We start from the raw sequence: 99,637 nt of genomic DNA, 5'->3' as shown, positions 1-99,637 counted from the left end.
CGCCTCCACGAGCCCCCCAGCGACGATGAGGAGCAGCCGTGAGGATCATGCACCCCCGCGAGTTCGACGGCACGGCGGGCAAGCCCGGCTCGCAGTTCACAGGGTCCGCCTACCCGTACCTCACGATGGCGCAGACCGACGGCGTCACGATCAACACCGTCGACTTCACCCCGGGTGCGCGCACGCACTGGCATCAGCACGAGCACGGGCAGATCATCCAGGTGCTCGCAGGCAGGGGGCTCGTGTGCGCCGGCGGGGAGGTCCACGTGCTGCGCGTCGGAGACACCGTCTGGTGCCCGCCCGACGAGCGCCACTGGCACGGCGCCGCGCCCGACTCCTTCCTCGTGCACACCGCGATCTCGCTCGGTCGGACCGAGTGGGCCGAGCCCGTCGACGACGACGCCTACGCGCGGTCACCGATCGACCACGCCCCGCCTCGAGCGCCCGCCCACGCACGACCCCACGACGGAGAGGTGGCGACGGATGTTCGCTGACGGAACGCACGAGGAGACCTACCAGGAGGGTCTCGCCATCCGACGCGAGGTCCTGGGGGCCGACCACGTCGAGCGATCGATGGCAGCGGCGAGCGCCTTCTCCCAGCCGATCCAGGACTACGTGACCGAGGTGTGCTGGGGCGGCATCTGGTCTCGCGACGGGCTCGACCGGGCGCAGCGGAGCCTCGTGAACCTCGGCATCCTCACGACCCTGAACCGATCGCACGAGCTCGCGGTGCACGTGCGCGGTGCCGTGCGAAACGGCGTGACGGTGCAGCAGATCCAGGAGGTCCTGCTGCAGACGGCGATGTACGTGGGCGCGCCGGCTGCGCTCGAGTCGTTCCGCATCGCGGAGCGCGTGCTGCGCGAGGAGCTCGGCGACCAGGCCGTCGACGGACCCGCAGCCGAGGTGGGTGCACCGTGAGCGCGACGGTCGCCCTCATCGGGCTCGGCAACATGGGCACCCCCATGGCGCGCAGGCTCGTGGACGCCGGCAGCAGCGTGCGTGGGCATGACCTGTCGGAGGTGGCCCGGGAGCGGTTGCGCGACGGCGGCGGCATCCCGACCGCGACGGCAGCCGATGCAGCAGCGGGCGCCAACGCGGTCATCCTCATGCTGCCGAGCTCCGTCGTCGTCGACGCCGTCGTCGACGACCTGCTCGCCGCGGGTGCGATCGGGACCGACGCGCTGCTCGTCGACATGAGCTCGTCCGAGCCGGCTCGCACGCAGGCGCTCGCCGTGCGCGTCGAGGCAGCCGGCGTCGCGTTCGCCGACGCTCCCGTCTCGGGTGGCGTGCGCGGTGCGGAGCGCGGTGCGCTCACGATCATGCTCGGCGCGCGCGACCGGGACCGCGAGCGCGCGCATGCCCTGCTCGCGCCGCTCGGTCGCGTCGTCGACTGCGGCGACGTCGGCGCGGGCCACGCGGTGAAGGCGCTCAACAACCTGCTGTCGGCCACGCACCTGTGGGCGACGGGCGAGGCGATCGAGGCGGGCAGGCGCTTCGGCCTCGACCCGGCGGTCGTGATCGACGTCGTCAACGGCTCGAGCGGTCGCAGCGGCTCCACGGAGGTGAAGTGGCCGACGTACGTGCTGCCCGGCACCTTCGACTCGGGATTCGCCCTGCGGCTCATGCTCAAGGACATGCGCATCGCGGCGAGCCTCGCCGACGGCGTCGGCATGCCCTCGCCGCTCGCCGACCTCGCTATCTCGCTCTGGTCGGAGGCTGCGGATGCCCTGCCCGCCGATGCGGATCACACGCGGGTCGCGGAGTGGATCGCCGCTCGTGGCGACGCAGCGGGGCCGGGCGACGAGGCACGCGATGGGTAGCATGCCGGATATGGCGGAGTCTGCGGTGCAGCGATGGGGCGGCGCCCGCATCGGCCGCGTCGCCGCGCCCGTGAAGGAGCAGGTCGTCACCGCGATCCGAGACGCGATCCTCGACTTCCAGCTGCGACCCGGCGACCGGCTCGTCGAACGGGAGATCATCGAGTCGATGAGCGTCTCCCGCGCGACGGTCCGCGAGGCGATCAGCGTGCTCGCGAGCGAGGGCCTCGTCACGATCGTGCCGCAGAAGGGCGCGCACGTGACGTCGCCGTCTCCGGGCGACGCGGAGGACCTCTACGAGGTGCGCGCGTCGCTCGAGTCGCTCGTCGTGCGCAGGTTCATCGACCGCGCGACCGACGAGGAGGTCGCGCAGCTGTCGGCCACCGTCGACCGGATGGCCGACCTGCTGGACGAGGCGCCGACGATCGTCGACTTCCTGCGGGCCAAGGACGAGTTCTACGACGTGCTGCTCGCCGGCGCCCGCTCCTCGTCGCTCACCCAGCTGCTCGGCAGCATCCAGGCCCGCGTGCGACTGCTGCGCGTCTCCTCGCTCTCGACCTCCGATCGTCTTCCGCACGTCGTGCAGGAGATGCGCGAGATCGTCGACGCGATCTCGGGCCGGAATCCCGATCGTGCCGCCCGCCTCATGGCGGAGCACGTCCACATGGCGTCGCGACTCGCGCTGCGCACCCTGCGCGCGCAGTCCTGAGCACCCGCTCGACGTCGACCCGCCGACCGCGCCGCCGGCGCGGCCTCCATGCACCCCGCGAAGGAACGACCATGCCCCTCACCCCCCGGCAGCAGCAGTCGAAGGACGCCTTCCTCGAGCAGCGCGGCACCTGGAGCCCGCTGTGGGAGTCGATCGCCCGGATCGATCCCGACTTCCTCGACGCCTACCGCGAGCTCTCGATGGTGCCGTGGCGCAAGAACCATCTCGACGCCAGGACCAAGGAGCTCATCTACATCGCCGTCGACGCGAACGCCACGCACATGTACCTGCCGGGCGTGCGCCAGCACATCCAGGCGGCCTTCCGGCACGGGGCCACCGTGCAGGAGATCATGGAGGTGATCGAGTGCGCCTCCACGCTCGGCATCCACGCCATGAACATCGGCGTCCCGATCCTCGTGCAGGTGCTCGAGGAGCAGGGGCTGCGCACCGGACCCGCCGAGCTCGATGCCGAGCAGCAGCGCATGAAGGACGAATTCACGGCCGCCCGGGGCTACTGGCACGGCTTCTGGGACGAGATCCTCGAGCTCGATCCCGAGCTGTTCGAGGCCTACACCGCCTTCTCGAGCGTGCCGTGGCGCACGGGGACGCTCGAGCCCAAGGTGAAGGAGCTCGTCTACATCGCCTTCGACACTGCCGCGACCCACCTCTACCAGCCGGGCCTCAAGCTGCACATCGAGAACGCGATCGGCTACGGCGCGACCGCGCAGGAGATCCTCGAGGTGATGGAGATCGCGAGCGTCATCGGCATCCATGCGGCGACGAGCGCCGTGCCGATCCTCGTCGAGGAGGCGGAGGCCGCAGGCAAGGAGCTCGGCTGACGCGCGAGACCGGGCCCCGTTCGACCACCGACACGTCCCGGGACGCAGGAAGGCGCCGCCCGGGTGGGCAGCGCCTCCATGCACGATCCGCTCAGGCGTCCGGCTGCTCGGGCGTGCCGCCCGAGGTGGGGTCCTGGTGCGCCGGCTCGTCGCCGCCGCCCGCGCCCGTGGGGAGGTCGTCGACGCGCTGCTGCTCGGCGCCGTCGGGGCTCGTCGAGCTCGAGTGCTCGGTGTGCTCCTCGTGGTGCGTCTCGGTGTGCTCCTCGTGGTGGCTCATGCGTGCTCCTCTGTCGTCCTTCGCCCGCCCTGTCCGAGCGGTCCCTCCAGGGTCCGCCGTCGACGGCGCCGCCGCCACGGGTTGCGGATGACGCCGACGACCGGGTCGAGGATGCGGTGCGCGCAAGCCGGTCGCCCGCATTCGCGGACGGCGCGCATCGGCGGGAGACTGACGGCGTGGACGATGCGCGAGGGTGGGCCGAGTCGGCGATGTGGTGGCACGTGTACCCGCTGGGGTTCACGGGCGCGCCGATCCGAGAGACCGAGGCGGAGCATCCCGAGCCGCATCGCCTGACGCGCATCGAGGCGTGGCTCGACCACGTCGTCGAGCTCGGCCTCAATGGCATCGCGCTCGGGCCGATCTTCGCGAGCACGACGCACGGCTACGACACGACCGACCACCTCTCGATCGACCCGCGCCTCGGCGACGAGGACGACCTGCGCAGCCTCGTCGCGGCGGCCCACGATCGCGGCGTGCGCGTGCTGCTCGACGGCGTCTTCAACCACGTCGGCCGCGAGCACCCGGCGTTCCTGTCCGCCCTCGAGAGCGGCGAGGGCGCTGCGCTCTTCCGCCTGGGTGCCGATGGCAAGCCGGAGGTCTTCGAGGGGCACGACGCGCTCGTCGAGCTCGACCACTCGTCCGACGCCGTCGTCGACCTCGTCGTCGAGGTCATGGACCATTGGCTGCGGCTCGGGGTCGACGGCTGGCGGCTCGATGCCGCGTACAGCGTGCCGACCGCGTTCTGGGCGCGCGTGCTGCCCGCGGTGCGCGAGCGGCATCCGCAGGCGTGGTTCCTCGGCGAGGTCATCCACGGCGACTACGCGCAGATCGTCGCCGAGTCGACGATGGACTCGGTGACGCAGTACGAGCTGTGGCAGGGCATCTGGCACGCGCTCGCCGACGCGAACCTGTTCGAGCTGCAGCACGCGATCGTGCGCGACGACGAGCTGCTCGCCGCCTTCGTGCCGTACACGTTCGTCGGCAACCACGACGTCACGCGCATCGCCTCCGCCGTCGGGCCGGACCTCGCACCCCACGCGCTCGCGGTGCTCATGACCGTCGCGGGGACGCCGGCGATCTACGCGGGCGACGAGCTGGGGATGCAGGCGGTCAAGGAGGAGCGCATCGGCGGCGACGATGCCGTGCGGCCCGAGATGCCGCCCGTGCCGCCGACCGCCGACGAGCTCGACGGGCCCGCGGCGCACATGCTGCACGTCACGCGCACGCTCGTCGCGATCCGCCGCCGGCACCCGTGGCTCACGCGTGCGCACACCGACGTCGTCGACGTCGCGAACGGCACGATCGTGCTGCGCACCGCCACGGCCGACGCGGCGATCGTCACGCTCCTCAACATCACCGGCGAGGCCGTGACGCTGCCGGCCGCGGATGCGACCGAGGTGCTCGCGGGCGACGACGTGCACCTCGCGGACGCGCACGCGACGCTGCCGCCGCGTGGGTGGGCGGTGCTCGGCGGCTGATCGCGGGCGCCTGGCGCCCGTCGCCCAGTGCTGGCTGGCGATCGAGGGCGGTCGGCGCCACCGTCTGGCGCTGCCGGCCCATCGCCGGGCATCCAGTGGCCCTCCCCTGCGCGACGGAGGCGGCTCGCAGCCGCGCCGCCTACCGTTGCCTGCATGACCGGAGCCCGCACCGCGTACCTGCCGATCGCCATCGTCTTCGGCATCGCTGCGATAGGCTTCCTCGCCGCCGGGAACTCGATCTGGGTCGCGTTCCTGCCGATCGCCATCACGTTCCTCGTCCTCAGCCGCAGCAAGGACGACGAGGACGACGACGGTGACGACCTCCACGGGACGCCCGGACCGCCGCCGCGGGAGATGGGCCCCGACCAGCGCTGAGATGCGCGCGTGAGCGGGCCGCCGCGTACGATGCGTCCATGGCGCCGCGCTCGGGCGCGCATCTCAGGCTGACCGGGCTGACCGCGGGGTCGGGCGCCGTCGGCTCCCGGTGAGATGTGCGCGTGAGCGGGTGCGCACGGCGCAGGCGTCCATGGTGGGCCGCTCAGACGTACATCCGACGCAGGGTGCCGGCTGAGCCAGGTCACCCACGGCGCCAGGTCACCCCAGCCCACGCAACCCGGCCCGCCCGCGCCGCGGCCCCGCCCGCGCCGCCACCCCACCCGCCCCGATACCCCGGTGCTACGCTCGCGCGATGCAGCCGACGACGGGAGCGCCGGGCTCGTCGGCGACGCGCCGCCCCACCGTCAAGGACGTCGCGCGCGAGGCCGGCGTCGGCGTCGGCACCGTCTCCCGCGTGCTCAACGCGCAGGGCGCCGTGAGCGCCGACAGCCGCTCGCGCGTGCTCGCCGCCGTCGCCTCGCTCGAGTACGTGCGCGACACGGCGGCGCGCGAGCTGCGCAGGGGAGCGTCCGCCTCCGTCGGCCTCCTCGTCGAGGACGTCGCCGACCCGTTCTACTCGCAGCTGCACCGGTCGGTCGAGTCGACCCTCGAGCGCCACGACCTCACGCTGCTGGCCGCGTCGTCGGGCGGATCGTCGTCGCAGGTGCGACGCATCGTCGACGGCCTCGCCGCCCGCCGCGTCGAGGGGCTCGTCGTGACGATGCCCATGGATGCCGACGAGTCGCGGCTCGCGTCGATGCAGCGCGACGGCGTGCACGTCGTGTTCGTCGACCGGCCCGCGGTGACGTTCGAGGCCGACAGCGTGCGCACCGACAGCCGCCTGGGCGCGCGCCTGGGCATCGAGCACCTGCTGTCGCGCGGGCATCGCCGCATCGCCGTGCTGCTCGACGACGCCCGCAACCACACGTCGGGCGAGCGCATGGCCGGCGTGCACGACGCCATCCAGGGCGCGGGGCTCGGGCCGGATGCGGTGGTGCTCTCGCAGGAGGCTCCCGACGCCGACGCGATCGGCGCCCGGCTCGCGCACCTCTTCGCGAGCGACGCGCCGCCCACCGCCGTCTTCACGGGCAACAACCGCACGACGGTCGCGATGCTGCGCGCCTCGCGCGCGCTCGGGGTGCGGCTCGACGCGGTCGGGTTCGACGACCTCGAGCTCGCCGACCTGCTCGACCCGCCGCTCACGGTCGTCGCGCAGGATCCCGCGGCGATCGGCGCGATCGCGGCGCAGATGCTCGTGGATCGCCTGGCCGGCCACGAGGGGGCGGCGCGGCTGCACCTCGTCGCCCCGTCGCTCGTCGTCCGCGCGCCGTGACTTGACGTACCCCGAGCGGGGCCTCTAGCGTTGCGGGAGAGTGGAATCGATTCCAACTCGTGCTCGCGTCAAGGAGGACCGATGCCCGTTCCCACGCCCGCCCGCAGGGGCGCCGCCCGTCGATGGATCCCGGGGGCGCTCGCCCTCGTCCTCGGCATCGGCGTGCTCCCCGTCGTAGGCATCGCGCCGACCGCCGAGGCCGCCGACCTCGATCGCGCGTCGCTCGTGAACCCGTTCGTCGGCACCGAGAGCGAGGGCAACGCCTACCCGGGCGCGACCGTGCCGTTCGGCATGGTGCAGCCGAGCCCGGACAACACGAACAGCTACGCGTCCACCTCCTACGCGTACGACGACCGTCGCGTGTGGGGCTTCAGCCAGCGCCACGTGAACAGCGCGGGCTGCCCCGCGGCCGGCGAGCTGCTCGTCACCCCGACGACGACCGAGGTGCCGCGCACCGACCGCGAGTTCCTCGCGATCACGGGCGATGAGACGGCGGAGGCCGGCTACTACGCCGTCGAGCTCGAGGGCGACGTCACCGCCGAGCTCACCGCGACCGAGCGCACCGCCGTGCACCGCTACACGTTCCCTGCGACCGAGACGGCGAACCTGTCGTTCAACCTCGGGCAGACGCTGCGCGACGCGGGCGCGAGCTCGCTCACGTGGGTCGACGACCGCACGCTCGAGGGCTGGATCGACAACGGCGGCTTCTGCGGCGGCACCGACGCGCAGCGCATCTTCTTCAGCGCATCCTTCGACCGCGCACCCGCCGAGCACGGCGCATGGGGCGCGGATGCGGCGTACGTGCCGGGCCTCGAGACGAGCGAGAGCGCGGGCGGCAGCCACGGCGCCGTCGCGGTGTTCGACACGACGGAGGACCAGTCGGTCGAGGTCTCGATCGGCATGTCGTTCGTCGACGTGGCCGGCGCGCAGGCCAACCGCGTCGACGAGCTCGACGGCGGCCTCGACTTCGAGGCCGTGCGCACCGAGGCGAACGCGTCGTGGAACGCGATGCTCGGACGCATCGACATCACGGCCTCCGAGGACCTGCAGCGCATCTTCGCGACGCAGCTCTACAAGGCGCTCCTGTCGCCGACGATCGGCAGCGACGTCGACGGCCGGTACCGCGGCATGGACGGCGCGGTGCACGTCGCCGATGGCTGGACCTACCACCAGACGTTCTCGCTGTGGGACACCTACCGCACGCAGGCGACCCTGCACGGCATCATCGTGCCCGAGATCGCCGAGGACATCGTCCGCTCGATGTACCAGCACCGCGTCGAGGGCGGCTGGCTGCCGCGCTGGTCGCTCGGCGGCGTCGAGACGAACATCATGGCCGGAGACCCCGTGTCCGCCTGGCTCGCCGAGAACTTCACGCTCGGCACCGTGCCCGACGACATCCACGACGAGCTGTGGGGCTTCCTGATCGAGAACGCCACGACCGCGCCGCCCGAGGGCGTCGCGTCCGTCGGCAGGCAGAGCGCCGAGTTCTACATCGCCAACGGCCACATCCCCTACTACCCGGAGGACGAGCCGGGTCTCGGCCAGGACTTCGAGGAGTACCGCCACGGCGGCTCGTCGACGATGGAGTTCGCGATCTCCGACGCGGCGATCGGCGCCGCGGCGCAGCGGATGGGCGACGACGAGACCGCGGCGATCTTCCTCGAGCGCGGCCAGAGCTGGCAGCGGCTGTGGAACCCCGACGTCGAGCTGAGCGGCGGCTTCCAGGGCATGGTGAACGCCGTGACGCCCGACGGCGAGTTCGTGCAGACGCCCGAGATCGCACCCGTGCAGCAGACCGGCTTCCACGAGGGCGTGCCGTGGCAGTACCAGTGGATGGCGAACCAGGACTTCGCCGGCATGCAGGACGCCATGGGCGGCAGCGACGCCTTCCTCGACCGACTCGACTTCTACTTCGGGATGGATGCGCTGCAGGCGGCGCCCGGCGAGCGGCCGGCGTCGTGGGATCCGGGCGGCAGCAGCTACTACACGAGCATCGGCTACAACCCGGGCAACGAGCCGACCATCATGAACCCCTGGCTCTACAGCTCGGCAGGTGAGCCCGCGCACGTCGACGACGTGCTCGCGGCGAACCTCAACCTCTTCCCGAACACGCCCGGCGGCGGCGTCGGCAACGACGACCTCGGCACCCTCGGGTCCTGGTACGTCATGGCATCCATCGGCATCCAGCCGGTCGTGCCGGGCTCGGGCATGCTGGCGCTCAACGCGCCGCGCGTGCAGGAGGCGGTCGTCACCCTCGGCGACTCGGGCGAGACGGTCACGCTGTCGGCGCCGGGCGCCACGGAGTCGACGCCGAGCCACATCGCCGGTGTCACGGTGGTGGGCGAGCCACGCAGCGAGACGTGGATCGACCTCGAGCAGCTGCGCGCGGGCGGCGAGATCGACTTCGCCCTCACGCAGGATGCCGCGGCGACGACGTGGGGCACCGCCCCGGCCGACTGGCTGCCGAGCGTCGCCGACCCGCTGCGGGCGCAGGTCGACGTGGCCGTGCAGGACGCGGAGGTGACCGAGGACGTCGCCTCGACGATCGAGGTCGCGACCGTGACCGTCGCCGAGGTCGCGGATGCCGCCGAGGGAGAGGCGGCTGCGGCCGCCGTGACGAGCGTCGACGACGTCGAGCTCGCCGCGACCCTCGAGCTCGACGGCGCGCAGGTGCCGGTGACGGCGCAGCGCGACGGCGACCGCTGGGTGCTCACCTCCACGGTGACGCTGCCCGAGCCCGGCGTCGTCGACGGCACGCTCACCGTGGCGTCGGCGAGCGAGACGCCGCGCTTCGCACCGGAGGCGCTCGCGCCCGTGTCCGTGCCCGTGACCGTGACGGTCGTGGCGGCAGCGGTCGAGCCGTCGCCCTCGACGCCGTCCGTGCCGCCGACCGACGGCACCCCGGCGCCCTCGACGCCACCGGTCGCCGGTGGCAGCGGCGGCAGCGGTGGCGGGCTCCCGGCGACGGGCGCCGACGTCGCACCGTGGGCGATCGTCGCCGGGCTGCTCGCGCTGCTCGTCGGCGCCGGGCTCGGGATGCGGGCGCGCACGTCGCGCCGCGCGGTCGACGCGGGCTGATCCACGCCGAAGGGGCGCGGAGGGCGACCTCCGCGCCCCTTCGGCATGCCGGGGCATCGGCCTCGTGCGGCGCAGGGGCAGCCGCGGCCCGGCCCCGCGGCGACGGCCCCGCGTCCGGCATGTGGCACGGTTGGCGGAGGCGATCGGGGAGGGATGCATGGCGCGCTGGCGACTGCAGAGCACCACCGCGTGGGTGCAGCGCATCCGCGCGACCGGGCGCGTGCCGTTCCTGCAGGTCGTGAAGACGAGCGTCGCGGCCGTCGCCGCGTGGTTCGCCGCCGACCTCCTCATCGCCCAGGTGCCGCCGATCTTCGCGGTCATCGCCGCGCTCATCGTCGTGCAGCCGAGCGTGAACCAGTCGCTGGGGCGGGCGCTCGAGCGCTCGATCGGCGTCATCGTCGGCGTCGTGCTCGCGACGGGCATCTCGCTGCTGTTCGGGTCGGCGGCGTGGATCATCCTCGTCGCCGTCGTGCTGTCGATCCTTCTGGCGTGGGCGCTGCGCCTGTCCCAGCAGACGTCGAACCAGATCCCCATCAGCGCGATGCTCGTGCTCGCCCTCGGCGCGGCCTCGCCGATCTACGCGATCGACCGCATCGCCGAGACGGTGCTCGGCGCGGCGATCGCGTTCGTCGTGAATCTGCTCATCGTGCCGCCGGTGCTGCTCGAGCCCGCGCGGCGAGAGGTGCGCGAGCTCGCGGAGGAGATCGCCCGCAGCCTCGAGCGTCTCGCGGTCGCCGCCTCCGAGCCCGTCGGCCGCAGCGCCCTCGAGGGCCACCTCGTGGAGGTGCGGCTGCTGCGCCCCATGCTCGCGCGGGCGCAGGTGGCGGTCGCGACCGCCGAGGACTCGCTCGCGCTCAACTGGCGCGGGCATCGGCACCGCGGCGAGCTCGCCGGCTACGACGACGCCCTCGTGTCGCTCGGCGTGCTCGTGACGCGCGTCGCCGGCATGACGCGGACGATGCGCGACCACTACGACGACTCGCTGCACCACGAGGCCGTGATGCGGCAGATCGCCGCCGAGCTGCGACGAGCGGCGCACGACCTGCGCATCCGCTTCGTGCTGGATGCGCCGGACGACGCCTCCGACACGGGCCCGCTGCTCACGGCACCGCTCGTGGTCGTGTCGCCGCATCCCGATCACTGGATCGTCATCGGGTCGATGCTCGAGGATCTCCGGCGGGTCCACGAGGAGCTCACTGCGGACTGACGCGGATCAGGGCGTCCGGCCGCCATCCGAGTCGTCGCCCTCCGCGTCGCGCTGCTCGATCGCGTCGATGCGCTGCGCCAGCCCCTCGAGCGCATCCCAGATGCGCTCGATCTGCCCGGTGTCCGTGACGTCTCCCTTGCCTTCGGTCGTGTCGGTGCTCATGCCCTCGTGCTCTCCGTCTCGCAGCGAGCGTCCCTCCCGTGATCGCATCGGTGTCACGGGTGAGACGTCGTCAGGCGGCCGATCGTCACGGTCGATCTTCGCCCGGGCGTGTCGCGGCCCCTGGCGCGCGCTTCAGGAGCGTGCGGCAGCGCCCGCACGCCGGGCCTCAGCGACGAAGCGCTCGACGAGGTGCGTGCCCTTCACGCCCGGCTCGACCTCGACGCCGCTCGACACGTCGACGCCCCATGGCTGCGCGAGGTCGATCGCCTGCGCGACGGTGTCGGGGGAGAGGCCGCCGGCGAGCAGCCATCGCCCGCGGATCGACCGAGCGGCATCCGTGGCGTCCCACGCGGTGCCGGATCCCGGCGTGGGCGAGTCGACGACGAGCACGTCCTCGCCGTCGTCGCCCGCGTGCAGGGATGCGCCCGAGCTCCACGCCGTCGCCCGCCACGCCTGCGGCACGCCGAGCTCGCGCAGCCGCAGGAGGTTGGCGCGGCCGTAGCGCGCGCCGTGCAGCTGCACGGCGGTCGCGCCGATCTCGAGCGCGACGGCGGCGACGTCGTCGGTCGCGCGGTCGTCGGTGACGAGCACCACGTCGACGCCCTGCGGGGCTGCTGCCGCCAGGGTGCCGGCGACCGCGGGCGAGAGGTTGCGCCGGCTGCGCTCGCTGAGGACGAGGCCGATCGCGTCGGCGCCGGCGTCGCTCGCCGCGACGACCGCGTCGCGCGTGGTGAGGCCGCAGATCTTCACGTACATCCCGGAGCCTCCGCAGCCGTCGACGAGCCTGCGTCCGCAGGCGCTCGTCACCAGCGTAGGCGCGTCAGGACGCCGAGACGTCGACGCAGAGGACGCCGCGATTGCCCTCCTGGTCGGCGATGACCGTGAGGCCCGAGGCGGCGCCGTCGTCGACCACGACGCCACCGGCGGCGACCGCGGCGGCGATGCGACGCGGCGCCTCCTCGGCGGCGACGTACACCTCGAGATGCCAGCGCTGCGCGCCCGCGTCGTCGCTCGCACCCCCGAACCACAGGTTGGGCACGCGCCCGGTCGCGTCGCGGATCTCGTCGCTCGGCGTGCCATGCCCCTGCGCATCGGCGCTGCCGGCGAGCAGCGCTGCCCACACGGGGGCGATCGTCGCCGAGGAGGCGGCGTCGAGCCCGAGCTCGACCACCGAGACGGCGGCGGGCTCGGCCTCGAGCCCCTGATCGGCGGCGATCTGCGAGATCGCGCGCGCGACGTCGACGTCGCGCTGCGTCACCCACTCCACGACGAGCTCGGCACCCGCGGCGTCGCGGTGCACGGCGTCGTCGCTCACGAGCCGCAGGTCGACGTGCGTGTCGCCGATCGTCGCGCGCGGGTGGTGCCCTGCGGCATCCCCCGCGTCAGCCACCGCAGCCAGCAGTCGCGCACCCGCTGCGAAGGAGCCGGTGCGGTACCGGGCGTGCAGCCCCTGCGCCAGCTTGCGCCAGTCGTCGAGGCCGGCGGCGGCGATCTGCTCGCCCGTGAGCATGTCCATGACCGAGGAACCTACTCCTGCCCGATGGGCGCGACCGCACGGCGCATGACGGTGTTGCGCAGGCCCTTGGGGCGGACGAAGGCGAAGCCCGCCTCCTCGTACATCGCGCGGGTGCCGTCGTACACGAACGAGCTGCTCATGCGCCGCTCGCCCACCTCGTGCGGATAGCCCTCGACGATGCCGCCGCCCTGGGTGCCGATCATGCCGAGGGCGCCGGCGAGCGCGACCTTGGCGTAGCCCTGCCTCCGGAACCGGCGGTCGACGAAGATGCACGTCACGCGGTAGTCGGGCACGAGATCCGCCTCGGCCAGGTACTGCTTCGCGTGATGGATGCCGGGCAGCTCGTCGGGAGATCCGAGCTCGGCCCACGCGACCGCCTCGTCGCCGACCATGACGAGCGCCGCGTGCGCCCTGCCCTCCTCGACGAGGCGGCGCTTGTAGTCGCGACTGCCGTCGTAGCCGGGGCCGCGATCGGCGCACGCGGGATGGAAGTAGGTGCACCAGCAGCCACCGAAGATGCCGCCGTGGCGCTCGACGAGCCCCGCGAACGCATCCCACGTGCCCACCGTCAGCGGCTCGATCGCGTGCGTCGTCGCCTCCATGGGCCGAGCGTAGACCTCGCCCCCGACCAGCGGGGCGGATGCACGCGTCGGCCGGCGGGTCAGCGCACCGCGCCCAGCACGCGACGGCGCGTCGCCCCGTAGGAGACCGCGCGGCGGCTCGCGCGGCGGCGCTCGACGCGCGTGCCGCGTCGCTCGATCACGGCCACGCCGAGGCTGAGCAGCGCGAGCATGCCCAGCAGCATGAGGGCGATCGCCGCGTACACGGCGACGCCCAGGTTCAGCAGGTCCTGCGCTCGATCCACGATGTCCATGTGCCACTCCCTCGACTCGCTTCGAGCCTCGCGGCAGGAGGGGGTGGAGCGCGTCGTCCGAAGGGGCCGACCCGGTCATCCTCGGGGATGAGGTGCGGGCGGACCGTGGGCCGACGAGCGGAGGGCGCCGACGCCCGCGCGTGCGGGGACGGCGCTCGCGATCAGCCCTGCGTGCGGCGCTCGACGGCCGCGATGGCCGCCTCGGAGACGGGCACGACGACGTCGTCCCACTGGTGGTCGCGCTCCACGAGGCGCGCGACGTACGGGCACATGGCCATGACCTGCAGGCCGTCCTCGCGCGTGGCGTCGAGCGCAGCCGTCACGAGCGTGCGGCCGAGGCCCTGGCCCGCGTAGGCGTCGTCGACCTTCGTGTGGAAGAAGATCCGGGAGCCCTCGGAGTCGACGTAGTACGCGCGACCCGCGATCGCCCCCGCGTCGTCGAGGATCTCGAACCGGTCTCCGGACTCCGCCTTGCGCACGTCGCTCATGCCTCGACACTGCCACCATCCGCCGCGTGGCGCATCCGACGTGCGGCAGGATCGAGGCATGCCCATCGAGCCCGACGTGAAGGACTGGACCTGGGTGCTCGAGCGCCCGTGCGCCGAGTGCGGCTTCGCGCCCGACGTCCCCGACGCCGACCTGCCCGCTCGCATCCGCGCCGCCGTCGGCACGATGCATCGCGCGCTGCACGACCCGGACGTGCGCGAACGGCCCGACGCCGCCACGTGGTCGAAGCTCGAGTACGCCGCGCACGTGCGCGACGTCTGCCGCGTCATGCACGAGCGGCTCACCTCCATGCTCGAGCGCGACGACCCGCTCTTCGCGAACTGGGATCAGGATGCGACGGCCGTCGAGGACGCCTACGCCGAGCAGCGCCCGCCGCGCATCGCGATCGAGCTCGACGTCGCGGCCGCCGACCTCGCCGACGCCTACGCGGCCATCCCCGCCGACGCCTGGGAGCGGCCCGGCCGCCGCTCGAACGGCTCGCGCTTCACGGTGCGCTCGCTCGGCGTCTACGCGCTGCACGACCTCGAGCACCACGCCTGGGACGTGACGAAGGGCTGAGCCCCTTCGAGGGTCGCTGCGCTCCCACCTCAGGGAGCGGGTGGGGGTCGCTGCGCTCCCCGCTCCCTGAGGTGCCGAGCGCATCCACGCGCTCCGCTCCCTGAGGTGCCGAGCGCAGCGAGCCTCGAAGGGTGCATCTGCGCGCCCCGCTCCCTGAGGTGCCGAGCGCAGCGAGCCTCGAAGGGTGCATTTGCGCGCCCCGCTCCCTGAGGTGCCGAGCGGAGCGAGCCCCCGCTCCCTGAGGTGCCGAGCGAAGCGAGCCCCCGCTCCCTGAGGTGCCGAGCGCAGCGAGCCTCGAAGGGTGCATCCACGAGCCCCGCTCCCTGAGGTGCCGAGCACGTCGGCTGGCGCATCTGGCCTCCGATCCTCGCCGCTGGCGGCGGCCGGGGGCGTTCGCCGCACGACGGCGTCAGTCGCCGGTGAACGTCCTCGGGTCCGCGCCGATGCGTGCTCCCTCGTCGAGGTCGTCGATCGCAGCGACCTGCTGCGCGTCGAGTGCGAAGTCGAGGACGTCGAGGTTCTCGCGCATGCGCTCGCGGCGGGTCGTCTTCGGCAGCACGACGCGGTCGTGCTGCAGGTGCCAGCGCAGGATCACCTGGGAGATCGTCCGCTCGTGGGCGGCGGCGATCCGCCCGAGCCCCGGATGGTCGAGCGCGGCGCCGCGCGCCAGCGGGCTGTATGCCTCGACCAGGATGTCGCGGTCGGCGCACGCTTCGACGAGGCTGCGGTCCTGATTCGTCGGGTGCACCTCGATCTGGTTCACGGCCGGGCGCGCGCCACCGTCGCGGGCGATGGCGTCGAGATGCTCGACGAGGAAGTTCGAGACCCCCACGGAGCGTGCGCCACCGTCGGCGGCGATCGCCAGGAGCTCCTGCCAGGTCTCCCGGTACAGGTCCCGGGTCGGAACGGGCCAGTGGATGAGGTAGAGGTCGATCGTCTCGATGCCGAGCCGCTCGCAGCTGCGTTCGAACGCCGCCCGCGTCGCGGTCCTGCCGTGCGCGTCGTTCCAGACCTTCGTCGTCACGAACAGCTCGTCGCGTGCGATGCCGCTCGCGGCGATCGCCGCACCGACGGCGGCCTCGTTGCCGTACGCGGTCGCGGTGTCGAGGTGGCGGTAGCCGACCTCGAGCGCGTCCTCGGTGATGCGCTGCGCCTCGGCAGGGTCGACCTTGAACAGGCCGAAGCCGATCTGCGGGATGGGCCGGCCGTCGGCCATGGTGAGGGTGGGGATACGGGCGCTCATGCGCTCCTCCGCTGGTCGCCGCGCGTGGCGGCTCGTCGTACGAGGTCGGTGAAGAGGGACCGCGACTGGGCGTGGGTCGCTGCGAGCTCCTCGGGGTGCCACTGGACTGCGAGGATCCTGCCATCGAGCGACTCGATGCCCTCGACCACGTGGCCGTCGTCGGTGTGCACGGTGGCGCGGAAGCCGGGCGCGAGCCGGCGCACCGCCTGGTCGTGGATGCTGTTCACGACGAAGCGCTCCGTGCCGAGCAGCGAGGCGAGCACGCCTGAGTCGGCGCGCACGCCGTGCACGAGCTGGTCGCGGGGCACGTCGGGGGCGTGCGCGTCAGGGTGGCCGTGCAGGGGCAGATGCTGCCAGAGCGTGCCGCCGGAGGCGACGTTCACCATCTGCAGCCCTCTGCAGATGCCGAGCACCGGCAGCGTCGTCGTCGCCCTGTGCCGCAGCAGCGCGAGCTCCAGCGCGTCGCGGGCCGGCTCGGGGTCGAACGCGACGCCCGCCTCGTAGTCCGCGCCGTAGTGGCTGGGGTCGATGGATGCGCCTCCGGCGAGCACGACGGCGTCGGGTGCGACTGCCAGGTAGGCGTCGAGCCCGTCCGCCGGTCGGCGCACGACGGCGACGCCGCCCGCTGCCTGCACGGATCGCTCGTACGGGAGGGTGTGCTGCATCTGGCCGGCGCTGATGAGCGTGATGGGCGCGGTGCGCATGAGGCTCCATGGGTCGAGTGGGGCGGGCGCGTGCCCGCCCCACCGTCGGTCGGGGTGCTGAGGAGCGGGCGGTCAGGGCCGATCGAACTCGACGTCGTCGGTGCCGGGGGTGAACTCCTCGGGGATCTCGGCGCCGGGGTAGAACTCCTCCACGAGCTCGTACCAGGTGCCGTCCTCGACGATGGCGTCGAGCTGCTCGTCCATGGCTGCGACGAGCGCGTCGTTGCCCTTCGCGACGGCGAAGCCGAGCAGGTTGCGGCTGTTCAGCTGCGAGTAGACGAGCTCCATGTTCGAGTCGGGGTACTCGTCGAGGTACCGGGTGGCGGTGCCGAACGGTGCAAGCCATGCGTCGCCCTGCCCGGCGAGCAGCGCCTGGAACGCGCTCGTCTGGTCGGGGAATCGGATCGGATCGAGCCCGAGCTCGTTGACGGCGTACTCCTCCTGCACGCTGCCCGTGGCGACGACGACCTCGAGGCTCTCGAGGTCGTCGAAGCTCTCGATCCCGCTGTCGGCGTCTGCCACGATGCCGAGGAACGCGAAGTAGTGCGGCGAGGTGAAGTCGCTGGTCTCGAGCCTGGCATCGGTGATGGTGACGCCAGCGCTGCCGACGTCGTACTGGCCGTTGTTGACGCTCGCCAGCAGCGACGCGAAGTCGATGGCGGTGAACTGCACGTCCAGGTCCATGCGGGTGCCGATCTCGCGGACCAGCTCGTTGTCGAACCCGGTGAACTCGCCCGACTCGTCGATGTAGGCGTTGGGTGAGCCGTCGGAGATGGTGGCGACCGAGAGGGTGCCGTCGGAGATGAGGCCGAAGTCGACGGTCGACTCGCTGGGCGTCGCCGCGGTCGAGCCGTCGGAGCCGGCGGATCCGGCGCAGCCTGCGAGGAGGGCGATGGTCGCGATGGCGCTCGCGGCGAGTGTGAGGGGGCGGGTGGCAGCCATGGGAGGGCTCCGATCTTCGTGGTGGGTGCTGGGGTGCGTGCGGTGGTGCCGTGCGGCGCCGGGTGGTGCCGGTGGTGCAGGCGTCGATGCGGTCGAGGATGGGCTGGGTCAGCCTGCGCCCGCGAGCGCGAAGCGCTCCGGCCGCAGGAAGTCGAGGTCGAGGTCGATGGCTCGGTCGGTCGCGAGGGCGGCAGCGATGTCGCCGACGCCTGCGGCGTGCTTTCCGCCGTGGCCGCTCTCGCCGGCGGCGACGATGACGTCGGGCATCGACGGCAGCGGGCCGAGCACGAACTGCTCGTCGGGGGTGCGGGTGCTGTGGCACACGTAACCCTCGGCGACGCGTGGGTCGAGGCTGGGCAGGAACCGTTCGACGGCGTCGAGCGAGGGATCGCCGTCGAGGTCGCGGAAGATGCGGTCGAGACCGTCGACCGACGGCTCGTCGCCGCGCGCGACGGCGCCGCGGGGTCCGACCTTCGCGAGGTCGCCGTCGGAGGCGCCGTGGCCCCAGTACCCGCCCCCGACGCCCATCTCGCGGATGAAGACCCCTGCGGCATCGAGTGCGGCGGGGGCACCTGCCGCCCCGGGTCGAGGCGCGAACCACGTCATCGGCATGCGCGTGAGTCGCAGCGGGACCTCGGGAAGCACCGTGGAGGTCCAGGAGCCGAGGGCCGCGACGACCTTCGGCGCGCGGAACGAGCCGCGGTCGGTCTCGACGCGTACGCCACCGGGGATCGCGGTGATGGCCTGCACGGTGACGCCGGAGCGGATGCTGACGCCCAGCGCGGTCGCCGCGGCGAGCGCCTCGCCGACGGCCGTCTCGATGCGCAGCACGCCCGAGAGCGGGTCGAGGACGCCGACGTCATCGGCGGCGAGCGCACCGTGGAAGGGGAATCGCTCGGCGATGGCGTCGCGCTCGAGCGTCTCGACGTCGAGCCGGGCCGCGTCCGCGGCGGCGAGCACGCCGGGGACGGCGATGCCGTCTGCGGGGCCGACGGTGAGACCGCCGCACAGGTCCACGATCGCGGCTCCCGAACGGGCCTCGAGCTCGCGGTAGAGCTGCAGCGAGCGCTGCGCGATCGCCGTGAGGCCGGGATGCTCCAGGCAGGCCGTGCGGAAGAGTCGCGTGCGTCCGTGCGAGGAGCCCTCGGCGTGGGGGCTCGCGAAGCGCTCGAGCATCACGACGCGGTGGCCTGCGGCCGCGAGCCGCCATGCCGCCATGGACCCCCATGCGCCGGCGCCCAGCACGAGCACCTCCGCATCCCAGGCGCCGGCGCGGCCGTGGACCGACATCACAGCACCTGGTCGAGGAAGCGGCGCAGTCGAGCGCTCTGGGGGTCGTCGAAGATGCGCTCGGGTGCACCCGTCTCGACGACGACGCCCGCATCCATGAACGTCACCTGGTCTGCGACGTTGCGGGCGAAGCCCATCTCGTGGGTGACGACGACCATCGTCATGCCCTCGCTCGAGAGCTCGGCCATCAGTCGCAGGATGCCCTTCACGAGCTCCGGGTCGAGCGCGCTCGTCACCTCGTCGAACAGCATCACCTGAGGCCGCATCGCGAGGGCGCGTGCGAGGGCGACGCGCTGCTGCTGGCCGCCGGAGAGCGCAGAGGGTCGGAACGGCGCCTTCGCGGCCAGGCCGACGTGGGCCAGCTGCTGCATCGCCTCCGCCTCGGCCTCCTCCCTGCCCATGCGTCGCAGCCGACGCAGCCCGAAGGTCACGTTCTGCAGCACGGTCATGTGGGGGAAGAGGTTGAAGTGCTGGAAGACCATGCCGACCCGCTGCCGGAACACGTTGGGATCGTCGCCCATGACGCTTCGGCCGTCGAGCAGGATCTCGCCGGCGTCGGGCTCCGCGAGCCGATTCATGGTGCGCAGCAGCGTCGACTTGCCCGAGCCGCTGGGACCGATGATGCAGGCGGTCGTGCCCTGCTCGACGTCGAGCTCGACGCCGCGCAGCACGTGATTGCTGCCGTAGGAGAGGTGGATGCCGCGCGCTTCGATGCCGACGGCGGCCGTGGCGGTCTGGATGGTGGTCACGAGACGGTCTCCTTGGCTGCCGGCTTCACGCCGGTGGTGGGGGTGGTGGTCGACGTCGGCTGGTCGAGGGCGCCCGTCTCGGCGAGCGGGTCGTCCTGCACGACGACGCGCTTGCCGTCGCGGAGGCGCTGGTCGATGAAGTTCACGAGGTGCGTGAGCGGCACGGTGATGATGAGGTAGCAGACTGCGGCGACGGTGAGTGCCGACTGGTTGCCGCTCATCGACGCGAAGTCCTGGGCGATGCGGAAGATCTCGCGCTGGTCGGCCTGGAGGCCCAGGTAGAACACGAGCGACGAGAGCTTGATGAGCTGGATCAGCTGGTTCATGGTGGCCGGCAGCACGCGCCGGATGCCCTGCGGGATGATGACGAACAGCATCGTGCTGCCCGAGGAGAAGCCGAGTGCGCGTGCCGCGTCGCTCTGGCCGACGTCGACGCTCTGGATGCCGGAGCGGAAGATCTCGCCCAGGTACGCGGCGGTGATGAGCGTGAGGGCCGTGATCCCGAGCGGGTACGGCGATGTCGTGCCGAACACGTCGCGGGCGAGCCAGAAGAGGCCCTGGCCCATGATGACGATGAGCAGGATCGCGGGGATGCCGCGCAGCACGTCGGTGTAGATGCGTGCCGGCCACCGGAGCCACCGCGAGTGCGACATGCCCATGACGGCGAGCAGCACTCCGAGCACGACGGCGAGCACTCCGGAGACGGCGGTGAGGAACAAGGTGTTCCAGATGCCGGCCGTCAGCATGACGGGCAGCACCTGCGCGATGTACTCCCAGTTGAAGAAGTTCTGGAAGAGCCTCGACAGAATTTCCACGTTCACGTCCCTGACGGTTCGGGTGCAGTGGGATCGAACCGATCCACACAACTGCTTGTTGAGATTTCTCTTCCAGAGTGCGGGGTCCTTGTTTCGGTCGTGTATCTCCGTCGTTTCAACTTCAAACCGATGTTGAGACCTGCAACTCCTGTTGTAGTCTCGAGTCGGTCGAGGATGCGCCTCGATCGGAGAGGCACCTCGATGGACGCACGATCGACGCAGATGGCGACCGATGGCGGCGGAGACGCCTTCATCCTGCGGATGCTGGAGCAGGTCGTCGCCACCCTCGGATCGGCTCTGCCGACGACCGTGGAGATCGTGCTGCACGACCTCGCGCGGATCCCGAACTCGATCGTCGCGGTCTCCGGCGACGTCACGAACCGCCGGATCGGCGACCCTGCCACCGACGTGCTGCTGCAGGCGGTCGTCTCGGGCTCCGACGACTCGATGGTGGGCTACCAGACCCGGCTGCCCGACGGCCGCGAGCTGCGATCCTCCACGCACATCGTGCGCAACGCGGCCGGGCAGCGCATCGCCGCGGTGTGCGTGAACGCCGACGTCTCGGCGTGGCTGCAGATGCGCGACCTCGTGACCCGGGTGCTGCAGCCGCTCTCCGCGACGCACACCCTCCCTGAGGCGCCTGCGTCTCCGGTGCCGACGTTGCGGCCCGTCGAGCAGGTCGCGGAGCCCGTAGGCGAGCGCTTCCCGCACGACGTCGACGAGCTCGCCGCGCATCTCCTCGCGTCGGCGATCGACGAGATCGGCATCCCCGTCGACCTCATGAAGAAGGAGCACAAGCTCGCGGTCGTCGCGCAGTTGCGCGAGCGCGGCATGTTCCTGCTCCGCGACGCCGTCGAGATGGTGGCCGGCCACCTCCAGGTGACGCGATTCACGATCTACAACTACCTGAACGAGATCGAGCGCACGAGCGGGGCCGAGAGTGCCTGAGCTCCAGGCCACCGTCGACGCGCTCACCGTCCAGGCGCTCCGCGCACGCGGTGGCGAGGCCTGGGCTGCCGTCCCCGAGCATGCCATCGCCGCGTGGGTCGCCGAGATGTCGTTCCCCGTCGCGCCGGTGGTGCGCGACGCCCTCGCCGACCTCGTCGACCGCGGCGAGCTCGGATACGTGTCGGCGCAGCGACGCCGCACCTACGAGGAGGCGGTCGCAGGCTGGTACGGCAGGGAGCACGGCCATCGCATCGACCCCGACCACGTGCACGCCGTGGGCGACGTCATCGAGGCGTACCGCAAGGCGCTCGCGTCGCTGCCCGGAGGTGCGCACGTCGTCGTGCCCGTGCCGTCGTACCCGCCGTTCCTGTTCGTCGCTGCCGAGGAGGGGCGCCGCGTCGTCACCATCCCGTCGAGCGCCGAGGACGGCATCGATCTCGATGCCCTGGACGCCGCCCTCGCACCCGACGCCCTCCTGGTGCTGTGCAATCCCAGCAACCCGTTCGGCCGCGTCTCGACGCGCGACGAGCTCGCGACGATCGCCGAGGTCGTCGAACGCCGCGGCGCACGCGTGCTCGCCGACGAGATCCATGCACCGCTCGTGCTCGACCCGCAGGTGGCGCACGTGCCGTACGCGTCCGTGAACGCCGCCGCCGCGGCGCACTCGATGACCGCGTTCTCTGCGTCGAAGGCATACAACCTGCCGGGTCTCAAGAGCGCGGCTCTCATCACGGCGAACGAGCGCGACCAGCGGTGGTGGACGACGCTCGGCGCGATCCCCTCGCACGGCGCGAGCATCGCGGGGATCGTCGCCAGCACGGCGGCGCTCGACGACGACGGCGGCTGGCTGGCCGACGTGCGCGCCTACCTCCTGGGCAACCGCGACCTCGTGCATGCGACGCTTCGCGAGATGCCGGCGCTGCGCGCCACGCCGCCTGCTGCGACCTACCTGCAGTGGGTCGAGCACGTGGAGGGCAGCACCGGCTCGCCGACGGCTGCCCTCGCCGCTCGCGGACTCGTCGTCACCGACGGCGCGGCGTTCGGTGGCTTCGACCACGCGTTCCGTCTGAACTTCGCATTGCCGAGGCCCGTGCTCGTGCGTGCGCTCGCGATCGTCGCCGAGACCTTCTCCGCCGCGTCCGCGGTCGCGCGCTGACGGCGTGCCGCGGGCACAGCCGACTCACCTACCCCGATCGAGGAGCCTCATCATGTCCCACTACGCCGACCCTTCCGACGCCGACTACACGCGCGTGTACAAGTCCGAGACGCCTGAGATGCTGAAGGCGTTCCTCGCGTTCGACCGGGCCGTGTTCGCCCCGGAGGGCACTGCGCTCTCGCTGAAGCACCGCGAGCTGATCGCCGTGGCCGTCGCGTTGACGACGCAGTGCAGCTACTGCATCGAGGCGCACACGCAGAACGCCGTGGCCGCGGGTGCGACCCAGCAGGAGATCGCCGAGACGTCGTGGGTCGCAGCTGCGATCCGGGCAGGTGGCGGGTTCGCGCACGGTCGCATGGCCTTCAAGTTCGCGGAGCACGCGCACGCCGTGTGAGTGCACGGGAGCCTCGCGCGGCGCGGCCAGCATCCGCCCTCGATGCAGCGGGGGCCGTCGTCCAGCAGCCGCTCGTGATGCGCCGGCCAGCGGGCGATCGCCGCGCGAGACCCTCGGGCTTCGATGGGATGACGGACCGCATCCGCCGTGGGCGAACGCGCCCTCGGAATGAGACGGACCCCTCCAGCGTCTACTTGAGCGTACGACGCTCAGATCCCTAGACTTGAGCGCAGCAGACTCACGTTTCATTGGAGGCAGGATGCCCTCGTTCCCCGGTCCCAGCGGATCCTTCGACGACTTCCTCGCTCGGCTCCTGCAGGCGCAGGGCGCCGGCAGGCAGGTCGACGTGTCGCGGCTGCTCACGCGCCGCGCGGCGTCGATCCTCGCTCGCGCCGTCGAGGGCGCGCGCGAGCACGGCCACCAGGACGTCGACGCCCTGCACCTGCTGCAGGCCACCGTCGCCCACCCGCAGGTCGCCGAGGCCATCCGCGCCGTCGGCGCCGACACCGACGCCATCGCGTCGGCCGCCGAGGAGCGCCTGCCCGCCGAGGCGGAGGCGACCGAGGGCCCGCAGGTGCTCACGGCGGGCGCCCAGCGCGTGCTGCGCGACGCCTACCAGGTGGCCCGCGCGAACGGTGCGAGCTACATCGACCCCGAGCATCTGCTGTTCGCCTTCGTCCTGGCGCAGGACACCGTCGGCGGACGCATCCTCGACGCCGCCGGCGTCTCGCAGGAGTCGCTCGGTCGCGCCATGGCCGAGGCGCAGCGCACGGGCGCCGAGCGCGGCCAGCAGGCGACGCAGCGCGACGGACGCGCGATCGACCCCGAGTCGACGACGCCCACGCTCGACGAGTTCGGCATCGACCTCACGGCTCGCGCCGCGGACGGCGGCATCGACCCCGTCGTCGGCCGCGCCGACGAGATCGCGCAGACCATCGAGATCCTCGCGCGCCGCACGAAGAACAACCCCGTGCTCATCGGCGAGGCCGGCGTCGGCAAGACCGCGATCGTCGAGGGCCTCGCCCAGGCGATCGTCGACGGCGACGTGCCGCCGCAGCTCGAGGGCAAGCGCGTCGTCGCGCTCGACATGACGGCCATGGTCGCCGGCACCCGCTACCGCGGCGACTTCGAGGAGCGCATCGGCAAGGCGATGGACGAGATCGCGGCGAACGCCGACGGCCTCGTCGTCTTCATCGACGAGCTGCACACGATCCTCGGCGCCGGTGGCGGCGAGGGCGGCATGGACGCGGCGAACATCCTCAAGCCCCGCCTCGCCCGCGGCGACCTGCACATGATCGGCGCCACGACGCTCGCCGAGTATCGGCGCATCGAGAAGGATGCGGCGCTCACCCGCCGCTTCCAGCCCGTGCACGTCGCCGAGCCCTCCGTCGAGGACGCCGTCGCGATCCTCCATGGACTCCGCCCCGCGTACGAGCAGCACCACGCCGTCCGCTACACGGACGAGGCCATCCGCGCCGCCGTCGAGCTGTCGCACCGCTACGTCACCGACCGCTTCCTGCCCGACAAGGCCATCGACCTCGTCGACCAGGCGGGCGCACGCCTGCGACTGCGACTCGGCCGCGCGGTCGACGTCGCCGCGCTGCAGGCGCAGCTCGCGACGCTCGAGGCCGACAAGTCGGCCGCGATCGAGCGCGAGGACTACGAGGAGGCGTCGCGCGTGCGCGACCGCATCGCCGAGGTCGTCGCCGAGCTCGACGGCACCCGCGCGCCGGCGTCCTCCGACGGCGCCGTCGTCGACGAGGCCGCCATCGCCGAGGTCGTCTCACGCGCCACGGGCATCCCGGCCGCGGCGCTCGGCGACGACGACCGCACGCGCCTGTCGCGGCTCGGCGACGAGCTGCACGAGCGCGTCGTCGGCCAGGACGACGCCGTCGAGGCCGTCGCTCGCGCCATCCGGCGCTCGCGCTCGGGCCTCGGCGACGAGACGCGCCCCATCGGCTCGTTCCTCTTCCTCGGCCCCACCGGCGTCGGCAAGACCGAGCTCGCCAAGACCCTCGCGGCCTCGCTCTTCGGCGACGAGCAGGCGATGGTGCGCTTCGACATGTCGGAGTTCGGCGAGCGCCACACCGTCTCGCGGCTCATCGGCGCCCCTCCCGGATACGTCGGGTACGACGAGGCGGGCCAGCTCACCGAGCGCATCCGCCGCCGCCCGTACTCCGTCGTCCTGCTCGACGAGATCGAGAAGGCCCACCCGGACGTCTTCAACCTGCTGCTGCAGGTGCTCGAGGACGGCCGGCTCACCGACGGCCAGGGACGCACGGTCGACTTCCGCAACACGGTGGTCATCATGACGTCGAACGTCGGATCCGAGACGCTCGCGAGCCGATCGGGTGCGATGGGCTTCGTGGCGCACGGCGGCTCGGGCTACTCCGAGCACGAGCTGCGCGCCCGCGTCATGGGCAGGCTGCGCGAGGCGATGCGACCCGAGCTGCTGAACCGCATCGACGAGATCGTGCTGTTCCGCGCCCTCGAGCGCGAGCAGCTGCAGTCGATCGTCGGCCTGCTGCTCGCCCAGACGTCGGGTCGTCTGCAGCGGCAGGGCATCCGCATCGACGTCGACGAGGCCGCCATCGCGTGGCTCGCCGAGCACGGCTACGAGCCCGAGTACGGCGCGCGGCCGCTGCGCAGGCTCATCCAGCGTGAGATCGACGACCGCGTCGCCGACCTGCTCGTCGGTGGAGCGGTCGGCGAGGGCGGTGCCGTGGCCGTGACGGTCGGCGAGGGTGCGCTCGTGGCGAGCGTCGCAGAGCGCGGCGCCGTCGAGGATGCGAGGATCGCGGCATGACCTCCACCGAGACGCATGAGCCCGCGGCGACCGAGCAGGGCCTGACGGTCTTCGGCGCCGAGTGGTGCCGCGACTGCCGACGCACGAAGGCGCAGCTCGACGGGCTCGGCGTGCCCTACCGGTACGTCGACCTCGAGGCCGAGCCCGACGCCGTCGAGGTGGCGCGCGAGATCTCGGGGAGGACGCAGATCCCCGTGGTGCTCTACCCCGACTCCACCCACCACGTCGAGCCGTCGAACGCCGACGTCGACGCCAAGCTGCGCGAGCTCGGCCTGCTCTGAGCCGGCCGGCACCGAGGGCATCCAGGCGCGCATGGCATCGTGATGCCATGCGCAGGACACGACGAGCGGCAGCCATCCGGCTGCCGCTCATCGCGTTCGCGGCCCTGTCGGGTGCGCTGCTCGTCGGCTGCGCGAGCGACGCCGACGCCGGCGGAGGCATCGACCTGCTGGGCGACGGGGGCGGCGAGGGCACGGGCTCCTGGCCGACGTCGGTGCCGAGGCCCGACCTGACGCTCGTCGAGGAGACCGACCTGCTCATCGCCTTCACCGCGACGTACGACCTCGGCGGCGGCTCGGTGGATGCGTACGTCGCCGAGCTCGAGTCGGAGGGCTTCACGACGCAGGGCCAGTCGACGTACGGCGACGGCAGCCACGTCGTGCTGCTCGAGGTCGAGGGCGATCGCCTCTACGTGACGATCACCGACGCCTGACCGCGTCGCATCGTCGCTCGGTCTCCGCTGCGCAGGCGATCCGCGCGCGTCAGCGACCGCGGAAGGTGGGGGTGCGCTTCTGCTGGAACGCCGCGAAGCCCTCGCGGTAGTCGTCCGAGCGGGCGAGGCGAGCCTGCGCCCGCGTCTCGTGGGCCATCGAGCGCCACAGACCGAGGCGCTCGTCGCGCAGCTCGCGCACGAGCTCCTTCGACGCGCGGAAGGCGAGCGTCGCGCCGGATGCCGCGTGGGCGGCCGCCGCTCGTGTGGCGTCGAGCACCTCGTCGTCGGGCAGCGACTGCGAGAAGAGCCCGGCGGCGACCGCCTCGGCGCCGGTCATGAGCCGCCCCGAGTAGATGAGGTCGAGCGTGCGATGCGTGCCGAGGCGCTCGACGAACAGCGCGTGGCCGCCGGAGTCGAGCGTCGCGCCGAGGTTCGCGAACGGGCTGCCGATCTTGGCCGACTCGGCGACGTACACGACGTCCGTCGCCACGAGCAGACCGAGGCCGACGCCCAGGCACGCGCCGTGGGCGGCCGCGAACGTCGGCGCGGGGAAGGCGGCGAGGTGCTCGAGCAGCGGCTGCACGCGGTGGCCGAGGAAGCCCTGCACGTCGTCGGTGGCGGGATCGACGCCCGAGATGTCGCGGCCGGCGCAGAACGACGGCCCCTCGCCGCGCAGCACGAGGGCGCGCACGCCCGCCGACTCCGCGTCGGCGACGGCCATGGCGAGGTCCTTGATCGCTGCCTCGTCGAGGGCGTTCCGCCGCTCGGGGGCGTCGAGCGTGATCTCGGCGACGTCCTGCTCGATGGTGAGGTCGATCATGCTGCTCCTTCGCGCTCGCGCCTCCATCCTCTCGCGTGCGGCGGAGGTGCGCGACCGGCTGGCTACTGCTGCTGCGGGGGATCGGCGGACGGATTCGCCTGTCCGTACGGCGCGGGCTGACCGTACCCGGCCTGCTGCTCGTCTCCGATGGGCTGGCCGTATCCGATGGGCTGGCCGTATCCGGCCTGCTGGCCGTATCCCGGCCCGGCCTGCTGGCCATATCCCGGCCCGGCCTGCTGGCCGTATCCGTACGGCGCCGGCTGGCCGTACGGATGCGGCTGCGCGTGCACGGGGTACCCCTGGGGAGCCTGCCCGTAGCCAGCCGGCCCGTACCCCGGATGTCCGTACGGGAGCTCCTGCCGCGTCGGCAGCGCGCAGAGGACGTTCCAGACGATGCCGAGCCCGGCGAGGCCGAGCAGCAGCAGCCACGGCGAGAAGCCCGCGTCGCGCAGGCGTCGCGCCGCGATGGCGTAGCCGGGCAGCAGGAACGGCAGCGAGATGCCGAGGATCGCGATCCAGGGCACGACGGTGACGGCGAGGATCGCGCCCGGGTCGGGTCGATCGGACGAGGCGACGCCGATGAGCGAGACCATCCAGATCCCGACGATCACGAAGGCCAGGATCGTCGTGATGATGGAGATGCCGAGCTGCGCCCACCAGAACTCGCCCCGGCTCGCGCGGCCCTGGAAGACCACGTAGCCCTTCCAGTAGCGGACGAAGGCGTCGCGGAAGCCGATGCCGTAGACGGGCACGCCGACGGGGACGTCGGTCGAGGGGGAGGACATGCCACCATCCTCTCGATCGCACCTGGGCGGCCCATCCATCGCCCGCAGCCGGACGTGACGACGGCCCGGATGCATGCGCATCCGGGCCGTCGATCGAGCGTTCGACGCTACTGCTGCTGTCCGTACGGGGGCTGCTGCGGCGGCTGCTGCTGTCCGTACGGCGGCTGCTGCTGCGCCGACGACGGCGGCACGGGCGGGTACGACTGCTGCGGCTGCTGCTGGCCGTAGCCCTGCTGCGGCTGCTGACCGTAGCCCTGCTGCGGCTGCTGGCCGTAGCCGCCCTGCTGGCCGTACGCGGTCGCGGGCTGGCCGTAGCCGCCCTGCGACGTGCCGGCGCCGTCCTTCGTGGGCAGCGCGCACATGATGAGCCACACGATGCCGAGGCCGACGAGGCTCAGCAGCAGCAGCCACGGCGAGAAGCCGGCGTCGCGCAGGCGGCGGGCGCCTGCGGCGAGCACGGGGATCGTGATGACGAGGCCCACGAGGCCGACGATGATGCTGGCGATGATCGTCGCGATGGGGGCGGGCACGGTCGTCGCGTAGGGATCGGAGTACACGGCCGTCGAGATCGCGGCGATCTCGATGCCCGAGATGATGCTCACGATGATGCCGAGGACGATGCCGATGATGGCGACGGCGAGGTAGCCGAACCAGAACTCGCGGCGCGAGGCACGGCCCTGGAAGGCGAAGTAGGACTTGAAGAGGCGCTTGACGGCGGGCATGAACCCGATGTCGTAGACCGGGGTCCCGACGGGCGCGTCGGCGTTCGAGATGCTCATGGGCCGATCATCCCGTGCGGCTCCTGGACGTGCGCTGCGCCTTCCGGCAACGGACGCTGAGTGCGAGGATGCGCGATCAGCCGTCGTAGTCGACGACGACGCGCTCGCCCTTCGGGTGCGACTGGCACGTGAGCACGTAGCCGCGCTCGATCTCGTCGGGCTCGAGCGCGTAGTTCTCGGTCATCGTGACGATGCCCTCGACGACCCGCGCCCTGCAGGTGCCGCACACGCCGCCGGCGCAGGCGAACGGCACGTCCTGCCGCACGCGCAGCGCGGCGTTGAGGATCGACTCGTTCGCCGCGACGGGGCTGTCGACGCTCGCCGACTGGCCGTCGAGCGTGAAGTCGAGCCGCCACGTCGGCTCGCCCGTGCGGACCTCGACGGGCCTGCCGGCATCCCCCTCGACGCGCTCGGGGCGGCCAGTCGTGAAGAGCTCGAATCGCACGTGGGCGGGGTCGACGTCGCGTGCGGCGAGCACGTCGCGGCACAGCTGCACGAGCTCGAACGGCCCGCACAGGAACCACTCGTCGACCGTCGCGGTCGGGATGAGGGCGTCGAGGATGCGCGTGAGGCGCTCCTCGTCGATGCGGCCCGAGAGCAGGGGCGCCGTGCGCTGCTCGCGCGTGAGCACGTGGTGCAGCGCGACCCGGCCGCGGTAGCGGTCCTTGAGGTCGGCGAGCTCCTCGACGAACATCACGTCGAGCTGCGAGCGGTTCGTGTAGAGCAGCGTGAAGCGCGAGTCGTGCGCCTGGGACAGGACGCGATGCGCGACGGCCATGAGCGGCGTGATGCCCGAGCCGGCGGCGATGCCGACGACGTGCGTGCCGGCGAGGTCGTCGAGGCCCGACGTGAACGTGCCCTGCGGGCTCATGACGTCGACGACCGTGCCCGGCTCGAGCGTCTCGTTCGCCCACGACGAGAAGACGCCGCCGAGGTCGCGCTTGATGGCGACCGAGATGCTCCCCGGGGTCGGAGGCCGGCAGATGGAGTACGAGCGACGCACCTCGCGACCGTCGATCGTCGCGCGCAGCGCGACGTGCTGGCCCGGCTGGTAGTCGAAGCGGCCGTGCAGCCGCTCGGGCACCGCGAACGTCACCTCGACGCTCTCGGCCGTGAGCGGACGCACCTCGGCGACCTCGAGCGCGTGGAACGAGCCTCGGCGCGACGTGTCGGCGGTGGGCGTGAGGTTCTGCGCGGCCATCTAGAGCACCTTGAAGAAGTCGAACGGCTCGAGGCACGCACGGCACTCGTAGAGCGCCTTGCACGAGGTCGAGCCGAATCGCGCGAGCTCCCGGGTGTCGAGCGAGTCGCAGCGGGGGCACTTCACGGCCATGGCGATGCGCACGGGGCCGTCGAGGTGCGGCGCCGTGCCGTTCGGCGGCGCGATGCCGTAGCGGCGCAGCTTCGCGCGGCCGTCGGCGGACATCCAGTCGGTCGTCCACGCGGGGGAGAGGGTGAAGTCGACGCGCACGTCGCCGTAGCCGGCGGCCGTGAGCTGCAGGACGACGTCGTCGCGCATCTGGTCGATGGCCGGGCAGCCGGAGTAGGTGGGGGTGAGCACGACGCGCACGCGGTCGCCGTCGCTCGCGACCGAGCGCAGCACGCCGAGGTCGGCGATGGTGAGCACGGGCACCTCGGGGTCGGTCACCTGCGCGGCGACCTCCCACGCGGCCCGCGAGGCGGCGTCGCCGTCGGCCTCGGGCGTCGCGGGGGTCGCGAGCGGCGCGCGGGTCACCACGACGCCCCCGGGTGCGCTCGTGCGAGCACCTGCATCTCGGCGAGCAGGTAGCCGAGGCGCGACGAGTGCATGCCCCGGCGTCCGCCGGCCATCGACGGCGCGACCTGCGGCATCGCGAGGTCGGCGGCGTCGAGGATGGCCTGGATGCGACCCAGCACGGGCTCGCGAAGGGTCGAGGGACGCACGGCGATGCCCTCGAGCCGGTCGATGACCGGCTCGTCGCGGAAGAGCTCGTCGACGAGCGGCCACACGTCGGTCAGCGAGCGCTCGATGCGCTCGCGCGAGAGCTCGGTGCCGCCTGCGAGGCGCAGGATCCACTGCGTCGCGTGGTCGAGGTGGTACGCGACCTCCTTCACCGACTTCGTCGCGATCGCGGCGAGCGCGGGGTCGGCGCTGCCTGCGAGGCGGCGGTAGAGCTCGAGCTGGAAGGCGGAGGCGACGAGCTGGCGCGCGATCGTGTCGCCGAAGTGGCCGTTGGGCGCCTGGAACAGCCACGCGCAGCGGAACGCGGGCTCGTCGCGCCAGTAGGCGAGATCGTCCTCCGAGCGGCCGTCGGCGGTGCCGGCGTAGCGCAGGAACGAGCGTGCGTGGCCGAGCACGTCGAGGCCGATGTTGCCGAGGGCGACGTCCTCCTCGAGCTCGGGCGCCCGCGAGATCCACCAGCCGAGCTGCTGCGCGAGCACGAGCGCGTCGTCGCCGAGCCACAGCGCGTACGCCGCGACGTCGGGGGTCGCGATCGAGCCGTCGGCGCCCGAGAGCTCGGCCGCGAGGTCGAGCTGGTCGACGCTCACGTCGCCGTGCGACTCCTCGCCCTCGACGCCCGTGGAGATGTCGTGGCCGCTCACAGGTGCTTCACGCCCTCGGTCTTCGTGTAGTAGATGGCGTGGCGGTAGTTCTTGCCCGCGGGGCTCTCGAACCACTCGCCCTTCTCGTCGGGATCGCTCGTCGTGATCCCGTCGGCCGGGGCGACCCAGATCGACACGCCCTCGCCGCGACGCGTGTAGAGGTCGCGTGCGTTGCGGATGGCCATGCTCGCGTCGGGCGCGTGGAGCGAGCCGACGTGCACGTGGCTCAGGCCGCGGTTGGCGCGCACGAAGACCTCCCAGAGGGGCCAGGCCTCGGTGCCGAGCTCGCCGGGGGTCGCCATCAGGCCGCCACCTGCTCGGTCGTCGCCTGCGTCGCGGCGTACGCGTGCGCCGCCTCGCGCACCCACGCGCCGTCCTCGTGCGCCTGGCGGCGGTGCTGCAGGCGCTGGGCGTTGCACGGTCCGCGACCGGCGAGGACCTCGTGGAACTCGGTCCAGTCGATCTCGGACATGTCGTAGGCGCCCGTCTCGTCGTTCCAGGCGAGGTTCGGGTCGGGCAGCGTGAGGCCGAGCACCTCGGCCTGCGGCACGAGCATCCCCACGAAGCGCTGGCGCAGCTCGTCGTTCGAGAAGCGCTTGATGTTCCACGCCATCGACTGCGCCGAGTTGGGCGACTCGTCGTCGGGCGGGCCGAACATCATGAGCGACGGCCAGTACCAGCGGTCGACGGCGTCCTGCGCCATGCGGTGCTGCGCCTCGGTGCCCTGCGACAGCTCGAGCAGGATCTCGAAGCCCTGGCGCTGGTGGAAGGACTCCTCCTTGCAGATGCGCACCATCGCGCGACCGTACGGGCCGTACGAGGCGCGGCACAGCGGCACCTGGTTGGCGATCGCGGCGCCGTCGACGAGCCAGCCGATCGCGCCCATGTCGGCCCAGGTGGGCGTGGGGTAGTTGAAGATCGACGAGTAGCGGGCGCGGCCGGCGATGAGCTGGTCGGTCATCTCCTCGCGGCCGATGCCGAGCGTCTGCGCCGCGGAGTAGAGGTAGAGGCCGTGGCCGGCCTCGTCCTGCACCTTGGCCATGAGGATCGACTTGCGCTTGAGGCTCGGTGCGCGCGTGATCCAGTTCGCCTCGGGCTGCATGCCGATGATCTCGGAGTGCGCGTGCTGCGAGATCTGGCGCACGAGCGTCTTGCGATAGGCGGCGGGCATCCAGTCGCGCGGCTCGATGCGGCCGTCGGCGTCGATGATGCGATCGAACTGCGCCTGCGCCGCCTGCTCGTCCGGGGACGGCTGGGTGGTGGACGCGCTCGCGGGGGCGAGTGGTGCGGTCATCGTCGGCTCCTCCTGCCTCGTCCGGGCCATCCGAGTGGATTACCGAACGATCGTTCAGTTACTATAGCGAAACGACGCGATCACGGCACCCCCCGAGATCGAGACGCCCGAGCACGAGGGAGTGCGGATGCCCGACGCAGCCACCAGCGAGACGACCGACGATCGTCGCGACGTCGCGACCGCATCCGGTCTCGACGGCGACGCGATCGCCGCCGCCCGCCCGCACACGCGGGCGATGCTGCTGCGCGACGCGGCCTCGGCCCTGCTGGGCATGCGCGTCGAGCGCGACGAGGACGGCATCGCCGTCGCCTCGCTCGTCGTGCGCCCCGAGCTCACGAACGGCTTCGCCATCACCCACGGCGGCCTCGTGTTCGCGCTCGCCGACACGGCGTTCGCGATCGCATGCAACGACGGGGAGTCCGTGACGGTGGCGCAGGGCGCCGACATCACGTTCCTCAAGTCCACGCACGTCGGCCAGACGCTCGTCGCCACCGCGACGCGTCGCACGAGCAGGGGTCGCACCGGCCTCTACGACGTGCAGGTCACCGACGAGACGGGCGACGTCGTCGCGGAGTTCCGCGGCCGCTCGTTCACCACGGCACGGCCGTTCCCCACCCCCTGATCACCCCTGGCGGCCGACCGGCCGGCGATGCCGCCCGAGCGCGCGGCGCGCACGACCGATCGACGCAGACGAAGGAGTCGAAGATGACGACGACGAACCCGAACGGCGCCATCGTCGCCGCGCGCATGCGCGTGGCCGCGACGCCCGTCGAGGAGCGCGACCCCGAGGAGCGCCTCGACCGCGCCGACCTCGAGGCCCTGCAGCTCGAGCGGCTCCAGCAGACGGTGCACCATGCCTACGCGAACGTGCCGCTCTACACCGCACGGCTCGACGCCGCGGGCGTCGCGCCCGCGGACATCCGCACGCTCGCCGACGTCGCCCGGCTGCCCTTCACGACGAAGGCCGACCTGCGCGACACCTACCCGTTCGGCATGTTCGCCGTGCCGATGGACCAGGTCGCCCGCATCCACGCATCCAGCGGCACCACCGGCAAGCCGACCGTCGTCGGCTACACGGCAGGCGACCTCGAGCGCTGGGGCGACCTCGTCGCCCGCAGCCTGCGCGCCGCCGGCATCCGCCGCGGCATGAAGGTGCACAACGCCTACGGGTACGGCCTCTTCACGGGCGGCCTCGGCGCCCACGCCGGCATCGAGCGCCTCGGCGCGACCGTCATCCCCATGTCGGGCGGCCAGACGGCCAGGCAGGCGCAGCTCATCTGCGACTTCGAGCCCGACGCCATCCTCTGCACGCCCTCGTACCTCCTCACGATCGCCGACGCGCTCGAGGCCGCCGGCGTCGACCCGCGCTCGACGAGCCTCAAGGTCGCGGTGCTGGGCGCCGAGCCGTGGACGAACGAGATGCGTCGCGAGCTCGAGGAGCGCCTCGACATCGACGCCGTCGACATCTACGGCCTGTCGGAGGTCATGGGCCCGGGCGTCGGCAGCGAGTGCGTCGAGACGAAGGACGGCCCGCACATCTGGGAGGACCACTTCCTGCCCGAGATCATCGACTCGGAGACCGGAGCGCCGCTGCCCGACGGCGAGATGGGCGAGCTCGTCTTCACCTCGCTGACGAAGGAGGCGTTCCCCGTGCTGCGCTACCGCACGCGCGACCTCACCCGCCTGCTGCCCGGCTCGGGCCGCACGGGCATGCGGCGCATCGAGAAGATCACCGGTCGCAACGACGACATGATCATCCTGCGCGGCGTGAACCTCTTCCCCACGCAGATCGAGGAGATCGCGCTCGGCATCGCCGACCTGTCGCCGCACTTCGTGCTCGAGCTCACCCGGTCGGGGCGCATGGACGCGCTCACCGTCGGCATCGAGCCGCACCCCGACGCGTCGGCGGCCGCGGCGGCGGACGCGGCCGACCTCCTGCGTGCGCAGGTGAAGGAGCGCATCGGCACGAGCGTCGACGTGCGCCTCATCGAGCCCGGTCACCTGCCGCGCAGCGAGGGCAAGCTCAAGCGCGTGTACGACCTGCGCGACTGACGGCGGGGGCGCGGCGCTCGAGCCCGGGGATCCGACCGGATCTCCGGGCTTCGTCGTGCGCGGATGCGGTGCCTCGTCGGAGGCTGCGGGGTCGTCGTCGTTGACATCTCGCGCGAGATGCGCATATCCTGCAATCCTGCGCAGGAATGCAGTTCCGACGCAGGGACGCACTTCACGACGATGTGAGAGGGCCCGACATGGGGATCGCCGACTCGGCACGCATGATGAGCGGCAGCCTGTCCGAGACCGGCAGGCGAGCGCTCGACCACCTGCTCGCAGACCCTCAGGCGATGTCGCGCCTGTCGGCTGCGCAGGTCGCAGCGCAGCTCGGGGTCCACGAGACGACGCTCATCCGCCTCGCCTCTCAGCTCGGCTTCCCGGGCTACCGGCAGTTCCGCGCGAGCCTCGCCGACGAGGGCTCCGAGCCCGTCACGAGCGCCGGCCGCATGCTGAGCCGCCCGGACTCCGAGTACACGCTCGCGGCACTCGTCGACGACGAGGTCGCGGCCATGCAGCGACTCGCCCGATCGGTCGCGCAGGACGAGGTCGATGGCCTCGCCACCCAGATCCTCGACGCTCGCGCCGTCTACCTCTTCGGCCCGCCGTACGCGGCGACCGCCCTCGACCTCCTCGCCCGTCGTCTCCGCCGCGTGGGCATCATGCCGGTCACGCTGCCGACGAGCGGTCGCCTCATCGCCGAGCACCTGACGTCGCTCACCGAGCACGACCTCGTGCTGTCCTTCGTCTTCCGCCGGCCCGACCCCCGGCTGTCGCGCATCAACGCCTACGCGGCGAGCATCGGAGCCGCCACGGCCGTGATCGCCGACGAGGAGGGCCTCGGGCTCGACCCTCGTCCCGATCGCCTGCTCGTCGCTCCCCGCGGCCCGCGCTCGAACCAGCGCTCCCTCGTCGTGCCGATCGTGCTCATCTACGCGCTGCAGTTCTCCCTCTTCCACCTGGCCAGGGAGCGGACGAGCGACGCGCTCCTGCGCCTGGACGACCTCGCACGGACGGTGGGCGACGATGAGCCTTCGCACTGGGGATGACGACGTGGTGGCGCTCGAGGACGTCACCGCCGAGTCCGAGTCGACCTGGAGCCCCACCGGCTTCCGGATCGCGAACATCGTCGGCGCCGCCCTCGCGGTCGCCCTCGCCGCTGCGCTGCTGATCGCGTCGCAGGAGTACGCCTTCCGCGTCCGCTCGCTCCCCGGCCCCGCCTTCTTCCCCGTCATCATCGGGGTCGCCATGCTCGGTCTCTCGATCGCCTGGCTCGTGCTCGCGCTGCTCGGCCGCTACCGGGTCGACGCCGACACGGAGCCGCCGCCGGATCGCTCCGCGATGGTGCGGGCGGTCGCATCCCTCGGCGTCGTGACAGCGAGCGCATTCGCGATGCAGCCGCTCGGCTATCCGCTGACGGTCGCCATCGCGGTCGCGATCCTCACCCTTTTGGCTCGAGGGAGGCTGCGAGCGGCCATCCCGACCGGACTGGGCTTCGCCGTCGTGAGCTTCCTGCTCGTCACCACGGTGCTGGGCGTCCAGCTGCCCACGGGCGTGCTGCGGCCGCTCCTCGTCGGGCTCCTCTAAGGCCCGTCCCACCCGAACCGAACCGGTCCCCGGACCCTCGGGCGCTCGCGCTCGCGATGAAAGGCGATGTCGACGTGGACATTCTCGCTCAGCTGCTCGCCGGCTTCCAGACGGTGCTCACCCCCGTCAACCTGCTGTTCGCGCTCGCGGGCTGCGTCATGGGCATGGTCGTCGGCATCCTGCCCGGGTTCGGCCCGCCGGCTGCCATGGCGCTGCTGCTGCCGGTGACCTTCGTCGTCGGGCCCGTGCCCGGCATCATCATGATCGCCGCGATCCTCTACGGCTCGATGTACGGCGGCACCATCACCGCCGTCCTGCTCAACGTGCCCGGCGAGCCGTCGTCGGTCGCGACGACCCTCGAGGGCTACGCGCTGGCGAAGCAGGGCCGCGGCGGCCCCGCCCTCGTCATCGCAGCCGCCGGCTCCTTCGTCGGTGCGACCGTCGGCATCATCGGCATGGTGCTGTTCGCACCGCTCGCGACGGCGGTGCTCGGCCTCGGTGCCCGCGACTACTTCGCGATCGGCGTGCTCGGCCTCTCGCTCGTCGTCGGCCTCTCCGGCCGCAACGTGCTGAAGGGCCTCGTCTGCGCGCTCATCGGTCTCGCGATCGGCCTCGTCGGTCTCGACCCCGTGCTGGGCACGCCGCGATTCACCGGCGGGATGCCGGAGCTCTTCGACGGCATCGACCTCGTCGCCGTCGTCATGGGCCTCTTCGGCCTCAGCGAGATGCTCATCGGCCTCGAGCAGCGCGTCTCCAAGGGCAGGCTGACGAAGATCGGGCGCATCGCGCCGACGCGGGAGGACTGGCGCCGGTCGGTCGGACCCATGGCACGAGGCAGCATCATCGGCTTCTTCGTCGGTCTGCTGCCGGGTTCGCCGGGCACGGCTGCCACGTTCTTCTCCTACGCGCTCGAGCGCCGCTGGTCGAAGGGTCGGCAGCAGTTCGGACGCGGCGCCATCGAGGGCGTCGCCGGACCGGAGACCGCGAACAACTCCCTGGGGATCGCGACCATGGTGCCGATGTTCACGCTCGGCATCCCGTCGTCGGTGACGATGGCGATCATGATGGGCGCGTTCATCGTCCACGGCCTCACGCCCGGTCCGCTGCTGTTCCGCGATCACCCGGACGTCGCGTGGGCGATCATCGCGAGCCTCTTCGTCGGCAACGTCATCCTGCTGATCCTCAACGTGCCGCTGATCCGCGTCTGGCTCTACATCCTGAAGATCCCGTACGCGGTGCTGTTCGGCATCGTCGTCGGGCTCATGATCCTCGGCGCGTTCCTCGTGACGGGCACTGCCCTCAACATCCTCGTGCTCCTCGTCTTCGGCGTCTTCGGCTACGTCCTGCGCAAGCTCGACGTGCCGTTGGCACCCATCGCGCTCACGATGGTGCTCGGCTCGATCCTCGAGGAGAACCTCGTGCGCGCCCTTCTGCTGTCGGACGGCGACGTCACGACCCTCGTCGGCAGCCCGTTCTCGGCGATCCTGCTCACCGTCGCCGCGCTCGCGCTCGTCGGGGCGCCGCTGCTGTCGATGGGGGCGAAGCGCCTCGAACGGCGCCGCCAGCGAATCGTCGACATGGGCGGACTGCCCACGGGCGCCGTCGCGACCCTCGACGCGGCCGACCTCGCCGACGCAGACCCCTCCGACCGCTCCTCCACCGACCGACCGACCCCCACCGCATCCAAGGGAGAATGACCATGGACCGACGCATCGCATCCGCCGCCTTGGCGGCGATCATCCTGCCCCTCGCGCTCGCAGGCTGCTCGTCGCTCACCTCGAGCGGGGACGGTGGTGGAGGCGGCGACGCCGCCGACTTCCCCGGCTCCGAGCCCATCACGATGATCGTGCCGTTCAGCGCGGGCGGCTCGTCGGACCTCATGGTCCGCGGCCTCGTGCCGTTCATGGAGGACGAGCTCGGCACGTCGATCATCGTCGAGAACACCGTCGGCGCCGGCGGGCAGATCGGCCTCACGTCCCTCGCGAACGCGACTCCCGACGGTCACACGATCGGGCTGACGAACCTGCCCTCCGCGCTCGCCTACGTCAACGAGGACCGCGGCGCGACGTACGACCAGGACAGCTTCGAGGCGCTCGCGACCGTCAACCGCTTCCGTGGCATCGTCGCGGCGTCGAGCACCGGTCCCTGGACCTCGATCGAGCAGGTCGTCGAGGCCGCCCAGGCAGCGCCGGGCACCATCACCGTCGGCGTCGACGGCCTCGGCGGCGACGACCACATCGTCGTCACGGCGTTCGAGGAGGCGGCGGGAGTCGACTTCACGATCGTGCCCTTCGACGACGGCTCGGAGAAGATGACCGCTCTCATCGGCAACCAGATCGACCTGTCGTTCGGCTCGGTGCCGACCTTCCGCGCGCAGATCGAGACGGGATCCGTCTCGGCGCTCGCCGCGCTCGACGCCGAGCCCATCGTCGGGCTCGAGGACGTGCCCACGACCGAGAGCCTCGGCTACGACGCCGTCTGGGAGTCCTACAACGTGCTCTCGGCTCCGGCAGGTCTCGACGCAGGCGTCCGCGACACGCTCGAGGCGGCGATCGAGGCGGCCAGCGAGGCCGCGATGCAGGACGCCGACTTCGAGGCGCAGATGACCAACGGCGGCTACGAGTTCGGCTTCCAGGACTCGGCGTGGACCAACGAGAAGTGGACCGACCTCGACGCCCTGTGGCGCGAGCTCGTGCCGCTGGCCCTCGCGCAGCAGTAGACGACCCCACGACGATCGAGGAGACACCCATGACGACAGCGGACATCACGGCGACGGCGGACCCGCGGCTCGCTCGCCTGCTCGAGCTCGGCACGAGCACGGTCTACGAGGGCACGGGGGAGGAATGGTGGGTCGAGCCGAGCATCCGGCCCGCCTGGCGCGGCGCCCGGCTCGTCGGCCCCGCCTTCCCCGTGCTCGCGGGCCCGGGCGACAACCTCGCCCTGCAGCGCGCGGTGCGGGAGGCGCCGAGCGGATCCGTGCTCGTGGTCGAGGCCGGCGGCGGACGATTCGGGCACTGGGGCGGCATCCTCACGGAGATCGCGCTGCTGCGCGAGATCGCCGGACTCGTCATCCACGGCACCGTGCGCGACATCGATGAGATCGAGGGTCTCGGCTTCCCCATCTTCGCGACCGGCATCGCGATGCGGCACGCGCAGAAGACCGATCCCGGCGTCATCGGGGAGCCGATCGAGCTCGCCGGACGCGCCGTGCGGCCCGGCGACGTCGTGGTCGCGGATGCCGATGGCGTCGCGATCGTCCCCGCCGACCGGCTCGACGAGGCGGTCGAGAACGCCGAACGACGGTTCGCGCAGGAGCGCGAGCGCATCGCGACCATCCGCTCCGGCGAGGTGCCCGCGATGAAGGTCGAGACGCCGGCGCATGGTTGACGCGTCCGCGCCGACGGGGTGGCTCGTCGGCGCGTACGCGGCTTCGCCGAGCCGCATCGGCTGGGACGCGGGGGCCGAGCGGACGTACCTCGACGCCGTGCGCGCCATGCCCGGCGTCGTCGGACTCGAGATCCCGTGGACGGGCGCGGGCCTCCACCTGCACGACGAGCCGTGGCTGCTCGCCTGGCTGCCGGCGGATGCGCAGATCGTCGTGACGACGGCACCGGAGACGTCCGCACGGCTGCGGGCGTCCGCGGCGTTCGGCCTCGCCTCCACGGATGCCGATGGGCGCCACGCCGCCGTCGACGCCGCCAACGCCCTGCGCGACGGGGTCCATCGCCTCCGCGACGCGCTGCCCGACGGCCGGGTCGTCGCAGTGGAGCTGCACACCGCGCCGCTCGCGACTCCCGGGGCGTCGTCGGCCGATGCGCTGCACGCCTCCCTGTCCGAGCTCGCCGCGCGGGACTGGGCGGGTGCGACGCTCGTCGTCGAGCACTGCGACGCATGGTCGCCGGATCGCGCGCCCGCCAAGGGGCACATGCGCCTCGAGGACGAGATCGCCGTCGCGGCCGATCTGCGACGGGCGGGGCTGCCGGTGGGGGTCTCGATCAACTGGGGCAGGTCCGTCATCGAGGCACGCGATCCGGACGGGGCGACGCGGCACGTGGCGCTCGCAGCCGATGCGGGCGTGCTCGAGGGCCTCGTCCTGTCGGGTGCCGCGCCCGAGGCGACCCCGCTCGGCTCCGCGTGGGCCGACGTCCACGTGCCGTTCGCGGACGGAGGCACCTACGCCTCGTCGCTGCTCACGTCCGAGCGCGCTGCCGCGGCGATCGCGCTGGCTCCGACGACGGCGTTCCGAGGCGTCAAGGTCGCGGCTCCGCCGACGGCGAGCCTCGACGACACGATCGCCGTCGTCGCCCATGCGCTCGCCGCGGCGGGCGCAGGTGCGCCTGCGTCGGCGTGAGCCGTCCTCGGTGAGCGCGACGCCGCGCTGGCGGCCGGCGCTCGCGACGCAGGCGCTGCTGCTGCAGGTCGCGTGGGTCGGCGTGCGCGTCATGCTCGGCTACCGCGCGCTCGAGCTGGGTGCGGACGCGCCGTTCATCGCCGTGCTCGCAAGCGCCTTCGCCGCTCCAGCGCTCGTCGGCTCCGTCCTCGTCGGCAGGCTCGCGGGCCGTGTGGGTGGCGCGGTCGTCGTCGCTCTCGGCTCGGTGCTCGTCGCGGTCGGCTGCGCGTTGCCGCTCTCGGCACCGACGCAGTCGTGGGTGCTGCTCGTCGCCGCGGGCATCGTCGGGCTCGGCAGCGTCGGCGTGTTCGTCGGACAGCAGACGTACGTCGCGAGCCGCACGCGTGGCAGGGCGAGCGACGGCGACTTCGGCACGCTCGCCACGGCCGGGTCGCTCGGGCAGCTCGTCGGCCCGCCCGTCGTGACGGGCGCCGCGGTGCTCGCGGCGACGCCTAGGGCGCCCGACACGACGATCGGGCTCCTCGTGTGCTCCATCGCGGCCGCGTGCTCGGTCCTCCCCGCGCTGCTGCTGCGAGCCGCGGACAGGTCGACCGCCTCGCAGGCTCCCGAGCCGGTCGCGCCACAGGGCTCGCTCGCGGTGCTGCGGACCCCCGGGCTCTGGCGGGCGATCCTCGTCAGCAGCGCGATGCTCGTGACGATGGACCTGCTCTACACGTTCCTGCCGGCGTGGGCGGCCGAGCGCGGCATCGACGCCGCGGTGGTCGGAGCGCTCCTCTCCTTGCGCGCGCTGGTCTCGGTGGCCAGCAGGCTCGGCCTCGCACGGCTCGTCGCGAGGTTCGGACGCAAGATGCTCATCGTCGTCTCGATGGCCCTCGGCGTCGGTGCGCTGGCGCTGCTGCCGATGTCTGACGCGACGGCCGCGATCGCCGTGATGGTCGCGCTCGGCATCTGCCTCGGGCTGCCGCAGCCCCTCACGCTCGCATGGGTCGTGCAGATCACCGCCGAGCGCGACCACGGCGCCGCGCTGGGGTTGCGGATGGCGGGCAATCGGCTGGGTCAGACCGCCATCCCGCTCGCGATGACCGCCGTCGCGGGCGCGTCGGGAGCGAGCGGCGTCATCTGGGGGAACGCGGCCGTCCTGGCCGTGGCGACGGTGCTGGCGGCGCTGTCGTCGCCCGGCGGCCCGCAGCCCGCGCGCCTCCGACGGTGAGCCGAGGCTTCCCCTCCCACCCTCCGGGCGCTACGATGTGAGAGCACACTCTCAGTTAATGGAACGAGGATGCGCGTGCGAGCGGCATCGCCGCCGGGTCGGACGTGCAGCACCTCCTTGCAGAAGGAAGCCCCCATGAGCGATCGGACGTACGCCCAGGCGGTCGCGGCCGGCATCTGGTCGAGCGGAGCCGACCATGTCGGCTACATCCCCTCGGTCACCGTCGCCCCCGTGATCCAGGCCCTCGTCGAGACCGACGGCGGTCGCGACGGCGTCTCGCCGCACGTGACGCCGCTGTCGCGCGAGGAGGAGGCGGTGGGCGTCCTCGGCGCGCTGCCGCTCGCCGGGCGCTTCGGCGCCGTCGTCATGCAGGACAACGGCTTCGGCAACAACCTCACCGCGCTGACGACCTTCTCGGTCTCGTACCACCTGCCGCTGCTCATCGTCGCGAACACGCGCGGCAGCCTCGGCGAGTACAACTCGATGATCCACTCGATCAGCCAGCACGTGCCGTCGATCCTGCGCACGCTCGGCGTCCCGATCGTGGAGCTGGACCGACGCTCCTCGACGGACGACTGGCACGACGTGGTCGCGGAAGCGGGCACCCACGCACGCATGACGTACCGACCGGTCGTCGTGCTCGCATCGTTCTGGAACACCGACGGGAAGGTGGCATGACCATGCGCCGCATCGAAGCACTCGAGCATCTGGTGGCGCTCACCGAGCACGACCCACTCGTCGTCACCTGCGCCGCCACGAGCCGCGAGCTCGCGTCGATCGCTGACCGGGACAACCACCTCTACCTGCTCGACTCCATGGGCCTCGTCGGCTCGGTCGCCACGGGCCTCGCGATCGCCGCCGAGGGCAGCGACGTGCGCAAGGTCATCGGCATCGAGGGCGACGGATCGCTCCTCATGAACCCGAACGTGCTGCCGACGGGCGGCTTCCTCGCGCCGTCGCGACTCTTCATCGTGCTGCTCGACAACCGCGTCTACGGTTCGACCGCAGGGCTGCCGACCTACGCCGATCGCATCGACCTCGGCGCCCTCGCCGCCGCCTCCGGCTGGACGACGGGCACGGCCGACGACCCGGCGTCGCTGCGGTCGGAGTTCGCTCGCCTCGTCGAGGCCCCGGGGCCGACGCTGCTCCACGTCCGCATCGAGGCGGGCAACGCGGCCGACATCGCGAAGCTCCTCATCGATCCCGTGTCGATCACGCTGCGCTTCACCGCGTGGATGACGGCTCGCCTGCCGCAGCGGGTCGTGTCGTGACCGTCCTCGAGGCCACGGGCTTCTCGACGGTCGACCCATCGACGGGCGAGCCGATCGAGCGCTTCGACTACCACTCGGACACGCAGCTCGACGTCGTGCTCGCTCGCGCCGAGTCGGCGCACGCGCGATGGCGCACGACCAGCATCGAGCACCGCATCGAGGGGATCCGTCGTCTCGCGTCGATCCTCGCCGGGCGTCGCGAGGCGCTCGCGACGCAGATCGTGCGGGAGATGGGCAAGCCGTTCGCGCAGGCCCTCGGCGAGATCGACAAGTGCATCGCGACCTGCCAGCACTATGCGGACAACGTGGCTGCGTTCCTCGAGCCCAGACGCGTCGACGTCGGCGAGGACGCCGCGAGCGTCCACCTCCGTCCGCTCGGCGTGGTCCTGGCGGTCCTCCCCTGGAACTACCCGTGGTGGCAGGTCGTCCGTGCCATGCTCCCCGCGATCGCACTCGGCGACACCGTGGTGCTGAAGCACGCGGAGTCCGTCACGGGATGCGCCGTCACGGTGGAGCGGGTGCTCGCCGAGGCGTTCGGCGAGGACGTGCTCGTGCTCGCGATCGCGTCCGGCGCGCAGGCCGGCGCCATGATCGAGGACCCTCGCATCGCAGCCGTGACCTTCACCGGGAGCGAGCGCGTCGGCGCGATCGTCGCGCAGACCGCCGGCAGGGTGCTGAAGAAGTGCGTGCTCGAGCTCGGCGGCTCGGATCCGTTCATCGTGCTCGAGGACGCCGACGTCGCCGCGGCTGCCCAGGCCGCGGTGCGCTCGCGGTTCCTGAACAACGGACAGAGCTGCATCGCAGCCAAGCGCATCGTCGTGCAGCGGTCGATCCGCGACGACCTCGTCGACGCCATGCGCGCGCATGTCGCGGCACTGCGGGTCGGCGATCCCTTCGATCCCGAGACGGAGGTCGGCCCCATCGCGCGCCAGGACCTGGCCGAGACGCTCCGCGAGCAGCGGGCGAGGGCGGCGGCGGGCGGCGACGCGGTGCTCGTCGGAGGTCCCGACCCTGACCGGCCGGGATCGTGGTTCGCGCCGACGCTCATGAGCGCGAGCGACCGGACGTCACCACTGCTCGCCGAGGAGACCTTCGGCCCGCTCGCGGCGGTCACGGCCGTCGACGGCGTCGACGACGCCATCCGAGTCGCGAACGACACGCAGTACGGGCTCAGCAGCGCGCTCTGGACCGCGGACGTGGAGCGAGCCCACGAGCTCGCCGCGCGCATCCAGGCGGGCTCGGTGTTCGTCAACGCCATCTCGATGTCGGACCCACGCCTGCCCGTCGGCGGCGTCAAGGCGAGCGGCTACGGGCGCGAGCTCTCGGACTACGGCATCGCGGAGTTCGCCAACGTGCAGGCGGTGCGCGTCGGCGCGTGACGGCGACCGCCCCGCGCGGGATGATGGCTGGATGAGCCAGACCGCGCGACCGGGTTCGTCGGCGGGCGCCGGGGCCGGCGACCCGTCCGACGTCCCGGGCGCGATCGTGTCGCCCTCACGACGCCGTGCTCCGCGCCAGGACGCCATCCGCAACGAGCGGGCGTTGGTGGCCGCGGTCGGCGAGCTGCTGCGCGAGGACCCGGAGGAGGCGACGATGCCCGCGGTCGCCGAGCGCGCAGGGCTCTCGCTCGCGACCGCGTACCGGTACTTCCCCACGCTCGAGCAGCTGCATCGTCGCTTCATGCTCAGCGTCGTGGAGCACGCCGATGCGACCACGACCGACTTCGAGCAGCGCGGTCGCGAGCTGTTCGAGCGCATCCTCGCGCACTGGATCGACGTCGTCTCGGTGTACGGGCCCGCCATGGTGCTCGTCCGCTCGCGCGAGGGGTTCCTCGTGCGGCTCGAGGCCGGCGAGGGCCAGGCCTCCGCCCTCGATCGCATGTGGGGGCGAGCGATCCGCGACCTCATGCGCGAGGCGGGCGTGGCCGAATCGCGGTACCCGCTCGCGCTCGGGCTCTACAACGCGCTGCTCAACTCGCGCGAGATCCTCGACGTCCGCGACGCGACCGGCATGGCCGACGGTGCGCTCGTGCAGCACCTCTCGCGGGTGTATCGCGCGGCGCTGCGAGGCCTCGCAGACGAGGCGTGACGATCCTCAGCGCCGGGCTCCGCCGACGAGGCCGGCCTTGAGGTCGACCTCGTAGGCTGCCTGGCGCTCGACCCTGGCGAGGATGTCCGCGAGATCCGCAGCCGGGAGCACGATGAGGCCGTCGCCATCGCCGACGATGACGTCGCCGCCGGTGCAGACCACGTTGCCGCACGCGATCGGGAGCCCGACCGAGCCGGGGCCGTGCTTGTACGGGCCGGCGGGGCTCACACCGCGCGAGTACACGGGCAGGCCGAGCTCCTCGAACTCCTCGACATCCCGCAGCGCGCCGTCGATGACGACGCCGGCGATGCCGCGCGCGACGCATCCAGCGCCGAGCAGACCGCCGAACACCGCACGGTTCACGTCCCCCTGCGCGTTGACGACGAGCACGTCGCCCGCGCGTGCCTCGTCGAGCGAGCGGTGGATGGCGAGGTTGTCGCCCTCGCGCACGAGCACGGGGAGGACGCTGCCGGCCAGCGGGCGGATCGCGGTGCGGGGCCGGATGGCTGCGGCCATCATGCCCATGCGCTGCAGCACGTCGCCGATGAGGGCGACGGGGTGCTGGGAGATGGCCTCCACGAGGGCAGGATCTGCCGTGCGCTCGAACGGGACGACGGTGATCGACGACGCATCGACCTCGAGGAACATGGCGATCTCCGGTCCGTGGACCGCCGGCGGCCCACTTAAGTGACACCACACTATCACTTTGGCGAGCGCGATCTCGGAAAAGGCGCAGGCGCGATGCTCGACGGGCGAGGCAGCACGTCCCGAGCGTGCGCGCAAGCGCATGCGCCGGATGCGCGGCGGCGGGAGGATCGGGACATGGCACGCATGCTCGTCATCGCCGCTTCGAGCGGCATCGGAGGCGCGACCTCGCAGATCCTGCGCGAGGCCGGGCACGAGGTCGTCGGCACCTCGCGGGGCGGAGACGGGGACGTGACGCTCGACGCGACCGACTTCGACGCCGTCGAGCAGGCGGTGGGGGAGCACGGGCCGTTCGACGGCATCGCGTGCTTCGCCGGCTCGCTGCTGCTGAAGCCGGCGCACCTCACGACGCGCGACGAGTACGACGCGACCGTCGCCGCATCGCTCACGACGTCGTTCGCGACGATCCGCGCCGCGGGCAAGCACATGCGCACGGGCGGCTCGGTCGTGCTCGTGTCGTCGGCGGCCGTCATGGCCGGCCTCGCCAACCACGATGCGATCGCCGCGGCGAAGGCCGGCGTCATCGGGCTCGTGCGCTCGGCCGCTGCCACCTACGCGCCGCGCGGGCTGCGGGTCAACGCCGTCGCGCCCGGTCTCGTCGAGACCTCGCTCACCGAGCAGCTCACCGCCTCCGAGACCGCGCGCGCCGCGTCCGAGGCGATGCACGCGCTCGGCCGGCTCGGACGGCCCGAGGACGTGGCGGCCGCGGTCGCCTTCCTCCTCGACCCGGCGCACGACTGGATCACCGGCCAGGTGCTCGGCGTCGACGGCGGCCTGTCGTCCGTGCGCCCTCGCCAGCGCGCCTGAGACCCGTGCCGACGCAGCGCGCCTAGGGCTTGGGCGGCAGGTCGATCGCGACGTCGGCGGCTCGCTCGACCCACTCGGCGAGGGTCGCGTCGTCGTCGAGCACGGCGGCCTGTACCCGCACCCACGTGCGCGACGGACGCCCGGGCGTCATCTCCATGGGGCCGGCGCCGTCGAGCACGAGCAGGCCGTCGCGATCCTCCTCGAGCACGCGCACCATCATGCCGCCGGAGCCGAGCACGCAGACGGCCATGTGCTCGTGCACCATGAACGCGAGGCCGCCGAACATGCGGCGCTCGTCGACGGGCTCGAACGGCGCGAGCAGCGGGCGGATGCGCTCGACGAGCTGCTGGTCGTAGGCCATGGGCCCAGCGTGGCAGCGACCGCCGACGTGCGCGAGCGCGGATGGGCGACCTCCGTGCGCGAGGATGGAGGCGTGAGCGACGTCGAGCAGCGCAGGGGCCGCCCCGGCTACGACCGCGCGGGCATCCTCGCCGTCGCGGTGGCGACGTTCATCGAGCACGGCTACGACGCGACGTCGATCGCCCTGCTCGCCGAGCGGCTCGGCCTGTCGAAGTCGGCGATCTACCACCACTTCGCGTCGAAGGAGGCGCTGCTCGCAGCCGCGCTCGACGCGGCGCTCGGCGGCCTCGAGGCCGTCGTCAGCGAGTCGGAGGCCGTCGGCGGCCCCGCCGAGGACCGGCTCGCGCACGTGCTGCGCGGGGCGGTGCACGTGCTCGTCGCCCGGCTGCCCGAGGTCACGCTGCTGCTGCGCGTGCGCGGCAACACCGCCGTCGAGCGCGACGCCGTGCGGCGTCGACGCGACTTCGACCGCGCGATGCAGGCGCTCGTCGTCGAGGCGCAGGACGCGGGCGCGGTGCGCGCCGACGTGGATGCCCGCATCGTCGAGCGCCTGCTGTTCGGCATGGTGAACTCGCTCGTCGAGTGGTACCGACCCGACGGCCCGGAGGGCGCGGCGAGGCTCGCCGACGACGTGCTCGCCGTCGCGCTCGACGGCATCCGCGCACGCTGATCGCCTGACCGCGGCACGGCCGCGCCCGTGTCGCTCGACGGCATCGGTCGTCGGAGTCGCGTGTCCCGCATCCATCCTCGGTGCAGCCTCGCACCCTGAGTGTTGCCTGGGAGTCCTTCGGATCCCATGGTGAATGAGATGAAAAGGGTTCGGATTTCGTCGTCGATCCGCCGGGGTACGACGAAGTGCGCATTCCTCCAACGAGGGACTCCTGGGACGGCTCAGGCGTTGTCGAAGTCGTGCATTCCTCAACTTCAGGGTGCGGTTCCTTCGAATTCGTAGGAGCGTTGCAGACGGCCGCATGGCCCACGCGACGATCGCGACCTCCATGCCCGCTGCGCTCCGGAACGAGCGCATCCCCGAGAAGAGCTCCCATGCCTCGTCCCACCATGCGCGCCCGCACGCGCCGCATCGCGCTCGCCGCGGTGGCGGTCGTCGGCGCGCTGCTGCTGCCGATCACCGCGCTCGTCGTCGCAGCCCCGGCCATGGCGGCCGGCTCCGACGGTCCGACGCCCTACACGGTGACGGCCTCCGGCGTCACGCTGCCCGACGGCGCGACGTTCCAGGACAACGGGCACGTCAACGTGCGATACGTCGTCGACGGTCGTCAGCGACCCGCCAACGCTCACTTCGAGGCGAAGTGCGTGACCCGCAGCGACGCCGAGTGCGCAGGCGAGCGCCACGATCTCGCGCAGTTCATCGGCCAGCGCACGCTGCCGTGGGACGCGATGGGCCTCCCTGCGAACGCCTGCATCGTCTGGGTTCAGATGTCGGCCTACAACGAGCACTTCGGCGAGGGCGGCCAGGCACCCGTCTGCCGCACCACCGCGAGCGTGCCGGCGCCTCCGGCGCCCACCACGCCGTCGGAGCCGACGCCCACCACGCCCTCCGAGCCCGCGCCCACGACGCCGTCGGAGCCGACGCCCACCACACCGTCCGAGCCCGCGGTCGTGCACCCCCAGATCCAGGACTACGTCGGCGCGTGCGACGCGGCCTTCGTGCTCGACAACTCGAGCTCGACCGTCGACGTGACCTACACGGTCAACGGCGTCTCCTACCTCGTCGCGGCCGGCACCGGCATCCACACGGACGCCGATGGCACGCGCATCGCTCCGGTCGACGGCCAGTACGTGATCACGACCGACTCCGGTCGCACCTGGACCTTCCCGGCCCGCTCGTGCGTCGTCGAGCCGCAGATCCAGGACTACGTCGCAGCCTGCGATGCGGCCTTCGTGCTCGACAACTCGAGCTCGACCGTCGACGTGACCTACACGGTCAACGGCGTCTCCTACCGCGTCCCCGCAGGCACCGGCATCCACACCGACGCCGACGGCACGCGCATCGCTCCGGTCGACGGCCAGTACGTCATCACGACGGACACGGGTCGCACGTGGACGTTCCCCGCCCGCGCCTGCGGCGTGACGCCCGTCCCGAGCGAGCCGGCGCCGTCCGAGCCCGCGCCGAGCGAGCCCACGCCGAGCGAGCCCGCGCCGAGCGACCCGGCCCCGTCGGACCCGGCCCCGTCGGACCCGGCCCCGTCGGACCCGGCCCCGTCGGAGCCCGCGCCGAGCGAGCCCGCGCCGTCGGGCCCGACGCCGAGCGACCCCGGCACCGACGTCCCCGCGGTGGAGGAGCCCACGCCCTCCGAGCCGACCCCGTCTGAGCCCGCGCCGAGCGACCCCGCCCCGTCGGACCCGGCGCCGAGCGAGCCGACGCCGTCCGAGCCCGCGCCGAGCGACCAGCCTGCGGTCGACGTCGATCCCGCCGTCGACGTGCCGGCGAGCGCCGCGCAGCCCGCGGCCGCACAGCCCACGGCTGCGCAGCCGACCGCGCCCCAGCCCACCGCCGTCGCATCCAGCGACGCCACGTCGCTGCCTCGCACGGGCGGCGAGCCGCTCCTGCTCGTCCTGCTCCTCGGCGGAGTCCTCATGGCCGTCGGCGCCACCGTGCGACTCGCGCGCCGCTGACCCGATCCCGCCTGGCGCACGACGCCCCCTCGACGCCCCGGACCCCGTGTCCGGGGCGTCGTAGCGTGCAGGTCGAGCCGTACGACAGCATGTGGGGCACGACTGCGACCTGTCGTCGCGTGGCTGGAGGACATGGCCGGTGAGGATCATTCGATTCCCTCTAGCGCGATTGCCCGAGAATCCATAGGCTCACCACAGGTCGAGCCGTCCGCTCGATGCCGAGTCAGACATCGAACGATGGAGCTCCCATGGATCTGTGCGTCCTTCCCCAGACGGGCATGGGTGAGCAGTGGCTGCTCCTCGTGGTCGTCGCCGCCGTCGTGCTCGCCGCAGGCGTGGCGCTCGCCGTGAGCGGCCGCGCGCGCCGCAGCGTCCTCACCGGTCTCGGCGCCCTCGCGATCGTCGGTGCGCTCGTCGTTGGAGGCATCGGTGGCGCGCCGTCGGCGCAGGCCGACGCCGGCTCCGCCGACTGCGTGACCGCGCCGATGCGCCCGGCACCGGCTGCTGCCGCGATCGTCGTGACCCCGGGCATCCCGACCACGACCGTGCAGTGCGCTGCCGAGCCGACCCTGCAGGTCCCCACGACCACGGGCGTCGTCTACTCGCAGACCCGCACCGGCTCGTCCGTCACGGTCACCGCTGCAGCCGCTCCCGGCTACGCGCTGCTCGCCGGCGCCGTGACGTCGTGGACCTACGACCTCACCCCGACGACTCGCGCCCCGTGGCCCGTGACGCTCCCCGCCACGACGCAGGCGACGCTCCTCGTCGACTTCTCGAACCAGTCGGACACCTACCCGATGGATCCCGCCGACCCCGTGCTCGTCCCGAGCCTGCAGGCCGCGCAGGACGCCGGTGCGCTCACGTACGCGCTCGATGGCTCCGGCTACACCGAGAGCCAGCAGTTCGGCGTCTTCGACGGCGAGACGGACGAGCAGCTCGCGACGGGCACCGTGCGCATCACGTACCCGGTCGACCTCGCCTACGACTTCGCCGAGAACCAGTACCTGCTGACCTTCATCGGCGAGCCCGAGGACCTCGACGCGCAGTACGACGCCCAGCTCGATGCGCTGACCGCGCCGTTCCCGGGCTCCTACGCCCGGCCGGTCGCCGACTTCCCGCCCGCCATCGAGATCACCGGGCTCGAGATCGACGCCTCGTACGAGCCCGGTCCGGGCTGCGCCACGGAGACCGCCGTCGTGGCGCTCGAGGCGGACGTCGAGTTCGTCCTGCCGCCCGTCCTCGACCGCGAGGGTGTCGATGCGCTCGGTCGGGCGCTGCCGGACAGCGCGACCGCGTTCGGCGAGCCGGCCCAGACGCTGACCGAGGACGAGGGCACGCAGGAGTCCGCGCTGACCGACCAGTCCGCGCCCGTCGAGGGCCCGGCCGTGACGGATGGCTCCGACGCGTCGGACGCCTCCGACGCGACGGATGCTCCCGACGCCGAGGAGCCGACGGTCGACGAGTCGATCGTGGTCGTCGAGCCGTAGCCCTCGACGACGTCAGACGCCGACGCCCCGGATGCCCCGAGCCTCCGGGGCGTCGTGCTGTCCGCGGCACTGTCGCGAGCGGCCGCGCGAGCGTACGCCCGCGACATGGTCGAGCTGCAGCCGGATGACGTGGATGCGACGATGCCGCCGAGCGGCACCGGATGCGCGGAGTGCGAGCAGTCCGGCGGCTGGTGGGTGCATCTGCGTCGCTGCGCCGCCTGCGGGCACGTGGGCTGCTGCGACTCGTCGCCCAGCCAGCACGCGACCGCCCACTGGAGCGCGACCGGGCACCCCGTGATGCAGTCGTTCGAGCCCGGCGAGGACTGGGGCTGGCACTTCCGCGCCGAGGAGCCGGTCGACGACCTCGTGCTCGCGCCGCCGTCGAGCCACCCCGACTCCCAGCCCGCACCGGGTCCCGCCGGCCGGGTGCCCGACGACTGGCGCGACCTGCTGCACGACTGACGTCCGAGCGACCGAACGCGACACGCGGTGCCATGGAGGTGAGCGTTCCTCGATAGGCTCTGCACAGGAGTTCGAGCGTCGCTCGATGCTCATGGAGCACCGAAGCGACCTTGGAGGTCTCGATGGATCTGTGCGTGCTGCCCCAGACGGGTGCTGATGGGATGACCTGGCTGTTCGTCGCCGCGATCGCGGTGTCGGCGGTGGTCCTCGGCGCGGTGCTGCTGCGCAGCGGCCGCGCCACGCGACGCGGTCTCGCAACCGGCATCGGGGCCCTCGTGCTCGTCGGCGCCCTCGCGCTCGGAGGGCTCGCCGCGGCACCGCGGGCCTCGGCCGACGCCGGATCCGACTGCGTCGCCCAGGCGCCCGCTCCGGCGGCGTCGCAGCAGCCCGCGGAGGGCTCGGTGCCCGCGCCGACCACGACGCCCGCGCCGACCACGACGCCCGCGCCGACCACGCCCGCGCCGACGACGCCCGCCCCGACCACGCCGCCCGTCGAGGAGCCCGAGCCGATCGCCGTCGTGCCCGTCGCGCCGACCGCCCTCGCGCAGTGCGGTGGCGAGCCGACGATCGCCGTGCCGACCGTGGAGGGCGTCGCATACGCCGAGTCGCGCGCGGGCACGACCGCGACCGTCACCGCGACGGCGCTGCCCGGCTACGTCATCGCCGACGATGCGCAGACCGTCTTCACGTTCGACGTGGCCGCGACGGAGGCCGCACCGTGGCCCGTCGTGCTGCCGGACGTGATCCGCGTCGGCCTCGACCCCTTCACCGGGCGCTACCTGCCTGCCGATCCCGCACTCGTGCCGGCCCTCCAGGCCGCGCAGGATGCCGGCGACCTCGCGTACGCCATCGACTCGAGCGGCGCCACCGTCATCGTCGATGTCGACGTCATCGACCCGAGCGGCGAGGCATCGTTCGTGGACACGTTCTCGGCGCCCTACCCGCTGCAGTTCGCCTACGACTTCGCCGCTGGTCGCTACACGATCTCGACCGACGACCCTGCAGGCGTCGAAGCGGTGAACGCAGCGTTCCAGGCGCGCATCCGCGAGCTCCAGGAGCAGAACCCCGACTTCACCGTGCAGCCGGACATCTTCTCGCAGCGCGTCGAGGGCGTCGTCATCGCCGCCTCCTACGAGCCCGGCCCCGGGTGCTCGACCGCGCAGGCGATCGTCCCCATCGCGGTCGCCGTCGTGCAGCAGGAGAACTGACCGCCGCATCCCCGGCTGAGCGAGCCGTCGCGCGGGATGCGTGCGCGACGGCCCGCTCGGGCGTGATCTCGGCGGATGCCGACCCGAGGTAGGCGTAGCATCCGAGCCATGGAACGCTCGATCGTCGTCGCCGCACCCGTCGAGGTCGCATACGACCGCGTCCTCGGCGACGAGCTCACCGGCCTCTTCGACCGTGGGCACCTGCTGCTGCCGGCGATCGACGCCACCGTCACCCTCTCCGGCCCCACGCGCTGGGGCACGGAGGTCGGGCAGTCGCGCCGGATCGTGCTCGCCGACGGCGGGTCGATGGTCGAGACCGTGCGCACCATCGACGCGCCCGAGGCCACGACGTACGAGATGAGCGACCTCACGGGGCCGTTCGCGACGCTGTTCTCGGGCGTGCTCGGCGAGTGGACGTTCGAGCCGCTCGGCGGCGGCACCCGCGTGACGTGGCGCTGGCGGCTGCGCCCGCGCTCGGTCGTCGGACGGATCGCGGCGCCCGTGATCGCACGGATGTGGCAGGGCTACGCGGCGAAGGCGCTCGAGCGCATCCAGACCTCGTTGGGCTCGCCGCGCGGCTGACGCGCGCGTCGCGCCTGCGACGTGATGTGCACTCTATGGTGAAGATCGCTCGACTCCTGGCGTAGTCTATGGATCGCGTGATCGAGCGGTCGCTCGATGCCGAGACATCGAACGACCCGGAGGAACCATGGATCTGTGCGTGCTGCCCACGACGGGCGCCGATGGCGGGGCATGGGTGGCCGTGGCCGCCGTCGCAGCCGTCGCGCTCGTGCTCGGAGGACTCCTGCTGCGACGCGGCGTCTCGCGTCGCGCGGTCGGCACGGGGATCGCAGCGCTCGCGCTCGTCGGCGTCCTCGCGCTCGGCTCCGGCGGCGCCGCGTCGTCCGCGTTCGCCGACGCCGGCACGAGCGCCGACTGCGTCAGCGCAGGCCAGGCAGTCGCGCCGAGCGCCGCACCCACGGCCGCGCCGACCACCGCGTCGACCGTCGCCCCGACGACGCCTCCGAGCGTCGAGCCCACGACGCCTCCCACGGACGAGCCGGCGACGGTCGTGACGCCCCTCGCGCCGACCGCAGCCACCCAGTGCGGTGCCGAGCCCCTCGTCGCCATCCCGACGCAGGAGGGCGTCTCCTACGCCCAGACGCGCGACGGCGACGTGCTCACGCTCACCGCGTCCGCGCTGCCCGGGTTCGTCGTGGCGAGCGGTGCGCAGACCGTCTTCACGGTCGACGTCGCCGCCACCGAGCGCGCCGAGCCGCCCGTGGCCGTGCCCGCCCAGGTGGCGACGGTCCCGCAGAGCGAGCAGGAAGGCGTCCTCACGCTCGGTGCCGTCGATCCCACGCTGATCCCCGCCGTCGCCGAGGCCGCCGCAGCAGGCTCCCTCGAGTACGAGCTGTCGACGACGGATCGCCTGACCTACGGGTACTCGGTGCTCGACGGGACCGGCGCGACGATCGCGACCGGCACGGTGTCCGCGCCCTTCCCCACGACCGTGACGTACGCGGACGGCGCCTACGCGCTCTCGTACGCGAACGCCGACGTCTCCGCCGTCTTCGCCGAGGTGGAGAGGCAGCTCGACGCGGTCGAGGCGCAGTATCCCGGCGCCATGGTGCAGTCCACGAGGACTCCCACGGATCTCGGCATCCGGCTCACGACCTCGTACGAGCCCGGCCCGGGCTGCGAGACGAGCATCACCGAGTCGACCATCGTCGTCATCGACCAGATCGCCCCGCGGCGCGATGCGGTCGCCCCCACGCAGGGCGGTCTCCTGCTCGCCCCCAGCGACTCGCTGCGCTGACCTGATCGACGACGGGAGCCGCGCACGCCGTGCGGCCCCCGTCGTCGTCGGCGCGTAGCCTGGCGAATCGGACACCGAGGCCCCGAGGCAGGACGACATGCGCGCGATCATCCAGCACCGGTTCGGACCGCCGAGCGACCTCCGCGTCGGCGAGGCGCCCGAGCCCGAGCTCGTCGACGGCCGCGTGCTCGTGCGCGTCGCCGCCGTGGGCCTCAACCCGCTCGACTGGCACGAGGTGCGCGGCGACCCGTGGATGCTGCGCCTGCAGCGGGGCGTGCGGTTCGGCGACGGACGCGTCGTCGGCGGCGACCTCGCCGGCACCGTCGTGGCCGTCGCGGACGACGTGACGGACCTGGCCGTCGGCGACCGCGTCGTCGGCGCGGCGCAGGGCGCGCTCGGCGAGGTCGCCCGCGCGCATCCCGCGAGCCTCGCCGTGCTGCCCGACGCCGTCTCCTTCGAGGACGCCGCCGCGCTGCCCGTCGCGGGCGTCACCGCCGTGCAGGCGCTGCGCGACGTCGGCAGCCTCGCGAGCGGCGAGCGCGTGCTCGTGTGGGGTGCGTCGGGCGGGGTCGGACACCTCGCCGTGCAGATCGCCCGCATCCTCGGCGCGAGCACGGTGGATGCCGTGGCCTCGCAGGCGCGCGCGCCCATGCTGCGCGAGCTGGGCGTCGACGCCGTGCACGACCGCGACGGCGCACCGCCCGCTGGCCCCTACGACGTGGTGGTCGACGGCGTCGCGACCGCGTCGGTCGCGACCCTGCGCGGCATGCTGGCGCCGGGCGCGCGGGTCGTCACGGTCGGCGGCCTCGGCGGCGGGCCCGTCCTCGGGCCGTTCGCGTCGATCATCCGCCGCCGCATCTCGGGCGTCGCGCAGCGCGTGCACGCGCGCGGCATGCTCGCGAGCCTCACGACGAGCGACCTCGCGCTGCTCGCCGGCTGGACGGCAGAGGGGCGGCTGCGCCCCGTGCTGCAGGACGTCGTGCCGTTCGAGGAGGCACCCGCCGCCCTCGCGCTCCTCGAGCGGGGGCACGTCGCGGGCAAGCTCGTCGTGCGGGTCGCCGCAGACGCCTGATCCCGGCCCGACCTGGGTCGAGCCGGGATCACGGCCGGAGCGCGGCGCGTCAGGCGGCGACGGGCTCCGGAGCGGCGTCCTTCGCGACGTAGGTGAGCACGTCGTACTGCGCCACCACCTCGTCCGCCTGGTTCAGCAGGCGCGCATCCCAGCGCACCTCGCCGTACTCGTCGGTCTCGCGCGGCGTGATCTGCTTCGCCGTCAGCTCGACGCGGATCGAGTCGCCGGGCGACACGGGCGTCATGAACCGGAGGTTCTCGAGCCCCGTGTTCGCGAGCACGGGGCCCGGCGCCGGCTCGACGAAGAGCCCGGCGGCGAACGACACGAGCAGGTAGCCGTGCGCGACGCGGCCCGGGAAGAACGGGTTCGCGGCCGCGGAGGTCTCGTCCATGTGCGCGTAGAACGTGTCGCCCGTGAAGGCGGCGAACGTCTCGATGTCCTCGAGCGTCACCTCGCGCGACGGCGACACGACCTGGTCGCCGATGCGCAGCTCGGCGAGCGACTTGCGGAACGGATGCGTGCCGCCCGAGGTCGCCGGCGCCCCCGCGTGCCACACGCCCGTGAGCGCCGTGAGCATCGCGGGGCTGCCCTGGATCGCGGTGCGCTGCATGTGGTGCAGCACGGCGCGGATGCCGCCGAGCTCCTCGCCGCCGCCCGCGCGGCCGGGGCCGCCGTGCAGCAGCATCGGCAGCGGCGAGCCGTGGCCGGTCGACGCGCGGGCGTCGTCGCGGTCGAGCAGCAGCACGCGGCCGTTCGAGGATGCGATGCGGCGCGTGAGCGTCGAGACGAACGCGGGATCGTGGCTCGCGACCGACGTGACGAGCGAGCCACCGCCGCGCACGACGAGGCGTGCGGCGTCGTCGGCGTCCGCGTAGCCGACGATCGACGAGACCGGGCCGAACGCCTCGACCTCGTGCAGGGCGTCGGCGTCCGCATCGGCGAAGCGCAGCAGGATCGGCGACGCGAAGGCGCCGTCGGGCGCGAGGCCCGTCGAGCCGTCGGCGTGCACGACCTCGGGCGCGTCGAGCGAGCCGACGACGAGCTCGCCGCCCGCGTCGGTGAGCCGCTGCACCTGGCGCAGCACCTCGTCGCGCTGCTCGGTCGACGCGAGCGCACCCATCGTGACGCCCTCGGCACGCGGGTCGCCCAGCACGACCTTCTCGGCGATGCGCGCGCGCACGGCCTCGACGACGGCATCCACCTGCTCGGCGGGCACGATCGCGCGGCGGATCGCCGTGCACTTCTGGCCGGCCTTCGCCGTCATCTCGGCGACGAGCCCGCGCACGAACGCGGCGAACTCCGGCGTCTCGGGCACGGCGTCCGGCCCCAGCACGGAGGCGTTGATCGAGTCGGTCTCGCTCGTGAAGCGCACGCCGCCCGTCTGCACGTGCGCGTGCGAGCGCAGCCGCTCGGCGGTCGACGCCGAGCCGGTGAACCCGACGATGTCGCCGAGGCGCAGGTGGTCGAGCAGGTCGCGCACCGAGCCGGAGACGAGCTGCACCGTGCCGGCGGGCAGCAGGCCCGACTCCACGAGGATGCGCACCATGTGCTCGGCGACGTAGCCCGTCGGTGTCGCGGGCTTGATGACGGTCGGCATGCCCGCGAGGAACGCCGGGGCGAGCTTCTCGAGCGATCCCCAGACGGGGAAGTTGAACGCGTTGACCTGCACGGCGACGCCCGGCAGGGTCGTCGCGATGTGGCGGCCGAGGAACGAGCCGTCCTTCGACAGCGGCTCGACCGGACCGTCGAGGTAGACGGTCGACTGCGGCATGTCGCGTCGCCCCTTCGACGAGTACGTGAAGAGCACGCCGATGCCGCCGTCGACGTCGACCCACGTGTCGGCCTTCGTCGCACCCGTGCGGGCCGAGAGCTCGTAGAGCTCGTGCTTGCGCTCGGTGAGCGCGAGCGCCATCTGCTTCAGCAGCATCGCGCGCTGGTGGAACGTCAGCGGCGCGAGGCTCGCCTGCCCCACGGTGCGCGCGTGCTCGAGCGCACCGGCGAGGTCGAGCCCCGCCGTCGACACGCGCGTCACGACCTCGCCGGTGGATGCGTCGCGCACCACCGCCGCGTCGTCGGCGTCGCCCTCCGCGGGCGTCCACCAGGCATCCTGCACGTAGCTGGGCAGCACCTCGGTCATCGTCGTCCTCCTGTGCGTGGTCGAGCGCTCGGCTCGGTCAGTCGTAGTCGTAGAAGCCCGCGCCGCTCTTGCGGCCCAGTCGCCCCTCGGCGACGAGACGGCGCAGGAGCGCGGGCGGGGCGAAGCGGGGGCCGAGCTCGCGCTCGAGCTGCTCGGCGATGCCGAGGCGCACGTCGAGCCCGACCACGTCGGTCGTGCGCAGCGGTCCCATGGGGTGGCGGTAGCCGAGCTCCATGGCGGCGTCGATGTCGGCGGCCGACGCCACGCCCTCCTCGAGCATGCGGATGGCCTCGAGGCCCAGCATGACGCCGAGGCGCGAGGAGGCGAACCCGGGGGAGTCGCGCACGGTGACGGCAGCCTTGCCGAGCGCCTCGACCCAGCCCTGCGCCGCCGCGACGACCTCGGGGTCGGTCGCGTCGCCGACGACGACCTCGACGAGGCGCGACGCGGGCACGGGGTTGAAGAAGTGCAGGCCGACGAAGCGCGCAGGGCGCGCGAGCGCGGCGGCGAGGGAGCCGACGCCGATCGACGACGTGTTCGTCGCGAGCACGGCGGATGCGTCGAGCACGGCCTCGGCGCGTGCGAGCGCCTCGGCCTTCAGCGCGGGATCCTCCGGCACGGCCTCGATCACGAGGTCGCAGCCGGCGAAGGCGGCGGCGTCGGTCGCCGTGGCGAGGGCTGCGACGAGCGTGGCCCGGTCGGCTTCGAGGCCACGCTGAAGCGAGCCGTCGATCGCGCTCGCGACACGCTCGGCTGCAGCGGCTGCAGCCTCGTCGTCGCGCTCGACCACCGTGACGTGCGCGCCGGCGACGACGAAGGCGTGCGCGATGCCCGCCCCCATGCGGCCGCCTCCGAGCACGCCGACGCGCGCGGGCACGCCGCTCATCGGTTCGCCTCGGCGCTCGCGCGCGCAGCCTTCGACGGGCGCTCGAGGAACTCGGTCATGCGGCGCTCCTTCCCGGGGCTCTCGAACAGCACGGCCTGCTCCTCGCAGTCGACGCGCGGATGCTGGTCGCGCGGCGCCGCGAGCGCACGCTTCGTCGCGCGGACGGCCTGCGCGTCGAGCGTCGCGATGCGCTCGGCGGTCGCGACGGCCTCCGCGAGCGGGTCGTCGACCACGCGCGACACGATGCCCAGGCGGAGCGCCTCGTCGGCGTCGACGATGCGCGCCGTGAGCAGCAGGTCGGCAGCGACGGCGTGCCCGGCGATCTCGGGCAGGCGCCACGTCGCTCCCGCCGCGGCGAGGATGCCGAGGCCCGGCTCGGGGTTGCCGAGGCGCAGGGTGGGGGAGGCGATGCGGATGTCGGCGGCGAAGGCGAGCTCGGCGCCGCCGCCGAGCGCGAAGCCCTCGATCGCGGCGATCACCGGCATCGGCAGCGCGTGGACGCGGGCGAAGGCCGTCGCGTTGATGCCGCGCAGGGCGTCGGCGGCGCGGCGCTCGCGCAGCTGCGCGATGTCGGCGCCTCCGGCGAAGACGCCACCGGCGCCCGTGAGCACGAGCGTGGCGGGCGCCGCCTCGAGCTCGTCGCACAGCGCGTGCAGGTCGTCGATCGTCGCCTGGTCGATGGCGTTGCGCCGCTCGGGGCGGTCGAGCGTCGCGAGCACGTACGCAGCGTGGCGCTCGACGCGCAGCGCGCCGCTCACGAGCCCGCTCCCCGAGGTGCGAGCGAAGCGAGCCTCGAAGGGTGCGCGACGTCTGGGCGCCCTTCGAGACGGCTGCTCGCTGCGCTCGCGGCCTCCTCAGGGACCGGGATGGCGCTGCTCGCTGCGCTCGCGGCCTCCTCAGGGAGCGGGATGGCGCTGCTCGCCGCCTCCCTCGGGGCCGGGGTGGCGCTGCTCGCCGCCTCCTCCGGGGCCGGGGTGGCGCTGCTCGCTGCCTCCTCCGCTCCCTGAGGTGCGAGCGAAGCGAGCCTCGAAGGGTGCGCGACGGTGGGGCGCCCTTCGAGACGGCTGCTCGCTGCGCTCGCGGCCTCCTCAGGGACCGGGATGGGGCTGCTCGCTGCGCTCGCGGCCTCCTCAGGGATCGGGATGCGGCTGCTCGCTGCGCTCGCGGCCTCCTCAGGGGCCGGGATGGCGCTGCTCGCTGCGCTCGCGGCCTCCTCAGGGACCGGGATGGCGCTGCTCGCTGCGCTCGCGGCCTCCTCAGGGACCGGCATGGCGCCGCTCACCGCACACGCTCCAGGATCATGGCGGTGCCCTGGCCGACGCCGACGCACATCGTCGCGAGGCCGCGGTCGGCGCCCTCGCGCTCCATGCGGCCCAGCAGCGTCACGACGATGCGGCAGCCCGACGAGCCGAGCGGATGCCCGAGCGCGATCGCGCCGCCATCCGCGTTCACGATCTCCGGGTCGAGCCCGAGCCGACGGATGCTCGCGAGCCCCTGCGACGCGAAAGCCTCGTTGAGCTCGACGGCGCCGATGTCCTCGATCGAGAGCCCGGCGCGCTCGAGCGCCTTGCGGGTGGCGGGGACGGGTCCGAGGCCCATGATCTCGGGCTCGAGCGCCGCAGCGACGCCCGTGACGATGCGCGCGCGGGGCGTGAGGCCGAGCCGCTCGACGGCCGCCTCGCTCGCGACGACGATCGCCGAGGCGCCGTCGTTGAGCGACGACGCGTTGCCGGCCGTGACGACCGAGCCGCCGGGCACGACCGCGCGCAGGCCCGCGAGGGTCTCGAGCGAGGAGTCGCGACGCGGGCCCTCGTCGACCGAGACCTCGCCGGTGCGCGTGGGCACCGCGACGATCTCGTCGACGAACCTGCCTGCGTCGATCGCCGCGATCGCGCGCTCGTGCGAGCGCAGGGCGAAGGCATCCGCATCCGCACGCGTGATGCCGTCGATGCGGGCGACCTCCTCGGCCGTCTCGGGCATCGAGAAGACCGCCTTGTCGCGCGCGGCGAGGCGGGGGTTCGTGAAGCGCCAGCCGATCGACGTGTCGAACGCCTCGCCGGGCTTCGCCCACGCGCGCTCGGGCTTCGCCTGCACCCACGGTGCACGCGTCATCGACTCGACGCCGCCCGCGACGATCACGTCGGCGTCGCCGGCGCGGATCGCCTGCGACGCGAGCTGGATGGCGGACATGCCGGAGGCGCAGAGCCGGTTGACCGTGATGCCGGGCACGTCGTCCGGCAGGCCCGCGAGCAGCACGGCCATGCGCGCGACGTTGCGGTTGTCCTCGCCGGCCTGGTTCGCGGCGCCGAGGATGACCTCGTCGATCGAGGAGCCGTCGAGACCCGCCCGACGGACGGCCTCGCCGACGACGAGGGCTGCGAGGTCATCGGGCCGGACGGACGCGAGCGCCCCGCCGTAGCGACCGATCGGCGTGCGCACGCCGCCCACGAGGTATGCCTCGGGCATCCGTCCTCCTCGACACGCTGCGGTCGGAGGCGCGGGATCGCGAATTCCTGACCGTTCGTTCAGGAATGGTATCGCACCCCGTCGGTGCGGTGCCAGCCGCACGGTGCCGCGTGCCGCCGGGGGCTGTCAAGGGCGCGCGCCCGGCCCCGTCCGGTTCCTAGCCTCGTGGCACCGCAACCAACGATCACGGGAGGCATCACCATGGCCCAGCTCGACGGCAAGAAGGTCGCATTCCTGCTCACCGACGGCTTCGAGGACTCGGAGCTCACGAGCCCCTGGGAGGCCGTGACCGGCGAGGGGGCGACCGCGACCCTCGTCAGCCCGAAGGACGGCAGCGTCGAGGGCAAGAACGGCCACAGCCAGGCCGTCGACCTCGCGGTCGCATCCGCGAGCGCCGAGGACTTCGACGCGCTCGTGCTGCCCGGCGGCGTCGTGAACGCCGACCACCTGCGCATGGACGAGGCATCCGTCGCCTTCGCCGGCGCCTTCTTCGACCAGCACAAGCCCGTGTCGGTCATCTGCCACGGCGCGTGGATCCTCACCGAGGCCGACGCCGTGCGCGGACGGACGCTCACGAGCTACCCGAGCCTCAAGACGGACCTCGTGAACGCCGGCGCCACCTGGGTCGACGAGGAGGTCGTCGTCGACCAGGGGCTCACGTCGAGCCGCACCCCCGACGACCTCGATGCCTTCAACGCGAAGACGATCGAGGAGATCTCCGAGGGGCAGCACACGGGCCAGTCGCGCTGACGCGCCCAGCGACGAGCGGCGGGGTGGGCCGCATGGGGGCGGCCCGCCCCGCCGCTCCTGCATGACGCGGTCCGCGTGAGCCGTGAGCGTCGCACCCGCCGCGCACGACGAAGGGGCCGCCTGGATCGCCGGGCGGCCCCTTCGTCATGCGTCGAGCGTCAGCGCCAGACGATGGGCTGGCCGTCGTAGTCCGCGTACGGGGTGTCGTACGCCGCGTAGATCGCGCCCCCGAACTCCTGGCCCTCGCGCGTCGCGACGATGATGCACGTCGTGTGCACGGCGCCGGAGTCGACCTCGGGCTCGATGGAGGCGGTGTCGCACGGGGCGAAGTCGCCGAACACCGAGATGCTCTGCAGGCCCGTGCCGTTCGCGTCGACAGCCTCGAAGTCGGTGTAGATCGAGTTGAAGGCGAGCTCGGCCGTGGCCGGCTCGAGCTTCGTCAGCTCGATGTCGACGTACATCGGCTCGTACCCGACGAGCTGGTCGATGAAGTCCTGCTCGAGGCCCGCCGCCTCGAAGTCGGCGATCGAGCCCTCGCGCACGCCCGTCACCGTGACCGAGACGAGCTGCGCGCCCTCGCCGAGCGGATCCCACGAGATCGTGGCGGGCTCGCCGAACGCGAGCTCGGTGCCGGGGGCCGTCTCCTCGCCGGCGACGGCCGGTGCGGACTCCTCGGCCTCCTCCGACTCCGTGGGCTCTGCGCTCGTCGCAGGCGCCGACGTCGCGGGCGGCGCCGACTCGACGGGGGCTGCCGGCGGCTGGGGGATGCAGCCGGTGAGGCCGATCGCCGTCGCGGCGGCGAGGGTGACGAGCAGGGGTGCGCGGCGTGCGGGCATGGGGAAGGCTCCTCGATCTTGGGGGATGCCTCCACCGTAGGGAGGGCGCGCTGGACGTCGCCTGCAGCCTCCCTGACCGTCAGGTGAGGGATCCGCACGGCACGTCCCGCCCGCGTTGTCCAGCGCAGGCGCGGCCTCCGTGGCGCCGATAGCGTCGACGCATGCCCGATCGACAGGACGTCCACCAGGCCACCGGCGCCGCACGGCAGGCCGCCGGCGACGCCGAGCGCCATGCCTCGCGCCTCGAGCGCAGCCCCGTCATGCGCACCCTCGCCCGAGCGGGCCACGTCGCGAACGGCCTCGTGCACCTCGCGCTGTCCGGCGTCGCCGTCGCGGTCGCCGTCGGCGCCGGCGGAGGATCGGCCGACCAGGGCGGTGCGATGCAGTCGATCGCGTCGACGCCCCTCGGAGCCGTCGTCGTCTGGGCGATCGCCGTCGCGATGATCGCCCTCGCCGTCTTCGCGCTCCTCGAGGGCGTCGCGCAGCGTGCGAGCGAGGGTGCGAAGGCGCTCGCGAAGGGCGTCGGCAAGGCCATCGCGTACGGCGCGATCGCCGCGACCGCCATCTCGACCGCGACCGGCAGCGGCGGCGGGGGAGGCGGCGACCAGCAGGCGCAGTCCGTGACCGGCACGCTCATGGCACAGCCGTTCGGCCAGGTGCTCGTGGGCATCGTCGGCGTCGGCATCGCCGCGATCGGCATCGGCTTCGTCGTGCAGGGCGTGCGGCGCTCGTTCGAGAAGCACATCTCCCCGCCCGCATCCGCACGGAAGGCCGCGCGCATGCTCGGCACCGTCGGCTACGTCGCGAAGGGCGTCGCGATCGTCCTCGTCGGCCTGCTGTTCGTCGTCGCGGCCGTCACGCACGACGCCGGCCAGGCCGGCGGCCTCGACGACGGCCTGAAGTCGCTGCAGGAGCTGCCCTTCGGGCCGATCGTGCTGCTCGTCGTCGCGCTGGGCATCGGGGCGTACGGCATCTTCTCCATCGCGCGCGGCGTCTGGACGTCGAAGCGCTGACGTGCTCGACGCGGCGTCGGGGCGGGATGCCGCGCTGAGGGATGTGGCGGGTGGCGTCGGGGCCGCCGACCGCGGCGCGCCGGCGACATGCGCGGCTGAGCGGGTCGGCGTGGATCCCTCGTACGTGGCGGGTCGCTCAGCGGGGCATCTCGCCGCGTGAACGGTGCGTCAGCGGCGGCGGCCGCGCATCGCCGACCGCAGACCGGTCGGGGGATGCGGTCGGCCGCGCGGATCCGTCGGCCCTGCGGCGGGTGCATCCGCGGCGTCGGGCACCGTGGCGTTCGGGACGTCGCCGTCCGGCATCGCGTGCTCGCCGGGCGCTGCGTCGCCGGCCTCATCGTCGCTCGGCGCGAGGCGTGCGCCAGCGAGCGCCTGCAGCCGGGCGTCGAGCGCGCCCAGGTCGACGGGTGCGTCACCGAGCTCGCGACCGAGGATGCGCAGCACGCGTGCGGCCGTCTCGGCGTCCTCGGGCGTGATGGCGGCCGCGATGCGCTCGCGCACGGCCGCGTCGCCCTGGCGTTCGCGCGCGCGGGCGACGGCCCGGGCGACCTGCTCGACGAGCAGCTCGAGCGCGGGACTCCTGGGTGGGGGCATGGCCATGGCGCTCCCTTCCGCCTCCACCCTCCGCCGTCGGCCGCTCGGCGTCAATCCCGCCCGCGTCGATGCCCCTCCGCGTCGATGCAGCTCCGCGTCGATGCAGATCCGCGTCGACCGCGCCCCGGCGTCGATCGCACCCGAGTCGATCCAGCACGGCGCAGCCGCCACGCCGGCCGCGGGACCGCGCACGTGGCTAGGCTCGTCGCGTGCTGCTCAGCGACCGCGACATCCGTGCCCGTCTGGACTCCGGCGACCTCGGCCTCGACCCGTTCGACGCGTCGATGATCCAGCCCTCGAGCGTCGACGTGCGCCTCGACCGCCAGTTCCGGCTCTTCGACAATCACCGCTACCCGTTCATCGATCCGTCGATCGACCAGCCGGAGCTCACGCGGCTCGTCGACACCCCCGACGGGGAGGCGTTCATCCTGCACCCCGGCGAGTTCGTGCTCGGCGCCACCTTCGAGCGCGTCTCGCTGCCCGCCGACGTCGCCGCGCGCCTCGAGGGCAAGTCGTCGCTCGGGCGGCTCGGGCTGCTGACGCACTCGACCGCAGGCTTCATCGACCCCGGATTCTCGGGGCACGTGACGCTCGAGCTCGCGAACGTGTCGACCCTCCCGGTGAAGCTGTGGCCAGGGATGAAGATCGGCCAGATCTGCTACTTCCAGCTCACGAGCCCATCGGAGCACCCGTACGGCACGGGCGAGAACAAGAACCGCTACCAGGGCCAGCGCGGGCCGACGGCGAGCCGCTCGTCGGCCTCGTTCCACCTCACGCCCGTTCCGCCGGCGCCGCTGCCCGAGTCGTAGGAGCGAACAGCTCGGCCGGTCCCGCTCGCGGTCGACCGGTCACGTCCTGCGCCGAGTGGTCCAGATCTGGACCGTTCGACACGCGAGTGGTCCAGATCTGGACCGTTCGACGCGTCTCGAGCGCAGATGTCGACCGTTCGACGCAGAGAGTGACCGCTCGAGGTCTGAGTGGTCCAGATGTGGACCAATCGACGCGTCTCGAGCGCAGATGTCGACCGGTCGACGCAGAAGGTGACCGCTCGAGGTCTGAATGGTCCAGATGTGGACCACTCGATCGGCCGCGGCGCCCTCACGGCGCGATCGGCGTCACCGTCCTCGTCGCAGCATCCCAGCGGCGGATGGCCACGCCCGTGGCGACGATCTCGCCGCCGATCAGCGGCAGCGCGCGCTCGAGGTCGGCGAGCCGCAGCCGTCGTGCGAGGGTGACGTGGGGCGTCCAGGTGCCCGGAGCGACGTGATCGACGTCGTCGCCGGCGCCCGCCGCCTCGAGCACCGCGGAGTGCAGCGCCAGCAGCGCCGCGGAGGGCACCACCGACCGCACGAGCACGCGCCGATCTCCGTCGCCGAACAGCATCGGGGCGCCGAGGACGAGCGGCAGCGGCACCGCTTCCGGCGGCAGCTCCGGCGGCTGCGCGAGCCCGCCGCGGCGCGCGAGCAGCGTCACGTGCGGCCTGTTCGACGGCGACGTGTGCGGCGCCATGCTCGAGACACCCGCCTGCGCGAGCGCATCCCACTCGGCGCGCACGAGCGCCTCGGCATCGGCGTCGAGCAGCAGCTCGAGGCTCGTGATCGGGCTCGGGTCGCGCGGCTGGTCGTCCACGGCTCCAGTCTGCCTCCGGCCCGAGGCGCGCACGACGAGGGGCCGCACCGTGCGGTGCGGCCCCTCGGATGGGTGACGGTCGTGCCGTGCGGCTCAGGCGCGAGTGCGGCCCTCGCGCAGGTGCTCCGCGCGGACGGCACGCGCGATGGTGCGCAGGGTGCGCATCGTCGCCTCGTGGTCCGCGTGGCTCACGTGCTCGGCCATCGTCCGCTCGACGGCGTCGCGGCCGGCGCGATGCTCCGCGGCGGCCACGAGGCGCGCCGTGCGCAGGATGCGTCGGTCGAGCCGACGCGGCCGGCCGTGCATGCGCTGCGAGCCGTGCTCCGCGGACCCGTGACGGTGCCCGCAGTGGCCGGATGCGACGCGCTCGTCGCGCGAACCGTGCTCGCCGAGCAGGCCGTGCTCGCCGAGCAGGCCGTGCTCGCCGCGGTGCTCGCGGCGCGCGTCGTCTCCCGAGCGCCGGCTGCGCCCGTCGGACGGGCGCTGCCAGCGGTGCTCGCGGCGGGCGCCGGGCTCACGGGCAGGGCCGTGCTCGCGGTCCTCGACGTGCGCATCCGGTCGGCAGGACGGGCGCTGCCCGCGGTGCTCGCCGTGCGCATCGCGTCCCGCGAGGGAGCGGCGTCCGCCGCGGTGGTCGCCACGGCGGTGCGCGTGGTGGGTGTCCCGCTCGCCGTCGTGGCGCGGGTGGCCGCAGCGGCGCTCGTCGGTCGCTGCGGGGTCGATCTGGTCATGGGTGTCGTGGCTGGTCATGGGTTCCTTCGCTCTGAGCGTGTCGAGATGCCGGGCGCCGTGGTGGCGTCGGGTCCGCGTCGCCATGGGTGGCGTCCGAGCGGACCTGTCCTGTCGCATCGAGTGCATGTCGTCGTACATGCATATGTAGGATGACATGCATGTGCCCTCCACGTCAAGCATCGGAGCCGGACGACGCCGCCTCCGCGGTCGCCGACGCGCTCGACGCCCTCGCGATCCTGCGGCGCGGGCGAGGGCTGCCGGGCGGTCCGGACGGTCCCGGGCGCCGTCCCGCGCCGTGGCCGTCGCGCGAGCTGCACCGGGGATCGCACGGCTCGCGCCAAGCAGGCGGCCGCGACGGCGGCCGCGACGGCGACGGTGCACCTCGCGACGGCGCACCTGCCGAGGGCCGCCCGGGACACGGGCGACCGAGCCACGGAGACCACGACCACGCCGATCCCCGAGCAGAAGGCGCAGGCCGAGGCCCAGGGCCGCGCGGGCGAATGCTCGCGGTGCACCGCGCGCTCACCGTGCTCTCGAGCGCGGACCAGCCGATGTCGATCACCGATCTCGGCACCGCGATCGGCATCGACCAGCCGCGCGCATCCCGCGTCGTGCAGATGCTGCAGGCCGAGGGGCACGTGCGCCGCGAGAGCGATCCGTCGGATGCGCGCCGCACGCGCATCGCCGTCACGGCGAAGGGGCGCGCGCACGCCGACGCGCATCGCGAGCGCCGCGCCGCTCCCGTCGCGGAGGCGCTCGAGGCGCTCGACGCCGACGAGCGCGCGCAGCTCGCGCACCTGCTCGCCCGCCTCGTCGAGGCCTGGCCGCGCGCCTGACCGGCCCGCCGGGCATGGAATGCGCCCCCGGCGAGGTCGTTGCACCCGGTGAGGGCGCCGCTACCACGCAGCCCCGCACGAACGACAGCCGCGGCCCCCGAGCCGCCCGAGATCACGAGGAGGGTGCAGCATGGGGAGCATGCGCTACGGATACAAGGCCAGCGCCGAGCAGTTCACGCCCGCGGAGCTCCTCGACCTCGTCGTCGAGGCCGAGCGCGTCGGATTCGACTCGGCCTTCATCTCGGATCACCTGCAGCCCTGGCGGCACGAGGGCGGCCACGCCCCGAACGCCCTCACGTGGCTCGGCATGGCGGTGGAGCGCACGAGCACGATCGTGCTCGGCACCTCGGTGCTCACGCCCACGCTGCGGTACCACCCCGCCGTGATCGCGCAGGCGTTCGCGACGCTCGGGCAGGTGCACCCCGGCCGGTTCATCCTCGGCGTCGGCACGGGCGAGGCGCTCAACGAGCACGCGATCGGCGTGCCCTTCCCCGAGGGTCCCGAGCGCTTCGCGCGCCTGCGCGAGTCGGTGCGCCTCATCCGCCAGCTGTGGAAGGACGACCTCGTCACCTTCGAGGGCGAGTACTACTCCACCGACGGCGCGACGATCTACGACAAGCCTCCGGGGCCGATCCCCATCTACGTCGCCGGCGGCGGCCCCGCGACGACGCGCTACGCCGGGCGCGTGGCGGACGGGCACATCTGCACGTCCGGCAAGGGCGACGCCTACTACCAGGAGACGATCATCCCCAACCTCGAGGAGGGGATCGAGAAGGGCGGCCGCGACGGCGCCGACGTCGATCGGATGATCGAGATCAAGGTGTCGTACGACCGCGATCCCGAGCGCGCGCTCGAGAACACCCGCTTCTGGGCGGCGCTGTCGCTCACGCCCGACCAGAAGCAGTCGGTGCACTCGCCGACCGAGATGCAGCGGCTCGCCGACGAGCTGCCCATCGAGCAGGTCGCGAAGCGCTGGATCGTGTCGTCCGACGCGCAGGAGACGGCGGACGCCATCCAGCACTACGTCGACCTCGGATTCACCCACCTCGTCTTCCACGGCCCCGGTCAGGACCAGCAGCGGTTCCTCGACCAGTTCGCCGAGGATGTCCTGCCACTGCTGAAGAAGGGAGCATGATGCAGATCACGATCATCGGAGGCCACGGCAAGGTGGCGCTGCTCACGGCGCCCCTGCTCGTCGCCGCCGGACACGACGTCCGCTCGATCATCCGCAACCCGGAGCACGAGACCGACGTCGCCGCCACGGGCGCGACGCCCGTCGTCGCCGACGTCGAGTCGCTCGACGTCGCCTCGCTCACGGGCCTGCTCGAGGGCTCGGATGCCGTCGTCTGGACGGCGGGCGCCGGCGGAGGCTCGCCCGAGCGCACGTTCGCGGTCGACCGCGACGCCGCCGTGCGCACCATGGAGGCCGCGCAGACGGCTGGCGCGCACCGGTACGTGATGGTGTCGTACTTCGGCGCCGGACCGGACCACGGCGTGCCCGCCGACTCGTCGTTCCGCGCATACGCGGATGCGAAGACCGAGGCGGACGCCGCGCTCGAGGCGTCGAGCCTCGACTACGTCGTCCTGCGCCCGTCGGCGCTCACGCTCGACGCGGCGACGGGCGCCGTCGACGTGCGGCAGCTCGACCCCTCGGTCGAGTCGGGCGAGATCGCCCGCGCCGACGTCGCCGCGCTCATCGCCGGCGTGCTCGCACGCCCGTCGCTCACGCGCGCCATCGTCGAGGTGAACGGCGGCTCCACGTCGATCGACGAGGCGCTCGACGCCCTCGCGGGCTGACGCAGCCGCATCCACGGAGCACGACGCCCCGCCGCACCCCCTGGGAGCGGCGGGGCGTCGCCCGTAGTCTGGGCGCGTGCCGACCGCCCCGGAGACCCCTGCCGAGCACGCCTCGACCGAGCCCCGCGCATCCGCGCCTCGCGCCTCCGAGCCCGGTGCCGCCGGCCGCGAGACGGACGGCCGCGAGACGGACGGCCGCGAAGGGCCGACGCCCGCCACCACGCATCCGCTCGCGATCGTGCCGGCGGCGCTCGTGTCGCTCTCGGCCGTCGTGCTGTTCGGCTTCCTCGAGACCATCCCCGGCTACATCATCCTCGTCGCCGGCGTGCTCGGCGGCGTGCTCACCGACCGCGCGGGGCTGTCTCGGCGCCTCGGCGCCGATCTCGCCGTCATCGCCGCGAGCCTCACGGTCATCAGCCTCGTCGAGCTGCGGGCCGACGTGTCGTGGGCGGGCTTCGCGCGGTTCACGCTCGTGCTGGGTCTCGCCCTCGTCATCCCGTTCGTCGTCACGCGCTACGTCTACCGGGAGCGGTCGGTCGCCTTCCCCTGGCGCGGCGGCCGGTGGACCCGAGCGCAGTGGACGTACGTGGGCGTCGTCATCGTGCTCGCGTACCTGATCCTCCCGTTCTACTTCCTCGGCTCCGGCGTGTACCGCAACTGGCCCGAGCTCGCCGACGGCGGCGAGGTCGCGCGCTTCCTCGTGGGCGTCAACGCCGTGGGTCTGTGGGACGAGCTGTTCTTCATCTGCATCGTCTTCACGCTGCTGCTGCGCCACTTCCCCTTCTGGGTCGCGAACGTGCTGCAGGCGACGATCTTCGTGTCGTTCCTGTGGGAGCTCGGCTACCAGTCGTGGGGTCCGCTGCTCACGATCCCCTTCGCGCTCGTGCAGGGCCTCATCTTCCGGCTCTCGAAGCGCAACCTGCTCTACGTCGTCACGGTGCACCTGCTGTTCGACGTCGTCGTCTTCCTCGCGATCGTCGCCGGCCGCATGCCCGAGCTGCTCTGGATGTTCCCGCTCGCCGCGCCGCTCGTGCGCTGACGCAAGCCCCTCGATCCCTCGGCGCGTCCCGGCGTACCGTGCCGTCATGGCCATCGCACGCAAGCCCGAGATCGTCGTCGACTGCCCCGACCCGGGCACGCTCGCCCGCTTCTACGCCGCGCTGCTCGACTGGGAGCACACCGCCGACGCCGACGGCTCCTGGGCCGAGGCGTACGGCGAGGGCTCGGCGCCCCTCTGCTTCCAGCGCGTCGACGGCTACCGCGCGCCCGAGTGGCCAGGGCAGGAGCATCCGCAGCAGATGCACCTCGACGTGCGGGTCGACGACATCGCGGCGGCCGAGCCGCAGGTGCTCGCCCTCGGCGCCACGCTGCACGAGATGCAGCCGAGCACCGACGGCGGCTTCCGCGTCTTCGTCGATCCCGCGGGGCACCCGTTCTGCCTGTGCCGCGCGAGCGCGGACGACGCGACCGCCTAGGACTCCGACCAGACGCCGAGCTCGTTGCCCGCAGGGTCGGCGAAGTGGAAGCGGCGCCCGCCCGGGAACGCGAACGGCGGCACCGTGATCGTGCCGCCCGCTGCGCGCACGGCCTCGACCGTGGCGTCGAGGTCGTCGGAGTAGAGCTGCACGAGCGGGCGCGCGTCGCCACGCGCGATGCCGCCCTGCTCTCGCCCCTCGCCGGCGATGCCGACGTAGTCGGGGCCGTAGTCGGCGAACGACCAGTCGAACGCGCGCTCGTAGAAGGCTCGCGCGGCCGGCAGGTCGGGTGCGGAGAGCTCGACGTAGTCGATGGCGTGGTGCGTGTGGGCGGCGGCGTCGCTCATGGGTCCTCCTCGGTGGTGGCGCCATGGTGGTGCCCACCACCGACACGCGCGCCTAGGCTCGAGCGGTGACGAGCATCATCCTCGACGTGGACACCGGCATCGACGACGCCCTCGCGATCGCGACGGCGGCGCGCAGCGACTCGATCGACCTCGTCGCGTGCACAGTCGTCTGGGGCAACGTCGACGTCGAGCAGGGTGCGCGCAACACGAGCCAGATCCTCGCGCTCGCGGGCCGTGCCGACGTGCCCGTCGCCGTGGGCGCCGCCGGCCCGTACGGCGGTGGCGACGCGTGGTACTCGGCGCACGTGCACGGGGCCGACGGCCAGGGCGGCTGCGCGGACCTCGACCACGTGCCCGCGCTCGCCGACGAGTCCGCGGTCGAGACCATCCTTCGCGCCAGCCACGCCGTCCAGGACCTCGAGCTCGTCGCCGTCGGTCCGCTCACGAACCTCGCGCTCGCGCTCGACGCCGATCCGACGCTGCCCGAGCGCATCCGGCAGGTGACCGTCATGGGCGGCGCGGTGCTGCGGCGCGGCAACGTCTCGGAGTTCGCCGAGGCGAACATCCATCACGACCCCGAGGCCGCCGCGCGCGTGCTCGAGGCGGCGTGGGAGGTCACGCTGGTCGGTCTCGACGTCACGACGTCCTCGATCATCACCGACGACATGCGCGCGCGGCTCGCCGCGGGAGACGCCCTCGGCAGGCAGCTCGCCCGCATGCTCGACGGCTACATGGACTTCTACGAGCCGCTGCTGGGCATGCGCGCAGCGCTCAACCACGATGCCGTGGCGCTCGGGATCGCGACCGGACTCGTGCGCACGACGCGCTCGCCGCTCGCGACCGTCACGGTCGACTGCTCGGACGGACCCGAGCGCGGGCGCACCCGCGCGACCCTCGAGCTCGTCGACGGAGCATGGCGCGACGAGCCCGAGGCGAGACACCGTGTCGTGCTCGAGGTGGGGTACGGATTCGAGGAGCAGATGGTCGAGCTCATCGCAGGTCCTTCGACATCGGAAACGACCGGAGAGTAGGCTCCTGCTCGCCACGGAGTCCCACGGACCCACCAACCGATGCCGCTGGCCGGCGAAGGCATGGGAGGAGCGAGCGATGCACGTGCGAGAGGTCGGTGCTGCCGCGGGAGTGAGCGTCGCGCTCGTCAAGTTCTACGTCCGCGAGGGCCTGCTGCACCCCGGCGTGCGGGAGTCCGCGAACAGCACCTCCTACGACGACTCGCATGTCGCGAGGCTCCGTCTCATCCGCGCGCTCGTCGAGGGCGGTCGCCTGCCGCTCGCCGCGGTGGGCGAGCTGCTCGACGCCATCGACGACGACACCCTCCCCATCGACGTCGTCGTCCGCGACGCGCATCGCGCCGTCGCTCGCGTCGACCACTGCCCGTCGGAGCGGGCGCTCGCGCTCGTCCGCGAGGCCGCCGAGGCGAACGGCTGGCTCGTGAGCGACGACAACCCCGGCATCGCGCAGTGCGCCGCCGTGCTCGACACCGCGCTCGCCGTCGGCCGCGAGGACGTGCGCGAGATGCTCGACGTGTACGCGGAGCCCGTCGAGCTCATCGCGCGCGAGGACCTCGCCGCCGTCGGCCGCGCGGCCGAGACCCGCGTGCGCATGGCCGAGACCGTGATCCTCGGCTCCGTCTTCGGCGACGCCATGCTGCTCGGGATGCGGCGCATGGCGCAGGAGCACCTGTCGCGGGCGAGGATGGCGGGGTCCGCCGACGCCGAGCGGGCCGAGCACGATCGACCCGCGCACGATGCGCAGGACGACGAGACGACCGCGCGCCGCACGCCGCGGCCCGGCGGCGGCTCGCACGACCGCGCGGCCGCGGCCGACGCGTAGACCCGCGCGGCGGATCGAGCGCAGGGCCGGCGGCTCGAGCCCGCGCGCGGCGGATCGAGCCCGCGGTCGACGCCTAGGGCCCGCGGTCGACGCCTAGAGCCCGCGGGCGACGGCCGCAGCCGCGCCGAGCCAGGCGCGTCGCGTCTCGGGGCGCAGCGCGCCCAGGCGCAGGTGTCCGTCGACGAGCCCCTGGTCGAAGGGGATGCGCACGACCTCGCGAGCGAGCGGACCGTAGCCGCCGATGACGCCGTCGACGTCCTGCCTCGACGCCTTCGGGTCGGCCTGGCTCACGACGACGACCGAGCGCTTCGCGAGGATCGCCGAGCGCTCGTCGCGCTGCGCGAGCGCCTCGAGCAGCAGCGCGCCCGCCTCGGCGTGGTCGGCCCTCGTCGTGGTGGCGACGACGATCTGGTCGGCGTGGTCGATCATGCGCAGCCACATGGGGTCGGACTCGTCGTTGCCGGAGTCGATGACGATGAGGCGGTAGTACTTCGACGCGACGGCGTGGATGGCGTCGACGTCGCCCGGGTTGACGCGGTTCTCGTGCGCGAGCCGCATGGGCTTCGAGCGGAGGACGTCGAACTTGTCCTGCGACTGGTGATGCACGAAGCTCGCGAGGTCGGCGGACTGCGCCCCGACGCCCAGCAGGCGCTCGGCCTGCGGCAGCAGCTCGAGGAGCGTGGCCTCGTGCGGCCCGCGCTCGGTGCGCCAGCCGAGCGTGCCGCGCGTCTGGTTGTTGTCCCATGCCAGGACCCCGGCCCCGCCGAAGTGGGCGAAGACCGCCGAGAGCAGCACGGTCGTGGGCGTCTTGCCGGCGCCACCCTTGCCGTTGACGACCGCGATGGTGCGCGGACCGGGCCAGTGCTGGCTCACGGCGCGCTCGTCGGCGCGCTCGGCGAGCTCCTCCTGGCTCGGCGTCATCTTGAGGCCCATGCGCGTCATCGCGCCGCGCAGGCCCTGCTGCGCGGGCGCGTCGCGCTGGCTCGCCTCGAGGAACGAGTGGCGGCCGTCGGCGGTCATGGGGCCGGTCAGCTCGCCGGGCGCGTAGCCGGGCTGGCGCTCCTGCTGCTGGGCGGCGGGCTGCTCCGCGGGCGCCTGCGGCATGGCGGGGATCTGCGGCTGCGGCACCTGCGGCACCTGCTGCACCGGCGCGGCGTACGCGGAGGGCGCGGGCGTCGAGGCGACCTGGCCGGGCTGGTAGGCGGGCTGCGCCGGCGCGGCGGCGGGGGCGCTCGGCACGGAGGCGATGGGACGGTGCGCGGCGGGTGCCCGCGCGACGGTCTCGTCGAGCAGCGGGTCGTATCCGGGCACCGACTCGATGGGTGCCTGCAGCGGCACGGAGGGGGACGGCTTCGGGGCGGCCGTCTCGACGAGTCGCGACGACGCGATGGTGTCGTCGAGCGACGGCTCGAAGGAGGGCAGCGCGGGCGAGGCCTGCGGCTCGGGGGCGGGCTGGGCCGCATGCGTGGCGGGGAGCTCCTGCGCGCCGTGCTGCGCCTCGGGCTCCGGTGCGGGCTCCGGCTGCGGCGGGGCGGGCGCCTCGGCCTGCGCTGCGGGCGCGGGTGCGCTCGGCGCGGCGGCGGGCTCGGGCGCGCGGACGGCGGTCGACTCGAGGTCGTCGAGATCCTGGAGGTCGTCGCGCGAGGCGAGCGTCGCATCCTCGACGCGGTCGACGGATCCCGTCTGCCCGAACGACGGCACGGATGCCACGAACGGTGCGGCGGGCGGCGCGCTCGGGGCTGCGGGCGGCACGGGTGCGGCGGGCGTCGACGGGGCGGAGGCGGGCGCGGCAGGCGCCGGGGCGGGCGCGGACGCGAGCGGCGGCGTGGTCGGCAGCGGCTCGGGCGAGGGCGGCGGCGCGAGCTGGCGCACGTCCGTCACCGACCCATCCGGGTGCACCACGATGTCCCAGTCGCCGTCGGCACCCGTGATCGAGACGCCGATGGGGCGTCGCAGCGCGGCGGCGAACTCGGCCGCGTGCGACACGATCGCCGTGCGCGTCTGCGGGAACCCTCCCCGCTCGAGGTGCCGGTGGGTGCCGTTGACGTCGAGCACACCGGACCCGTCCTGGCGGATCTCCGCGCGGATGCGCGTCTGCGGCACGATCGGATCGCTCACGGACCCCTCCAGACCTCGGACATTCCGCGATGAGGCTACTCGCTCCGCGAGCTCCGAGCCTGGACGCGGGTCGGGAGCGGCGCCCGTGCGCGAGGGGCGGGGTGCCTGGCGACTACGCGACGCGCTCGAGCAGGCCCGTGTCGACGTCGTAGAGGAAGCCGCCGACGCGCACGTGCTCGGCGACGAGCGGGTGCGACGCGACCTTGTGGACGTCCTCCGCGAGGGTGCGGCGCTGGTCCGAGATCGCCTCGACGGCGAGCCAGTGGGCGTCCTGCCCCGCGGCCTCGCCCACGCGCGTCAGCAGCTGCTCCTCGCTGTTCGTCGCGACGGCGCAGCGCGTGTGCTGCACGAGCAGCACGCGGTCGACGCCCAGCAGCGTGCCGCCGAGCACGAGGCCGACGAGCACGCGCTCGGTGGCGCGGCCACCCGGATTGCGCAGGATCTTCGCGTCGCCGGGCTTGAGGCCGAGCATGCCGAGCGGATCGATGCGGGAGTCCATGCACGTCACGACGGCGACGCCCGCACGGGCGATGCCGTCGAACCCCTGCATGTCGAAGTCGTCCGCGTACGCGCGGTTGGCGGTGAGCAGGTCGTCGAAGGCATCGTCCACGACTCAGAATCTACGCGCAGGCGCACGCCGCGCACGCCCGTGCCGCGCATCCGTCCACCACGGCCCACGTGGGAGCGGGATGCGATGGTGGCGCCGAGCGACGGCACGGGCGATGCTGAGGGGATGGGCACACGGATGCCCGTGGAGGAGAGACCATGCGCATCCTGCTCATCGGCGCCGGTGGCGTCGGCGCCGCCTTCGCCCGCATCGCCGCACGTCGCTCCTTCTACGAGGCGATCGTCGTCGCCGACTACGCGCTCGAGCGGGCCCAGGCCGTCGTGGCCGCCGTCGGCGAGCGGCACGGCGACGAGGTCGGGGCCCGCTTCACGGCCGCGCGCATCGACGCATCCGATCCGGCCGCCGTCACGGCCCTCGCTCGCGAGCACGGCGCGACGCACGTCATGAATGCCGTCGAGCCCGGCTTCGTCGACGCCATCTTCGCCGGCGCGTTCGAGGCCGGATGCGACTACCTCGACATGGCGATGAGCCTGTCGTCGCGCCACCCCGAGCGGCCCTACGAGGAGGTCGGCGTCATGCTGGGCGACCGCCAGCTCGCGAAGGCGGACGAGTGGGAGGCCGCGGGCAGGCTCGCGCTCGTCGGCATGGGCGTCGAGCCGGGCCTGTCGGACGTGTTCGCCCGCTACGCCGCCGATCACCTCTTCTCCGAGATCGACGAGCTCGGCACGCGCGACGGCGCGAACCTCGTCGTGCGCGACGAGCACGGCGCCGAGGTCTTCGCGCCGTCGTTCTCGATCTGGACGACGATCGAGGAGTGCCTCAACCCGCCCGTCGTGTGGGAGCGGGGCCGCGGCTGGTTCACGACCGAGCCGTTCTCGGAGCCCGAGGTCTTCGACTTCCCCGAGGGCATCGGACCGGTGGAGTGCGTCAACGTCGAGCACGAGGAGGTGCTGCTCATGCCGCGCTGGATCGATGCGCGTCGCGTGACGTTCAAGTACGGCCTGGGCTCGGAGTTCATCGGCGTGCTGCGCACGCTCAACCTGCTGGGGCTCGACGCGACCGAGCCGCTCCGCGTGCGCTCGAAGGACGGCCCCGTCATGGTGTCGCCGCGCGACGTCGTCGCGGCGGCGCTGCCCGACCCGGCCACGATCGGGCCGCGCATGGAGGGCAAGACGTGCGCCGGCGTCTGGGTGACGGGCACGGGCGTCGACGGCGAGCCTCGCTCGACGTACCTGTACCACGTGGCCGACAACGCCTGGACGATGGCCGAGTACGACTCGCAGTGCGTCGTGTGGCAGACGGCGCTCAACCCCGTCATCGCGCTCGAGCTGCTCGCGACCGGCGCGTGGAGCGGCGCGGGCGTCCTCGGTCCCGAGGCGCTCGACGCGAAGCCGTTCCTCGACCTCATGGCGCTGCCGATCGACGAGGGCGGCTACGGCCAGGCGTGGGGCATGCGCGAGCAGCCGACTCCCAGCGCGATCGCAGCCGGAACGGCGACGATGGGCGACACGCCGGCGTGACCGTTCGCGGCTGCCGGACATGACGGAGCAGATCCCCTCGCCGTGAGGGGCGTCGAGACCCGAGGAGCCGCATCGTGCGCACCGTCCCCATCCTCGCCGGAGGCATCCTGCTCGCGCTGTCGCTCGGCACCGTGACCGCGGTGGCCGCGACCGCCGAGCCCACGACGACCACCGCCGTCGACCGGATCGTCGTCGAGCCTGCCGTCATGCCGCAGGCGACGTCGCCGCAGACGGCGCCCGTCGTCGTCGTCACGCCCGCCGAGACGTCCGCGCCGACGCTCGTGCGGCCGAGCCCGGCCGTGGCGTCGGCGTCGGAGCCGGCCCCGCAGCCCGAGCCGCAGCAGGTGCCGGTCGAGCCCGCCCCCGTCGCCGACGTCGGGGACACGGGGAGCGCCGGCCCGCACCAGGAGGACGGGGGCGTGTACGCGGGACACCCCGCGTACGTGGACGCGCGGTGCACCGACGTCGTGCCCCAGAGCGTGACCGACGCGATGTGGAATGATCGCGGCTTCACGCGCTACGGCATCCACTTCCCGGTCGACTGGTACTTCCCGTGGCAGGGCTACCCGGCCGACGAGCTGCAGACCATGGCGCAGCACTGGCTCGCGAACTGCACGTGGTCGGACACGGTCGGCGGCTCCGGCGCGACCCTGCACGTCGACTTCGGCGCAGGTCTCGACGCCGCGGACATCGCGCTCCTCGAGCAGCAGAGCGCGGCATGGGAGTCCGTCGCCCTCTCGACCGGCGACGTGCTCCGGATCGACGCGTCGCGCGCGGAGCAGCAGTTCCCGGCCGTGCGGGCGTACGTCCTCCAGGGCGACCGCTGGATGCGGATCTGGGCGGGCAACGGTGCCGATCCCGTCGAGCTCGCGGAGACGCTGCTCGCCTCGGGCCTCACCTGGTCGTGACGGCGGCGCGCGACGGCGGCCCACCCGGCCGCCGTCGGGCGCGTCGTCAGGTGCGCCGCCCATGATGGAGCGATGGAGCTCGGAGAGCTGGCCCGGCGCATCGACGCCATCAGCGCCAGGTACGCGCAGATCTACGGCTTCGAGCGCGACGGCGACTGGCTGCTGCTCAAGGTGCAGGAGGAGGTCGGCGAGCTCGCGCAGGCGTGGCTCGCGAAGACCGGCAGGCAGCGCGACAAGGGGCTGACCGCCACGGAGATCGACGAGCGGTTCGCCCTCGAGGTCGCCGACGCCATCGGCATGCTGCTCGCGTTCGCGCAGGTCACGGGCGTCGACGTCGAGCGTGCGATGGATGCGAAGTGGCTCGTGTGGGACCGGCGCACGAACCAGCGCGACGAGGATCTCGACGACGCCGAGCGCGCGCTCGAGGGTCACGCGCTGCGCGGCGAGGACGGGTCCGACGACGGCACGATCGCTCCTCGGCCCGAGGTCGGCTGATGGCCTCGAGCGTCGTGCTCGTCAACGGCCTGCCCGGCTCGGGGAAGTCGACGCTCGCACGAGCCCTCGCGGCCGAGCTCGACGTGCCGCTGCTGTCGAAGAGCCTCGTGAAGGCGGGCATCGTCGGCTCGACGCCCCACATGGGCCTGCCGGGCGCGATCTACGGCGCGCTCGCGATGGACGTCGTGTGGGCGCTCGTGGGTCGCAGCGACGAGCCGCCGATCGTCGACTCGCTGTGGCTGCGCTCGCGCGACCTCGGGTTCGTGCAGGAGGGGCTGCGGCGCGCGGGCTCGCCGCATGTCGTCGAGGTGTGGTGCGACGTCGACCCGGTCGTCGCGCACGAGCGGGCGCTCGCGAGCCGCGATCGTCTGCGGGCCCGTGAGCGCTTCGCGCGGGAGTGGGACGACCTGGTCGCGAACGTCGGGCCGCTCGGCATCGGCGACCTCGTGTCCGCCCCCTCCCTCGAGCCCGTCGACGCCGCCGAGGTCGCCGCACGCATCCGTCCGCTGCTGCGCTGAGGGCGGAGGCGGCGCGGGGTCTGCGCCGCGGCAGGGCGGCGGTGGACCAGCGCGTGGGGCGACGGCAGGATGTCGGCATGACGATCGGCGACGCTGCGGGCGGCCCGGCGCCGGCGGGCGGCGAGCGCAGGTGGCGGCCCGGGTCGCCCGGCGTCGTCGAGCTGCCGGACGGACGCCTCGTGCGCGGTCGCGGGCTGCGGCGCGTGCCGCTCGCATCCGGCGACGAGCCCGACCTCGGCGCCTACCTGCTGCGTCGACCGCCGACGATGCCGTGGGAGCACGAGTGGATCGCGTGGCCGGACCTCCGGCTGCCGCGCGACGTGCCGCTCGCGCTCCGCACGCTCGCGCGCATCCACGCTGCCGCGGCCACGCGTCGCGTCGAGGTCGCGTGCGACGGCGGCATCGGCCGCACGGGCACCGCGCTCGCGATCCTCGCCCGCATGGCTGGGGTGCCCGCATCCGATGCCGTCGCGTGGGTGCGGGAGCGCTACGACCCGCGCGCGCTCGAGACGCCCGCCCAGCGACGCCTCGCGCGCGAGGTCGACCTCACGGCGATCGGCGGCTGAGGCTCGGCGCCTCCCGGGTCTACGCCCCGCGGGACTCGGGTGCCAGCACGACGACGCAGCGCTCGACCTCGTGACGGCGCACCATGCCCGCCACGCGCTCCACGACGCCGACGAGGCGGTACTGCCAGCCGTACTTGCGCGCGAGCGCCCGCTCCACGCGTGCGACGGTCGCGGCATCCTCGTGCACGCTCGCGACGACGTCGACGGACTCCGTGCCCGGCGTGGGCCTGCCGCGCATGTCCGACGCCTGCACCGTCACGTGCGGGTCGCGCCGCATGCGCTTGACCTTCCACGACCCCGGCGCGGTGGTGACGCCCGCCGTGCCGTCGCCGAGGTCGACGATCCACACGGGCGTGCCCACGCCGCCTCCATCGCGCTTGAAGGAGGTGAGCAGCACGGTGCGTGCGTCGGGGATCGTCATGGCGCCATCGTCCCACCGCCGACCGCCGCGGCGGGCCGCACGCGGGCCCCTGTCGCCCCCGAGACGGCGACGCTAGCCTCATGGCATGCGTGAGGCCATCGTCGTCGGAGCAGGGATCGGCGGCCTCGCCGCCGCCAAGGGGCTCGTGGATGCGGGGTGGCGCGTCACGGTGCTCGAGGAGGACGCGGCGCTGCGCGAGGTCGGGTCGGGCATCGTCCTGACCGCCAACGGCCTCGTGGCGCTCGACGCCCTCGGGCTCGGCGACGCCGTGCGCGCCGTCGGCGTCGAGGCGCTGCCGCTCGGCATGCGCACGGCGCAGGGCACCCGCCTGCAGCGCGGGGCGGAGTTCGCCTCGAGCGCCATGACCGGCATCCATCGCACGACGCTGCACAGGATCCTCGCCGAGGGCGTCTCGGGCGTCGAGATCGTGACGGGCGCGCACGTGCTCGCCGTGCACCCCGGAGCCCGCCCCCGCGTGCGCGTCATGGAGGGCGGCGAGGAGCGCGAGCGCGTCGCCGACCTCGTCGTCGGCGCCGACGGCATCGACTCGCTCGTGCGGCCCGTCATCCGCGCCGACCTGCCCACCGACTACGCCGGCTCGACGTGCTGGCGCGGCGTCGTCGCCCGCCGCCTGCACTCGCCCACCGGGTCGCTGCAGTGGTTCGGGCAGGGCTCCGAGGCGGGGATCGTGCCGATCGATGGCAACCGGCTGTACTGGTTCGTCGCCGCGCGCGCCCGCATGGGTCGCACGGCCCGCGACGAGCACGCCGCGGCGCGCGACGCCGTGCAGGGCTACGAGGCCATCGTGCGCGAGCACGTCGGGGCCGATCCCGAGTCGCCGGTGCTGCGCCACGACCTGCGCTACCTGCCGACGGGGCTGCGCACGTTCGTCGCCCCGGGCGTCGCGCTGCTGGGCGACGCGGCGCACGCGATGCTCCCGACGCTCGGCCAGGGCGCCGCGTCGGCGCTCGAGGACGCCGCGACGCTCGGCGTGCTGGCCGCTCGATCCGACGTCGACGACATGCTCGCCGCCTACGACCGGCTGCGCCGCCCGCGCACGCAGCAGCTGCAGCGGCTCGCGCATCGGCTGTACCGCTCGGGGCTCGACGTGCGGAACCCCGTGCTCGCCGCCGCGCGCAACGGCGTCTTCCACCTCGCGCCGACGCTCCTCGCGGAGATCGCGGCCGACTGGATGCTGCGCTGGTCGCCGCCGAGGCGCTGACGCCCACCCACCACGTCCCGAGGTGCGCCTGCTGCGCCGGGGTGCGGTCGCAGGCGCACCCCGCAGCAGCATCCGCACCTCGCGGCGGAGACCTCGCCCGGCGGCAGCGCCCGCGCCTCGCGGGCGGTCAGGCGTCGCGCTCGGCGAGCAGCAGGGGGAAGACGTGCACCCGGTTGAGGGGCGCCTCGAGCGGGTCGTCGATGCCGGAGGCCGGATCGACCCAGCGCGCGTCCTCGAGCTCGGCCTGCACGACCGGATCGATCGGGCCGTCGTGCGCGAAGACCGTCGCGCGCACGACGAATCCGGCCTCGTTCGCGGCCGCGGCGTCGAACGCGCCGACGAGGCGCAGGGCGGCCGGATCGACGACGACGCCGAGCTCCTCGTGCACCTCGCGGGCCGCGCATGCCGCCGCCGACTCGTCGCCCTCGGGCTTGCCGCCGGGCAGCATGAACATCGACGTGCCGCGCTTGCGCACCGTCAGCACCCTGCCGTCGCGCGAGAAGCACACCGCCGAGACCGTGATGATGCCCACCCGACGAGGCTAGCCACCCGCGGGGCGTCGTCGTGCACCCGCACGCGGCCCCGCGTCACTCCGCGCGGCGGTACGCCCGACCCTCGGCGTCGCGCGTCAGGAAGCCGGCGTCGACGAGGTCGCGCCGCAGCGTCGCGGGATCGCGCCACACGGCCGCGAGCCTGGCCGTCACGGTCGGCTCGTCGACCTCCTCGCCGGCCGCGACCGCACGCTCGGCCGCCCAGCCCATGAGCGCCATCCGGTCGGCGGGGCGGCGCGGCCAGTCGCGGATGCGGCCGTCGTGCACGAAGCGCTCGATGCCCTCGCGGCTCGGCGCCCGATCGAGCGTCGCCGTGAACGGGTCCCTCGCCCACACGAGCCCATCGACGACCTCCACGAGCCCCACGCGCTCGAGCGCGTCGATCCGACGGCGGTCGACGGCCGGCAGGCGCTCGACGTCGAGCGGCGCGAGCCGCGAGGCGGCGACGGTCGCCTCCGCGAAGAGCAGCCGTCGGGCGTCGTCGGCGAGCACGGCGAGCAGCGGACGCGGATCGGCGGGCATCCCAGCAGGCTAGTGCGGCACCGTATGCGCCACGCCCTGGATCGCGACGTTCGTGGCCGACGCTCAGCCGGCGACGCGGGTGACGAGCTTCGACAGCACGATCGCCGAGCGCGTGTGGTCGACCGATGCCGCCGCCCGCACCTTCTCGAGGGCCTCCTCGAGGGCGATGACGTCGCGGGCGCGCATGATGACGATGGCGTCGGCCTCGCCCGTGACCGTGCCGGCCTCGACGATCTCGGGGACGCCCGAGAGGATGCGCTTGAGGTCCGTGGGCGAGACGGTGCCGCGGCAGAAGAGCTCGACGTACGCCTCGGTCGCGAGCCCCTCGACCTTCGGATCGATCTGCACGGTGAAGCCCCGGATGATGCCGTCGGCGACGAGGCGGTCGACGCGGCGCTTCACGGCCGAGGCCGACAGCCCCACGACCTGCCCGATGTCGCCGTAGCCCGCGCGGGCATTCGTGCGCAGCTGGTCGATGATGCCCTGATCGATGCGGTCCATGCGCAAGATTCTACGACCAAAGCATGAGATTTGCATGCATCCTGCGTCAGAACCGCCTGTGGCGCGTGAGATCGCTGCAACCATGGAAGGCATGCAGCCCGATCTCGCGACCATCCCGACCTCCGAGCGGCAGGCCGACCGCACCGCCGTCCACAAGACCGTGCTCATGTGCCGCCCCGACTACTTCACGGTGAGCTACCGGATCAATCCGTGGATGCACCCCGAGCATCCCACGAGCACGCCCACCGCCGTCGCGCAGTGGCAGACGCTGCACGACGCGTACACGCGCCTGGGCTACGACGTGCACCTCATCGACCCGATCGACGGCCTCAACGACATGGTGTACTCCGCCAACGGCGGCTTCACGCTCGACGGCAAGGCGTACGGCGCCCTGTTCACGTACGAGCAGCGCGCCGCCGAGGGCCCCGCCTACATGGCGTGGCTCGAGGAGGCAGGGTTCGACGTGCACGTGCCCGAGCACGTCAACGAGGGCGAGGGCGACTTCCTCGTCTCGGGCGACGCGATCCTCGCCGGCCACGGCTTCCGCACGACGCTCGAGTCGCACGACGAGCTGCGCAGCATCTTCGGCCGCGAGGTCGTGAGCCTGCGCCTCGTCGACCCGGCGTTCTACCACCTCGACACCGCCATCGCGATCCTCGACGACGAGAACGTCGCCTACCTGCCGAAGGCGTTCGACGACGCGAGCCGTGCCGAGCTCGAGCGCCGATACCCGGATGCGGTGCTCGTGGGCGAGGAGGACGCGGCCGTGCTCGGCCTCAACTCCTTCGGCGACGGCCGCTCGATGGTCATCGCCGCCCGCGCGAAGGGCTTCGAGCGCGACCTGCAGGCCCGCGGCTACGAGACGATCGGCCTCGACCTGTCCGAGCTGTTGCTCGGCGGTGGCGGCGTGAAGTGCTGCACGCTGGAGCTGCGTCGATGACCGCCGCATCCGTGGCGGCGACCGACACCCGCACGGCCGCCGCGATCGCGCAGGTCGAGGAGCACGCGGCGCACAACTACCACCCGCTGCCCGTCGTCGTGGAGTCGGCGTCGGGGGCGTGGGTGACCGACGTCGACGGCCGCCGCTTCCTCGACTGCCTCGCCGCCTACTCCGCCGTGAACTTCGGCCACGGCAACCCACGCCTCGTCGAGGCCGCCAAGGCGCAGCTCGACCGCGTCACCCTCACGAGCCGCGCCTTCCACTCCGCCGCGCTCGGACCGTTCGTCACCGAGCTCGCAGCCCTCGCGGGCAAGGAGATGGTGCTGCCCATGAACACGGGCGCCGAGGCCGTCGAGTCGGGCATCAAGATCGCCCGCCGCTGGGCGTACGAGGTGAAGGGCGTGCCCGACGGGCAGGCCGAGATCATCGTCGCCTCCGGCAACTTCCACGGCCGCACGACGACGATCGTGTCGTTCTCCGACGACCCCGAGGCGCGGCAGGGCTTCGGCCCGTTCACGCCCGGGTTCGTCACCGTGCCCTACGGGGATGCGGACGCGCTCGCCGCGGCGATCACGCCGCGCACGGCCGCCGTGCTCATCGAGCCCATCCAGGGCGAGGCGGGCGTCGGCATCCCGCCGGCCGACTACCTCCCGCGCGTGCGGGAGATCACGCAGCGCGAGCGCGTGCTGCTCATCGCCGACGAGATCCAGTCCGGCCTCGGCCGCACCGGCGCCACCTTCCGCTGCGAGCAGCTGGACGTCGTGCCCGACCTCTACCTGCTCGGCAAGGCGCTCGGCGGCGGCATCGTGCCCGTGTCGGCCGTCGTCGGCGACGCCGACGTGCTCGGCGTCCTCACGCCCGGCAGCCACGGCTCGACGTTCGGCGGCAACCCGCTCGCGGCGGCCGTCGGCCTCGAGGTCGTGCGGATGCTCGCCGAGGGCGACATGCAGCGACGCGCGCTCGCGATCGGCGCCCGCCTCGAGGAGGGTCTGCGCGCCCTCGTCGGCCACGGCGTCACCGAGGTGCGCTGCGCGGGCCTGTGGGCGGGCATCGACATCGACCCGGAGGTCGCCACGGCCCGCGAGGTCTGCCTGCGGCTCATGGATCGCGGCATCCTCGCGAAGGACACGCACGGTCAGACGGTGCGCCTCGCGCCGCCCATCGTCATCGAGGAGTCGGAGATCGACATGCTCCTCGAGGCGTTCGGGGCGTCGCTGCGCGCCTGACGCTCGATCGCCGGAGCACGGTCGGCCCGCACGGACGGGGTCGGCCGTGCTCGGCTGCGTGATCGGCGTGCGCCGTCGAGCGGCGAGCGGCTAGCGGCAGACGTCGGCCAGCACGTCGTCGATCGCGCCATCCGCCTCGGACAGCGCGTAGTCGACGGCGGTGATGGTCGCCGACACGGCGAAGTCCAGGTCGCCCGCGGCCTCGCGCAGCTCCTGGATGCGGTCCGCGATCCGGTCGAGCGAGGCGACGAGCCCATCGTCCGTCGCGTCGTCGCGTGCCGCGTCGATCGCCTCCTCCACGAGGTAGGTCTGCTCGATGAGCGCGCCGGCGTACGTCCCCTCCTGCTGGCGGGGGAGCGCCTCGTCGAGCGTCTCGTACGCCTCGTCGATCGCCGTCACGTCGGCGCACGCCTCGTCGTCGGGCTGCCCGGCGCAGCCACCGACGCCGAGCGCGACGACGACCGCGAGCGCGAGCGGGAGTGATCGCAGTCGCATGCCGCCGACCCTAGGCATCGATGCTGCGAGTCCGCGGTGCGCGCCCTCATGCCCTGCTGCGCGCCAGCGCGGTTCGCGACCTCGACGACGGCCCTGGTCGAGGCATCTCGACAGGCGCTCGCCGGTCCGCCGACCTGGACGGATCGCGGTCAGCCCACGACGGGATCGACGGTGATCCAGTCGACGTCGCCCGCGCATGCGGTGAGGCCGTCGACCTGGACGAAGGCGGCGTCGGTCGCCTCCGGCGGGTAGACGCGCCAGCCGTCGGCCGGCTCGGCCTCGCACGACTCGCCGAGCGGTCCGCCGCCGCCCGCGACGTTCACCATCCGCATCGACGCCGTGGCCGAGGCGCCCGGCTGCAGCTCGACGGCGTCGAACGCCGCGTCCGAGCGGGTCGCGGGCTGGCCGATCTGCTCGCCGTCGCCACCGCCCACGGCGGAGACGCCCGGGAAGCCGGCGAGCGTGCACGCCTCGGCGCTGACGTTCTCGAACGTGAAGGTCACGGTGACCGATCCAGCCCCCGCGTCGCCCGTCTGCTGGGAGATCGCGAGCCCTGCCGCCGTGCACGACCCCTCGGGCGCAGCCGATGCGGACTGGCTCGGCGAGACGGCGGGCGGCGACGCGCTGGGCTCGGCGCTCTGCGTCTGCGACGGCGTCGGCGCCGGAGCGGCGCTCGGCTGGGGGTCGCCACCGCAGCCGGCGAGGACGGTGACCGCCAGCGCGGCGGCTGCGAGGGCGACGGGGGTGACGATGCGCATGCCGTCACTCTGCTCCCCGATCATGGCGGCGGGCGGACGGCTTGCGATCCGCCGCGGATCGGGCCACCATGCGCCTTCGGTTGCATGCCGCATGCGGCATGCAGCCGCGCAGGCGCGAGAGGATGGACGCATGCCAGCCGATCTCCGCTTCCGGACCGTGTGGCAGGTCGATGCCGAGCCCGAGGTCGTGCGAGCGGCGCTCGTCGACGTCGGCGCGTACCCATCGTGGTGGTCGAGCGTGCTCGAGGTCGAGGGCGACGAGGGTGCCGACCGCACCGTCGCGCTCCGTGGGCCGCTGCCGGCGCCGCTGCGCATCCGCGTGTCCGGCCTCGACGCCTCCGACGGCGTCGTGGCCGCCCGACTGCACGGCGACGTGCTGGGCTGGTGCTCCTGGCACCTGTCGACTGCACCCGCAGGCGGCACGCGCGCCGTCATGCAGCAGCACGTCATGCTGCAGCGTCGCTCGCTGCGCGCGCTCGTGCGCGTCGCGCCGAGGCGCCTGCGGTCGAGCCACGCGGCGCTCATGCGCGCGGGCGAGGCGGGCCTCCGCTCGCTGCTCGCCGGCTGAGGCTCGTGACCTCGGCCGACGGGTCGAACGCGCTCCGGCGTCGCGCGACGGGCTAAGGATCCCGCGCCTGACGAAGGCTCATGTCTCGGGCTCGCACCGCTAGCATCGGGGCCATCGGCAGGGTCTCCGCATCCGTCCGAGATGACACGACGCGATGGAGTCACCATGCCCGAGGCCACGACCCGCCGCGCACCGCGACGGCCGCGTCCCATGCGCGCCGGTTCGCGCGTGGCGCTGCTCATCGCGGCGGCGACGGCGCTCATGCTCGGATGGTCGACCATCTCGCCGGTGGCGACCGCGCACGCCGCTCCCGTGACCGTGTCGGGCATCGTCACGGACGCCGCGGGCGCGCCGCTCTCGGACATCCTCGTGGAGCTCGCGGGTCAGGTCCCCTATCGGCCGGCGGTCTCGTACCGGACCGGTGCGGACGGCCGCTACACGCTGTCGGACGTCGCACCCGGGACGTTCCACCTGTCCCTCGACGACCGGGGGTCGCGCGGCGATGCCCTGAACTTCGCGTCCGCATGGCGGACCGTGGTCGTCCAGGACGGCATCCCGCGCACGATCGACGTGACGCTGCAGCGCAACGGGCTCGTCGTCGGCTCCGTGGTGGAGGCCACCTCCGGCGAGCCGGTCGTCCACACGTCCCTCGCCGCGACGACGGGATCCGGCATGGAGCTCGCCTGGACCACGACCGACGCCGTCGCACGCTACGCGGTCCAGGTGCCGCCGGGCCCGGTGCGCATCCGCCCGGGCGGCTCGTCGCCGTACATCGCGGCGGGCGATCGCACCGGGGTGCTCGTCGAGGCGCGCTCGGGCGAGGAGGTCGAGGCGCCGCTGCTGTCGCTCCTGCGTGGTGCCGTCGTGACCGGGCGAGTGGTCGACGCCGACACCGGAGCGCCGCTGCCGGGCGTGACGGTCGCCGCCGGCTGGGGCGTGGGCACCGTCCCGGTGGGCCCCTTCGGCACCGTGCAGACCGACGCGGACGGCCGGTACGAGATGGGCCTCCGAGGCGAGGAGGATGCCATCCTCACCGTGACCGGCCCCTGGTACACGGCCTCGCAGGACTACGCCGAGCCCCGAGGCGTCCCGCTCACGACCGCGTGGGAGGGCGCGTACGAGATAGACTTCGCACTGCACGTCGATGGCGACGGCGATGGCGTCTCCGACGACGACGAGGCTCGGCTCTCCTCCGACCCGTCCGTGCCGGAGGCGTTCCCGATGACGCGGCGGTTCGGCGGTGCCGACCGGTTCGAGGTTGCGGTCTCGATCTCGGAGCTCATGACGGAGCCGGGCTCCCCGCTGTTCCTGGTCAGCGGACGCACGTTCCCGGATGCCCTCGCAGCGGGTCCGGCTGCGGCCTCCGTCGGCGGCGGGGTGCTGCTCGTGCAGCCCGACGCGCTGCCGGACGCCGTCGTCGAGGAGATCCGACGCGTGCGGCCATCGGAGATCGTCGTGATCGGCGGACCGAGGTCGGTCTCGGACGCCGTCCTGGCACAGGCGGGGGCGCTCGCCGGCGTCGCACCGACGCGCATCGGAGGCGCCGACCGCTTCGCCGTGGCGGTGAACGTCGCGGATGCGTTCTTCCCCGGTCATCAGGACACCGTGCTGCTCGCGAACGGGCAGAGCTTCCCCGATGCGCTCGGCCTCGCGTCGGCCGGCTCGATGCCGGGTGCCGAGGCGCCCGTGCTGCTGACGACGCCGGCCTCGCTCCCCGCGGGAGTGCAGGCAGCCCTCCAGCGCATGGATCCGAACGAGGTCGTCGTCGCAGGCGGCGTCCGCTCGGTCGAGGAGCCGCAGATGGCGAGCATCCGCGCGGCCGCCGGCGTCGCGCCGCAGCGCATCGACGGGGCCGATCGCTACGCGGTCTCCGCAGGCATCGCGGCCTACTTCGCGCCGGAGGTCGTGACGGTGCCGGCGGTGTTCGCATCCGGCTCCACCTTCCCGGACGCGCTCGCGGGCTCGATGATCACCGCTCGCACGGGAGCGCCCCTGCTGCTGACGACGCCGCAGTGCCTGTACACGTTCGGCATCGATCCGAGGATCGGTGCGACGTACCGCTACGTCGCCGGCGGTCCGGCGTCCGTCGCGGAGGGTGCGATCGACCGGTACTGCTGACGCGCGGCATCCCTCGCGCGACGGGGTAGATGCCCGGCGACCGCAGGCGTACCGTGACGGCCATGTGCCGCAACATCACCACGCTGCGCGGGCTCGAGCCGGCAGCGAACGACGACGAGGTCGAGGCCGCCGCACGGCAGTACGTGCGCAAGGTCTCGGGCATCACGCATCCCACCGAACGCACGCGCGAGGCCTTCGAGCAGGCGGTCGCCGAGATCGCCCACATCACCCGCCACCTGCTCGAGGATCTGCCCGATCGCAGGCAGCCTCCCAAGACGGTGCCGCCCCTGCGCCGCCCCGAGGTGCGGGCGCGCATCGCCGCGCGGGAGGCTGCCGCGAGCTGAGCCACGGTCGTGTGGTGAGCCAATCCTCTTCGATGCACCGGGGCCCACGTAGCCCGCGGTGGACGACTGGCAGGGAGAGGGTCAATCCGGCGTCTCGCGTCGCATAGACATGAGCGCATGACAGGGACGATCCGTGTTCGGACTGTGCTCTCGACGGGCGCCGTGATCGCGCTTTCGAGCTTGGGTGTCGGATTGCCTGCGTCCGATGCAGATGGAGGCAGCGAGCTTGCCGAGACGCCAGTCGGGGCCGTGGTCGTCGCCGTTGCCCCGGAGGTCTTCGAGGACGTGGCCACCGATGTCTCCGTGTCGGAGAGCGAGGCTCGCGTCGAGGCCGTCGCCGTGGATCCGATGACGCAGCAGGAATTCGCCGAAGGATCAGCGACCTTGCACGCAGAGGAGGTTGCCATCGAGCTCACAGGACTCGTGGGCGACACGTTCACGGCCGAGATCCTCACGGTGGCTGACGATCCCGCCATCATCACCGATGACGGCGCTCTCGTCGTCGAAGCGTCTCCCGGTATCGAAGTGCTGGTGATCGTGAAGGAGGATGCATCGGTGCAGATCGTGGCTTCGATCGAGTCTTCTGACGCATCGGAGCGGATTCCGCTCGATCTCGGTGACGGAGAAGCGGTCGACATCGTGGTGGACGTCGACGGCCTGGCGACCGTCCGCGACCCTCAGGGAGCATTCCTCGGATTCGTGGCTCCGCCATGGGCCCTCGACGCCGAAGGCCGCTCCGTACCCACTCACTTCGAAGTCGACGGCACCATGCTCGTACAAGTCGTGAACCATGCCGCTGGCGACTTCACGTATCCGATCGTCGCGGACCCATACCTCGGCAAGAACCTGTTCCAGGGCTTCACCTACAGCGTCACGCTGAGGAAGCACTCGTTCTCGAAGTCCGTCTTCGGCCAAAGCATCCATCGTCCGACGAACTACGGCATCTTCTTGAACCAAGGGTGGGCGGAGTTCCAGGCTCGCAACCTCGGACAGAGCCGGGTCAACGTCTCGGTGCGTCAGCAGTACGACTGCCATGCGGCTGGCGGCTACTTCGACCTCGCGGGTGTCACCTGGGACCTCGAGTACGACCGCCCCGCCCGTACCCTCGGCAATTGGTTCTTCGGCTCAGCGATCCACCGTTGCAACTGGAACACTGCCAACCGATACTGAGGTGAGGAGCTCATGCAGCAACGCGCCCTGGCAGTCGCCATCGCGGCGATCGCCGTGATCCTCAGCGGCTGTGCGCCCAGCCAGACCGTCGATCTCGCGACCGTCTTCGACACAGAGGCGAACGACGTGCTGACCAGCCAGCGCGATGCCACCGACGAGCTCTGCGACGGGTCCTCGAATCCCTGCATTCAGGCTCTGACATCCGATCAGGCGTCGATCTTCTCGTATGCCTCGACTGAGGACGCTCTGCACCACGCTGAACGTGACGACTCCGTGATCGCGGACGTGTTCCTCGTGCGCTGGCAGGACGATGCGCCGGCAGCAGGCCGGGTGTACGTCGAGTCCCTCCTCGGCGACGCCCACTCCTCCGACTAGGCCGCCGCGAACAGCTCCAGCGCGATGTCGTCGGGGTCGCGGAACTCGAGGATGCTGCCGCCGCCGATCTCCTTGACGCCCTCGTGCGCGACGCCGAGCTCGTCGAGGGTCGAGACGGCGTCGTCCAGCACGTCGCGGGATGCGACCGCGAAGCTCACGTGGTCGAGGCCGACGCGGTCCTCGTCGTAGCGGTCCTCCGAGGAGGCGACGGGGCGCAGGCCGAGCAGGCCGCCGGGGAAGGCGTAGATGACGCCGCCGAACAGGAACGCGAGCTGCTCCTTCGTCGCCTCGTCGGCGTCCTCCGGCGGCGCCTCGAACGCGACGTCGAAGCCGAAGACGGCCTCGTAGAAGGCGCGGGAGCGCGCGATGTCGGTGACGGTGAGGCGCATGTGCGCGTAGTCGGTGACGGTGATGGGCATGGCTGCTCCAGACGATGGTGGAGCCCTGACGCTAGGTGCCGCGGCCACCTGCCCGCACGGCCTTGACGGCCGCGCATCCGGGCCTCAGTCGCGCGCCGTGACCTGCCGCAGCGTGTCCTCGAGCGCGACCCACGGGAGCATGGCGCACTTCACGCGCATGGGGAACTTCGCGACGCCCTCGAACGCCGAGGCGTCGCCGAGCAGCTCGAGGTCGGCCTCGTCGTGCTCGCCGCGCGTGCGCAGCATGCGGCGCATCGCGTCGACGCGGTCCTGCGCCGCCGCGCGCGTGAGGCCGGGCACGTCCTGCCCGAGGATCGACGCGGAGGCCTGCGAGATCGAGCAGCCCTGCCCCTCCCAGCCGACGCGATCGACGTCCGCGCCGTCGATCGTGATGCGCAGCCGCACCTCGTCGCCGCACGTCGGGTTGCGCTCGAAGCGCTCCGCGTGCGCCGACTCCGCGTCGAGCGCACCCTCGCCGTGCCTGGCCTTCGCGTGGTCGAGGATGATCTGCTGGTACAGGTCGTCGAGGCCGCTCATCGTCCGACCCCGAAGTAGGCGCGGACGCCGCTGACGGCGTCGAGGAAGCGGTCGACCTCCGCCTCCGTCGTGTAGAGGTACGTGCTCGCACGCGTCGTCGCGGCGACCCCGAGCCGGCGGTGCAGCGGCTGCGCGCAGTGGTGGCCGACGCGCGCGGCGATGCCCTGCGCGTCGAGCACCTGGCCGACGTCGTGCGCGTGCACGCCGTCGACGACGATGCTCGCGAGGCCGACGCGGTCGCGCCCGGCGGCGGGGCCGATGAGGCGGATGCCGTCGATCGTCGCGAGGCCCTCGGCGAGTCGGGCGCCGAGCGCCACCTCGTGCGCGGCGATGGCCTCGAGGCCGACGGCGTCGAGGTAGTCGACGGCGGCCGCGAGCCCCACGACCTGGGTCACGGCCTGCGTGCCCGCCTCGAAGCGCTGCGGGGGCGGCATCCACTCGGCACCCTCGAGCGTCACGGTCGTGATCATCGATCCGCCGGTGCGTGCCGGCGGCAGGGCGAGGCCGAGCTCGCGGCGCAGGTACAGCACGCCGACGCCGCCGGGCCCGAGCATCTTGTGCGACGAGAACGCCGCGGCGTCGACGCCGAGCATGTGGAGGTCGAGCGGCATGTGCGGCGCCGACTGGCACGCGTCGAGCACCGTGAGGGCGCCGACGGCGCGGGCCGCCTCGACGATCTCGGCGACGGGCGCGACGAGGCCCGTGACGTTGCCGACGTGCGCGAAGGCGACGACGCGCGTGCGCTCGTCGATGACGGCACGGGCGTCGTCGGCCGTCCACACGCCGTCGTCGTCGACCGGGATGACCCGCAGCGTGGCCCCCGTCGCGGCGGCGAGATCCTGCCACGGCAGCAGGTTCGCGTGGTGCTCGGCCTCGGTCGTGACGATGACGTCGCCCGGGCCGAGGTCGACGAGCGACTCGTGCGGCGACCGCTGCGCGCGAGCGAGGGAGAGCGACACCATGTTGAGGGCGTCGGTCGCGTTCTGCGTCCAGCTCACCTCGTCGGCGTCGGCGCCGACGAACGCCGCGATGCGCTCGCGAGCGTCCTCGTACGCGACGGTCGCGAGCGCCGCGAGCGTGTGCGCGCCGCGGTGCACGGCGGCGGTGCGCGTCTCGCCGAACGAGCGCTCGACGTCGAGCACGGGCGTGGGGCGCAGCGCCGTCGCGCCGGTGTCGAGGTAGGCGAGGGGATGCCCCTGCACCTCCTCGGCCAGCTCGGGGAAGTCGCCGCGGATGCGGTCGAGGGCCTCGGGTGCGATCGTCTGGTGCTGCATGCGTCCTCCGTGCCGGGCGGGCCGACGTCCCATCCTCTCGCGTCGGCGTCGGCGGGGTCGACCCGCGGCGTCATGCCATCGGCGAACGCCTGGCCCGCCCTGCCCATCGAGGCGGAGATCGCGCCGGGGCCGCGCCGTTCAGCCCCGCGTCAGCGCGCAGCGGCCAGGATCGGGGCATGCGGGTGCTGCTGGTCGACGACGAGGTGCGGCTCGCCGACGGCGTGCGCCGCGGCCTCGAGGCCGAGGGGATGACGGTCGACGTCGCCCACGACGGCGTCGACGGGCTGTGGCGAGCGCGGGAGTTCGCCTACGACGTCGTGCTGCTCGACGTCATGATGCCCGGCATGTCCGGCTACCGCGTGTGCCAGACGATGCGCACCGAGGGCATCTGGACGCCCGTGCTCTTCCTCACCGCGAAGGACGGCGAGTGGGACGAGGTCGAGGGCCTCGACACCGGCGGCGACGACTGGCTCACGAAGCCGTTCTCGTTCCCCGTGCTCGTCGCGCGCATCCGCGCCCTCGTGCGCCGCGGGGGCCGCGAGCGTCCCGTCGTGCTCGAGGCCGGCGACCTGCGGCTCGACCCTGCGGCGCGCACGGTGCACCGCGGCGAGACGGAGGTCGAGCTCACGGCGCGCGAGCTCGCGGTGCTCGAGCTGCTCCTGCGCCGCAAGGGCGAGGCCGTCACGAAGACGCAGGTGCTCGACGACGTGTGGAGCGAGGACTTCGACGGCGACCCGAACATCGTCGAGGTGTACGTCGGGCGCATCCGGCGCAAGGTCGACCGCCCCTTCGGGCGCGACGCGATCCAGACCGTGCGCGGCTCGGGGTACCGGCTGGCGGCCGACGGTGGCTGAGGCGGCGGAGGCGGCGGAGGCGAGGGCGGAGGTCGCGGAGGCGTCACCGCGCGGACGGCGGCGCGCGTCGATCCGCGTGCGCATCACGGCCGCGGCGCTCGCGGTCGTCACGATCGCGTTCGGCGTCGGCGCCGTCGCGATGGTGTGGACGCTCGAGCGCACGCTGCAGGCGTCGGTCGCCGAGCAGCTCTCCGACGAGCTCGCCGCGCTCGCCGAGGGCGTCGACGCCGGCACGATCCAGACGGCGGCGCTCGTCGATCGCGACGACGACGTGCTGGTCGCGCTGCGATCGTCGCGCGGCATCGTCGTCAACGCGCCGGACGCGGCGCTGCTGCCCGTGCCCACGGGTGCCGACGCGATCGAGGCGGTGGTCGCAGGCGAGCACTACGTCGTCGTGGCGGCCGACGTCGCGGACGGCGCGATCGTCGTCGGCAGGTCGGTGCGCGAGATCGACGACGCCGTGTGGACGGCGACGTGGCTGCTCGCGGTCGCGGTGCCGCTCGCCGTCGTCCTCATCGGCACCGTCGTGTGGATCGTCGTGGGGCGCGCGCTCGCGCCCGTCGACCGTATCCGCGCGCAGGTCGATCGGCTCGACGTCACGGCGCTCGACCGCCGCGTGCCGACGACGGGCTCGGGCGACGAGGTCGACCGGCTCGCCGGGACGATGAACCGCATGCTCGCGCGCGTCGACGACGGCGTGCGCGCGCGGCAGCGCTTCGTGTCGGATGCGTCGCACGAGCTGCGCTCGCCGCTCGCGACCATGCGCCAGTTCGCGGAGCTCTCGCGCGCGCATCCCGAGACGACGACGCCGGGCGAGCTCGCCGACGTCGTGCTGGGCGAGGGCGAGCGGATGCACGGCATCGTCGAGGGGCTGCTGCTGCTCGCGCGGCTCGACGAGCACGGCACGCAGGCGCGCAGGACCGTCGACCTCGACGACCTCGCGCACGCCGAGGCGTCGCGCGTGCGCTCGCTGGGCGGCATCGTCGACGGCACGGCGATCCGCGTCGCGCCGGTGGCGGGCGACGGGCGGCTGCTCGGGCGGGCGCTGCGCAACCTCGTCGACAACGCCATGCGGCACGCCGCGACGCGCATCGCCATCGGATCGGTCGTGCGCGACGGGCGCGCGATGGCGTGGGTGGACGACGACGGCGCGGGCGTCGCCGAGGGCGAGCGCGAGCGCGTCTTCGAGCGATTCGTGCGCCTCGACGAGGCGCGGGCGCGCGACGACGGCGGATCGGGCCTCGGGCTCGCGATCGTGCGCGAGGTCGCGCGCGCGCACGGCGGCGACGCGTGGGTCGCGACGTCGCCGCTCGGCGGTGCGCGCTTCGTGCTCGAGCTGCCGGCGGCACCGACCGACTGACGGTGCGAGACGCGCCCCTGGGGCGTCAGTCCTGCAGGGCGATCGCCCGCAGGTGGCCTGCGAAGCCGCTCGGCGCGCGGCCGTCGCGGCGGCCGGAGGTGAGGACGGATGCGCGCGTCGTCGGCACGACGCGTCGGCCGGCGGCGCGCAGCGCCGTGACGAGCGAGACGTCCTCGTGCGCGGCGAGCGGCGGGAAGCCGCCGACGGCGCGGTAGGCGTCGAGCCGCACGCCGAGGTTCGCGCCGTGCACGCGCTCGCCGAGCCCGGCCTTCGCGTGCCAGCGGGCGAGCACGGCGGCGCTCGCATCGTCGGGCCGCAGGTGCACGAGCCCGAGCACGGCGTCCGCGCCCGCGTCGGCGAGCGCGAGGTGCACGGCGAGCCAGTCGGGCGGCACGACGCTGTCGGCGTCGGTCGACGCCGTCCACACCGTCGCGGGGTCGGCGCCGTGCCCGTCGTCGGCGAATGCCCCGACGCCCCGGTGCCGTGCGACGCCCACGCGGGCGGCGGCGATCGACACGACCTCGACGCCGTCGTGCGCCGCGGCCACGGCGGCGGTCGCGTCGCGGCACGCGTCGGCCACCACCACGACGCGCACGACGACGCCCCGTGCCTCCACGACCGCGCGTGCGGCGGCGATGCCGTCGAGGCAGCGGTCGATGCGGTCCTGCTCGTCGCGGGCCGGGACGACGACGCGCACCTCGCGGATGCGCCTCATCGGCCCGCAGGCGGCATCGAGGCGGGCACCGCTCGCAGCTCCATCCGCACGTCGGCGTCGACGTACGCGGCGGCGCGCGGCGGCAGGCGATCGTCGTCGAACGCCGCGTGCACGGCGTCGGCGTCGAGCGGCCAGCCGCGCACGGGATGCCGCCAGTGGCACAGCACGACGGCGCCGTCGGGGCGCAGGCTCGACGCGACGCGGTCGACGAGCCCGGCGAGGGCGGCAGGCGACAGGAAGTAGCCGACCTCGGAGACGACGACGAGGTCGAACGCGCCCTCCGGCCACGTCGCCGGCACCGCACCGCGCAGGAGCGTCACGGGCAGCTCCCGTGAGCGCTCGGCGGCGCGAGCGAGGGCCGCGGGCGACGAGTCGATCGCGACGACGGCATCCGCCCGCCGCGCGAGCGCCGCCGTCGTCACGCCCGTCGAGCAGCCCACCTCGAGCACGCGGCCGAGCCGCTCGGCAGGCAGCATCGCGAGCAGCAGCGCGCGCTTGCGCAGCTCGTACCACCGCTCGTCGGCGCCCCACGGCTCGTCCTCCGCGGCGTGCAGTCGGTCGAGGCGATCGTCGTCGACGGCGGCGTCTGCGACGACGAAGCGCTCGACGTCGGTGCGGAAGTGGGCGAGCACGTGCTCGCCGAGCAGCACCTCGTCGCCCTCCGCGGCCGACAGCGGCCGCACCTGGCTCTCGTGGGCGGCGATCGCGACGTCCTTCGACGTCCGCTCGTCGGCGTCGAGGGCGAGGTGGCTCAGCGCGAGGCCGTCGAGCGCGTCGGCGCTGCCGGCATGCAGCAGCCAGATCGGGTACTCGAGCAGCCGCGCGTCGGTGCGTGCGGCGGCGACGGCGGCCGCACGGCCCGCCGCCTCGTGGTCGGGATGGCCGTCGAGCCTGCACGGCGCGACGAGGAGCGCGTCGCGACCGTCGCCGACGACGCCGACGATCGCGGCCACGACCTCGTCCTGCGCGTCGGCGACCGCCCCGTCGGCGATGCCGAGATGGTGCAGGCGATCCGCGTCGACGCCCAGCGCCGCAGCAGCGGCGACCGACTCGACCCTGCGGCGCGCGCCGAGCGCGGCGCTGCCGAGCGTGGGGGAGCGGGGATGCGAGGCCTCGCCGTCGGTGAGCAGCACGACGTCGACCGCGATGCCCAGCCGCGCGCAGCGCAGCATGAGGCCGCCCGCGCCGAGCGACTCGTCGTCGGGATGCGCCGCGACGACCACGACGCGCGCCACGCCCGCGAGGTCGAGGGGATCGCCGATCATGCCGGCCCACGCGTCGACGGGGATGCCGGCGTCGTCGTGCCGGAAGGTCACCAGCGCGCCCCCGTCGCCACGAGGGCACGGCCGAGGGCGACGTCGTCGCGGTCGGCGTGGTGCTGCCGGGCGTAGATGTGCAGGTCGGCCACGCGGCGGGCGTGCTGCGCGTCGAGCGCGAGGGGCGCGGGGCCCAGCGCGCGATCGGCGCATCCCAGCACCTCGTCGACCGTCGCGGCGGCCACGCCGCGAGCGCGCAGGGCGAGGACCGCGGCGTCGTCGACGGCACCCGCGTCGATCGCGGAGGCCGCCCCCGCCAGCAGGGCGCCGCTCGCGGCGAGCGCGCGGTCGACGCGGCCGAGCAGCATGAGCGCGACGTCGTCGGGCTCGCGGCGATCGGCGGCCGCCCGCATCGTGCGCGCGACGCCGACGGCGCCGCCGTGCCAGATCGCCGCCACCCCGATGCCGCCCCACGCGAACCCCGGGCGCTCGAGGTACCAGCCCGGCTCGCCCACGGGCTGCGCGCGCACGTCGTCGAGGCGGATGGGCACGCTCGGCACGTCGGCGAGCCCGTGCGACGCCCAGGCGGCGGCGTCGTCGACGGTGACGCCCGCATCCGCGAGGTCGACGGCGAACAGGCCGCGGCGGTCGTCGACGACGGCGGTGACGAGCGCGCGGTCGAGCCGGCTCGCGAGCGAGCACCACGGCTTCGAGCCCGTCAGCCGCCAGTCGTCGCCATCCTGCTCGGCGACGAGCCGGTGCCCGGCTCCCTCTGCCGCGAAGACGCCCCACGTCGCAGCGTCGTCCTGCGCGGGGCTCGCGCCGGCCTCCGCGAGGATCGCGAGCGCGTCGAGGTGCGGCTCGAGCGTGCGCGCGACGCCGAGGTCGATCGCAGCGACGCTCGCGAGCGCCGACCAGAGCGTCGCCGTCGCGCCCGCGCCCGGCAGCGGGAGCGCGGCGGCGACGGCGCCCGCGACGTCGAGCGCGGCGCCCACGCGATCCTCCGCCGCGGCGGCGGAGGCCGCGAGGGTCGCGATGGCCGCCACGGTCGATGGATGCGCATCCGTGCCCAGCAGCACGATCGGCGGTGCGGCGGTGCTCACGAGTCGCGGTCCATGCTGCGACGCTATCCAGCCCGATGCGCGCATCGGGCCCCTTGCGCGAGGCGCCGACGGATGCGACGCCTCGCCTGACAGCGCGTTCAGGATCGTTCAGACGCGCGTCAGCGCCCGCTCGGCAGGGTGGTGCACATGAACGACCAGACGCCCCGCGATCCGCAGCAGCCGATCGACGCGAACGACCCGACGCCCCAGCACCCCGTGGCACAGCCGGGTGCGCAGCAGGCGCCCGCCGACACGTCGGCGCACACCCTCCAGCAGCCCACCGTCGAGCACCCGGCCGCCGGCGCCGACGCGCCGAGGCGTGGCCGCGGCATCCTCAAGCCCGTGCTCATCGGCGCCGGCGCAGCCGCCGTCGTGCTCGCCGTCGCCGGCATCGGCATCGGCGTCGCCGACGCTCTCGACGACGACGGCGACGACCAGGTGCGCACGCAGCCCGGCGTCACCGCGCCCATGACCTCCGGCGGCCCGCAGGCGCCGAGCCCCACGAACGACGACCAGGGCCAGGGCGGATCCGACGACGGCCAGGCGGGACCGTCGCCCGCGGGCCCCGGGGTCGACGCCTCGGCGAGCGAGCCTGCCGCCCTCGTCGACGCGATCGACGCTGCCGTCGCGGCCGCCGACGGCGAGGGCGCGACGTCCGTCGAGCTCGAGCGCGACGGCTGGAAGGTCGACGTGCTGCTCGCGGACGGCACCGAGGTCGACGTGCGCGTCTACGCCGACGGCCGCGAGGCGCTCGTGCAGCAGGACGACGACGACTCGACGGGCGACCCGCTGCTCGACACCGGTCGCATCGCCGACATCGTCGACGCGGCGATCGCGGCCGCCGGCGGTGGCACGGTCGACTCGATCGAGAGCGAGGGCGACGACAGCCACGCCTTCTCGGTGCAGGTCGACCTCGGCGGCGATCGGGACGTCGACGTCGACCTCGCCGAGGACCTCGCGGTCGTGTCGGTCGACGACTGATCCACCAGCCACCCGCACGCAC

The 99,637-nt window shown here is 73.3% G+C and carries 111 protein-coding genes; 65 read left to right on the top strand and 46 right to left on the bottom strand.

Going from position 1 to position 99,637, the window contains the following annotated elements; all coding sequences use genetic code 11:
• The first annotated feature begins 47 nt into the window (after positions 1 to 47).
• The 5 genes from ABD249_RS14305 to ABD249_RS14285 all read left to right on the top strand — a co-directional run bounded on the left by ABD249_RS14305 (position 48) and on the right by ABD249_RS14285 (position 3,365).
• Positions 48 to 494, top strand: a complete 447-nt coding sequence (locus tag ABD249_RS14305) for a cupin domain-containing protein (RefSeq protein WP_344345123.1) — start codon at positions 48 to 50, stop codon at positions 492 to 494.
• On the top strand, positions 484 to 918 hold the full coding sequence (locus tag ABD249_RS14300; protein WP_344344716.1) for a carboxymuconolactone decarboxylase family protein: 435 nt from the start codon (positions 484 to 486) through the stop codon (positions 916 to 918). Before ABD249_RS14305 ends, ABD249_RS14300 begins: the two co-directional genes overlap by 11 nt.
• Complete coding sequence (locus ABD249_RS14295) at positions 915 to 1,820, top strand: NAD(P)-dependent oxidoreductase (RefSeq protein WP_344344714.1); 906 nt, start codon at positions 915 to 917, stop codon at positions 1,818 to 1,820. Before ABD249_RS14300 ends, ABD249_RS14295 begins: the two co-directional genes overlap by 4 nt.
• Positions 1,821 to 1,830: 10 nt before the next feature.
• On the top strand, positions 1,831 to 2,526 hold the full coding sequence (locus ABD249_RS14290) for a GntR family transcriptional regulator (RefSeq protein ID WP_344344712.1): 696 nt from the start codon (positions 1,831 to 1,833) through the stop codon (positions 2,524 to 2,526).
• A 71-nt stretch (positions 2,527 to 2,597) separates the two neighbouring features.
• Positions 2,598 to 3,365: a carboxymuconolactone decarboxylase family protein gene (locus tag ABD249_RS14285; RefSeq protein WP_344344710.1), complete on the top strand. Its 768-nt coding sequence runs from the start codon at positions 2,598 to 2,600 to the stop codon at positions 3,363 to 3,365.
• Positions 3,366 to 3,456: 91 nt separating this feature from the next.
• Here the strand turns inward: ABD249_RS14285 and ABD249_RS14280 are convergent, their stop codons facing one another.
• Entirely contained in the window at positions 3,457 to 3,642 is a 186-nt protein-coding gene (locus ABD249_RS14280; protein WP_344344708.1) for a hypothetical protein, read from the bottom strand.
• Positions 3,643 to 3,851: 209 nt separating this feature from the next.
• Here ABD249_RS14280 and ABD249_RS14275 point away from each other — a divergent pair, with 209 nt between their 5' ends.
• The 5 genes from ABD249_RS14275 to ABD249_RS14255 all read left to right on the top strand — a co-directional run bounded on the left by ABD249_RS14275 (position 3,852) and on the right by ABD249_RS14255 (position 11,113).
• Positions 3,852 to 5,120 carry an alpha-amylase family glycosyl hydrolase gene (locus tag ABD249_RS14275; protein ID WP_344345120.1) on the top strand — a complete coding sequence of 423 codons (1,269 nt, stop codon included), beginning with the start codon at positions 3,852 to 3,854 and terminating at the stop codon, positions 5,118 to 5,120.
• A gap of 153 nt (positions 5,121 to 5,273) precedes the next feature.
• Positions 5,274 to 5,495, top strand: a complete 222-nt coding sequence (locus ABD249_RS14270; RefSeq protein ID WP_344344706.1) for a hypothetical protein — start codon at positions 5,274 to 5,276, stop codon at positions 5,493 to 5,495.
• A 313-nt stretch (positions 5,496 to 5,808) separates the two neighbouring features.
• Entirely contained in the window at positions 5,809 to 6,828 is a 1,020-nt protein-coding gene (locus ABD249_RS14265; RefSeq protein WP_344344704.1) for a LacI family DNA-binding transcriptional regulator, read from the top strand.
• 81 nt (positions 6,829 to 6,909) lie between these two features.
• Positions 6,910 to 9,906 (top strand): GH92 family glycosyl hydrolase, encoded by a 2,997-nt coding sequence (locus ABD249_RS14260; RefSeq protein WP_344344702.1) that lies wholly within the window; start codon positions 6,910 to 6,912, stop codon positions 9,904 to 9,906.
• Between the two features lie 157 nt (positions 9,907 to 10,063).
• The gene (locus ABD249_RS14255) at positions 10,064 to 11,113 is read left to right on the top strand and encodes an FUSC family protein (RefSeq protein WP_344344700.1); all 1,050 of its coding nucleotides are present in this window, start codon (positions 10,064 to 10,066) and stop codon (positions 11,111 to 11,113) included.
• A 6-nt stretch (positions 11,114 to 11,119) separates the two neighbouring features.
• Here the strand turns inward: ABD249_RS14255 and ABD249_RS14250 are convergent, their stop codons facing one another.
• From ABD249_RS14250 to ABD249_RS14225, 6 genes are all read right to left on the bottom strand, one after another.
• On the bottom strand, positions 11,120 to 11,275 hold the full coding sequence (locus tag ABD249_RS14250) for a hypothetical protein (protein WP_344344698.1): 156 nt from the start codon (positions 11,273 to 11,275) through the stop codon (positions 11,120 to 11,122).
• Positions 11,276 to 11,407: 132 nt separating this feature from the next.
• Positions 11,408 to 12,031 (bottom strand): phosphoribosylanthranilate isomerase, encoded by a 624-nt coding sequence (locus tag ABD249_RS14245; protein ID WP_344344696.1) that lies wholly within the window; start codon positions 12,029 to 12,031, stop codon positions 11,408 to 11,410.
• 64 nt (positions 12,032 to 12,095) lie between these two features.
• Positions 12,096 to 12,791 (bottom strand): 4a-hydroxytetrahydrobiopterin dehydratase, encoded by a 696-nt coding sequence (locus tag ABD249_RS14240; protein WP_344344694.1) that lies wholly within the window; start codon positions 12,789 to 12,791, stop codon positions 12,096 to 12,098.
• 11 nt (positions 12,792 to 12,802) lie between these two features.
• On the bottom strand, positions 12,803 to 13,393 hold the full coding sequence (locus ABD249_RS14235; protein WP_344344692.1) for a GNAT family N-acetyltransferase: 591 nt from the start codon (positions 13,391 to 13,393) through the stop codon (positions 12,803 to 12,805).
• 59 nt (positions 13,394 to 13,452) lie between these two features.
• Positions 13,453 to 13,665, bottom strand: a complete 213-nt coding sequence (locus ABD249_RS14230) for a hypothetical protein (RefSeq protein WP_344344690.1) — start codon at positions 13,663 to 13,665, stop codon at positions 13,453 to 13,455.
• 161 nt (positions 13,666 to 13,826) lie between these two features.
• Positions 13,827 to 14,153, bottom strand: coding sequence for a GNAT family N-acetyltransferase (locus tag ABD249_RS14225; protein ID WP_344344688.1), 327 nt, complete (start codon positions 14,151 to 14,153; stop codon positions 13,827 to 13,829).
• 58 nt (positions 14,154 to 14,211) lie between these two features.
• Between ABD249_RS14225 and ABD249_RS14220 the strand changes: the two genes are divergently transcribed.
• A complete protein-coding gene (locus ABD249_RS14220) occupies positions 14,212 to 14,730 on the top strand; it encodes a DinB family protein (protein WP_344344685.1) in 519 nt (172 codons plus the stop codon).
• A gap of 409 nt (positions 14,731 to 15,139) precedes the next feature.
• Here the strand turns inward: ABD249_RS14220 and ABD249_RS14215 are convergent, their stop codons facing one another.
• The 6 genes from ABD249_RS14215 to ABD249_RS14190 form a co-directional block, all read right to left on the bottom strand.
• A complete protein-coding gene (locus ABD249_RS14215) occupies positions 15,140 to 15,973 on the bottom strand; it encodes an aldo/keto reductase (protein ID WP_344344684.1) in 834 nt (277 codons plus the stop codon).
• Positions 15,970 to 16,677, bottom strand: coding sequence for a gamma-glutamyl-gamma-aminobutyrate hydrolase family protein (locus tag ABD249_RS14210; RefSeq protein WP_344344682.1), 708 nt, complete (start codon positions 16,675 to 16,677; stop codon positions 15,970 to 15,972). Before ABD249_RS14210 ends, ABD249_RS14215 begins: the two co-directional genes overlap by 4 nt.
• Positions 16,678 to 16,749: 72 nt before the next feature.
• Complete coding sequence (locus ABD249_RS14205) at positions 16,750 to 17,619, bottom strand: ABC transporter substrate-binding protein (RefSeq protein WP_344344680.1); 870 nt, start codon at positions 17,617 to 17,619, stop codon at positions 16,750 to 16,752.
• A 108-nt stretch (positions 17,620 to 17,727) separates the two neighbouring features.
• Positions 17,728 to 18,909, bottom strand: a complete 1,182-nt coding sequence (solA, locus tag ABD249_RS14200) for an N-methyl-L-tryptophan oxidase (protein WP_344344678.1) — start codon at positions 18,907 to 18,909, stop codon at positions 17,728 to 17,730.
• Complete coding sequence (locus ABD249_RS14195) at positions 18,909 to 19,658, bottom strand: amino acid ABC transporter ATP-binding protein (RefSeq protein WP_344344676.1); 750 nt, start codon at positions 19,656 to 19,658, stop codon at positions 18,909 to 18,911. Before ABD249_RS14195 ends, solA begins: the two co-directional genes overlap by 1 nt.
• Positions 19,655 to 20,473: an amino acid ABC transporter permease gene (locus ABD249_RS14190; protein WP_425546349.1), complete on the bottom strand. Its 819-nt coding sequence runs from the start codon at positions 20,471 to 20,473 to the stop codon at positions 19,655 to 19,657. The genes ABD249_RS14195 and ABD249_RS14190 overlap by 4 nt, the downstream gene beginning before the upstream one ends.
• Before the next feature lie 201 nt (positions 20,474 to 20,674).
• Here ABD249_RS14190 and ABD249_RS14185 point away from each other — a divergent pair, with 201 nt between their 5' ends.
• The 6 genes from ABD249_RS14185 (at position 20,675) to ABD249_RS14160 (ending at position 26,489) form a co-directional block, all read left to right on the top strand.
• Positions 20,675 to 21,421 carry a helix-turn-helix transcriptional regulator gene (locus ABD249_RS14185; RefSeq protein ID WP_344344672.1) on the top strand — a complete coding sequence of 249 codons (747 nt, stop codon included), beginning with the start codon at positions 20,675 to 20,677 and terminating at the stop codon, positions 21,419 to 21,421.
• Positions 21,414 to 22,577: an aminotransferase class I/II-fold pyridoxal phosphate-dependent enzyme gene (locus ABD249_RS14180; protein ID WP_344344670.1), complete on the top strand. Its 1,164-nt coding sequence runs from the start codon at positions 21,414 to 21,416 to the stop codon at positions 22,575 to 22,577. Before ABD249_RS14185 ends, ABD249_RS14180 begins: the two co-directional genes overlap by 8 nt.
• Positions 22,578 to 22,629: 52 nt before the next feature.
• Positions 22,630 to 22,971, top strand: coding sequence for a carboxymuconolactone decarboxylase family protein (locus ABD249_RS14175; protein WP_344344668.1), 342 nt, complete (start codon positions 22,630 to 22,632; stop codon positions 22,969 to 22,971).
• A gap of 259 nt (positions 22,972 to 23,230) precedes the next feature.
• Positions 23,231 to 25,777, top strand: coding sequence for an ATP-dependent Clp protease ATP-binding subunit (locus ABD249_RS14170; RefSeq protein WP_344344666.1), 2,547 nt, complete (start codon positions 23,231 to 23,233; stop codon positions 25,775 to 25,777).
• Positions 25,774 to 26,058, top strand: coding sequence for a glutaredoxin family protein (locus ABD249_RS14165; protein ID WP_344344665.1), 285 nt, complete (start codon positions 25,774 to 25,776; stop codon positions 26,056 to 26,058). The genes ABD249_RS14170 and ABD249_RS14165 overlap by 4 nt, the downstream gene beginning before the upstream one ends.
• 47 nt (positions 26,059 to 26,105) lie before the next feature.
• Positions 26,106 to 26,489, top strand: a complete 384-nt coding sequence (locus ABD249_RS14160) for a hypothetical protein (RefSeq protein WP_344344663.1) — start codon at positions 26,106 to 26,108, stop codon at positions 26,487 to 26,489.
• 49 nt (positions 26,490 to 26,538) lie between these two features.
• Here ABD249_RS14160 and ABD249_RS14155 read toward each other — a convergent pair whose 3' ends face one another.
• From ABD249_RS14155 to paaA, 8 genes are all read right to left on the bottom strand, one after another.
• On the bottom strand, positions 26,539 to 27,309 hold the full coding sequence (locus tag ABD249_RS14155) for an enoyl-CoA hydratase/isomerase family protein (RefSeq protein ID WP_344344662.1): 771 nt from the start codon (positions 27,307 to 27,309) through the stop codon (positions 26,539 to 26,541).
• Positions 27,310 to 27,371: 62 nt separating this feature from the next.
• Positions 27,372 to 28,094 (bottom strand): DUF805 domain-containing protein, encoded by a 723-nt coding sequence (locus tag ABD249_RS14150; protein WP_344344660.1) that lies wholly within the window; start codon positions 28,092 to 28,094, stop codon positions 27,372 to 27,374.
• A 107-nt stretch (positions 28,095 to 28,201) separates the two neighbouring features.
• Positions 28,202 to 28,873: a DUF805 domain-containing protein gene (locus tag ABD249_RS14145; RefSeq protein ID WP_344344659.1), complete on the bottom strand. Its 672-nt coding sequence runs from the start codon at positions 28,871 to 28,873 to the stop codon at positions 28,202 to 28,204.
• A gap of 76 nt (positions 28,874 to 28,949) precedes the next feature.
• Positions 28,950 to 30,074, bottom strand: coding sequence for a 1,2-phenylacetyl-CoA epoxidase subunit PaaE (paaE, locus tag ABD249_RS14140; RefSeq protein ID WP_344344658.1), 1,125 nt, complete (start codon positions 30,072 to 30,074; stop codon positions 28,950 to 28,952).
• Positions 30,075 to 30,608: a 1,2-phenylacetyl-CoA epoxidase subunit PaaD gene (gene paaD, locus ABD249_RS14135; RefSeq protein WP_425546346.1), complete on the bottom strand. Its 534-nt coding sequence runs from the start codon at positions 30,606 to 30,608 to the stop codon at positions 30,075 to 30,077. It lies immediately after the preceding gene.
• The gene (gene paaC, locus ABD249_RS14130) at positions 30,605 to 31,456 is read right to left on the bottom strand and encodes a 1,2-phenylacetyl-CoA epoxidase subunit PaaC (protein ID WP_344344656.1); all 852 of its coding nucleotides are present in this window, start codon (positions 31,454 to 31,456) and stop codon (positions 30,605 to 30,607) included. The genes paaD and paaC overlap by 4 nt, the downstream gene beginning before the upstream one ends.
• Positions 31,453 to 31,758 carry a 1,2-phenylacetyl-CoA epoxidase subunit PaaB gene (gene paaB / locus ABD249_RS14125; RefSeq protein WP_344344655.1) on the bottom strand — a complete coding sequence of 102 codons (306 nt, stop codon included), beginning with the start codon at positions 31,756 to 31,758 and terminating at the stop codon, positions 31,453 to 31,455. Before paaB ends, paaC begins: the two co-directional genes overlap by 4 nt.
• On the bottom strand, positions 31,758 to 32,750 hold the full coding sequence (paaA, locus tag ABD249_RS14120) for a 1,2-phenylacetyl-CoA epoxidase subunit PaaA (protein WP_344344653.1): 993 nt from the start codon (positions 32,748 to 32,750) through the stop codon (positions 31,758 to 31,760). The genes paaB and paaA overlap by 1 nt, the downstream gene beginning before the upstream one ends.
• Positions 32,751 to 32,877: 127 nt before the next feature.
• Here paaA and ABD249_RS14115 point away from each other — a divergent pair, with 127 nt between their 5' ends.
• The 13 genes from ABD249_RS14115 (at position 32,878) to ABD249_RS14055 (ending at position 45,306) form a co-directional block, all read left to right on the top strand.
• Complete coding sequence (locus ABD249_RS14115; RefSeq protein WP_344344652.1) at positions 32,878 to 33,372, top strand: hotdog fold thioesterase; 495 nt, start codon at positions 32,878 to 32,880, stop codon at positions 33,370 to 33,372.
• A gap of 83 nt (positions 33,373 to 33,455) precedes the next feature.
• Positions 33,456 to 34,802: a phenylacetate--CoA ligase PaaK gene (paaK, locus tag ABD249_RS14110; RefSeq protein WP_425546345.1), complete on the top strand. Its 1,347-nt coding sequence runs from the start codon at positions 33,456 to 33,458 to the stop codon at positions 34,800 to 34,802.
• Between the two features lie 197 nt (positions 34,803 to 34,999).
• Positions 35,000 to 35,848 (top strand): MurR/RpiR family transcriptional regulator, encoded by an 849-nt coding sequence (locus ABD249_RS14105; protein WP_344344650.1) that lies wholly within the window; start codon positions 35,000 to 35,002, stop codon positions 35,846 to 35,848.
• Between the two features lie 4 nt (positions 35,849 to 35,852).
• Positions 35,853 to 36,386, top strand: a complete 534-nt coding sequence (locus tag ABD249_RS14100) for a tripartite tricarboxylate transporter TctB family protein (RefSeq protein ID WP_344344649.1) — start codon at positions 35,853 to 35,855, stop codon at positions 36,384 to 36,386.
• Between the two features lie 74 nt (positions 36,387 to 36,460).
• Positions 36,461 to 38,083 carry a tripartite tricarboxylate transporter permease gene (locus tag ABD249_RS14095; RefSeq protein ID WP_344344647.1) on the top strand — a complete coding sequence of 541 codons (1,623 nt, stop codon included), beginning with the start codon at positions 36,461 to 36,463 and terminating at the stop codon, positions 38,081 to 38,083.
• A gap of 2 nt (positions 38,084 to 38,085) precedes the next feature.
• The gene (locus ABD249_RS14090) at positions 38,086 to 39,105 is read left to right on the top strand and encodes a tripartite tricarboxylate transporter substrate binding protein (RefSeq protein ID WP_344344645.1); all 1,020 of its coding nucleotides are present in this window, start codon (positions 38,086 to 38,088) and stop codon (positions 39,103 to 39,105) included.
• Positions 39,106 to 39,134: 29 nt separating this feature from the next.
• Positions 39,135 to 39,773, top strand: a complete 639-nt coding sequence (locus ABD249_RS14085) for an RraA family protein (RefSeq protein ID WP_344344643.1) — start codon at positions 39,135 to 39,137, stop codon at positions 39,771 to 39,773.
• Positions 39,766 to 40,737 carry a DUF4862 family protein gene (locus ABD249_RS14080; protein WP_344344641.1) on the top strand — a complete coding sequence of 324 codons (972 nt, stop codon included), beginning with the start codon at positions 39,766 to 39,768 and terminating at the stop codon, positions 40,735 to 40,737. Before ABD249_RS14085 ends, ABD249_RS14080 begins: the two co-directional genes overlap by 8 nt.
• A 10-nt stretch (positions 40,738 to 40,747) precedes the next feature.
• A complete protein-coding gene (locus ABD249_RS14075; RefSeq protein WP_344344639.1) occupies positions 40,748 to 41,947 on the top strand; it encodes an MFS transporter in 1,200 nt (399 codons plus the stop codon).
• Between the two features lie 135 nt (positions 41,948 to 42,082).
• Positions 42,083 to 42,625, top strand: coding sequence for a thiamine pyrophosphate-binding protein (locus ABD249_RS14070; RefSeq protein ID WP_344344638.1), 543 nt, complete (start codon positions 42,083 to 42,085; stop codon positions 42,623 to 42,625).
• 2 nt (positions 42,626 to 42,627) lie between these two features.
• Complete coding sequence (locus tag ABD249_RS14065; RefSeq protein WP_344344636.1) at positions 42,628 to 43,218, top strand: thiamine pyrophosphate-dependent enzyme; 591 nt, start codon at positions 42,628 to 42,630, stop codon at positions 43,216 to 43,218.
• The gene (locus tag ABD249_RS14060) at positions 43,215 to 44,597 is read left to right on the top strand and encodes an aldehyde dehydrogenase family protein (protein WP_344344635.1); all 1,383 of its coding nucleotides are present in this window, start codon (positions 43,215 to 43,217) and stop codon (positions 44,595 to 44,597) included. Before ABD249_RS14065 ends, ABD249_RS14060 begins: the two co-directional genes overlap by 4 nt.
• Before the next feature lie 31 nt (positions 44,598 to 44,628).
• The gene (locus ABD249_RS14055; protein WP_344344634.1) at positions 44,629 to 45,306 is read left to right on the top strand and encodes a TetR/AcrR family transcriptional regulator; all 678 of its coding nucleotides are present in this window, start codon (positions 44,629 to 44,631) and stop codon (positions 45,304 to 45,306) included.
• A gap of 6 nt (positions 45,307 to 45,312) precedes the next feature.
• Here ABD249_RS14055 and ABD249_RS14050 read toward each other — a convergent pair whose 3' ends face one another.
• Positions 45,313 to 45,954, bottom strand: a complete 642-nt coding sequence (locus ABD249_RS14050) for an RraA family protein (RefSeq protein ID WP_344344632.1) — start codon at positions 45,952 to 45,954, stop codon at positions 45,313 to 45,315.
• A gap of 174 nt (positions 45,955 to 46,128) precedes the next feature.
• On the opposite strand from ABD249_RS14050, the gene ABD249_RS14045 reads away from it, so the two are divergent.
• Positions 46,129 to 46,818 carry an SDR family oxidoreductase gene (locus ABD249_RS14045; protein ID WP_344344630.1) on the top strand — a complete coding sequence of 230 codons (690 nt, stop codon included), beginning with the start codon at positions 46,129 to 46,131 and terminating at the stop codon, positions 46,816 to 46,818.
• 22 nt (positions 46,819 to 46,840) lie between these two features.
• On the opposite strand, the gene ABD249_RS14040 is transcribed toward ABD249_RS14045, so the two are convergent.
• Entirely contained in the window at positions 46,841 to 47,179 is a 339-nt protein-coding gene (locus ABD249_RS14040; RefSeq protein WP_344344628.1) for a TfoX/Sxy family protein, read from the bottom strand.
• Positions 47,180 to 47,251: 72 nt separating this feature from the next.
• Here ABD249_RS14040 and ABD249_RS14035 point away from each other — a divergent pair, with 72 nt between their 5' ends.
• The 8 genes from ABD249_RS14035 (at position 47,252) to ABD249_RS14000 (ending at position 55,863) form a co-directional block, all read left to right on the top strand.
• Complete coding sequence (locus ABD249_RS14035) at positions 47,252 to 47,848, top strand: TetR/AcrR family transcriptional regulator (protein ID WP_344344626.1); 597 nt, start codon at positions 47,252 to 47,254, stop codon at positions 47,846 to 47,848.
• Positions 47,849 to 48,222: 374 nt separating this feature from the next.
• Entirely contained in the window at positions 48,223 to 49,815 is a 1,593-nt protein-coding gene (locus ABD249_RS14030; RefSeq protein ID WP_344344624.1) for a dihydrolipoyllysine-residue succinyltransferase component of 2-oxoglutarate dehydrogenase complex, read from the top strand.
• Between the two features lie 278 nt (positions 49,816 to 50,093).
• The gene (locus tag ABD249_RS14025) at positions 50,094 to 51,302 is read left to right on the top strand and encodes a hypothetical protein (RefSeq protein WP_344344622.1); all 1,209 of its coding nucleotides are present in this window, start codon (positions 50,094 to 50,096) and stop codon (positions 51,300 to 51,302) included.
• 105 nt (positions 51,303 to 51,407) lie between these two features.
• Positions 51,408 to 51,764 carry a UBP-type zinc finger domain-containing protein gene (locus ABD249_RS14020; protein WP_344344620.1) on the top strand — a complete coding sequence of 119 codons (357 nt, stop codon included), beginning with the start codon at positions 51,408 to 51,410 and terminating at the stop codon, positions 51,762 to 51,764.
• Positions 51,765 to 51,886: 122 nt separating this feature from the next.
• Positions 51,887 to 52,972 (top strand): LPXTG cell wall anchor domain-containing protein, encoded by a 1,086-nt coding sequence (locus tag ABD249_RS14015; protein ID WP_344344618.1) that lies wholly within the window; start codon positions 51,887 to 51,889, stop codon positions 52,970 to 52,972.
• A gap of 108 nt (positions 52,973 to 53,080) precedes the next feature.
• The gene (locus ABD249_RS14010; RefSeq protein WP_344344616.1) at positions 53,081 to 53,554 is read left to right on the top strand and encodes an SRPBCC family protein; all 474 of its coding nucleotides are present in this window, start codon (positions 53,081 to 53,083) and stop codon (positions 53,552 to 53,554) included.
• A gap of 139 nt (positions 53,555 to 53,693) precedes the next feature.
• Positions 53,694 to 54,791: a hypothetical protein gene (locus ABD249_RS14005; RefSeq protein WP_344344614.1), complete on the top strand. Its 1,098-nt coding sequence runs from the start codon at positions 53,694 to 53,696 to the stop codon at positions 54,789 to 54,791.
• A 97-nt stretch (positions 54,792 to 54,888) separates the two neighbouring features.
• Complete coding sequence (locus ABD249_RS14000) at positions 54,889 to 55,863, top strand: NAD(P)-dependent alcohol dehydrogenase (RefSeq protein WP_344344612.1); 975 nt, start codon at positions 54,889 to 54,891, stop codon at positions 55,861 to 55,863.
• Between the two features lie 49 nt (positions 55,864 to 55,912).
• On the opposite strand, the gene paaZ is transcribed toward ABD249_RS14000, so the two are convergent.
• The 4 genes from paaZ to ABD249_RS13980 form a co-directional block, all read right to left on the bottom strand.
• Positions 55,913 to 58,000: a phenylacetic acid degradation bifunctional protein PaaZ gene (gene paaZ, locus ABD249_RS13995; protein ID WP_344344610.1), complete on the bottom strand. Its 2,088-nt coding sequence runs from the start codon at positions 57,998 to 58,000 to the stop codon at positions 55,913 to 55,915.
• Between the two features lie 37 nt (positions 58,001 to 58,037).
• Entirely contained in the window at positions 58,038 to 58,886 is an 849-nt protein-coding gene (locus ABD249_RS13990) for a 3-hydroxyacyl-CoA dehydrogenase family protein (protein WP_344344608.1), read from the bottom strand.
• The gene (locus ABD249_RS13985; protein ID WP_344344606.1) at positions 58,883 to 59,644 is read right to left on the bottom strand and encodes an enoyl-CoA hydratase/isomerase family protein; all 762 of its coding nucleotides are present in this window, start codon (positions 59,642 to 59,644) and stop codon (positions 58,883 to 58,885) included. Before ABD249_RS13985 ends, ABD249_RS13990 begins: the two co-directional genes overlap by 4 nt.
• Positions 59,645 to 60,164: 520 nt before the next feature.
• Entirely contained in the window at positions 60,165 to 61,352 is a 1,188-nt protein-coding gene (locus ABD249_RS13980) for a thiolase family protein (RefSeq protein WP_344344604.1), read from the bottom strand.
• 201 nt (positions 61,353 to 61,553) lie between these two features.
• On the opposite strand from ABD249_RS13980, the gene ABD249_RS13975 reads away from it, so the two are divergent.
• Positions 61,554 to 62,102, top strand: a complete 549-nt coding sequence (locus ABD249_RS13975) for a type 1 glutamine amidotransferase domain-containing protein (protein ID WP_344344602.1) — start codon at positions 61,554 to 61,556, stop codon at positions 62,100 to 62,102.
• Positions 62,103 to 62,260: 158 nt separating this feature from the next.
• Here the strand turns inward: ABD249_RS13975 and ABD249_RS13970 are convergent, their stop codons facing one another.
• Positions 62,261 to 62,938: a hypothetical protein gene (locus ABD249_RS13970; protein WP_344344600.1), complete on the bottom strand. Its 678-nt coding sequence runs from the start codon at positions 62,936 to 62,938 to the stop codon at positions 62,261 to 62,263.
• Between the two features lie 161 nt (positions 62,939 to 63,099).
• Here ABD249_RS13970 and ABD249_RS13965 point away from each other — a divergent pair, with 161 nt between their 5' ends.
• Positions 63,100 to 63,951, top strand: coding sequence for a DUF1206 domain-containing protein (locus ABD249_RS13965; protein WP_344344598.1), 852 nt, complete (start codon positions 63,100 to 63,102; stop codon positions 63,949 to 63,951).
• 168 nt (positions 63,952 to 64,119) lie between these two features.
• On the opposite strand, the gene ABD249_RS13960 is transcribed toward ABD249_RS13965, so the two are convergent.
• The gene (locus ABD249_RS13960) at positions 64,120 to 64,551 is read right to left on the bottom strand and encodes a hypothetical protein (protein ID WP_344344596.1); all 432 of its coding nucleotides are present in this window, start codon (positions 64,549 to 64,551) and stop codon (positions 64,120 to 64,122) included.
• Positions 64,552 to 64,754: 203 nt separating this feature from the next.
• Here ABD249_RS13960 and dcd point away from each other — a divergent pair, with 203 nt between their 5' ends.
• Entirely contained in the window at positions 64,755 to 65,354 is a 600-nt protein-coding gene (dcd, locus tag ABD249_RS13955) for a dCTP deaminase (protein ID WP_344344594.1), read from the top strand.
• Between the two features lie 289 nt (positions 65,355 to 65,643).
• Here the strand turns inward: dcd and ABD249_RS13950 are convergent, their stop codons facing one another.
• Entirely contained in the window at positions 65,644 to 66,174 is a 531-nt protein-coding gene (locus tag ABD249_RS13950) for a 2'-5' RNA ligase family protein (protein WP_344344592.1), read from the bottom strand.
• 93 nt (positions 66,175 to 66,267) lie between these two features.
• The gene (locus tag ABD249_RS13945) at positions 66,268 to 66,924 is read right to left on the bottom strand and encodes a hypothetical protein (RefSeq protein ID WP_344344590.1); all 657 of its coding nucleotides are present in this window, start codon (positions 66,922 to 66,924) and stop codon (positions 66,268 to 66,270) included.
• A 491-nt stretch (positions 66,925 to 67,415) separates the two neighbouring features.
• On the opposite strand from ABD249_RS13945, the gene ABD249_RS13940 reads away from it, so the two are divergent.
• From ABD249_RS13940 to ABD249_RS13920, 5 genes are all read left to right on the top strand, one after another.
• Complete coding sequence (locus tag ABD249_RS13940) at positions 67,416 to 67,742, top strand: MarR family winged helix-turn-helix transcriptional regulator (RefSeq protein ID WP_425546344.1); 327 nt, start codon at positions 67,416 to 67,418, stop codon at positions 67,740 to 67,742.
• 130 nt (positions 67,743 to 67,872) lie between these two features.
• Positions 67,873 to 68,877, top strand: a complete 1,005-nt coding sequence (gene fgd, locus ABD249_RS13935; RefSeq protein ID WP_344344586.1) for a glucose-6-phosphate dehydrogenase (coenzyme-F420) — start codon at positions 67,873 to 67,875, stop codon at positions 68,875 to 68,877.
• A complete protein-coding gene (locus ABD249_RS13930; protein ID WP_344344584.1) occupies positions 68,874 to 69,539 on the top strand; it encodes an SDR family oxidoreductase in 666 nt (221 codons plus the stop codon). The genes fgd and ABD249_RS13930 overlap by 4 nt, the downstream gene beginning before the upstream one ends.
• Positions 69,540 to 69,615: 76 nt before the next feature.
• The gene (locus ABD249_RS13925) at positions 69,616 to 70,578 is read left to right on the top strand and encodes a CPBP family glutamic-type intramembrane protease (protein WP_344344582.1); all 963 of its coding nucleotides are present in this window, start codon (positions 69,616 to 69,618) and stop codon (positions 70,576 to 70,578) included.
• Positions 70,579 to 70,624: 46 nt separating this feature from the next.
• Positions 70,625 to 71,014: a VOC family protein gene (locus tag ABD249_RS13920; RefSeq protein WP_344344580.1), complete on the top strand. Its 390-nt coding sequence runs from the start codon at positions 70,625 to 70,627 to the stop codon at positions 71,012 to 71,014.
• Here ABD249_RS13920 and ABD249_RS13915 read toward each other — a convergent pair.
• Positions 71,011 to 71,361 (bottom strand): VOC family protein, encoded by a 351-nt coding sequence (locus ABD249_RS13915; protein WP_344344578.1) that lies wholly within the window; start codon positions 71,359 to 71,361, stop codon positions 71,011 to 71,013. The genes ABD249_RS13920 and ABD249_RS13915 overlap by 4 nt on opposite strands.
• Before the next feature lie 65 nt (positions 71,362 to 71,426).
• Between ABD249_RS13915 and ABD249_RS13910 the strand changes: the two genes are divergently transcribed.
• Both ABD249_RS13910 and ABD249_RS13905 read left to right on the top strand, forming a co-directional pair.
• Positions 71,427 to 72,392, top strand: coding sequence for a nucleoside hydrolase (locus tag ABD249_RS13910; RefSeq protein WP_344344576.1), 966 nt, complete (start codon positions 71,427 to 71,429; stop codon positions 72,390 to 72,392).
• 76 nt (positions 72,393 to 72,468) lie between these two features.
• Positions 72,469 to 73,212 carry a MerR family transcriptional regulator gene (locus ABD249_RS13905; protein ID WP_344344574.1) on the top strand — a complete coding sequence of 248 codons (744 nt, stop codon included), beginning with the start codon at positions 72,469 to 72,471 and terminating at the stop codon, positions 73,210 to 73,212.
• 93 nt (positions 73,213 to 73,305) lie between these two features.
• Here ABD249_RS13905 and ABD249_RS13900 read toward each other — a convergent pair whose 3' ends face one another.
• Complete coding sequence (locus ABD249_RS13900) at positions 73,306 to 75,330, bottom strand: AAA family ATPase (RefSeq protein ID WP_344344572.1); 2,025 nt, start codon at positions 75,328 to 75,330, stop codon at positions 73,306 to 73,308.
• Between the two features lie 112 nt (positions 75,331 to 75,442).
• Positions 75,443 to 75,940 (bottom strand): beta-class carbonic anhydrase, encoded by a 498-nt coding sequence (locus tag ABD249_RS13895; protein WP_344344570.1) that lies wholly within the window; start codon positions 75,938 to 75,940, stop codon positions 75,443 to 75,445.
• A gap of 155 nt (positions 75,941 to 76,095) precedes the next feature.
• Here ABD249_RS13895 and ABD249_RS13890 point away from each other — a divergent pair, with 155 nt between their 5' ends.
• The 5 genes from ABD249_RS13890 (at position 76,096) to ABD249_RS13870 (ending at position 79,905) form a co-directional block, all read left to right on the top strand.
• Positions 76,096 to 77,418 (top strand): saccharopine dehydrogenase family protein, encoded by a 1,323-nt coding sequence (locus tag ABD249_RS13890; RefSeq protein ID WP_344344568.1) that lies wholly within the window; start codon positions 76,096 to 76,098, stop codon positions 77,416 to 77,418.
• 74 nt (positions 77,419 to 77,492) lie between these two features.
• Positions 77,493 to 78,326 (top strand): hypothetical protein, encoded by an 834-nt coding sequence (locus tag ABD249_RS13885; protein WP_344344566.1) that lies wholly within the window; start codon positions 77,493 to 77,495, stop codon positions 78,324 to 78,326.
• A gap of 72 nt (positions 78,327 to 78,398) precedes the next feature.
• Positions 78,399 to 78,821 (top strand): nucleoside triphosphate pyrophosphohydrolase family protein, encoded by a 423-nt coding sequence (locus ABD249_RS13880; RefSeq protein WP_344344564.1) that lies wholly within the window; start codon positions 78,399 to 78,401, stop codon positions 78,819 to 78,821.
• Positions 78,821 to 79,339, top strand: a complete 519-nt coding sequence (locus tag ABD249_RS13875; RefSeq protein ID WP_344344562.1) for a P-loop nucleotide/nucleoside kinase family protein — start codon at positions 78,821 to 78,823, stop codon at positions 79,337 to 79,339. The genes ABD249_RS13880 and ABD249_RS13875 overlap by 1 nt, the downstream gene beginning before the upstream one ends.
• Positions 79,340 to 79,416: 77 nt before the next feature.
• The gene (locus tag ABD249_RS13870) at positions 79,417 to 79,905 is read left to right on the top strand and encodes a protein-tyrosine phosphatase family protein (RefSeq protein ID WP_344344560.1); all 489 of its coding nucleotides are present in this window, start codon (positions 79,417 to 79,419) and stop codon (positions 79,903 to 79,905) included.
• A gap of 19 nt (positions 79,906 to 79,924) precedes the next feature.
• Here the strand turns inward: ABD249_RS13870 and ABD249_RS13865 are convergent, their stop codons facing one another.
• The gene (locus ABD249_RS13865) at positions 79,925 to 80,326 is read right to left on the bottom strand and encodes a PPOX class F420-dependent oxidoreductase (RefSeq protein ID WP_344344558.1); all 402 of its coding nucleotides are present in this window, start codon (positions 80,324 to 80,326) and stop codon (positions 79,925 to 79,927) included.
• An 85-nt stretch (positions 80,327 to 80,411) separates the two neighbouring features.
• Between ABD249_RS13865 and ABD249_RS13860 the strand changes: the two genes are divergently transcribed.
• Positions 80,412 to 81,548: an FAD-dependent monooxygenase gene (locus ABD249_RS13860; protein WP_344344556.1), complete on the top strand. Its 1,137-nt coding sequence runs from the start codon at positions 80,412 to 80,414 to the stop codon at positions 81,546 to 81,548.
• 127 nt (positions 81,549 to 81,675) lie between these two features.
• Here ABD249_RS13860 and ABD249_RS13855 read toward each other — a convergent pair whose 3' ends face one another.
• The 3 genes from ABD249_RS13855 to ABD249_RS13845 form a co-directional block, all read right to left on the bottom strand.
• Positions 81,676 to 82,080, bottom strand: coding sequence for an NUDIX hydrolase (locus tag ABD249_RS13855; RefSeq protein ID WP_344344554.1), 405 nt, complete (start codon positions 82,078 to 82,080; stop codon positions 81,676 to 81,678).
• Between the two features lie 55 nt (positions 82,081 to 82,135).
• Positions 82,136 to 82,621 carry a DUF2087 domain-containing protein gene (locus tag ABD249_RS13850; RefSeq protein WP_344344552.1) on the bottom strand — a complete coding sequence of 162 codons (486 nt, stop codon included), beginning with the start codon at positions 82,619 to 82,621 and terminating at the stop codon, positions 82,136 to 82,138.
• Positions 82,622 to 82,684: 63 nt separating this feature from the next.
• Positions 82,685 to 83,122, bottom strand: coding sequence for an Lrp/AsnC family transcriptional regulator (locus ABD249_RS13845; protein WP_344344550.1), 438 nt, complete (start codon positions 83,120 to 83,122; stop codon positions 82,685 to 82,687).
• 91 nt (positions 83,123 to 83,213) lie between these two features.
• Between ABD249_RS13845 and ddaH the strand changes: the two genes are divergently transcribed.
• Positions 83,214 to 84,062 carry a dimethylargininase gene (gene ddaH / locus ABD249_RS13840; RefSeq protein ID WP_344344547.1) on the top strand — a complete coding sequence of 283 codons (849 nt, stop codon included), beginning with the start codon at positions 83,214 to 83,216 and terminating at the stop codon, positions 84,060 to 84,062.
• The gene (gene rocD, locus ABD249_RS13835; protein ID WP_344344545.1) at positions 84,059 to 85,288 is read left to right on the top strand and encodes an ornithine--oxo-acid transaminase; all 1,230 of its coding nucleotides are present in this window, start codon (positions 84,059 to 84,061) and stop codon (positions 85,286 to 85,288) included. The genes ddaH and rocD overlap by 4 nt, the downstream gene beginning before the upstream one ends.
• A 90-nt stretch (positions 85,289 to 85,378) precedes the next feature.
• Here the strand turns inward: rocD and ABD249_RS13830 are convergent, their stop codons facing one another.
• Together ABD249_RS13830 and ABD249_RS13825 are read right to left on the bottom strand one after the other, a co-directional pair.
• Positions 85,379 to 85,783 (bottom strand): hypothetical protein, encoded by a 405-nt coding sequence (locus ABD249_RS13830; protein WP_344344543.1) that lies wholly within the window; start codon positions 85,781 to 85,783, stop codon positions 85,379 to 85,381.
• A gap of 149 nt (positions 85,784 to 85,932) precedes the next feature.
• Entirely contained in the window at positions 85,933 to 86,541 is a 609-nt protein-coding gene (locus ABD249_RS13825; RefSeq protein WP_344344541.1) for a DUF4232 domain-containing protein, read from the bottom strand.
• A gap of 130 nt (positions 86,542 to 86,671) precedes the next feature.
• Between ABD249_RS13825 and ABD249_RS13820 the strand changes: the two genes are divergently transcribed.
• From ABD249_RS13820 to ABD249_RS13800, 5 genes are all read left to right on the top strand, one after another.
• Positions 86,672 to 87,109: an SRPBCC family protein gene (locus tag ABD249_RS13820; RefSeq protein WP_344344539.1), complete on the top strand. Its 438-nt coding sequence runs from the start codon at positions 86,672 to 86,674 to the stop codon at positions 87,107 to 87,109.
• A 228-nt stretch (positions 87,110 to 87,337) separates the two neighbouring features.
• Positions 87,338 to 89,227: a cell wall-binding repeat-containing protein gene (locus tag ABD249_RS13815; protein WP_344344537.1), complete on the top strand. Its 1,890-nt coding sequence runs from the start codon at positions 87,338 to 87,340 to the stop codon at positions 89,225 to 89,227.
• A gap of 62 nt (positions 89,228 to 89,289) precedes the next feature.
• Positions 89,290 to 89,571: a DUF2277 domain-containing protein gene (locus ABD249_RS13810; RefSeq protein WP_344344535.1), complete on the top strand. Its 282-nt coding sequence runs from the start codon at positions 89,290 to 89,292 to the stop codon at positions 89,569 to 89,571.
• Between the two features lie 117 nt (positions 89,572 to 89,688).
• Positions 89,689 to 90,741: a hypothetical protein gene (locus ABD249_RS13805; protein WP_344344533.1), complete on the top strand. Its 1,053-nt coding sequence runs from the start codon at positions 89,689 to 89,691 to the stop codon at positions 90,739 to 90,741.
• 12 nt (positions 90,742 to 90,753) lie between these two features.
• Entirely contained in the window at positions 90,754 to 91,116 is a 363-nt protein-coding gene (locus tag ABD249_RS13800; protein WP_344344531.1) for a hypothetical protein, read from the top strand.
• Here the strand turns inward: ABD249_RS13800 and ABD249_RS13795 are convergent.
• The 3 genes from ABD249_RS13795 to ABD249_RS13785 all read right to left on the bottom strand — a co-directional run bounded on the left by ABD249_RS13795 (position 91,113) and on the right by ABD249_RS13785 (position 93,346).
• On the bottom strand, positions 91,113 to 91,535 hold the full coding sequence (locus tag ABD249_RS13795) for a VOC family protein (RefSeq protein ID WP_344344529.1): 423 nt from the start codon (positions 91,533 to 91,535) through the stop codon (positions 91,113 to 91,115). The two genes, ABD249_RS13800 and ABD249_RS13795, sit on opposite strands and share 4 nt — an antisense overlap.
• 84 nt (positions 91,536 to 91,619) lie before the next feature.
• Positions 91,620 to 92,072 carry a Fe-S cluster assembly sulfur transfer protein SufU gene (gene sufU, locus ABD249_RS13790; protein WP_344344527.1) on the bottom strand — a complete coding sequence of 151 codons (453 nt, stop codon included), beginning with the start codon at positions 92,070 to 92,072 and terminating at the stop codon, positions 91,620 to 91,622.
• Entirely contained in the window at positions 92,069 to 93,346 is a 1,278-nt protein-coding gene (locus ABD249_RS13785; protein WP_344344525.1) for an aminotransferase class V-fold PLP-dependent enzyme, read from the bottom strand. Before ABD249_RS13785 ends, sufU begins: the two co-directional genes overlap by 4 nt.
• Positions 93,347 to 93,522: 176 nt before the next feature.
• On the opposite strand from ABD249_RS13785, the gene ABD249_RS13780 reads away from it, so the two are divergent.
• Together ABD249_RS13780 and ABD249_RS13775 are read left to right on the top strand one after the other, a co-directional pair.
• Positions 93,523 to 94,200 carry a response regulator transcription factor gene (locus ABD249_RS13780; protein WP_344344523.1) on the top strand — a complete coding sequence of 226 codons (678 nt, stop codon included), beginning with the start codon at positions 93,523 to 93,525 and terminating at the stop codon, positions 94,198 to 94,200.
• 76 nt (positions 94,201 to 94,276) lie between these two features.
• A complete protein-coding gene (locus ABD249_RS13775; RefSeq protein WP_344344521.1) occupies positions 94,277 to 95,560 on the top strand; it encodes a sensor histidine kinase in 1,284 nt (427 codons plus the stop codon).
• A gap of 25 nt (positions 95,561 to 95,585) precedes the next feature.
• On the opposite strand, the gene ABD249_RS13770 is transcribed toward ABD249_RS13775, so the two are convergent.
• The 3 genes from ABD249_RS13770 to ABD249_RS13760 are packed head-to-tail and all read right to left on the bottom strand — an operon-like array spanning position 95,586 to position 98,634.
• Positions 95,586 to 96,275 carry a glycosyltransferase family 2 protein gene (locus ABD249_RS13770; protein ID WP_344344519.1) on the bottom strand — a complete coding sequence of 230 codons (690 nt, stop codon included), beginning with the start codon at positions 96,273 to 96,275 and terminating at the stop codon, positions 95,586 to 95,588.
• A complete protein-coding gene (locus ABD249_RS13765) occupies positions 96,272 to 97,591 on the bottom strand; it encodes a PIG-L family deacetylase (protein WP_344344517.1) in 1,320 nt (439 codons plus the stop codon). Before ABD249_RS13765 ends, ABD249_RS13770 begins: the two co-directional genes overlap by 4 nt.
• Entirely contained in the window at positions 97,588 to 98,634 is a 1,047-nt protein-coding gene (locus ABD249_RS13760; protein ID WP_344344515.1) for an acyl-CoA dehydrogenase, read from the bottom strand. Before ABD249_RS13760 ends, ABD249_RS13765 begins: the two co-directional genes overlap by 4 nt.
• Positions 98,635 to 98,781: 147 nt before the next feature.
• Between ABD249_RS13760 and ABD249_RS13755 the strand changes: the two genes are divergently transcribed.
• On the top strand, positions 98,782 to 99,615 hold the full coding sequence (locus ABD249_RS13755; RefSeq protein ID WP_344344513.1) for a hypothetical protein: 834 nt from the start codon (positions 98,782 to 98,784) through the stop codon (positions 99,613 to 99,615).
• The last annotated feature ends 22 nt before the right edge of the window (positions 99,616 to 99,637 follow it).

Source organism: Agrococcus versicolor (genome assembly GCF_039531815.1).
GTDB classification, from domain to species: Bacteria; Actinomycetota; Actinomycetes; order Actinomycetales; family Microbacteriaceae; genus Agrococcus; species Agrococcus versicolor.
The sequence above is the reverse complement of the archived record's forward strand: the minus strand, read 5'-3'. Positions and strand labels throughout refer to the sequence as shown.

Excerpts from the sequence above, each read along its gene's own strand:
- ABD249_RS14025 (WP_344344622.1), top strand. The coding sequence starts at position 50,094 with ATGGGTGAGCAGTGGCTGCTCCTCGTGGTCGTCGCCGCCGTCGTGCTC.
- ABD249_RS14210 (WP_344344682.1), bottom strand. The coding sequence starts at position 16,677 with ATGCGCACCGCGCCCATCACGCTCATCAGCGCCGGCCAGATGCAGCAC.
- ABD249_RS14265 (WP_344344704.1), top strand. The coding sequence starts at position 5,809 with ATGCAGCCGACGACGGGAGCGCCGGGCTCGTCGGCGACGCGCCGCCCC.
- ABD249_RS14280 (WP_344344708.1), bottom strand. The coding sequence starts at position 3,642 with ATGAGCCACCACGAGGAGCACACCGAGACGCACCACGAGGAGCACACC.
- ABD249_RS13870 (WP_344344560.1), top strand. The coding sequence starts at position 79,417 with ATGACGATCGGCGACGCTGCGGGCGGCCCGGCGCCGGCGGGCGGCGAG.
- ABD249_RS14065 (WP_344344636.1), top strand. The coding sequence starts at position 42,628 with ATGCGCCGCATCGAAGCACTCGAGCATCTGGTGGCGCTCACCGAGCAC.
- solA (WP_344344678.1), bottom strand. The coding sequence starts at position 18,909 with ATGTCGGTCCACGGCCGCGCCGGCGCCTGGGATGCGGAGGTGCTCGTG.
- sufU (WP_344344527.1), bottom strand. The coding sequence starts at position 92,072 with ATGAGCGGCCTCGACGACCTGTACCAGCAGATCATCCTCGACCACGCG.
- ABD249_RS13755 (WP_344344513.1), top strand. The coding sequence starts at position 98,782 with ATGAACGACCAGACGCCCCGCGATCCGCAGCAGCCGATCGACGCGAAC.
- ABD249_RS13845 (WP_344344550.1), bottom strand. The coding sequence starts at position 83,122 with ATGGACCGCATCGATCAGGGCATCATCGACCAGCTGCGCACGAATGCC.
- ABD249_RS14020 (WP_344344620.1), top strand. The coding sequence starts at position 51,408 with ATGGTCGAGCTGCAGCCGGATGACGTGGATGCGACGATGCCGCCGAGC.
- paaB (WP_344344655.1), bottom strand. The coding sequence starts at position 31,758 with ATGGCGACCCCCGGCGAGCTCGGCACCGAGGCCTGGCCCCTCTGGGAG.
- ABD249_RS13970 (WP_344344600.1), bottom strand. The coding sequence starts at position 62,938 with ATGCCCGCACGCCGCGCACCCCTGCTCGTCACCCTCGCCGCCGCGACG.
- ABD249_RS13965 (WP_344344598.1), top strand. The coding sequence starts at position 63,100 with ATGCCCGATCGACAGGACGTCCACCAGGCCACCGGCGCCGCACGGCAG.
- ABD249_RS13990 (WP_344344608.1), bottom strand. The coding sequence starts at position 58,886 with ATGAGCGGCGTGCCCGCGCGCGTCGGCGTGCTCGGAGGCGGCCGCATG.
- ABD249_RS14145 (WP_344344659.1), bottom strand. The coding sequence starts at position 28,873 with ATGAGCATCTCGAACGCCGACGCGCCCGTCGGGACCCCGGTCTACGAC.
- ABD249_RS14090 (WP_344344645.1), top strand. The coding sequence starts at position 38,086 with ATGGACCGACGCATCGCATCCGCCGCCTTGGCGGCGATCATCCTGCCC.
- ABD249_RS14270 (WP_344344706.1), top strand. The coding sequence starts at position 5,274 with ATGACCGGAGCCCGCACCGCGTACCTGCCGATCGCCATCGTCTTCGGC.
- ABD249_RS14030 (WP_344344624.1), top strand. The coding sequence starts at position 48,223 with ATGCCTCGTCCCACCATGCGCGCCCGCACGCGCCGCATCGCGCTCGCC.
- ABD249_RS13800 (WP_344344531.1), top strand. The coding sequence starts at position 90,754 with ATGCAGCAACGCGCCCTGGCAGTCGCCATCGCGGCGATCGCCGTGATC.
- ABD249_RS14285 (WP_344344710.1), top strand. The coding sequence starts at position 2,598 with ATGCCCCTCACCCCCCGGCAGCAGCAGTCGAAGGACGCCTTCCTCGAG.
- paaA (WP_344344653.1), bottom strand. The coding sequence starts at position 32,750 with ATGACCGCACCACTCGCCCCCGCGAGCGCGTCCACCACCCAGCCGTCC.
- ABD249_RS13880 (WP_344344564.1), top strand. The coding sequence starts at position 78,399 with ATGGAGCTCGGAGAGCTGGCCCGGCGCATCGACGCCATCAGCGCCAGG.
- ABD249_RS14160 (WP_344344663.1), top strand. The coding sequence starts at position 26,106 with ATGCGCAGGACACGACGAGCGGCAGCCATCCGGCTGCCGCTCATCGCG.
- ABD249_RS14220 (WP_344344685.1), top strand. The coding sequence starts at position 14,212 with ATGCCCATCGAGCCCGACGTGAAGGACTGGACCTGGGTGCTCGAGCGC.
- ABD249_RS14305 (WP_344345123.1), top strand. The coding sequence starts at position 48 with ATGCACCCCCGCGAGTTCGACGGCACGGCGGGCAAGCCCGGCTCGCAG.
- ABD249_RS14275 (WP_344345120.1), top strand. The coding sequence starts at position 3,852 with ATGTGGTGGCACGTGTACCCGCTGGGGTTCACGGGCGCGCCGATCCGA.
- paaZ (WP_344344610.1), bottom strand. The coding sequence starts at position 58,000 with ATGACCGAGGTGCTGCCCAGCTACGTGCAGGATGCCTGGTGGACGCCC.
- ABD249_RS13860 (WP_344344556.1), top strand. The coding sequence starts at position 80,412 with ATGCGTGAGGCCATCGTCGTCGGAGCAGGGATCGGCGGCCTCGCCGCC.
- ABD249_RS14000 (WP_344344612.1), top strand. The coding sequence starts at position 54,889 with ATGCGCGCGATCATCCAGCACCGGTTCGGACCGCCGAGCGACCTCCGC.
- ABD249_RS14070 (WP_344344638.1), top strand. The coding sequence starts at position 42,083 with ATGAGCGATCGGACGTACGCCCAGGCGGTCGCGGCCGGCATCTGGTCG.
- ABD249_RS13830 (WP_344344543.1), bottom strand. The coding sequence starts at position 85,783 with ATGCGACTGCGATCACTCCCGCTCGCGCTCGCGGTCGTCGTCGCGCTC.
- ABD249_RS14250 (WP_344344698.1), bottom strand. The coding sequence starts at position 11,275 with ATGAGCACCGACACGACCGAAGGCAAGGGAGACGTCACGGACACCGGG.
- ABD249_RS14150 (WP_344344660.1), bottom strand. The coding sequence starts at position 28,094 with ATGTCCTCCCCCTCGACCGACGTCCCCGTCGGCGTGCCCGTCTACGGC.
- ABD249_RS14230 (WP_344344690.1), bottom strand. The coding sequence starts at position 13,665 with ATGGACATCGTGGATCGAGCGCAGGACCTGCTGAACCTGGGCGTCGCC.
- ABD249_RS14115 (WP_344344652.1), top strand. The coding sequence starts at position 32,878 with ATGCCCGACGCAGCCACCAGCGAGACGACCGACGATCGTCGCGACGTC.
- ABD249_RS14240 (WP_344344694.1), bottom strand. The coding sequence starts at position 12,791 with ATGGACATGCTCACGGGCGAGCAGATCGCCGCCGCCGGCCTCGACGAC.
- ABD249_RS13810 (WP_344344535.1), top strand. The coding sequence starts at position 89,290 with ATGTGCCGCAACATCACCACGCTGCGCGGGCTCGAGCCGGCAGCGAAC.
- ABD249_RS14040 (WP_344344628.1), bottom strand. The coding sequence starts at position 47,179 with ATGGCCTACGACCAGCAGCTCGTCGAGCGCATCCGCCCGCTGCTCGCG.
- ABD249_RS13890 (WP_344344568.1), top strand. The coding sequence starts at position 76,096 with ATGCGCATCCTGCTCATCGGCGCCGGTGGCGTCGGCGCCGCCTTCGCC.
- ABD249_RS14260 (WP_344344702.1), top strand. The coding sequence starts at position 6,910 with ATGCCCGTTCCCACGCCCGCCCGCAGGGGCGCCGCCCGTCGATGGATC.
- ABD249_RS13825 (WP_344344541.1), bottom strand. The coding sequence starts at position 86,541 with ATGCGCATCGTCACCCCCGTCGCCCTCGCAGCCGCCGCGCTGGCGGTC.
- ABD249_RS13915 (WP_344344578.1), bottom strand. The coding sequence starts at position 71,361 with ATGAGCGACGCCGCCGCCCACACGCACCACGCCATCGACTACGTCGAG.
- ABD249_RS13805 (WP_344344533.1), top strand. The coding sequence starts at position 89,689 with ATGACAGGGACGATCCGTGTTCGGACTGTGCTCTCGACGGGCGCCGTG.
- ABD249_RS14050 (WP_344344632.1), bottom strand. The coding sequence starts at position 45,954 with ATGTTCCTCGAGGTCGATGCGTCGTCGATCACCGTCGTCCCGTTCGAG.
- ABD249_RS14085 (WP_344344643.1), top strand. The coding sequence starts at position 39,135 with ATGACGACAGCGGACATCACGGCGACGGCGGACCCGCGGCTCGCTCGC.
- ABD249_RS14105 (WP_344344650.1), top strand. The coding sequence starts at position 35,000 with ATGGGGATCGCCGACTCGGCACGCATGATGAGCGGCAGCCTGTCCGAG.
- ABD249_RS13865 (WP_344344558.1), bottom strand. The coding sequence starts at position 80,326 with ATGACGATCCCCGACGCACGCACCGTGCTGCTCACCTCCTTCAAGCGC.
- ABD249_RS14245 (WP_344344696.1), bottom strand. The coding sequence starts at position 12,031 with ATGTACGTGAAGATCTGCGGCCTCACCACGCGCGACGCGGTCGTCGCG.
- ABD249_RS13770 (WP_344344519.1), bottom strand. The coding sequence starts at position 96,275 with ATGAGGCGCATCCGCGAGGTGCGCGTCGTCGTCCCGGCCCGCGACGAG.
- ABD249_RS14300 (WP_344344716.1), top strand. The coding sequence starts at position 484 with ATGTTCGCTGACGGAACGCACGAGGAGACCTACCAGGAGGGTCTCGCC.
- ABD249_RS14045 (WP_344344630.1), top strand. The coding sequence starts at position 46,129 with ATGGCACGCATGCTCGTCATCGCCGCTTCGAGCGGCATCGGAGGCGCG.
- ABD249_RS14080 (WP_344344641.1), top strand. The coding sequence starts at position 39,766 with ATGGTTGACGCGTCCGCGCCGACGGGGTGGCTCGTCGGCGCGTACGCG.
- fgd (WP_344344586.1), top strand. The coding sequence starts at position 67,873 with ATGGGGAGCATGCGCTACGGATACAAGGCCAGCGCCGAGCAGTTCACG.
- ABD249_RS14010 (WP_344344616.1), top strand. The coding sequence starts at position 53,081 with ATGGAACGCTCGATCGTCGTCGCCGCACCCGTCGAGGTCGCATACGAC.
- ABD249_RS13795 (WP_344344529.1), bottom strand. The coding sequence starts at position 91,535 with ATGCCCATCACCGTCACCGACTACGCGCACATGCGCCTCACCGTCACC.
- ABD249_RS14165 (WP_344344665.1), top strand. The coding sequence starts at position 25,774 with ATGACCTCCACCGAGACGCATGAGCCCGCGGCGACCGAGCAGGGCCTG.
- ABD249_RS13920 (WP_344344580.1), top strand. The coding sequence starts at position 70,625 with ATGGCCATCGCACGCAAGCCCGAGATCGTCGTCGACTGCCCCGACCCG.
- ABD249_RS14215 (WP_344344684.1), bottom strand. The coding sequence starts at position 15,973 with ATGAGCGCCCGTATCCCCACCCTCACCATGGCCGACGGCCGGCCCATC.
- rocD (WP_344344545.1), top strand. The coding sequence starts at position 84,059 with ATGACCGCCGCATCCGTGGCGGCGACCGACACCCGCACGGCCGCCGCG.
- ABD249_RS13780 (WP_344344523.1), top strand. The coding sequence starts at position 93,523 with ATGCGGGTGCTGCTGGTCGACGACGAGGTGCGGCTCGCCGACGGCGTG.
- ABD249_RS13820 (WP_344344539.1), top strand. The coding sequence starts at position 86,672 with ATGCCAGCCGATCTCCGCTTCCGGACCGTGTGGCAGGTCGATGCCGAG.
- ABD249_RS13785 (WP_344344525.1), bottom strand. The coding sequence starts at position 93,346 with ATGCAGCACCAGACGATCGCACCCGAGGCCCTCGACCGCATCCGCGGC.
- ABD249_RS13875 (WP_344344562.1), top strand. The coding sequence starts at position 78,821 with ATGGCCTCGAGCGTCGTGCTCGTCAACGGCCTGCCCGGCTCGGGGAAG.
- ABD249_RS13980 (WP_344344604.1), bottom strand. The coding sequence starts at position 61,352 with ATGCCCGAGGCATACCTCGTGGGCGGCGTGCGCACGCCGATCGGTCGC.
- ABD249_RS13945 (WP_344344590.1), bottom strand. The coding sequence starts at position 66,924 with ATGACCAGCCACGACACCCATGACCAGATCGACCCCGCAGCGACCGAC.
- ddaH (WP_344344547.1), top strand. The coding sequence starts at position 83,214 with ATGCAGCCCGATCTCGCGACCATCCCGACCTCCGAGCGGCAGGCCGAC.
- paaE (WP_344344658.1), bottom strand. The coding sequence starts at position 30,074 with ATGGCCGCGCAGAACCTCACGCCCACCGCCGACACGTCGCGCCGAGGC.
- ABD249_RS14225 (WP_344344688.1), bottom strand. The coding sequence starts at position 14,153 with ATGAGCGACGTGCGCAAGGCGGAGTCCGGAGACCGGTTCGAGATCCTC.
- ABD249_RS14255 (WP_344344700.1), top strand. The coding sequence starts at position 10,064 with ATGGCGCGCTGGCGACTGCAGAGCACCACCGCGTGGGTGCAGCGCATC.
- ABD249_RS13905 (WP_344344574.1), top strand. The coding sequence starts at position 72,469 with ATGCACGTGCGAGAGGTCGGTGCTGCCGCGGGAGTGAGCGTCGCGCTC.
- ABD249_RS14290 (WP_344344712.1), top strand. The coding sequence starts at position 1,831 with ATGGCGGAGTCTGCGGTGCAGCGATGGGGCGGCGCCCGCATCGGCCGC.
- ABD249_RS13960 (WP_344344596.1), bottom strand. The coding sequence starts at position 64,551 with ATGGCCATGCCCCCACCCAGGAGTCCCGCGCTCGAGCTGCTCGTCGAG.
- ABD249_RS13975 (WP_344344602.1), top strand. The coding sequence starts at position 61,554 with ATGGCCCAGCTCGACGGCAAGAAGGTCGCATTCCTGCTCACCGACGGC.
- ABD249_RS14175 (WP_344344668.1), top strand. The coding sequence starts at position 22,630 with ATGTCCCACTACGCCGACCCTTCCGACGCCGACTACACGCGCGTGTAC.
- ABD249_RS13930 (WP_344344584.1), top strand. The coding sequence starts at position 68,874 with ATGATGCAGATCACGATCATCGGAGGCCACGGCAAGGTGGCGCTGCTC.
- ABD249_RS14015 (WP_344344618.1), top strand. The coding sequence starts at position 51,887 with ATGGATCTGTGCGTGCTGCCCCAGACGGGTGCTGATGGGATGACCTGG.
- paaK (WP_425546345.1), top strand. The coding sequence starts at position 33,456 with ATGACGACGACGAACCCGAACGGCGCCATCGTCGCCGCGCGCATGCGC.
- ABD249_RS14170 (WP_344344666.1), top strand. The coding sequence starts at position 23,231 with ATGCCCTCGTTCCCCGGTCCCAGCGGATCCTTCGACGACTTCCTCGCT.
- ABD249_RS14185 (WP_344344672.1), top strand. The coding sequence starts at position 20,675 with ATGGACGCACGATCGACGCAGATGGCGACCGATGGCGGCGGAGACGCC.
- ABD249_RS14205 (WP_344344680.1), bottom strand. The coding sequence starts at position 17,619 with ATGGCTGCCACCCGCCCCCTCACACTCGCCGCGAGCGCCATCGCGACC.
- ABD249_RS13850 (WP_344344552.1), bottom strand. The coding sequence starts at position 82,621 with ATGCCCGCCGATCCGCGTCCGCTGCTCGCCGTGCTCGCCGACGACGCC.
- ABD249_RS14055 (WP_344344634.1), top strand. The coding sequence starts at position 44,629 with ATGAGCCAGACCGCGCGACCGGGTTCGTCGGCGGGCGCCGGGGCCGGC.
- ABD249_RS14235 (WP_344344692.1), bottom strand. The coding sequence starts at position 13,393 with ATGGAGGCGACGACGCACGCGATCGAGCCGCTGACGGTGGGCACGTGG.
- ABD249_RS14155 (WP_344344662.1), bottom strand. The coding sequence starts at position 27,309 with ATGATCGACCTCACCATCGAGCAGGACGTCGCCGAGATCACGCTCGAC.